The 113,566-nt window shown below is 63.0% G+C and carries 106 protein-coding genes, 2 other RNA genes and 3 pseudogenes; 73 read left to right on the forward strand and 38 right to left on the reverse strand.

Going from position 1 to position 113,566, the window contains the following annotated elements; genetic code table 11:
* Window positions 1-36: 36 nt before the first annotated feature.
* Window positions 37-1,233, reverse strand: coding sequence for a lytic murein transglycosylase (locus tag AC0L14_RS14465; RefSeq protein WP_473749927.1), 1,197 nt, complete (start codon window positions 1,231-1,233; stop codon window positions 37-39).
* An 80-nt stretch (window positions 1,234-1,313) separates the two neighbouring features.
* On the reverse strand, window positions 1,314-2,105 hold the full coding sequence (locus AC0L14_RS14470) for a glycoside hydrolase family 25 protein (RefSeq protein WP_473526567.1): 792 nt from the start codon (window positions 2,103-2,105) through the stop codon (window positions 1,314-1,316).
* Between the two features lie 331 nt (window positions 2,106-2,436).
* On the opposite strand from AC0L14_RS14470, the gene AC0L14_RS14475 reads away from it, so the two are divergent.
* The gene (locus AC0L14_RS14475; RefSeq protein WP_473526568.1) at window positions 2,437-3,816 is read left to right on the forward strand and encodes a serine hydrolase domain-containing protein; all 1,380 of its coding nucleotides are present in this window, start codon (window positions 2,437-2,439) and stop codon (window positions 3,814-3,816) included.
* 271 nt (window positions 3,817-4,087) lie between these two features.
* On the opposite strand, the pseudogene AC0L14_RS14480 reads toward AC0L14_RS14475, so the two are convergent.
* From AC0L14_RS14480 to AC0L14_RS14505, 6 genes and pseudogenes are all read right to left on the reverse strand, one after another.
* Window positions 4,088-5,271: pseudogene (locus AC0L14_RS14480) on the reverse strand (M14 family metallopeptidase).
* Window positions 5,272-5,374: 103 nt separating this feature from the next.
* On the reverse strand, window positions 5,375-7,027 hold the full coding sequence (locus AC0L14_RS14485) for an alpha/beta hydrolase (RefSeq protein ID WP_473749928.1): 1,653 nt from the start codon (window positions 7,025-7,027) through the stop codon (window positions 5,375-5,377).
* A 423-nt stretch (window positions 7,028-7,450) separates the two neighbouring features.
* Complete coding sequence (locus AC0L14_RS14490; RefSeq protein ID WP_473485233.1) at window positions 7,451-8,137, reverse strand: class I SAM-dependent methyltransferase; 687 nt, start codon at window positions 8,135-8,137, stop codon at window positions 7,451-7,453.
* Window positions 8,134-9,381 (reverse strand): BtaA family protein, encoded by a 1,248-nt coding sequence (locus AC0L14_RS14495; RefSeq protein ID WP_473526570.1) that lies wholly within the window; start codon window positions 9,379-9,381, stop codon window positions 8,134-8,136. The genes AC0L14_RS14490 and AC0L14_RS14495 overlap by 4 nt, the downstream gene beginning before the upstream one ends.
* Window positions 9,382-9,506: 125 nt before the next feature.
* Window positions 9,507-9,728 (reverse strand): hypothetical protein, encoded by a 222-nt coding sequence (locus AC0L14_RS14500; RefSeq protein WP_473749929.1) that lies wholly within the window; start codon window positions 9,726-9,728, stop codon window positions 9,507-9,509.
* A 402-nt stretch (window positions 9,729-10,130) separates the two neighbouring features.
* Window positions 10,131-14,006 carry a hydantoinase B/oxoprolinase family protein gene (locus AC0L14_RS14505; RefSeq protein WP_473749930.1) on the reverse strand — a complete coding sequence of 1,292 codons (3,876 nt, stop codon included), beginning with the start codon at window positions 14,004-14,006 and terminating at the stop codon, window positions 10,131-10,133.
* 179 nt (window positions 14,007-14,185) lie between these two features.
* Between AC0L14_RS14505 and AC0L14_RS14510 the strand changes: the two genes are divergently transcribed.
* Window positions 14,186-14,389, forward strand: coding sequence for a hypothetical protein (locus tag AC0L14_RS14510; protein ID WP_123151969.1), 204 nt, complete (start codon window positions 14,186-14,188; stop codon window positions 14,387-14,389).
* A gap of 59 nt (window positions 14,390-14,448) precedes the next feature.
* Here the strand turns inward: AC0L14_RS14510 and AC0L14_RS14515 are convergent, their stop codons facing one another.
* The gene (locus tag AC0L14_RS14515) at window positions 14,449-14,778 is read right to left on the reverse strand and encodes a hypothetical protein (RefSeq protein WP_473526573.1); all 330 of its coding nucleotides are present in this window, start codon (window positions 14,776-14,778) and stop codon (window positions 14,449-14,451) included.
* Window positions 14,779-14,869: 91 nt separating this feature from the next.
* Between AC0L14_RS14515 and AC0L14_RS14520 the strand changes: the two genes are divergently transcribed.
* The 6 genes from AC0L14_RS14520 (at window position 14,870) to AC0L14_RS14545 (ending at window position 18,445) form a co-directional block, all read left to right on the forward strand.
* Complete coding sequence (locus AC0L14_RS14520) at window positions 14,870-15,589, forward strand: TerB family tellurite resistance protein (protein WP_473485387.1); 720 nt, start codon at window positions 14,870-14,872, stop codon at window positions 15,587-15,589.
* Entirely contained in the window at window positions 15,586-16,347 is a 762-nt protein-coding gene (locus tag AC0L14_RS14525; protein ID WP_473485238.1) for an N-acetylmuramoyl-L-alanine amidase, read from the forward strand. The genes AC0L14_RS14520 and AC0L14_RS14525 overlap by 4 nt, the downstream gene beginning before the upstream one ends.
* Before the next feature lie 183 nt (window positions 16,348-16,530).
* A complete protein-coding gene (locus AC0L14_RS14530) occupies window positions 16,531-17,262 on the forward strand; it encodes a transglycosylase SLT domain-containing protein (protein WP_473749931.1) in 732 nt (243 codons plus the stop codon).
* A gap of 60 nt (window positions 17,263-17,322) precedes the next feature.
* An RNA gene (rnpB, locus tag AC0L14_RS14535) (RNase P RNA component class A) lies at window positions 17,323-17,720 on the forward strand.
* A gap of 180 nt (window positions 17,721-17,900) precedes the next feature.
* Window positions 17,901-18,176 carry a type II toxin-antitoxin system ParD family antitoxin gene (locus tag AC0L14_RS14540; RefSeq protein ID WP_123151966.1) on the forward strand — a complete coding sequence of 92 codons (276 nt, stop codon included), beginning with the start codon at window positions 17,901-17,903 and terminating at the stop codon, window positions 18,174-18,176.
* A gap of 2 nt (window positions 18,177-18,178) precedes the next feature.
* The gene (locus AC0L14_RS14545) at window positions 18,179-18,445 is read left to right on the forward strand and encodes a type II toxin-antitoxin system RelE/ParE family toxin (protein WP_473526576.1); all 267 of its coding nucleotides are present in this window, start codon (window positions 18,179-18,181) and stop codon (window positions 18,443-18,445) included.
* A gap of 9 nt (window positions 18,446-18,454) precedes the next feature.
* Here AC0L14_RS14545 and AC0L14_RS14550 read toward each other — a convergent pair whose 3' ends face one another.
* Window positions 18,455-19,570 (reverse strand): cystathionine gamma-lyase, encoded by a 1,116-nt coding sequence (locus tag AC0L14_RS14550; RefSeq protein WP_473749932.1) that lies wholly within the window; start codon window positions 19,568-19,570, stop codon window positions 18,455-18,457.
* A gap of 403 nt (window positions 19,571-19,973) precedes the next feature.
* Here AC0L14_RS14550 and mraZ point away from each other — a divergent pair, with 403 nt between their 5' ends.
* The 23 genes from mraZ to AC0L14_RS14665 all read left to right on the forward strand — a co-directional run bounded on the left by mraZ (window position 19,974) and on the right by AC0L14_RS14665 (window position 47,134).
* Window positions 19,974-20,432, forward strand: a complete 459-nt coding sequence (mraZ, locus tag AC0L14_RS14555) for a division/cell wall cluster transcriptional repressor MraZ (RefSeq protein WP_473749933.1) — start codon at window positions 19,974-19,976, stop codon at window positions 20,430-20,432.
* Window positions 20,429-21,460 carry a 16S rRNA (cytosine(1402)-N(4))-methyltransferase RsmH gene (gene rsmH / locus AC0L14_RS14560; protein WP_473485242.1) on the forward strand — a complete coding sequence of 344 codons (1,032 nt, stop codon included), beginning with the start codon at window positions 20,429-20,431 and terminating at the stop codon, window positions 21,458-21,460. Before mraZ ends, rsmH begins: the two co-directional genes overlap by 4 nt.
* Before the next feature lie 4 nt (window positions 21,461-21,464).
* Complete coding sequence (gene ftsL / locus AC0L14_RS14565; RefSeq protein ID WP_192365389.1) at window positions 21,465-21,860, forward strand: cell division protein FtsL; 396 nt, start codon at window positions 21,465-21,467, stop codon at window positions 21,858-21,860.
* Window positions 21,857-23,581 carry a peptidoglycan D,D-transpeptidase FtsI family protein gene (locus AC0L14_RS14570; protein WP_473485243.1) on the forward strand — a complete coding sequence of 575 codons (1,725 nt, stop codon included), beginning with the start codon at window positions 21,857-21,859 and terminating at the stop codon, window positions 23,579-23,581. Before ftsL ends, AC0L14_RS14570 begins: the two co-directional genes overlap by 4 nt.
* Window positions 23,582-23,635: 54 nt before the next feature.
* Complete coding sequence (locus tag AC0L14_RS14575) at window positions 23,636-25,093, forward strand: UDP-N-acetylmuramoyl-L-alanyl-D-glutamate--2,6-diaminopimelate ligase (protein ID WP_473749935.1); 1,458 nt, start codon at window positions 23,636-23,638, stop codon at window positions 25,091-25,093.
* Entirely contained in the window at window positions 25,090-26,523 is a 1,434-nt protein-coding gene (locus AC0L14_RS14580; RefSeq protein WP_473485245.1) for a UDP-N-acetylmuramoylalanyl-D-glutamyl-2,6-diaminopimelate--D-alanyl-D-alanine ligase, read from the forward strand. The genes AC0L14_RS14575 and AC0L14_RS14580 overlap by 4 nt, the downstream gene beginning before the upstream one ends.
* A 24-nt stretch (window positions 26,524-26,547) precedes the next feature.
* Window positions 26,548-27,630 carry a phospho-N-acetylmuramoyl-pentapeptide-transferase gene (gene mraY / locus AC0L14_RS14585; RefSeq protein ID WP_473749936.1) on the forward strand — a complete coding sequence of 361 codons (1,083 nt, stop codon included), beginning with the start codon at window positions 26,548-26,550 and terminating at the stop codon, window positions 27,628-27,630.
* Window positions 27,631-27,638: 8 nt separating this feature from the next.
* Window positions 27,639-29,042, forward strand: coding sequence for a UDP-N-acetylmuramoyl-L-alanine--D-glutamate ligase (gene murD, locus AC0L14_RS14590; protein WP_473749937.1), 1,404 nt, complete (start codon window positions 27,639-27,641; stop codon window positions 29,040-29,042).
* Window positions 29,042-30,193: a putative lipid II flippase FtsW gene (gene ftsW, locus AC0L14_RS14595; protein ID WP_095494759.1), complete on the forward strand. Its 1,152-nt coding sequence runs from the start codon at window positions 29,042-29,044 to the stop codon at window positions 30,191-30,193. Before murD ends, ftsW begins: the two co-directional genes overlap by 1 nt.
* A gap of 1 nt (window position 30,194) precedes the next feature.
* Complete coding sequence (gene murG, locus AC0L14_RS14600; RefSeq protein WP_473526582.1) at window positions 30,195-31,322, forward strand: undecaprenyldiphospho-muramoylpentapeptide beta-N-acetylglucosaminyltransferase; 1,128 nt, start codon at window positions 30,195-30,197, stop codon at window positions 31,320-31,322.
* A complete protein-coding gene (gene murC / locus AC0L14_RS14605; protein WP_473526583.1) occupies window positions 31,319-32,725 on the forward strand; it encodes a UDP-N-acetylmuramate--L-alanine ligase in 1,407 nt (468 codons plus the stop codon). Before murG ends, murC begins: the two co-directional genes overlap by 4 nt.
* Entirely contained in the window at window positions 32,722-33,687 is a 966-nt protein-coding gene (gene murB, locus AC0L14_RS14610) for a UDP-N-acetylmuramate dehydrogenase (protein ID WP_473749938.1), read from the forward strand. The genes murC and murB overlap by 4 nt, the downstream gene beginning before the upstream one ends.
* A gap of 299 nt (window positions 33,688-33,986) precedes the next feature.
* Window positions 33,987-34,913 (forward strand): D-alanine--D-alanine ligase, encoded by a 927-nt coding sequence (locus AC0L14_RS14615; RefSeq protein WP_473526585.1) that lies wholly within the window; start codon window positions 33,987-33,989, stop codon window positions 34,911-34,913.
* Window positions 34,901-35,842: a cell division protein FtsQ/DivIB gene (locus AC0L14_RS14620; protein ID WP_473749939.1), complete on the forward strand. Its 942-nt coding sequence runs from the start codon at window positions 34,901-34,903 to the stop codon at window positions 35,840-35,842. Before AC0L14_RS14615 ends, AC0L14_RS14620 begins: the two co-directional genes overlap by 13 nt.
* Window positions 35,839-37,146 (forward strand): cell division protein FtsA, encoded by a 1,308-nt coding sequence (gene ftsA / locus AC0L14_RS14625; RefSeq protein WP_473485251.1) that lies wholly within the window; start codon window positions 35,839-35,841, stop codon window positions 37,144-37,146. The genes AC0L14_RS14620 and ftsA overlap by 4 nt, the downstream gene beginning before the upstream one ends.
* Window positions 37,147-37,213: 67 nt before the next feature.
* A complete protein-coding gene (gene ftsZ / locus AC0L14_RS14630) occupies window positions 37,214-38,866 on the forward strand; it encodes a cell division protein FtsZ (protein WP_473749940.1) in 1,653 nt (550 codons plus the stop codon).
* A gap of 273 nt (window positions 38,867-39,139) precedes the next feature.
* The gene (gene lpxC, locus AC0L14_RS14635) at window positions 39,140-40,087 is read left to right on the forward strand and encodes a UDP-3-O-acyl-N-acetylglucosamine deacetylase (protein WP_473749941.1); all 948 of its coding nucleotides are present in this window, start codon (window positions 39,140-39,142) and stop codon (window positions 40,085-40,087) included.
* A gap of 214 nt (window positions 40,088-40,301) precedes the next feature.
* Window positions 40,302-41,171, forward strand: a complete 870-nt coding sequence (locus AC0L14_RS14640; RefSeq protein ID WP_123152109.1) for an outer membrane protein assembly factor BamD — start codon at window positions 40,302-40,304, stop codon at window positions 41,169-41,171.
* Between the two features lie 13 nt (window positions 41,172-41,184).
* The gene (gene recN / locus AC0L14_RS14645; RefSeq protein WP_473485254.1) at window positions 41,185-42,855 is read left to right on the forward strand and encodes a DNA repair protein RecN; all 1,671 of its coding nucleotides are present in this window, start codon (window positions 41,185-41,187) and stop codon (window positions 42,853-42,855) included.
* 214 nt (window positions 42,856-43,069) lie between these two features.
* On the forward strand, window positions 43,070-45,220 hold the full coding sequence (gene ligA, locus AC0L14_RS14650; RefSeq protein ID WP_473485255.1) for an NAD-dependent DNA ligase LigA: 2,151 nt from the start codon (window positions 43,070-43,072) through the stop codon (window positions 45,218-45,220).
* A complete protein-coding gene (locus tag AC0L14_RS14655) occupies window positions 45,217-45,903 on the forward strand; it encodes a DUF2461 domain-containing protein (protein WP_473485256.1) in 687 nt (228 codons plus the stop codon). The genes ligA and AC0L14_RS14655 overlap by 4 nt, the downstream gene beginning before the upstream one ends.
* A gap of 209 nt (window positions 45,904-46,112) precedes the next feature.
* Window positions 46,113-46,841 (forward strand): AzlC family ABC transporter permease, encoded by a 729-nt coding sequence (locus AC0L14_RS14660; RefSeq protein ID WP_473485257.1) that lies wholly within the window; start codon window positions 46,113-46,115, stop codon window positions 46,839-46,841.
* Window positions 46,838-47,134 (forward strand): AzlD family protein, encoded by a 297-nt coding sequence (locus AC0L14_RS14665; RefSeq protein ID WP_077383210.1) that lies wholly within the window; start codon window positions 46,838-46,840, stop codon window positions 47,132-47,134. The genes AC0L14_RS14660 and AC0L14_RS14665 overlap by 4 nt, the downstream gene beginning before the upstream one ends.
* A 24-nt stretch (window positions 47,135-47,158) precedes the next feature.
* Here AC0L14_RS14665 and AC0L14_RS14670 read toward each other — a convergent pair whose 3' ends face one another.
* The 6 genes from AC0L14_RS14670 to AC0L14_RS14695 form a co-directional block, all read right to left on the reverse strand.
* Complete coding sequence (locus AC0L14_RS14670) at window positions 47,159-48,298, reverse strand: DUF1501 domain-containing protein (RefSeq protein ID WP_473485258.1); 1,140 nt, start codon at window positions 48,296-48,298, stop codon at window positions 47,159-47,161.
* 5 nt (window positions 48,299-48,303) lie between these two features.
* Window positions 48,304-49,674 (reverse strand): DUF1800 domain-containing protein, encoded by a 1,371-nt coding sequence (locus AC0L14_RS14675; protein ID WP_473749942.1) that lies wholly within the window; start codon window positions 49,672-49,674, stop codon window positions 48,304-48,306.
* 71 nt (window positions 49,675-49,745) lie between these two features.
* The gene (locus tag AC0L14_RS14680; RefSeq protein WP_473485260.1) at window positions 49,746-50,213 is read right to left on the reverse strand and encodes a periplasmic heavy metal sensor; all 468 of its coding nucleotides are present in this window, start codon (window positions 50,211-50,213) and stop codon (window positions 49,746-49,748) included.
* Window positions 50,210-50,614, reverse strand: a complete 405-nt coding sequence (locus tag AC0L14_RS14685) for a hypothetical protein (protein WP_473749943.1) — start codon at window positions 50,612-50,614, stop codon at window positions 50,210-50,212. Before AC0L14_RS14685 ends, AC0L14_RS14680 begins: the two co-directional genes overlap by 4 nt.
* Entirely contained in the window at window positions 50,611-51,159 is a 549-nt protein-coding gene (locus AC0L14_RS14690) for an RNA polymerase sigma factor (RefSeq protein WP_473485262.1), read from the reverse strand. Before AC0L14_RS14690 ends, AC0L14_RS14685 begins: the two co-directional genes overlap by 4 nt.
* A gap of 205 nt (window positions 51,160-51,364) precedes the next feature.
* Window positions 51,365-51,811 carry a cupin domain-containing protein gene (locus AC0L14_RS14695; RefSeq protein ID WP_473526593.1) on the reverse strand — a complete coding sequence of 149 codons (447 nt, stop codon included), beginning with the start codon at window positions 51,809-51,811 and terminating at the stop codon, window positions 51,365-51,367.
* Window positions 51,812-51,974: 163 nt separating this feature from the next.
* Between AC0L14_RS14695 and AC0L14_RS14700 the strand changes: the two genes are divergently transcribed.
* The gene (locus tag AC0L14_RS14700) at window positions 51,975-53,489 is read left to right on the forward strand and encodes a winged helix-turn-helix domain-containing tetratricopeptide repeat protein (RefSeq protein ID WP_473526675.1); all 1,515 of its coding nucleotides are present in this window, start codon (window positions 51,975-51,977) and stop codon (window positions 53,487-53,489) included.
* Window positions 53,490-53,520: 31 nt separating this feature from the next.
* Here the strand turns inward: AC0L14_RS14700 and AC0L14_RS14705 are convergent, their stop codons facing one another.
* On the reverse strand, window positions 53,521-55,365 hold the full coding sequence (locus AC0L14_RS14705) for an aminopeptidase P family protein (RefSeq protein ID WP_473485389.1): 1,845 nt from the start codon (window positions 55,363-55,365) through the stop codon (window positions 53,521-53,523).
* Between the two features lie 381 nt (window positions 55,366-55,746).
* Here AC0L14_RS14705 and AC0L14_RS14710 point away from each other — a divergent pair, with 381 nt between their 5' ends.
* Window positions 55,747-55,932, forward strand: coding sequence for a hypothetical protein (locus tag AC0L14_RS14710; protein WP_029351430.1), 186 nt, complete (start codon window positions 55,747-55,749; stop codon window positions 55,930-55,932).
* A 35-nt stretch (window positions 55,933-55,967) separates the two neighbouring features.
* On the opposite strand, the gene AC0L14_RS14715 is transcribed toward AC0L14_RS14710, so the two are convergent.
* Window positions 55,968-56,840 carry a 50S ribosomal protein L11 methyltransferase gene (locus AC0L14_RS14715; RefSeq protein WP_473485390.1) on the reverse strand — a complete coding sequence of 291 codons (873 nt, stop codon included), beginning with the start codon at window positions 56,838-56,840 and terminating at the stop codon, window positions 55,968-55,970.
* Window positions 56,841-56,926: 86 nt separating this feature from the next.
* Window positions 56,927-57,505: an SCO family protein gene (locus tag AC0L14_RS14720; protein WP_473485264.1), complete on the reverse strand. Its 579-nt coding sequence runs from the start codon at window positions 57,503-57,505 to the stop codon at window positions 56,927-56,929.
* A gap of 203 nt (window positions 57,506-57,708) precedes the next feature.
* Between AC0L14_RS14720 and AC0L14_RS14725 the strand changes: the two genes are divergently transcribed.
* The 3 genes from AC0L14_RS14725 to AC0L14_RS14735 all read left to right on the forward strand — a co-directional run bounded on the left by AC0L14_RS14725 (window position 57,709) and on the right by AC0L14_RS14735 (window position 59,421).
* A complete protein-coding gene (locus tag AC0L14_RS14725) occupies window positions 57,709-58,197 on the forward strand; it encodes a CreA family protein (RefSeq protein WP_473485265.1) in 489 nt (162 codons plus the stop codon).
* A gap of 70 nt (window positions 58,198-58,267) precedes the next feature.
* Window positions 58,268-58,909, forward strand: a complete 642-nt coding sequence (locus AC0L14_RS14730) for a DapH/DapD/GlmU-related protein (protein WP_473485266.1) — start codon at window positions 58,268-58,270, stop codon at window positions 58,907-58,909.
* An 83-nt stretch (window positions 58,910-58,992) separates the two neighbouring features.
* Complete coding sequence (locus AC0L14_RS14735; protein ID WP_473485267.1) at window positions 58,993-59,421, forward strand: low affinity iron permease family protein; 429 nt, start codon at window positions 58,993-58,995, stop codon at window positions 59,419-59,421.
* A 3-nt stretch (window positions 59,422-59,424) separates the two neighbouring features.
* On the opposite strand, the gene AC0L14_RS14740 is transcribed toward AC0L14_RS14735, so the two are convergent.
* Window positions 59,425-60,291 carry an SDR family NAD(P)-dependent oxidoreductase gene (locus AC0L14_RS14740; RefSeq protein WP_473749944.1) on the reverse strand — a complete coding sequence of 289 codons (867 nt, stop codon included), beginning with the start codon at window positions 60,289-60,291 and terminating at the stop codon, window positions 59,425-59,427.
* Between the two features lie 135 nt (window positions 60,292-60,426).
* Between AC0L14_RS14740 and AC0L14_RS14745 the strand changes: the two genes are divergently transcribed.
* The gene (locus tag AC0L14_RS14745; RefSeq protein WP_029351415.1) at window positions 60,427-60,708 is read left to right on the forward strand and encodes a hypothetical protein; all 282 of its coding nucleotides are present in this window, start codon (window positions 60,427-60,429) and stop codon (window positions 60,706-60,708) included.
* 6 nt (window positions 60,709-60,714) lie between these two features.
* On the opposite strand, the gene AC0L14_RS14750 is transcribed toward AC0L14_RS14745, so the two are convergent.
* Together AC0L14_RS14750 and AC0L14_RS14755 are read right to left on the reverse strand one after the other, a co-directional pair.
* Window positions 60,715-61,290, reverse strand: a complete 576-nt coding sequence (locus tag AC0L14_RS14750; RefSeq protein WP_473749945.1) for a TMEM175 family protein — start codon at window positions 61,288-61,290, stop codon at window positions 60,715-60,717.
* A gap of 272 nt (window positions 61,291-61,562) precedes the next feature.
* Window positions 61,563-62,588 (reverse strand): LacI family DNA-binding transcriptional regulator, encoded by a 1,026-nt coding sequence (locus AC0L14_RS14755; RefSeq protein ID WP_473636681.1) that lies wholly within the window; start codon window positions 62,586-62,588, stop codon window positions 61,563-61,565.
* Between the two features lie 197 nt (window positions 62,589-62,785).
* Here AC0L14_RS14755 and AC0L14_RS14760 point away from each other — a divergent pair, with 197 nt between their 5' ends.
* The 5 genes from AC0L14_RS14760 (at window position 62,786) to AC0L14_RS14780 (ending at window position 67,751) form a co-directional block, all read left to right on the forward strand.
* Complete coding sequence (locus tag AC0L14_RS14760) at window positions 62,786-63,817, forward strand: Gfo/Idh/MocA family protein (protein WP_473749946.1); 1,032 nt, start codon at window positions 62,786-62,788, stop codon at window positions 63,815-63,817.
* Window positions 63,818-63,819: 2 nt separating this feature from the next.
* Window positions 63,820-64,725 (forward strand): sugar phosphate isomerase/epimerase family protein, encoded by a 906-nt coding sequence (locus tag AC0L14_RS14765; RefSeq protein ID WP_473749947.1) that lies wholly within the window; start codon window positions 63,820-63,822, stop codon window positions 64,723-64,725.
* Between the two features lie 102 nt (window positions 64,726-64,827).
* The gene (locus tag AC0L14_RS14770) at window positions 64,828-65,841 is read left to right on the forward strand and encodes a substrate-binding domain-containing protein (protein ID WP_473485273.1); all 1,014 of its coding nucleotides are present in this window, start codon (window positions 64,828-64,830) and stop codon (window positions 65,839-65,841) included.
* 63 nt (window positions 65,842-65,904) lie between these two features.
* Window positions 65,905-66,702, forward strand: coding sequence for an ATP-binding cassette domain-containing protein (locus AC0L14_RS14775; RefSeq protein ID WP_473749948.1), 798 nt, complete (start codon window positions 65,905-65,907; stop codon window positions 66,700-66,702).
* Window positions 66,699-67,751: an ABC transporter permease gene (locus AC0L14_RS14780; protein ID WP_287247395.1), complete on the forward strand. Its 1,053-nt coding sequence runs from the start codon at window positions 66,699-66,701 to the stop codon at window positions 67,749-67,751. The genes AC0L14_RS14775 and AC0L14_RS14780 overlap by 4 nt, the downstream gene beginning before the upstream one ends.
* Window positions 67,752-67,767: 16 nt before the next feature.
* Here the strand turns inward: AC0L14_RS14780 and AC0L14_RS14785 are convergent, their stop codons facing one another.
* The gene (locus AC0L14_RS14785) at window positions 67,768-70,437 is read right to left on the reverse strand and encodes an ATP-dependent helicase (protein WP_473749949.1); all 2,670 of its coding nucleotides are present in this window, start codon (window positions 70,435-70,437) and stop codon (window positions 67,768-67,770) included.
* Between the two features lie 219 nt (window positions 70,438-70,656).
* On the opposite strand from AC0L14_RS14785, the pseudogene AC0L14_RS14790 reads away from it, so the two are divergent.
* Window positions 70,657-72,968 (forward strand): annotated as a pseudogene (locus tag AC0L14_RS14790) (glucose/quinate/shikimate family membrane-bound PQQ-dependent dehydrogenase).
* 5 nt (window positions 72,969-72,973) lie between these two features.
* Here the strand turns inward: AC0L14_RS14790 and AC0L14_RS14795 are convergent.
* Window positions 72,974-73,132: a hypothetical protein gene (locus tag AC0L14_RS14795; RefSeq protein ID WP_473485278.1), complete on the reverse strand. Its 159-nt coding sequence runs from the start codon at window positions 73,130-73,132 to the stop codon at window positions 72,974-72,976.
* A gap of 364 nt (window positions 73,133-73,496) precedes the next feature.
* On the opposite strand from AC0L14_RS14795, the gene AC0L14_RS14800 reads away from it, so the two are divergent.
* Complete coding sequence (locus AC0L14_RS14800; protein WP_473749950.1) at window positions 73,497-74,402, forward strand: dienelactone hydrolase family protein; 906 nt, start codon at window positions 73,497-73,499, stop codon at window positions 74,400-74,402.
* Window positions 74,403-74,499: 97 nt separating this feature from the next.
* On the opposite strand, the gene AC0L14_RS14805 is transcribed toward AC0L14_RS14800, so the two are convergent.
* On the reverse strand, window positions 74,500-75,405 hold the full coding sequence (locus tag AC0L14_RS14805) for an EamA family transporter (RefSeq protein WP_473749951.1): 906 nt from the start codon (window positions 75,403-75,405) through the stop codon (window positions 74,500-74,502).
* Window positions 75,406-75,446: 41 nt separating this feature from the next.
* On the opposite strand from AC0L14_RS14805, the gene AC0L14_RS14810 reads away from it, so the two are divergent.
* Window positions 75,447-75,974: an Lrp/AsnC family transcriptional regulator gene (locus AC0L14_RS14810; protein WP_473749990.1), complete on the forward strand. Its 528-nt coding sequence runs from the start codon at window positions 75,447-75,449 to the stop codon at window positions 75,972-75,974.
* A 25-nt stretch (window positions 75,975-75,999) separates the two neighbouring features.
* Here the strand turns inward: AC0L14_RS14810 and AC0L14_RS14815 are convergent, their stop codons facing one another.
* Both AC0L14_RS14815 and AC0L14_RS14820 read right to left on the reverse strand, forming a co-directional pair.
* A complete protein-coding gene (locus AC0L14_RS14815) occupies window positions 76,000-76,197 on the reverse strand; it encodes a hypothetical protein (protein ID WP_023676715.1) in 198 nt (65 codons plus the stop codon).
* Window positions 76,198-76,310: 113 nt separating this feature from the next.
* Window positions 76,311-76,811, reverse strand: coding sequence for a thioesterase family protein (locus AC0L14_RS14820; RefSeq protein WP_473749952.1), 501 nt, complete (start codon window positions 76,809-76,811; stop codon window positions 76,311-76,313).
* Window positions 76,812-76,909: 98 nt separating this feature from the next.
* Here AC0L14_RS14820 and AC0L14_RS14825 point away from each other — a divergent pair, with 98 nt between their 5' ends.
* The gene (locus tag AC0L14_RS14825) at window positions 76,910-78,322 is read left to right on the forward strand and encodes an FAD-binding oxidoreductase (protein WP_473485283.1); all 1,413 of its coding nucleotides are present in this window, start codon (window positions 76,910-76,912) and stop codon (window positions 78,320-78,322) included.
* A gap of 94 nt (window positions 78,323-78,416) precedes the next feature.
* Complete coding sequence (locus tag AC0L14_RS14830) at window positions 78,417-82,451, forward strand: AsmA family protein (protein ID WP_473749953.1); 4,035 nt, start codon at window positions 78,417-78,419, stop codon at window positions 82,449-82,451.
* 6 nt (window positions 82,452-82,457) lie between these two features.
* On the opposite strand, the gene AC0L14_RS14835 is transcribed toward AC0L14_RS14830, so the two are convergent.
* From AC0L14_RS14835 to AC0L14_RS14850, 4 genes are all read right to left on the reverse strand, one after another.
* Window positions 82,458-82,685 (reverse strand): ribbon-helix-helix domain-containing protein, encoded by a 228-nt coding sequence (locus tag AC0L14_RS14835; RefSeq protein WP_023798778.1) that lies wholly within the window; start codon window positions 82,683-82,685, stop codon window positions 82,458-82,460.
* Window positions 82,686-82,705: 20 nt separating this feature from the next.
* A complete protein-coding gene (locus tag AC0L14_RS14840; RefSeq protein WP_473485285.1) occupies window positions 82,706-82,951 on the reverse strand; it encodes a DUF4169 family protein in 246 nt (81 codons plus the stop codon).
* An 18-nt stretch (window positions 82,952-82,969) separates the two neighbouring features.
* Window positions 82,970-83,503 carry an SspB family protein gene (locus AC0L14_RS14845; RefSeq protein WP_473485286.1) on the reverse strand — a complete coding sequence of 178 codons (534 nt, stop codon included), beginning with the start codon at window positions 83,501-83,503 and terminating at the stop codon, window positions 82,970-82,972.
* A gap of 118 nt (window positions 83,504-83,621) precedes the next feature.
* Complete coding sequence (locus tag AC0L14_RS14850; RefSeq protein WP_123151926.1) at window positions 83,622-84,311, reverse strand: TetR/AcrR family transcriptional regulator; 690 nt, start codon at window positions 84,309-84,311, stop codon at window positions 83,622-83,624.
* A gap of 163 nt (window positions 84,312-84,474) precedes the next feature.
* Between AC0L14_RS14850 and AC0L14_RS14855 the strand changes: the two genes are divergently transcribed.
* Entirely contained in the window at window positions 84,475-85,680 is a 1,206-nt protein-coding gene (locus tag AC0L14_RS14855; RefSeq protein ID WP_473485287.1) for a multidrug effflux MFS transporter, read from the forward strand.
* A 47-nt stretch (window positions 85,681-85,727) separates the two neighbouring features.
* Here the strand turns inward: AC0L14_RS14855 and AC0L14_RS14860 are convergent.
* Window positions 85,728-86,295 (reverse strand): annotated as a pseudogene (locus AC0L14_RS14860) (AAA family ATPase).
* Window positions 86,296-86,450: 155 nt separating this feature from the next.
* Window positions 86,451-86,808: a transfer-messenger RNA gene (ssrA, locus tag AC0L14_RS14865) on the reverse strand.
* 169 nt (window positions 86,809-86,977) lie between these two features.
* Here ssrA and AC0L14_RS14870 point away from each other — a divergent pair.
* From AC0L14_RS14870 to AC0L14_RS14895, 6 genes are all read left to right on the forward strand, one after another.
* On the forward strand, window positions 86,978-87,289 hold the full coding sequence (locus AC0L14_RS14870) for a DUF2853 family protein (RefSeq protein WP_473485288.1): 312 nt from the start codon (window positions 86,978-86,980) through the stop codon (window positions 87,287-87,289).
* 172 nt (window positions 87,290-87,461) lie between these two features.
* Window positions 87,462-88,256 carry a thymidylate synthase gene (locus AC0L14_RS14875; protein WP_473749954.1) on the forward strand — a complete coding sequence of 265 codons (795 nt, stop codon included), beginning with the start codon at window positions 87,462-87,464 and terminating at the stop codon, window positions 88,254-88,256.
* Between the two features lie 294 nt (window positions 88,257-88,550).
* Entirely contained in the window at window positions 88,551-89,348 is a 798-nt protein-coding gene (gene modA / locus AC0L14_RS14880; protein ID WP_473485289.1) for a molybdate ABC transporter substrate-binding protein, read from the forward strand.
* A 13-nt stretch (window positions 89,349-89,361) separates the two neighbouring features.
* A complete protein-coding gene (gene modB / locus AC0L14_RS14885; protein ID WP_123151922.1) occupies window positions 89,362-90,066 on the forward strand; it encodes a molybdate ABC transporter permease subunit in 705 nt (234 codons plus the stop codon).
* Window positions 90,063-91,175: a molybdenum ABC transporter ATP-binding protein gene (gene modC / locus AC0L14_RS14890; RefSeq protein WP_473526606.1), complete on the forward strand. Its 1,113-nt coding sequence runs from the start codon at window positions 90,063-90,065 to the stop codon at window positions 91,173-91,175. The genes modB and modC overlap by 4 nt, the downstream gene beginning before the upstream one ends.
* Window positions 91,176-91,264: 89 nt before the next feature.
* Window positions 91,265-91,606: a winged helix-turn-helix domain-containing protein gene (locus AC0L14_RS14895; protein ID WP_095494709.1), complete on the forward strand. Its 342-nt coding sequence runs from the start codon at window positions 91,265-91,267 to the stop codon at window positions 91,604-91,606.
* Between the two features lie 129 nt (window positions 91,607-91,735).
* On the opposite strand, the gene cobF is transcribed toward AC0L14_RS14895, so the two are convergent.
* Window positions 91,736-92,509, reverse strand: coding sequence for a precorrin-6A synthase (deacetylating) (gene cobF / locus AC0L14_RS14900; RefSeq protein ID WP_473485291.1), 774 nt, complete (start codon window positions 92,507-92,509; stop codon window positions 91,736-91,738).
* A gap of 269 nt (window positions 92,510-92,778) precedes the next feature.
* On the opposite strand from cobF, the gene AC0L14_RS14905 reads away from it, so the two are divergent.
* The 8 genes from AC0L14_RS14905 (at window position 92,779) to AC0L14_RS14940 (ending at window position 99,093) form a co-directional block, all read left to right on the forward strand.
* Window positions 92,779-93,792 (forward strand): DUF4424 domain-containing protein, encoded by a 1,014-nt coding sequence (locus AC0L14_RS14905; RefSeq protein WP_473526607.1) that lies wholly within the window; start codon window positions 92,779-92,781, stop codon window positions 93,790-93,792.
* Window positions 93,792-94,310, forward strand: a complete 519-nt coding sequence (locus AC0L14_RS14910) for a dihydrofolate reductase (protein ID WP_473526608.1) — start codon at window positions 93,792-93,794, stop codon at window positions 94,308-94,310. The genes AC0L14_RS14905 and AC0L14_RS14910 overlap by 1 nt, the downstream gene beginning before the upstream one ends.
* 147 nt (window positions 94,311-94,457) lie before the next feature.
* Entirely contained in the window at window positions 94,458-95,558 is a 1,101-nt protein-coding gene (hflK, locus tag AC0L14_RS14915) for an FtsH protease activity modulator HflK (protein WP_123151917.1), read from the forward strand.
* Entirely contained in the window at window positions 95,558-96,502 is a 945-nt protein-coding gene (gene hflC, locus AC0L14_RS14920; protein WP_473485295.1) for a protease modulator HflC, read from the forward strand. The genes hflK and hflC overlap by 1 nt, the downstream gene beginning before the upstream one ends.
* Window positions 96,503-96,508: 6 nt before the next feature.
* A complete protein-coding gene (locus tag AC0L14_RS14925) occupies window positions 96,509-96,697 on the forward strand; it encodes a DUF2065 domain-containing protein (RefSeq protein ID WP_473749955.1) in 189 nt (62 codons plus the stop codon).
* A 142-nt stretch (window positions 96,698-96,839) separates the two neighbouring features.
* The gene (locus tag AC0L14_RS14930; RefSeq protein ID WP_473749956.1) at window positions 96,840-98,354 is read left to right on the forward strand and encodes a DegQ family serine endoprotease; all 1,515 of its coding nucleotides are present in this window, start codon (window positions 96,840-96,842) and stop codon (window positions 98,352-98,354) included.
* A gap of 56 nt (window positions 98,355-98,410) precedes the next feature.
* Window positions 98,411-98,836 carry a putative toxin-antitoxin system toxin component, PIN family gene (locus AC0L14_RS14935; RefSeq protein ID WP_473749957.1) on the forward strand — a complete coding sequence of 142 codons (426 nt, stop codon included), beginning with the start codon at window positions 98,411-98,413 and terminating at the stop codon, window positions 98,834-98,836.
* The gene (locus AC0L14_RS14940; RefSeq protein ID WP_192355700.1) at window positions 98,833-99,093 is read left to right on the forward strand and encodes a type II toxin-antitoxin system HicB family antitoxin; all 261 of its coding nucleotides are present in this window, start codon (window positions 98,833-98,835) and stop codon (window positions 99,091-99,093) included. The genes AC0L14_RS14935 and AC0L14_RS14940 overlap by 4 nt, the downstream gene beginning before the upstream one ends.
* On the opposite strand, the gene AC0L14_RS14945 is transcribed toward AC0L14_RS14940, so the two are convergent.
* A complete protein-coding gene (locus tag AC0L14_RS14945; protein WP_473749958.1) occupies window positions 99,094-99,657 on the reverse strand; it encodes a GNAT family N-acetyltransferase in 564 nt (187 codons plus the stop codon).
* Entirely contained in the window at window positions 99,654-100,541 is an 888-nt protein-coding gene (serB, locus tag AC0L14_RS14950; RefSeq protein WP_473526611.1) for a phosphoserine phosphatase SerB, read from the reverse strand. The genes AC0L14_RS14945 and serB overlap by 4 nt, the downstream gene beginning before the upstream one ends.
* Here serB and miaA point away from each other — a divergent pair.
* Window positions 100,531-101,499, forward strand: a complete 969-nt coding sequence (gene miaA, locus AC0L14_RS14955; RefSeq protein WP_473749991.1) for a tRNA (adenosine(37)-N6)-dimethylallyltransferase MiaA — start codon at window positions 100,531-100,533, stop codon at window positions 101,497-101,499. The two genes, serB and miaA, sit on opposite strands and share 11 nt — an antisense overlap.
* Window positions 101,500-101,603: 104 nt before the next feature.
* Window positions 101,604-102,395 (forward strand): GGDEF domain-containing protein, encoded by a 792-nt coding sequence (locus AC0L14_RS14960; protein WP_095494699.1) that lies wholly within the window; start codon window positions 101,604-101,606, stop codon window positions 102,393-102,395.
* A gap of 194 nt (window positions 102,396-102,589) precedes the next feature.
* Here AC0L14_RS14960 and AC0L14_RS14965 read toward each other — a convergent pair whose 3' ends face one another.
* The gene (locus AC0L14_RS14965; protein ID WP_473485300.1) at window positions 102,590-104,419 is read right to left on the reverse strand and encodes an ATP-binding protein; all 1,830 of its coding nucleotides are present in this window, start codon (window positions 104,417-104,419) and stop codon (window positions 102,590-102,592) included.
* 154 nt (window positions 104,420-104,573) lie between these two features.
* On the opposite strand from AC0L14_RS14965, the gene AC0L14_RS14970 reads away from it, so the two are divergent.
* From AC0L14_RS14970 to AC0L14_RS14980, 3 genes are read left to right on the forward strand one after another with little or no spacing between them, the layout of a single operon-like run.
* On the forward strand, window positions 104,574-105,140 hold the full coding sequence (locus AC0L14_RS14970) for a helix-turn-helix domain-containing protein (RefSeq protein ID WP_123151913.1): 567 nt from the start codon (window positions 104,574-104,576) through the stop codon (window positions 105,138-105,140).
* 4 nt (window positions 105,141-105,144) lie between these two features.
* Entirely contained in the window at window positions 105,145-105,453 is a 309-nt protein-coding gene (locus tag AC0L14_RS14975; protein WP_473749959.1) for a hypothetical protein, read from the forward strand.
* A gap of 58 nt (window positions 105,454-105,511) precedes the next feature.
* A complete protein-coding gene (locus AC0L14_RS14980) occupies window positions 105,512-106,039 on the forward strand; it encodes a GNAT family N-acetyltransferase (RefSeq protein ID WP_473749960.1) in 528 nt (175 codons plus the stop codon).
* A 12-nt stretch (window positions 106,040-106,051) separates the two neighbouring features.
* On the opposite strand, the gene AC0L14_RS14985 is transcribed toward AC0L14_RS14980, so the two are convergent.
* Complete coding sequence (locus tag AC0L14_RS14985) at window positions 106,052-107,854, reverse strand: NAD(P)-binding domain-containing protein (protein WP_473749961.1); 1,803 nt, start codon at window positions 107,852-107,854, stop codon at window positions 106,052-106,054.
* A gap of 491 nt (window positions 107,855-108,345) precedes the next feature.
* Between AC0L14_RS14985 and AC0L14_RS14990 the strand changes: the two genes are divergently transcribed.
* From AC0L14_RS14990 to AC0L14_RS15015, 6 genes are all read left to right on the forward strand, one after another.
* On the forward strand, window positions 108,346-110,142 hold the full coding sequence (locus AC0L14_RS14990; RefSeq protein WP_473749962.1) for an acetolactate synthase 3 large subunit: 1,797 nt from the start codon (window positions 108,346-108,348) through the stop codon (window positions 110,140-110,142).
* Between the two features lie 90 nt (window positions 110,143-110,232).
* The gene (gene ilvN / locus AC0L14_RS14995) at window positions 110,233-110,805 is read left to right on the forward strand and encodes an acetolactate synthase small subunit (protein WP_123151908.1); all 573 of its coding nucleotides are present in this window, start codon (window positions 110,233-110,235) and stop codon (window positions 110,803-110,805) included.
* A gap of 150 nt (window positions 110,806-110,955) precedes the next feature.
* A complete protein-coding gene (locus tag AC0L14_RS15000; RefSeq protein WP_473485304.1) occupies window positions 110,956-111,552 on the forward strand; it encodes a LysE family translocator in 597 nt (198 codons plus the stop codon).
* Between the two features lie 245 nt (window positions 111,553-111,797).
* A complete protein-coding gene (nthA, locus tag AC0L14_RS15005) occupies window positions 111,798-112,397 on the forward strand; it encodes a nitrile hydratase subunit alpha (protein WP_473749963.1) in 600 nt (199 codons plus the stop codon).
* Window positions 112,394-113,053 carry a nitrile hydratase subunit beta gene (gene nthB / locus AC0L14_RS15010; RefSeq protein ID WP_473749964.1) on the forward strand — a complete coding sequence of 220 codons (660 nt, stop codon included), beginning with the start codon at window positions 112,394-112,396 and terminating at the stop codon, window positions 113,051-113,053. The genes nthA and nthB overlap by 4 nt, the downstream gene beginning before the upstream one ends.
* Entirely contained in the window at window positions 113,040-113,426 is a 387-nt protein-coding gene (locus AC0L14_RS15015; RefSeq protein ID WP_473749965.1) for a nitrile hydratase accessory protein, read from the forward strand. Before nthB ends, AC0L14_RS15015 begins: the two co-directional genes overlap by 14 nt.
* Window positions 113,427-113,566 lie beyond the last annotated feature (140 nt).

Here is a 113,566-nt window from a genome sequence, read left to right on the forward strand (position 1 = left end):
CACAATACACACACCCCCCTCCCACCATAACACATTTTATACAGCCAAACCCGCCCGCTCCCCAAAACGCCCGGGGGGCGCCCCGGGGCGCCCGGGGGGCCAAAGCCGCTTCTGCTCCTTGCGGATCGCCTCGCGGGTGTTGGTGCCCAGGATGCCGTCGACTGTTCCCACGTCATAGCCTCTGGCCTCGAGCTTTGTCTGCAATGCTTTCATCTGGTCGCCGTTGAGGCCGGGTTCGGGATTGCGCGGGTCGAAGTGCGGCGCACCCGCCAGCCGCGCGGCGAGATTTGCAGCGGTCAGCGCATAGGTGAAAGACTGGTTCCATTCGAGGTAGACGTCGAAATTGTCGTAGACGAGGAAGGCCGGACCCTTGCGGCCCATGGGCAGCGCGAGACCTGCCTTCAGGCCGTTGTCGACAAGCGGCGTGCCGTTGGGGTTGGTGACACCCCACTGAGCCCACTGCGTCAGCGGCAGCCTGTTGGTGCGGCCAGTCTGGTCCCATGGCATGTCGTCGGGCACGCGGACTTCCTCGATCCAGGGCTGGTCGCGTTTCCAGCCGCGCGACATAATCTTGTTGGCCGTGGTCATGATCACATCCGGCGCGCTGCTGCGCAGGTCGACCAGGCCGTCGCCGTCGCCGTCGACGCCGCGGCCGAGATAGTCGGACGGCAGCATCTGTGTCTGGCCGATTTCTCCAGCCCAGGCGCCGGTGACATCGGCCGGCACGACGCCGCGATCGATGAGGGTCAGCAGCGGCGTGATCTGCGGGCGAAAGAGTTGCGGGCGGCGGCAGTCATGCGAGAGCGTGACCAGTGCGTTCAGCGTGTGGAAATCGCCCTGCACGGCGCCGAAATCCGTTTCCAGCGCCCAGAACGCGGCGATGATCGGCGGCTGGACGCCGAATTCCTGGTCGGCGCGGGCAAAGACGTCGGCGTATTTTTTCAGATTGGCGGCGCCCTGCTTCAGCCGGTAGGCCGAGATCATCCGGTTGGAGAACTCGATGAAGGTCTGGGTAAAGACGCCCTGGGCGCGGTCGCGCGCCAGCACCTTTTTGTCGGCGGTGGCCTTTTCCAGCGCCTCAAGGCCGGCAGTGCCGACGCCGGCGTTCCTGGCCTCCGCCGCTACGCCCTGCTTCCATGCCTCGAAATCGCCGCCGCATTGCTGTGCCACCGCTGGCGTCGCCGCCGTAGCTGCCAGAAGCAGCGCCGCGAGAATTTCCAAGCGCAATCGCATCGCCATCCCCCAAGAAGATCACCAGCGGTTGCAAGCATCCTTCATTTGGCTGTGTCGAAAAGCAGGCGGCAGGCCCGGTGTCAACGGGTGTTCTGCCGCAGCCACTTGTTCCAGGCTGCTTCCGAGCCGTTGAAAACGTTGATATCGGCCTTGCCTGGGATGCCCGGCACAATACCGGTTCCGGTGTACTGCCAGAAGGCGAAGGGATGGCTGCCGTATTTCTTGCGCGGGTGGCCGGCCACCGAACGCAGCCAATAGGGATAGTCGCGGAAAACCGATAGGCCGTTGTCGTCGAAGAAATCGAGGGAAGTGTAGATGATCGGCTTCTTGCCGTAGTGGTTTTCGACGATTTCGAGGAATGTGCTCATCTCGCTGCGCACCGTGGCCGCATCCGGCCGCAGCCTGCAGGTCGGCGATTGCGGGTTCCATTCCATGTCGAGAACCGGCGGCATCGCCGAGCGGTCTTTGGGCACGTTCTGGATGAACCAGCGCGCCTGCGTCGCGGCCGGTGTGCAAAAATAGTAGAAATGATAGGCCGCGCGCGGGATTCCTGAAGCTTTCGTGCGGCTCCAATGCTCGTTGAAATAATCGTCGAAGCGATCGCCGCCTTCCGTCGCCTTGATGAAAACGAAGGAAATGCCGCTGGCCCTGGCCGCCGGCCAATCGACCGAGGTCTGGTATTTGGAGACGTCGGTGCCGTGAACGGCATAACTCCACGGCGCGCCGCTGTCCCACTCATGCGGGTCGGAGTCGTCAAAACGGGGTGCGCGCACCGCAACGGTCGGGGCGCCCGGCAGCGACGGCGCAAGATCGTCGACGGTCGAGCAGGCGCCCAGCAGCGTCAGCAAGATGAAAGCCGCGAGACGGCGCATCACAACTCCTGAACCGGTTTCAGCCGGCCGCTGATGGGTTGTTGCTGCAGGTGGTCCCTCGACCGTGCCCCCAAGCGATCGCCCCACAGGACCGCTCTATCTTTTAAAGTGCGCCGCTTCGGCGCGCCTTAATCTTTGTTATGCATGTCGTAATCCCAAAACCGCTGCGCACCCCCGGTTCGGGCCCGGGGGCATGCTTTTGGGTGACATGCATCAGTGATCGCCGATCATGGTTGATATTCCGTTGACAGCGCTCGACCAGAACCGCGATTTTGCCGAAGCAATGGCGGCAAATCGATGACATGGATGAGCGTCCGGGGGGAGTCGGAAAATGCAGATTGCCCTGAGGCTGGTGAAATGGCTGCTCGGGCTGGCCGTGCTGGCGGTCGCAGCACTCGCCGCCTGGCTTTACATCGCGCCGCCGGAACTGATCCGCGTCGGCTCGGGTTATACGGCCAAGATCGTCTGCTCGAATGTCTTTATCGCCGGACGCGATGCCGATGAGGTGCTCGCCGTCGACGTGCAGGCGCCGGGCCACCCGCTGCTGCGGCTGATGAGGGTATCGGTCGACAAGGAGCAGGGCACGGTCTCGGCGGGACTGTTCGGCGTGTTCGGCAAGAGTGTCGCGGTCGTTCGCGACGGGCTCGGCTGCGCTTCGGTTCCGGATGGCGACGTCGCCAGGGCCAAAGCAGTCGCCCGGCCGGCGCTGACACCGGCGCCGTCGCGCGACGCACTTTGGCCGGACGGCGACAGGGTCGACGCCTCGCAAAACCCCGAAATCGCAAACATCCTCGACGATCCCGCAATGACCGGCGCCGGTATGCGGGCGGTGGTGGTGGTCAAGAACGGCCGTATCGTCGCCGAGCGTTATGGCGCCGACTTTTCCGAGAAGACGCCGCTGCTCGGCTGGTCGATGACCAAGACGGTAAACGCCGCGATCGTCGGCACGGTGGTGAAGGACGGCAAGATGGTGATGACGAACCAGGGCCTGTTCGGACCCTGGAAAGCGGACGGCCGTGCCGCCATCAGTCTCGCCGATATGATGGCGATGTCGAGCGGGCTGGAGTTCAACGAGGATTATGGCGACGTCACCGACGTGACGCGGATGCTCTACCTCGAACCTGATATGGCGGGCTTTGCCGGATCCAAGCCGCTGACCGGCGAGATCGGAAAAATGTTTTCCTATTCGAGCGGCACAGCAGTGATGCTGTCGCGGCTGTGGCAGGACGCGATCGGCGACAAGGACAAGGCGCTGGCGTGGCCGAGGGTTGCGCTGTTCGACCCGCTCGGCATGCATAGCGCGGTGCTGGAGGCCGACGAGCACGGCACCTTCGTCGGCTCGTCCTATTTCTACGCCACCGCGCGCGACTGGGCGCGCTTCGGCCAGTTCCTGCTGCAGGATGGTGTGTGGAACGGCAAGGAGATCCTGCCTGCCGGTTTCGTCGGCTGGATGCGGGAAGCTGCACCCGCCTCGAAAGTCTACGGCAGGGGCCAGGTGTGGATCGAGGGGCCGGGCGACGAGGAGAGCCCCGGCGCCGGCATCGCTGCTGGCCTGCCTCGGGATACCTATTGGATGGAAGGCCATGACGGGCAGACGGTCGCCATCATTCCCTCCGAGAAGCTGGTGGTGGTGCGGCTCGGCCTGACACCGGCCAAGCTCGGCTACCGGCCGCAGACGATGGTGGCGGCGCTGGCGAAGGCGCTGCATTAGGGTCAAAACCCAATCACCTGAACGACCGAGTTCGGACCCTTCTCGGACATTTGACGCCGAGAGCCGGACGACGCAAGTTGGGTGGGAATCGGACGCTCCATCGCTAGTCGTTTTTGGAGTACGGATCCAACGAGCACGGTCAGGCTCAATCTGTCGGCGCCGCCTCCAGTCCGGCGATATCGAATTTCACCATAGAGCACCACTTCGGCGACGCGTTTGGATTGCCGCGATCGCGCGTCAGTTCACCTAAGCCGCCTCGGCAGGGTGTGAACTACTCGGGATAAGTCTCGACGCCCTCCGGCGCCGCCCTGTGGAAAAGGACAAATACCAAGGTATTGCCGGCCTCGGCCGTCGTATCGCTGCGCAGCCCCGCCACCTCTCCAGCCACGCTGCTGGTGTACTCCGCAACCACCTCGCCGAAGCTGTATGCTGAATGGCCACTTTCTGTCCGGGTCCGACCTTGTCGTTCAGCTTGACCAGATGCTCGACGAACCCGGCCTGGGTTGCAAGGATCGGGAACGCACTGTTGCCGACAAAAAACATTCACATCCTTGCCTGTGCGTCCCATTGGCCCGGCAAGGATGCCATGATGCTTGAGGACGTTCATCGTGCCTTCAACGAATAGGGGAATCATCTCAAGGTCGAGGATACGCGCAGCACCAACCTCCGGACAAAAGGATGGGATACCCGCGGCGACAAACGCGTTATGAAGGACGCTTGGATACACAGGATTGTCGAAGATCTGGCCCACTGGATAAAGTTCCAGCATCGCCTTGATCTCGGGCACATCCATGTCGCCAATATTGAATGCGGAGGCATCGAATCCGGTCGTCCCGGTATGGAAGTCGATTGCGACGTCAGCGTTCGGCCGAAGGAGCCGGTTGAACAGGAGACCGGCGTGGCGGCTGGCCGCACTGGCACCGTTCTCGTTGCCGGGCCATTCCCTATTCATGTCGATCAGGTCAATGCCCCTGCCAGAATTGGGCCATCTGCGCTGCATGGTTTCCATGGCTGGACGGGACACGTCCGTGACCGCCATCACTGTGCCCGACATCTCCGCCGGATCAAGTCGGTTCATCACGGTCTGGACCGTATGCACAGAACTCATCTCGTCACCATGCACACCACTGACCAGGACAGCGCGCTTGCCCGGCTTTGTCCCCCTAGCGACCGTCACAGACACATACCAGTGCTGTCCGGTGGGCATCTGCACGCCCTGAAAATACAAAAAATGCTTCTTGCCGGGCTCCAGGTCCTTGACGTCGAGCACGCTGACGACTTTTTTCCCCTGGATCACATCGCCGGTATAGATCGTTGCTGATGGCGCACCCGGTGTCGGGCCTGGGCGTTCGCAGAACCAGCATTGGCCGCGAAGACGGCCGCCGCGCCTACCGAGGCAATGGATGCTACAATTAGATCCCGGCGATCGAGGCCCTTTTTAGGTTTGCCCGACATGATGAGGATCTCCTTATGTCGTGTGGAAAGCCAAAGTCGAATGCCAAATGTGTAGACTTTCGTAAACAAACCGCTCGCATAACGCACTCGTCGCAGGCAGCGATCACATCCTGCCGCGAGCGGCAAGATACTGCTTCAATCGCGCGATCTGGTCGGCAGACCAGCCCTGCGGATCAGTCACCGCGAGCCACGCGTCGACGTAGTGTTCGGGCGCAAAGACATGACCATAGCCCATCGGCGTATTGGTCGCGACGGCCATGTCAAGGGCCAACTGTAGCATCGATACCACCGGATACCACCGCAGTTCCGGCGAGACGTCCGGGCCGCGTGGAGCGTCCATCCACTCGGGACGACGATAGAAGTCGCGATAATCGAAAAACGTAATCGCATCGCTGGCATATTGGAGGTAGACAATGCGCATGGGACCCCAAGGCGCGTCCGCCGGACCGGTCTCGCCATTCTGGTTCATGAAGCGGACGAACGAACCGTTCCGGAACCGCGGCAACCAAGCGGGCGTACCGGCATTGCGATGCTCCGTTATGCTGCGCCAAATTCTGCTCTCAAAGGGCGGACCGCTCCACAGCGCCCCGTGGACAGGGTCACCAAGGATCTCGAAAAGCTCCACCGATCTCTCGGAGTTCATCGCTCCGAGGCTCAGGCCATGCAGATAGAGTTTGGGTCGCCTGTTGTGGGGAAGCGTCGTCCAGTATTCATAGACTGCGGCAAACAAAGCCCTTGCTGCTTCCGAGCCGTATTCCGGCTCGACCAGCAACGATAGCGGGCTCGACAGATAGGAGTACTGCTGGGCAACACTCGCCACGTCGCCATTGTGGAGGTATTCAACCGTATCCATCGAGGCGGGATCGATCCAGCCACTTCCGGTAGGCGTGATGACGACCAGTACGGAGCGTTCGAAGGCCCCGACGCGCTTTGATTCCTCAAGGGCAAGTTGCGCCCTCTCTTCGGCAGTGTCGGCCGCCCGAAGCCCCACATAGACCCGGATGGGTTCGCGCGCATCCTTTTGCGTGAACGTGCTTATCTCGCTAGCGGTAGGTCCCGTCGCGATGAACTCTCGTCCTGCCCGTCCAAGTTCTTTCCAGCTGACGAGGGAAGCGGCACTGCCGGTCTTGAGCGGAGGTGTCGGCTGCGCTCGATCCGGTTCGACGAGGGCATCAAACGTTGCGAAGGACGAATCGGCGACGTAGAGCGCGTAGCGGACGAGCACGCCATTTGCGACCGCCCAGAACAACAGTATCGCGACAGTGAAACCGATCACATTCGAAACCCTGCGGGGGACGAAGCGGCCCGACCTTTCTGAAATCAAACGGGAGATGCGTTTGAAGAGCCGGGCCAGCGCGATGAGCATCAGGAACGTGACGATCGCGATGACGCAGACTTCAAGCGGATGCGCGCTCGTCACGGGTTCGAGGTGCATCAGTTGACGGATTGAATTTTGCCATTCCGCTGCCCACCATAAAAACAAGATGGCGATTGCTGCGCAAATGGCCGCGACGGCGATCTTGAGAGCAAGCAGGAACCGCTCACGCGGTTCCGGAAGCTCCATATAGGCCCACAGCCAGCGCCACGCGACTCCGATGCCGTATCCGGCGGCGAAACATGCCCCGGAGAGCACGCCCTGGGTCAGATAGGTTCGAGGAACAAGGGTCGGCGTAAGAGAAGCTGCGAAGAACAGCGTGCCCACGACGAGGCCGCCGGCAGAAAGCGAGCGCCAGAACTTTGTCACCCAGTTACGCATTTGGCCGCTTCGCTTCTCCTGGGATAGCGGTCTCGCGATGAATACGACTAGCCCATCATGGCTTGCTCTCGCGTTTTGTAGAAGGAGGGCAGGATAAATTTCCAGCTGCTCCGTGTGGCAAGTCGCAATATCTGGTTGAGTTGCATTGCGATCGCCAAAAATCCCCGTCGCTGTTGGAGAGCCGATGTTTGCAAATGGCGCGACCGCACCGGGAAGCCCGGACGAGTCAAGAGGATACTCGGCTGAGCGTTGGCCTTTCGCGCCGGAAGACACAAGCGGCGTTCGCCAAGTCTAGTCTAATCCGATTCAGAGTTCGTTCTCGTGAAGAGCGTGGCGAGGTGGATGGCAATATCCGCTCCTGACGCGCGAAGTTGCCCGTCTTCGACTCCGGCTCGGCTTGACCTGAATTTCAACACACCCTGACTAGCTGCGCTGCCCGACCACGGCGAGCCATGCATAGCCGCGATAAAGTGTTCTGAATCGGAGGCTTGCGCCGACTGTTGCAGATTCCGATTCCAGGACATCGCGCAACGCTTCACGCGGCTCGACATGGAATTTTCTCAGCCAGCCGCGCAGCAGCGTGCGGAACCAGCGGGGCAGGGCTTCCTGCTGGCCGAAATCGACGACGTGCAGCGAGCCGCCAGGCGACAAGGCTGCAAGTGCCGCGGAAACCGTCTTCTCCCAACCGGGGATCATCGACAGCGAATACGAGACAAAAATGCAGTCGAAACTTTCAACAGAAAATAGCGCTTCTGCGTCGAAATCAGTGGCGTCGCCGCGTGCCAGCGTGACACGGCCGGACAGGCCTTCGCAGACCATGGCGGCGCTGGCCGTCTCCAGCATTTCGGCCGAAATATCGAGGCCGAAGAAACGGGCGCCTGGATAGCGGCGGGCGGCAAGGACGATGTTGCGGCCGGTGCCGCAGCCGAGTTCGAGCACCGTGCCGCCGGCCGGCACGTCGAGCCCTGATATCAGCCGGTCGCGGCCGAGCAGATAGTACTTGCGGGTCAGGTCGTAGAAATGGCGCTGCCAGCGATAGACGCCGTCCATCAGTTCGGCATGGCTGGCCGGCGGTTCGGCGTGCCTTGCCGGCAGTTCGGTCGTGCTCATGCGGACTGCTTCACATAAAGATGGAAGCCGCCATAGATGGCCGAACGGTCGCGGGCCGAGAATTCGCGCGACGCCTCGTCTGCATAGCTCCACTGGTCGAGCAGCGAATTCGAGACCCGGCCGGGTAGCAGGCTGGGTTCGGCCGCGGTACGGAAGATGACGCGGGCGTGGGTGGACGCGGTGCGGGTGATCTCGGCCCACAGCGCATTGAGCTGGTCGTCGGTCATCCAGTCCTGGGCGTCGAGCAGGACGAAGCGGTCGACCGAACCGGCATCCTTGCCGGCGAGGAATTCGATCAGATTGGTATGGTGGACGGCAACGCGGTCGACATTGTTGCGGATCGTATTGTAGTTGCGCTTTTCAAGATAGGCGGGCAGCGCAGCCTCGCCGGGATTGGGATAGCGGCGGGCAAAAGCCTGCCAGGCGAAATAGTTATTCTGTAGCGGAAAATCGCAGGCGAGCTTTTCCAGCCGGGCCTTCAGCACGCTGGCCATGGTGCCGTCGCCCGAGGTGATCAGCGAATCGTACTGGGCCGGCGGAATGCCGAGGCCGAACAGCGAGGCTTTTCGCGATGTTGCCCATTTCAGCAGCGGCTTTTCGAAGACCGGCGCCAGCTCCTCGTCGAAGAAGCGGCGCTGGTCGGCGAGGCTTTTGGCTTGCATGATGGCGGCCGGATCGACGCCGAAGAATTTGGCGGTGCGATGGCCCATGGCAATGAACAGGCCGAGCAGGCCGGTCTGGTAGAAATTGTGGTCGAAGACGGCGATGCGCCGGCGCCGGCGCCAGTTGCGATGTTCCCAGTAATGGCGGCTGACCGGGTCGAGATGCGGCGCGATGAAACGGTCGTAGGCTTGCGAATTGTGACGGGTCTCGGCAGCGCCGAAGAAACGGAACAGGTCGCCCTGCGACGGCAGATGGCGCACCGCTTCGAGCTTCATGCGGTTCAGCGCGATATGGGCGGCGTTGAGATCGACGGCGTCGATCCGTTCGGGTGACCGGGTGAGATAGGCAAGGATGTTACAGCCGCCCGAGGCGATGGTGACGACGCGGTGGCCCTGGCCAAGCTGCATCGCCTCCATGTCGACGTCGGGGTCTTCCCAGATTTGCGGATAGACGAGGCCGGAAAACAGCAAGGCGAAGAGCCGCTCGGAGAGGCCGGCCTTAGACAGCGGGCGGTTCTGGTAGACGGCCTTGCCAACTTGCTTGCCGCGGCGAAAAACCAGTTCTCCGGAAAGATCCGTCATGACAAGGCGATTCCCCGTTTGCTCTGCCGCAAGCGGGTAGCGCTCAGCGATGACAGATGGATGACAGCAGCCGGCTTGCTGTAGCTCGCAATATCATTTGGCACCTCCAGCCATGCGTCCGCAGCTTACACCGAAGACTGCTGGAGCCACGCAACCCTCAAGTGAGTGATCCAGACCGGACCAAAAATGTAGATGGCGAACATGCGAGGCAAAGTCTTCCCCAGAAGGACGTTGGTCGAATCAGTCGTATGGTATGCTGCCCAGGCGCCACGACCGGTCGCCTGATCGTTAAAGCCACCTGAAAAAAGACCTACGATCATGAATGCCATCACCAGCGTGGTGATCACGGGTCCTGTCTTCATGGTGATCTGAGCTTTCGAGAGTGAAGTTATATAAAAAAGATACTAAACGTGGCAAAAAATACAGACAGCATAGATCGTGTTGAGAAAAGATTGCACTGATCATTGAGGGTGCCGTGCCATTGGCTGATCTGGTTGTATGTCGCCTGATTTCCCGGCCATAGCCAGCGGAGGGCCGGAGTATCGCGAAATGGACATGTGTAGGCCGTAGGCAGGTGCGGTATGACAAGCCAAGTCATCGCTGATGCAGCAACCAAAAGACAGAAAGCAGCGAGTGTCGCTCGGCCGCGCCAGCGCATTTTCTGAGCGTCTTCTTCGGAATTCGACATGGCTTGCCCCCAACTATGACCCTGATGGTGCATACGCGGCCTGTCAATCTTTCGGTTGACCCTACAGTTTACCAAACCCACCCGGCGTCGGCGTCGTCACGATGACGGCTTCACCGGCCTCGAGCAGCGTCTGGTCGCAAGCCTTGAGGACTTCGATGCGGCCATCCTTGCGGCGGACCTTGGTCGAGCCGACCTCGCCATCGCCGCCGCCGTCCAGGCCTTGCGGCGGGCGGTTGCGATGTGAGGACAGGATCGCGCATTCCATCTTTTCGAGGAAACGGATGGTGCGCTCGGTGCCGTCGCCGGCACTCCATTTGCCTTTGCCGCCGGAGCCCTCGCGGATGTGGAAATCCTCGAGCAGGACGGGGAACCGCAGTTCCAGCACTTCCGGGTCGGTCAGGCGCGAATTGGTCATGTGGGTGTGGACGCCGGAGGTGCCGGCAAAGCCGCGACCGTTGTTCATCCGGCCTGCCGGCGAGCCGGAGCAGATCGTCTCGTAATACTGGTACTTTTTGTTGCCGAAGGTGAGGTTGTTCATCGTGCCTTGCGCATTGGCCATCGCGCCCATGGCGCCGAACAGCGCATTGGTGACATGCTGCGAGGTTTCGACATTGCCGGCGACGACCGCGGCCGGGTAGGTCGGCTTCAGCATGCAACCCTCGGGAATGATGATGTTGATTGGTCTCAGACAGCCGGCATTCATCGGGATCATGTCCTCGACCATGACGCGGAAGGCATAGAGCACGGCTGCGCGGGCGACCGGCTCGGGGGCGTTAAAATTGTTCTTCATGACCGGCGAGGTGCCGCTGAAGTCGACGGTCGCCTCACGCTTTTTCCGGTCGACCGAGATCTTCACCTTGATGACTTGGCCGGTGTCGGTCGGATACTCGTATACGGAACTGTCGGGCAGCCGCTCCAGTACACGGCGCACGCTTTCGGCGGCATTGTCCTGGACGTGAGCCATGTAGGCCTCGACGACATCAAGGCCGAAATGCGCGACCATCTTGCGCAGTTCGGCAACGCCCTTTTCGTTGGCGGCAATCTGCGCCTTGAGGTCGGCAATGTTCTGGTGCGGATTGCGCGCGGGATAAGGGTGGTCGGTGAGCAGCGTCTCCAGTTCCTTCTCGCGGAACCGGCCGCGATCGACAATGCGGAAATTGTCGAACAGCACGCCTTCCTCGTCGACCGTGGTGGCGAGCGGCGTCATTGAACCGGGCGCGGTGCCGCCGATGTCGGCATGATGACCGCGTGAGGCAACGTAGAAGAGGATCTCCTCCCCCCTTGAGGGGGAGGTGCCGCCGAAGGCGGCGGTGGGGGTCGCTGCGGCAGCGCTCGACGCCCTTGCGGTGCCGTCTGCGGTGACCCCACCCGGCCGCTTCGCGGCCACCCTCCCCTCGAGGGGGAGGGAAAAGACCGGCGTCACCACCGTGATATCAGGCAGATGCGTGCCGCCATTGTAGGGCGCGTTGAGGGCAAAGACGTCGCCGGGGCGGATGTCGCCGGAGTTCAGCCGGATGATGGTTTCCACTGAACGGTCCATGGAGCCGAGATGCACCGGCATGTGCGGCGCGTTGGCGACCAGCGCGCCATGGCGGTCGAAGACGGCGCAGGAGAAATCCAGCCGTTCCTTGATGTTGACGGAATAGGCAGTGTTCTGCAGCGTCACGCCCATCTGTTCGGCGATCGACATGAACAGGTTGTTGAACACCTCCAGCATGACCGGATCGGCCTCGGTGCCGAGCGCCGCCTGCCGGCGCTTTTTCTCGATGCGGAGCAAGAGCACGTGGTTCTTGGCGGTGATCCCGGCCTGCCAGCCCGGCTCGACGACGATGGTCTGGTTCGGTTCGATGACCAGGGCAGGGCCGACAACCTTGTGCCCCGGTTTGAGTACCTCGCGGCGGAAGATGCCGGCGTCTCGCCAGGTGCCGTCGGCGAAGATTTTCCGACTCTGCGAAGGGCTTGCGGCGATGTCCTCAACGGCTGAATCACTTTCGTCGCGGCCAGTGCCGCCGGTATCGATGCCTTCGACGCCGACCGATTCCACGATCATCGGCTTGTCGTCATAGACGAAGCCGAACTGCGCCTTGTGGGCCATTTCGAAATCGCCCTTGGCGCGTGCGGTCGAGCCGTGCTCGAAATTCACCGGCAGCGCGGTGTCGGTGCCGTCATAGCGGATCTGCAGCACCGGTTTGGAGGCGACGGCGTCCTCGGCAATGCCTTGCGCGGCAAGCTCGTCGATGACGGCTTTGCGCAACGTTGCGATGAGCTCGTCGATTGCCGGCCTGGACACTTCCGCCAGCGGTTTCAGCAGCGCCTGCTGGCGCGACGAAAAAATCGAGGACAATCCAATGCCATAGGCCGACAGCAGGCCGGAGAAGGGATGGATCAGCACCGCCTCCATGCCGAGTGCGTCGGCAACGAGGCAGGCGTGCTGGCCGCCGGCGCCGCCAAAACAATTCAAGAGATATTCGGTGACGTCGTAGCCGCGCTGCACGGAAATCTTCTTGATCGCGTTGGCCATGTTTTCGACGGCGATGGTGACGAACCCTTCGGCCACCGCCTCCGGTGAGCGGCCGTCGCCGATTTCGGCGGCGAGTGCTGCGAATTTCTCGCGCACGGTTTGCACGTCGAGCGGTTCATTCTGGCGGGGTCCAAAAATGGCCGGGAAGAAGTCGGGCTGCAGCTTGCCCAGCATAACATTGGCGTCGGTGACGGCCAGCGGGCCGCCGCGCCGGTAGGCGGCCGGGCCGGGATTGGCGCCGGCCGAATCCGGCCCGGCGCGGAAACGGCCGGCCTCGTAATGCAGGATCGAGCCGCCGCCGGCGGCGACGGTGTGGATGCGCATCATCGGCGCACGGATGCGCACGCCGGCAACCTCGGTGTCGAAGGCGCGCTCATAGTCGCCGTCATAATGGGCAACGTCAGTCGAGGTGCCGCCCATGTCGAAGCCGATGACCTTGTCGAAACCGGCGAGTTTTGCTGTCTCGACCATGCCGACGACGCCGCCGGCCGGGCCGGACAACAACGCGTCCTTGCCCTGGAACATGTCGGCGGCGGTGAGGCCGCCCGACGACATCATGAACATGAGCCGGGGGGATTCCCTCCCCCTTGCGGGGAGGGTGCCGGCGAAGCCGCCGGGTGGGGTCGTTGCGGCAGTGCTCGACGTTCCTTGACGCCTCGCGCTGCCTTGGGCGACCCCCTCTGGCCGCTGCGCGGCCATCTCCCCCTCGAGGGGGGAGAGAACGCCCAGTTCACCCGCCACTTTTTGCACATACCTTGCCAGAATCGGTGACAAATAGGCGTCGACCACGGTGGTGTCGCCGCGGCCGACCAGCTTGACGAGCGGTGAGACCTCGTGGCTGACCGAGACTTGGCGAAACCCTAGTTTTCTGCAGACCTTTGCAACCGCCTTTTCGTGATCGGGATATTTCCAGGCATGGATGAAGACGATCGCCACGGCGTCGATGCCGTCCGCCCTGGCTTGTTCGATCGCCGGCCGGCAGGCGGCAATGTCGAGCAGCCGTTCGACATTCCCGTCGGCGCGCACGCGTTCGTCGACTTCGATGACGCGTTCGTAGAGCTGCTCGGGAAGAATGATCTCCTTGGCGAAGATGTCGGGTCGTGCCTGGTAGGCGATCCTCAGCGCGTCGCGAAATCCCCTGGTGATGAGCAGCAGAACACGGTCGCCCTTGCGCTCCAGAAGCGCGTTGGTGGCAACGGTGGTGCCCATCTTGATGTCGCCGATCAGGCCGGACGGGATCGGAGCGCCGGATTTCAGGTCCAGCAGCTCGCGAATGCCGTGGATAGCGGCGTCGGCATAGGCTTCAGGATTCTCGGACAGCAGCTTGCGCGGGTGCAGCCCGCCTTCCGGGTCACGGCCGATGACATCGGTGAAGGTGCCGCCGCGGTCGATCCAGAAATCCCATTTGGCAGTCACGGCAGCTCTCCCAGGCATTTTATTGATTCAATGTGTTAATTCGCAGTAGCCTCACCGGCAACGGCAAAAGCAGATGATGTTACACGCGGAAATGCAACGTTATGAAACTCATAGGGCACTTGGTGCATTCTGCCCTCGATCGTCACCGGTAGCGGGGGCGTGATTAGAGGAGAGATGTCATGAAGAAACTCATTCTTGCGTCGGTTTCGGCGCTTGCCCTGCTTGGCGTTGCGGCTTGCAGCGACAGCGGCACGGGCGGGGATGCCACCACCACGCAGAGCACCAATCCGCCGGCGGCTGAACAGCCGATGCAGCCGGCTCCTGATGCCACGAAGCCGGCCGAGCCGGCTCCGACAGAGCCTGCTCCTGCGCCGGCGCAGTAGTTTATCTGACTGAAGATTGAGGGAAGGCCGGCATGATGCCGGCCTTCCCAGCATCTGGTTCAAGACACGCGCCTTGCGGCGATGGCCATCACCGCAAGCGCGAATGGTATGGTTTCGCCCGTCACTTTTTCGCCCAGCAGAAGGGCCGAAATGGCAATGGTAACCAAGGTTTGCAGCAATTGTGCCTGGCTGACGCGGGCGATAGCGCCCGGCAGACCACCTGCCTGCCCGGCATTTCCCGCGCCAGTTTCCCCGAGACGACGTAGCCGAACCTCGCCGCCAGGGCGGCAACGAACGGCAAGATGTCGCAAGGCCTGCGGTTTTCTCGCGATATGGCCGCTGTCGCGGCTGCCGTCTGCTTGTTTTCCATGATCGATGGTTAGCGCCACCTACTTCAGGCATCCCACGAAATCGGCTGGGCCGGCCCTGCGGCATTGTCTTCGCTTGATAGCGGTGGCCGGTTAGCCCTAATAGATGCTCATGTCGATTTGGGATCGCCTCGGCGACTTCATCACCCGCGTTTCGTCCTCAACCTCGTCGGGTGTCGCCGACGTCGTCGAGGCCGTGCGTACGGTTTTCTCCGGCGATCCCGATCTGCGCCGGCGCGTCGCCTTCTCGGTGGCGATGATCGCGCTGTCGGCCAAGATGGCCAAGGCCGACGGCATCGTCACGCAGGACGAGGTGCGCGCCTTCCAGCAGATATTCGAAGTGCCGAAGAAGCAGACGCGCAATGTCGCGCGGCTCTACGATCTTGCCAAGCGCGACATTGCCGGATTCGAGACCTATGCCGAACGCATGGCGCAGCTTTGCGGCTCTGGCCATTCAAACTGTGTCATGCTGGAGGACATTCTCGACGGGCTGTTCCATATCGCCAAGGCCGACGGGCTGGTCCACGAGCGCGAAGGCCAGTTCCTGCATCGTATCGCCGAGATATTCCGGATCGAGGAGGCGCATTACCAGAGCATTCTGGCCCGGCACGTCGACCTGGGTGCGGCCGATCCCTATGTCGTGCTTGGCATCGAGCGGGGAAGAACGTTCGAGGAGGTCAGGAAGCGTTATCGCAAGCTGGTTTCGGACAACCATCCCGACCGGCTGATCGCACGCGGCCTGCCGCAGGAATTCATCAAGATTGCAACCAGCAGGATAGCGGCAATCAACGCGGCCTATGAGATGATCGAACGAGGCCTGCGGCACGCATGAGCGGCTTCCTGCCCGACGAGCCGAGCGCCGAGGTAAGTGTATCGCCGAATTTCGGTCCACGACCCGGGACCGCCGATATGGTCGTGCTGCACTACACCGGCATGGAGACCGGCGCCGGCGCCGAAGCATGGCTGTGCGATCCGGCCAGCGAGGTTTCGTCGCACTATCTCGTCCATGAGGACGGCCGCATCGTCCAGATGGTCAGGGAAAGCGACCGTGCCTGGCATGCCGGCAAGAGTTCGTGGTTCGGGCGCAGCGACATCAACTCCTGTTCAGTCGGCGTCGAGATCGTCAATCCGGGGCATTTGCTGGGCTATCGGAATTTTCCGAAACGGCAGATCGATGCCGTCATCGGCCTGTGCAAGGGGATTGTCCAGCGCCATTCCATTCCAGCCCAACGGGTGCTCGCCCACTCCGACGTGGCGCCGGGACGCAAGATCGACCCGGGCGAGAAATTCCCTTGGAAGGCCCTGTTCGAGGCCGGTGTCGGCCATCTCGTCGAAGCGGCACCCGTCAGGCGTGGCGCGGTGCTGAAGGCCGGCGATGCGGATGCCGAGGTCGAGGCGCTGCAATCGATGCTGGCGCGCTACGGTTATGGCGTGGAGATATCAGGCAATTTTGACCGGCATACCGAAATCGTGGTCGAGGCTTTTCAACGGCACTTCCGCCAACGCAAAGTGGATGGTGTGGCCGACGGATCGACCATCCGCACGCTGGAAAGGCTGCTTGCCTCCGTGAGGGCAGTTCCGTCCAAGTAGTCTTTTCTTAGCTATTAAGTTACAGCCTGTCACTTAAAGTGACTTGCCCCGCCTTTTTTGCCGCCAATTCGGTCGTCAAAGGCGATCCGTGCAAGTTGTCGGACCTACAGCCCCCAGATGTTCCGATGTTGATTAGCGTAGCTGCGTGAAGTTCTTCGCGCGGTTCAAACAGAACAGGATCCCATGCAGAAATTGACCGTTTTAACGGCAGCTGTTGCTGCCGGCGTAATTACTTTTGCCATCGGTGCGGCGAATGGCGCGCCACTGAGCCAGCGAGCCGACCAGGGTTTCATTACCGCGTCCGACAAAACCGCCACGCCGAAAGCCGGCCAGGGCGCAAAGGAAAAAAGCACAGCATCCGCAATGGCGGAAAAAGCTGGGGTAAAAGTGAAAAAGCCATTCTCTGCAAACAAGGCAGTCTCCAAGCGGCATGTGAAGCGCAACAGGACCCGCATCGACCAGGCGACGACGGCGTCGATCAGCCGGAAAAGCAGCGCGGCGGCGCCGAAGGCGGCGGTCGCTGGCGGCAGCGGCCAGTATTCGACGATCATCGAGCGTCATGCCGCCAGCAATGGTGTGCCGGTGTCGCTCGCCAAGGCCGTCATCATGATCGAGAGCGGTTTCCAGCCGAACCAGGTCGGCAGCGCCGGTGAGATCGGGCTGATGCAGATCAAGCCGTCGACGGCGCGGATGATGGGTTACAGCGGCTCGATCAAAGGTCTCTACGATCCCGAGACCAACATCAAATACGGCATGAAATACCTCGCCATGGCGCGGAACCTCGGCGACGGCACGACATGCGGCACGATCCTGAAGTACAATGCCGGCCATGGCGCCAAGCGTATGAACCCGATATCCGCGGCCTATTGCGGCAAGGTCAAGGTGCAGCTGGCCGCGCTTGGAGCGCCGGCGTAAATAAGCCGGAACCTGCTTTTTTGTTTGCGTTTTCGGGCGCGAATCCCTTTATACGCCTTGCCAGCTGGCCGGGCGGCCGCACCCGCGAAGCCGAAAGGCTGCGGGTGAGGAAAGTCCGGGCTCCATGGAGACACGGTGCCGGTTAATGGCCGGCGGGGGTGACCCTAGGGAAAGTGCCACAGAAAGCAAACCGCCACGATCCGTCGTGGTAAGGGTGAAAGGGTGGGGTAAGAGCCCACCGCGCGACTGGCAACAGGAGCGGCACGGTAAACCCCACCGGGAGCAAGACCGAATAGGGGCGGTGCGAGGGGAAACCCTCGAGGGCTGTTTCCGGCTCACCGTCCGGGTAGGTTGCGTGAGGTGCATGGCAACATGCGCCCAAGATGAATGGCCGCCACGTTCTCGCGCCGCAAGGGGCGAGGGCCATACAGAACCCGGCTTACAGGCCAGCTGGCAATTTCTTCCAGATTCTACAAGGAAATTCCCTGATATCAGCAGGTTGCGCCTTCGGGCGCGCCTGCTGGTTCAGGCGCCTCATTGACTGAATCAGCTTTCACTGGGCTGTGCATGGAGCGAGCGTTTCTTGAAATTGGTACGATTAAATCGTACCATAGGCCGGGCAATATCAGGAGCGCATCATGGGCCAGGTCGACAAACGCAGCATCACGCTTTCGCCGGAACTGGCGGCTGCGGTCGACGATGTGGTCGCCGCAGGCGAATATGCTTCGGCGAGCGAGGTGATCCGCGACGCACTCAGGCAATGGAAGGACCGCCGCGACTTGCATGGCTACACGGTCGAGGAGCTGCGCAAGCTGGTGCAGGAGGGGATCGACAGCGGGCCGGGACGGTTTGCGTCGATCGACGAAATCAAGGCCGAAGCGCGCAGGCGATTGAAATCCGATAACGCGGCATGAATTTGCTGCCCATCATCCGAACTGCAAATGCAGAAGAGGATTTGATCGCGATCTGGCTTCATATCGCGCGAGACGACGAGGCTGCAGCAGACCGGCTGCTCGACCGGATCGAAGCCCGCTGGCGCCGCGCGAAGACATTGCGCCCGGCATTCGCCACCTGGTCGTCGGCGAATATCTCACCTTGTACCCGTGTCGGCGGAGATGCCATCGAAATCCTGCGTGTGCTGCATGGCCGGCGCAATATTGAAGCCGACGATCTGGCTTCCTGATCGGTTCGTTCAGCCGCCCGCGCCGTCCAGTGACGCCTCGATCGCCTGCCAAAGCTCCTCCACCGGCTCGCAGCCGACCGACAGGCGAACAAAGCCGGGCGGCACTGCATCACCCCAGCGGGCGCGCCGCTCGGCCGAAGAGTGGACGCCGCCGAAAGAGGTCGCGGGCTGGATCAGGGCGCAGGCGCCGATGAACGCTTCGGCCTTGGCTTCACTCCCCAGGTCGAGACCGATAAGGAAGCCGAAACGCTCCATTTGGGTGGTCGCCAGATTGTGCGAAGGGTCATTCTCCAGCCCAGGAAAGCGGACGGATTTCACGCTCCGATGATTTGTCAGGCGTCGGGCGATCAGTTCGGCCGACGTGCACATGCGGTCGAAGCGGACTTCCAGCGTCTCGAGGCCTCGATGGACCAGCCAGGCTTCGAATGGTCCGGGGGTGGAGCCCGACAGTTTGCGCCAGTCGCGGATGGCGGTGATGACCCCGGTGTCACGGCTGGCGACATGGCCGAACAGCGCGTCGGAATGGCCATTGGGCGCCTTAGTGTCAGCAGCAACGACGATATCGGCGCCGAGATCGAGCGGGCGCTGACCGTAAGGCGTCATCGTGGTGTTGTCGGCGACGACCAGCGCGCCGGCCTCGTGCGCAAGGCGCGCCACGCCGGCCAGGTCGCAAATGTCTAGGCAGGGATTGGATGGGGTCTCGACGAACACCAGCCGGTAGCCGGAAAAACCGCCGTCCAGAAAGGACTTGGTCGGTCTTGTGTCGAACGAGACGTCGAAAGGTTTGAGGAAGCGCTCGGCAAGCAGGCGCGGCGTGTAGTAACCATCGGACGGCAACAGGATGCGATCGCCTGCCTTGAGCAGCGCGAAGAAGACCGCCGAGATCGCGGCCATGCCCGACGGGAACGCTACGGACGGCGCGTCCTCAAGGTGGCCGAGCATGTCTTCCACCGCGTTCCATGTCGGGTTGTCGTAGCGCCCGTACTGGCTGACGCCGGCCGGGTTGCCGGGCAGATGGAAAGTTGTCGTCACTATCAGCGGTAGTGAGACCGGGTCGCCCTTGGCGAGCTTGACGCCACGCAAATGGGCAAGGGTGGCGGCGCGCGACTTCGCTGTTTCGGACATCGGTTTTTCGAACCCTGACTTTGAGGAGAAGAACGCGCAGACGCTATGCCGGGTCACACCGGCAGGCAAGCGCCGAACCGTGCCGGCAAACCGCTCTAAACGCTTCGTTAGGCTTAATGGAGCATAAAGACGGGAGTGCCGTCAAAGCTGCTCTCATCGGTTGTGGCGCGCGTTTGTGAAGCCTATTCCCGTTGACGCCCATAGCGCCCCATGATATCCCATTTCGATATTCAAGCCTTCGTTCCGCGTCAGGGTGAAGCGTACGCCAATCGGGCAGCCGCGGCGGCTGAGCGTTTGCTTGTTTTCGCCTGGAACGAAGTGAGTTTTGGGCAGGGACCGCGCCGGGGCGGCGCGGGCGGGAAGATGCAGAGGGGTGCGGCGGCGCAAGCGGCCGTAACGCGTAATGGACCGGTTTCTGTCAAGCGCGGTGAACAGGATCGATGCGAAGGGACGGGTGTCCGTTCCAGCGCATTTCCGTGCCGTTGTCCAGAAACGCGGCTATTCGGAACTCTATGCGCTGCGCTGCCTGGATCGCCCGGCGATGGATGTCGGCGGGCTCGACCTGCTCGACCGCTACGAGCAGCGCATCGCGCAGGAAGACCCCTTCCTGCAGACGGCGGACGACATGTCGTTCTTCTGCCATGGCGATGGGACATTTCTCAAGCTCGATCAGGACGGCCGCATCTCGATGACCGATTTCATCCGCGAGCACACCGGCATTTCCGCGGAAGCGGCGTTTGTCGGTCGCGGCAATTTCTTTCAGATCTGGGAACCTGGACGGCTCACCGCCTATGGGGCGGAAGCGCGCGCCCGGCTTTTGCAGCTTTGGCAGGGGACGAAGCCTGGGGAGCGACCGGAATGATGGCGGGCTACGGCGATGACCCTCACGCCGCAGGCGGACCGGCTCGCCATATTCCGGTCCTCCTTGCCGAAGTGATGGAGGCACTTTCCCCTAAGGCGGGCGAGCTGATCGTCGACGGCACCTTCGGCGCCGGCGGCTACACCAAAGCCATTCTGGCAAGCGGCGCCTCGGTCGTCGCCATGGACCGCGATCCGGATGCGATCGCTGCGGGTCGTGTTCTCGAACAACTATCAGGCGGCAAGCTCAGGCTGGTTCAGGCGCCGTTCTCGACATTGGACGAGCATGTCGAAAGTGCTGACGGCGTCGTGCTCGACATCGGCATCTCCTCAATGCAGATCGACCAGCCGGAGCGCGGTTTTTCGTTCCGTGCCGACGGACCACTCGATATGCGTATGGCGCAGGCTGGCCTCAGCGCCGCTGATGTCGTCAACAGCTTCAAAGTGGGCGACCTTGCCCGCATCTTCGGGTTTCTTGGCGAAGAGCGTCACGCCGGCCGCATCGCCCGCATGATCGAGAGCCGTCGCGAAAAACATCCGTTCGAGCGCACGCTCGACCTTGCCGACGCCATCGAGACGCATGTCGGCCGCGCACCGAAGGACAAGATCCATCCGGCGACCCGCGTCTTCCAGGCACTGCGCATCTTCGTCAATGACGAACTCGGCGAACTGGCCAAAGCGCTGTTTGCGGCTGAACGCGTGCTGAAACCGGGCGGACGGCTGGCCGTGGTGACGTTCCACTCTCTGGAAGACCGCATCGTCAAGCGCTTCATCGCCGATCGCGCCGATGCGGCCACCGGATCGCGGCACCTGCCCGAGGCGCAAGCGCGCACCGCCACCTTCAAAAAGGCGGGTAGCGGCGTGACGCCTGATGAGGCCGAGATATCAGCCAATCCGCGCGCACGCTCGGCAAGGCTGCGCGCTGCGATCCGCACCGAAGCACCGCCGCGCGCCGGCGACTTTTCGATTTTCGGGCTTCCAAAACTTCCTGACCCAAAACTTCCCGGTGCCGACCGCCCGGGAGAGAGGTGAGCACGTGTTTCGTACCAGCGACATAGTCCTTATCGCCGTCATGGTTTCGGCTGCGGCCTTGACCTACAAGACCAAGCGCGAGGCCGAAGAACAATTGGCGGCGGTGCACAAGATCCAGGCGCAGATCCGCTACGAGGAGGATACGATCGATCTCCTGAAGGCGGACTGGAGCCTGCTGACCCAGCCGTCGCGCCTGCAAAAGCTGGCCGAGATCTACAAGTCGCAACTCGAACTCGAGCCGGTCAGCGCCCGCCAGATCATTGGGCTGGACGACCTGCCGGCAAAACCCCTCACCATAGAAGACCTTTCGTCGCAGCGGCTGGGCGGCATGGCCGACAATTCTGGCAAAGGACCCTTGGGCGACAAAGACCCCGTGGTGACCGGAGGCATCGTCCAATGATCGCCAGATTTCCGTCGATCGCCGGACTGCTGAAGCGTCGCGCCAAGTCGGAAGATGGATCGATTGTGGTCGAAGGCGCCCGCAAGGCGACCGGCGGTAAGGGCAGGACCCGCATCGTGATGACGATGGCGGTGTTCTTCGGCATCTATTCAACCATCACCGGGCGGCTGGTCTATCTGGGTTTTCAGAACCCCGACCTGTCCGGCGGTCCGCAGAGCCGGGTGACGGCGTCACGGCCCGACATCGTCGACCGCAACGGCGAAGTGCTGGCGACGGACATCAAGACGGCATCGCTGTTTGCCGAACCGCGCCGCATTGTCGACGCCGACGAGGCGATCGAAAAGCTGGCGACGGTGCTTCCCGAGATCGACTACGAGCAGACCTACCACAAGCTCAAGAGCGGCGCCGGCTTCGTCTGGCTGCAGCGGCAACTGACGCCCAAGCAACAATCGGATATCATGCAGCTCGGTGTTCCCGGCTTCGGCTTCCGCACCGAAAAGCGCCGCTTCTATCCGGCTGGCGAAACTTCGTCCTACATTGTCGGGCTCACCAACATCGACAACCAAGGCATCTCCGGCATGGAGAAATACATCGACGAACAGGGGCTGAGCGATCTTCAGGCGTCGGGCCTGGCGATGGCCAAGGATCTGAAGCCGGTGCAGCTCTCGATTGACCTGCGCGTCCAGCATATCGTGCGGGACGAGGTCGCCACCGGCATGGAGAAATACCGCGCAATCGCGGCGGGCGCCGTCGTTCTCAACATCAAGACCGGCGAAGTGATGGCGATGGCATCGGTTCCGGATTTCGACCCGAACAACCCCTACAATGCGCAGGACAAGGACCGCTTGAACCGCATGTCGGCCGGCCTTTACGAAATGGGTTCGACGTTGAAGAGCTTCACCACCGCCATGGCGCTCGATTCCGGCAAAGTGACGCTGGAAAGCCGTTTCGACGCTTCGCGCCCGATCAGGATCGGCCGTCAGACCATCCATGATTTTCACGGCAAGGCTCGGGTGCTGTCGGTGCCCGAAGTGTTCATCTACTCGTCCAACATCGGTTCGGCCAAGGAAGCCGAAGCGGTTGGCATCGAGGGGCACCGCGAATTCCTGCATCGCCTGGGGATCCTCGAGAAGATGCAGACGGAACTGCCGGAGGTCGCCCGCCCGACCGAGCCCAAAGTCTGGAAACAGGTCCATTCGATCACCATCGCCTTCGGTCACGGTGTGTCGACAACGCCGCTGCAGACGGCGGTCGGCTGCGCCGCGCTGCTGAACGGCGGCTATCTGATCCAGCCGACATTCCTGAGGCGCGCACAGGAACAGGCGATGTCGGTGGCCAAGAAAGTGGTCAGCGACAAGACGGTCGAGGGCATGCGCTATCTCTACGCACTGAACGCCGAGAAAGGGTCAGGCAGGAACGCCAGGGTTCCAGGTTACCGCGTCGGCGGCAAGACCGGAACGGCCGAGAAGGTTGTCAACGGCCGCTATTCAAAGGACAAGAATTTCAACGCCTTCGTCGCGGCTTTCCCGATGGACGATCCGCAATACATCGTGCTTACGATCGCCGACGAACCGAGGCCGGAAAAACCCGGCATGGGTGCAACGGCCGCCTCGAATGCTGGCGTCATGGCTGCGAACATTGTCCGACGTTCGGCTTCCATGCTTGGCGTGAAGCCAGATTTCAGCCATGAAAATGGCGCAACGCTGGTTTCCTATCAGTGATTCTTAGGGCGCGCCGGCAACAGCGCGCTATTTTGTTGCGATGAACGGGGTTCGATGAAGCTGAAAGACCTAGCCGGTATCCTGCCTGTCGAGGGGACAGCTTCCTTCGATACGGAGGTTACCGGGATTTCGTCGGATTCCCGCCAGGTTGGACCGGGCGTGGTCTTCTTCGCGCTCATCGGTACCAAGGCCGATGGCGTGGCCTATGCCGCCGATGCCGCCAAGCGCGGCGCAGTGGCGATCGTGGCCGGCAACGGCAGTGCGGTCGCCGGACTGCTGCCGGTGCCCGTTCTCGCCGTCGATGATCCGCGCCTGGCGCTGGCGCTGAGTGCCGCCCGCTACTTCGGCAGCCAGCCGCAAACCATGGTCGCGGTGACCGGGACCAGCGGCAAGACATCGGTTGCGGCCTTCACCAGGCAGATCTGGGAGCAGTCAGGCTTTGCCGCCGCTTCGATCGGCACGACCGGCGTGGTGGCGCCGGGCCGCAACGTATATGGCTCGCTGACCACCCCCGACCCGGTAGATTTGCACAGGCTGCTGCGGGAACTGGCGGATGCCGGCGTCACTCACGCATCGATGGAGGCCTCCAGCCACGGCCTCGACCAGCGCCGGCTCGACGGCGTGAAGCTTGCAGCCGGCGGCTTCACCAATCTCGGCCGCGACCACATGGACTATCATCCGACAGTCGAGGACTATCATCGCGCCAAGCTGCGCCTGTTCGATACGCTGCTGCCGAAGGGCGCGCCGGCCGTCATCTTTGCCGACGATCCGTGGTCGGAGCCGACGATCCGGGCGGCGAGGGCGGCGGGACTGGATGTGCTGACGGTCGGCCGTCACGGCGAGTTCCTGACACTGAAGCGGGTCGAGCACGAGCGCCACCGCCAGCGTGCCGAGGTGGAAGTCGATGGCGTTCTCCACGAGATTGACCTGCCGCTGGCCGGCGATTTCCAGATCGCCAATGCCCTGGTTTCGGCGGGCCTCGCCATCTCCACTGGAACACCTGCCGCCAAAGCCCTGATGGCGTTGGAGAAATTGAAGGGCGCACCGGGCCGGCTGGACCTTGTTGGCACCACTGCCAACGGTGCGCCGGTCTATGTCGATTACGCGCACAAGCCGGACGCGCTGGAAAACGTGTTGGCCTCGGTGCGGCCGTTCACCACCGGTCGCGTCATCGTCGTGTTCGGCTGCGGCGGCGACCGCGACCGGGGCAAGCGGCCGATCATGGGCGAGATCGCCACGCGGCTCGCCGATGTCGTCCTCGTCACCGACGACAATCCGCGTTCGGAAGTGCCCGAAACGATCCGCTCCGCGATCCTTGCCGCTGCGCCCGGCGCCATCGAGATCGGCGACCGGCGCAAGGCGATCCACGAGGCGGTCGCCATGCTCCATGCCGGCGACACGCTGATCGTGGCCGGCAAGGGGCATGAGGAAGGCCAGACCATCGGCGCCGAGACGCTGCATTTTTCCGACCATGAGGAAGTCCGCGCCGCGCTCCAGGAGCGCGTCGCATGAACTTCCTGTGGACCTCCGAGGATCTCGTCGCCGCCATGGGGGGACGACCGCTCGGTCCGATGCCGGAAGGGATCAGCGGCATCTCGATCGACAGCCGCAGCCTTGAGCCGGGCGATGCTTTCTTCGCCATCAAGGGCGAGGCGATGGACGGCCATGATTTCGCGACCGCTGCCATCAAGGCCGGCGCCGGCGTGCTGGTCGTCGCCGAGGGCAAGCTGCCGTCGCTCGGGCGGCTGACGGCGCCGATGATCGTCGTGCAGGACGTGCTGGCCGCACTGGAAAAGCTGGGGCTGGCCGCACGCGCGCGCTCGAATGCCAAGGTCATCGCGGTGACCGGTTCGGCGGGCAAGACCACCACCAAGGAAGCGCTGCGCCATGTGCTGTCCGCGGTCGGCAAAGTGCATGCGTCGCCGCAGTCTTTCAACAACCACTGGGGCGTTCCGCTGACGCTGGCGCGGATGTCGGTGGATTGCGACTATGCCGTGTTCGAGATCGGCATGAACCATCCAGACGAGATCCGGCCGCTGGTCAAGATGGTCCGGCCGCATGTCGCCATCGTCACGCTGATCGCCGCGGCACATCTAGGCTTCTTCCGCAATCTGGACGAGATCGCCAAGGCCAAGGCCGAGATTTTCGAGGGGCTGGAACCGGACGGTGCCGCCCTTCTCAACCGCGACGATCCGCGCTGGAAGCTTCTGGACAAGTTGGCGAGAGCCGCCGGCGTCGAGTACATTTACGGGTTTGGCGAGAATGCCCGTGCGACCTTCAAACTGCTCAAATGCGCGCTGCATGCCGATCATTCTGTCATCACCGCCAAGATCGGCGGACAGGAGATCACCGCCAGGGTAGGCGCACCGGGCCGCCACATGGTGCAGAATGTGCTGGCCGTGCTGGGCGCCGCGCATCTGGTCGGGGCCGACATCGCCAGGGTAGCGCTGGCGCTGGCCGATCTTTCGGCCGAACGCGGACGCGGCAAGCGCCATGTGCTGCGCCACCCCAGGGGTCCGATCACGCTGATCGACGAGAGCTACAATGCCAATCCGGCGTCGATGAGCGCAGCAATGGCGCTGCTCAACGCGACGCCGGTGTCGGGCGAAGGCAGGCGCATCGCGGTGCTCGGCGACATGCTCGAACTCGGCGACCACTCGGCGAAGCTGCATGCGGCCCTTGCCGATCTCATCGTCGGCACAGAAACGCGCACGGTCTTTCTCGCCGGCCCGGAAATGCGGGCGCTGGCCGACATCCTGCCTGATGAGATCGAGACGGAGTATCGCGCCGGCGCAGAGGATCTGAAACTGGTGCTTCTGTCGGCGCTGAAGCCCGGCGACGTGGTGATGATCAAATCGTCGAAAGGCATCGGGTTTTCCAAGTTGGTCGACGCACTGCTCGGCAAATTTCCGGCGGTAGCCACAACCGCCAAACAGACCTAGAGCCAGGTCCGGGGACCGAATCGCATGTTCACACTGCTCGTCGAATTCGCGGACAAGATCTCGGTCTTCAACGTCTTTCGCTACATAACCTTCCGTACCGGCGGCGCGCTGATCACCGCGGCGCTGATCGTTTTCATCTTCGGACCGGCTATCATCAATTCGCTGAGGCTGCGGCAAGGCAAGGGCCAGCCGATCCGCGCCGACGGGCCGCAGACGCATTTCAAGAAAGCCGGCACGCCGACCATGGGCGGGCTGATGATCCTGTGCGGCATCATCGGCTCGTCGCTTTTGTGGGCGAACCTGTCCAGCATCTATGTCTGGGTGGTACTGCTGGTGACCTTGGGTTTCGGCTCGATCGGCTTCTACGACGATTATCTCAAGGTGACGAAGCAATCGCATCTCGGCTTTTCCGGCAAGGCGCGGCTGGCGCTTGAATTCGTGATAGCCGGCATCGCCGCCTGGGTGATCATGCACAACGGCCAGGCGCCGTTCTCGTCATCGCTGACTTTTCCTTTCGCCAAGGAGTTCCTCGTCAATCTCGGCTGGGTCTTCATCCCGTTCTCATGCTTCGTCATCGTCGGCGCCGGCAATGCCGTGAACCTGACCGATGGCCTCGACGGGCTGGCGATCGTGCCGATCATGATCGCGGCGGCGTCCTTCGGCGTCATTGCCTATCTCTCCGGCAATGCGGTGTTCGCAGAATATCTGCAGATCCATTTTGTGCCCGGCACCGGTGAATTGGCGGTGGTCCTCGGCGCGGTGATCGGCGCCGGCCTCGGCTTCCTGTGGTTCAACGCACCGCCGGCGGCGATCTTCATGGGCGATACCGGCTCGCTGGCGTTGGGCGGCCTGATCGGCACGGTCGCGGTTGCCACCAAGCACGAGATCGTGCTGGTCATCGTCGGCGGCCTGTTCGTCGTCGAGATCCTGTCGGTCATCATCCAGGTCGGCTACTTCAAGATGACCGGCAAGCGGGTGTTCCTGATGGCGCCGATCCACCATCATTTCGAAAAGCTGGGCTGGACCGAAAGCCAGGTGGTGATCCGCTTCTGGATCATAGCAGTCATCCTGGCGCTGGTCGGCCTGTCGACCCTCAAGCTCCGATAGGAGGTCGCTTGATCCCCGCCGCATCCTTTGCAGGCAAGCGCGTTTCGCTCTTTGGGCTCGGCGGCTCGGGGATCGCCACTGCGCGCGCGCTGATCGAAGGCGGGGCGGACGTGCTCGCCTGGGACGACAATCCCGGCAGTGTCGCCAATGCCGCGGCCGTCGGTATCGCGACCGGCGATCTGCGCGGCGCAGACTGGGCGAAGTTCTCGGCCTTCGTGCTGTCGCCCGGCGTACCACTGACGCATCCGAAGCCGCACTGGACAGTGGAGCTGGCGCGCGCTTCAGGCGTCGAGATCATTGGCGACATCGAGCTGTTCTGCCGGCAACGGACCTTGCTGGCGCCGGCAGCACCCTTCATCGCCATAACCGGCACCAACGGCAAATCGACGACGACGGCGCTAACGGCGCATATCCTGAAATCGGCCGGACGCGACACGCAGATGGGCGGCAATATCGGCCGCGCGGTGATGACGCTCGATCCGCCGGAACCCGGGCGGCACTATGTCGTGGAATGCTCGTCCTACCAGATTGACCTGGCGCCCTCGATCAATCCGACCGCCGGCGTCCTGCTCAACCTGACGCCCGATCACCTCGACCGTCATGGCACGATGCAGCACTACGCCGCGATCAAGGAACGGCTGGCGGCCGGCAGCGAGACGGCAATCGTCGGTGTCGACGATTCCTGGTGCGCCCAGCTCGCCGACCGGCTGGAACGGGCAGGCCAGCACGTCATCCGCATTTCCAAGCGCCTGCCATTGACCGACGGCTATTTCGCCGACGGCACCGACCTGATGGAGGCGGTGCATGGCCGTTATAGTCGGATCGCCTTTCTCGAAGGCATCGGCTCGCTGCGCGGCCAGCACAATGCGCAGAATGCGTTGGCCGCTATCGCCGCCTGCCTCAAGGTCGGGCTCGAGCTGGGCGAGATCCAGTCGGGCCTGGAGACCTTTCCCGGGCTTGCGCACCGTATGGAGCAGGTCGGCCGCAAGGGCCATGTGCTGTTCATCAACGATTCCAAGGCGACCAATGCCGATGCGGCAGCGCCCGCACTGTCCAGCTTTCCGCGCATCTACTGGATCGCCGGCGGGCTCCCGAAAGAGGGTGGCATCGAGCCGTTGCGCGGCCTCTTTCCGCGCGTCGCCAAAGCCTATCTGATCGGTGAGGCCGCACCAGCCTTCTCGGCGACGCTCGGCGAGGCAGTGCCTTACGAGATCTCCGGCACGCTGGCGGCAGCAGTCGAGCACGCCGCAAGCGACGCGGCCAGGGATGATGGCAACGGCGAGGTGGTGGTGCTGCTTTCGCCGGCCTGCGCCAGTTTCGACCAGTTCAAGAATTTCGAAGTGCGCGGCGAAGCCTTCAGGCAAGCTGCGAGCAGTATTGATGGCGTGAAGCTCATCGGAGGGACACGGTAATGCAAAGTCGTCTCGACAAAAGCCCGGTTGCCACCTGGTGGTGGACGATCGATCGCTGGTTCCTGGCTGCGTTCCTGTCGCTGATGGGGCTCGGCATCGTGCTGTCCTTCGCGGCAAGCCCGGCGGTGGCCCAGCGCATCGGCCTGGACAGTTTCCACTTCGCCACACGGCAGATCATCTTCACCATTCCCGCACTTGGCGTGATGCTGGCGGTCTCCTTCCTGGAATCGCGGCAGATCAGACGCATGGCTCTGGCGATGTTGTGCATCATGCTGGTGCTGATGGTGGCGGTGCTTTATATCGGCGTCGAGGTGAAGGGCGCGCGGCGCTGGGTGTCGCTCGCCGGCGTGTCGATCCAGCCGTCGGAATTCCTGAAGCCGGCCTTCGTCGTCATCTGCGCCTGGCTGTTTGCCGAACACAAGCGCCAGCCCGACATCCCGGGCAATCTGTTCGCCATGCTGCTGCTGGCCCTCGTCATCTCGCTGCTGGTGGCGCAGCCTGATTTCGGCCAGACCATGCTGGTGCTCGGCACCTGGGGGGTGATGTTCTTCATGGCCGGACTGCCATGGCTGTGGATCATCGCGCTGGGCGCTGCCGGCATCGGCGGCGTGTTCGCCGCCTATACGGTGTTCCCGCATGTCGCCGGCCGCATCGATCGCTTCATGACCGGCGAGGGCGATACGTTCCAGGTCGACATGGGCCGCGATGCGCTGATCAACGGCGGATGGTTCGGCGTCGGGCCGGGCGAGGGCACCGTCAAGCGGGTGATTCCCGACAGCCATGCCGATTTCGTCTACTCGGTGGCCGGCGAGGAGTTCGGATTGATCATGTGCTTCTTCATCATGACCATCTTCGCCTTCATCGTGCTGCGCGGCCTCAGCACCGCGCTCAAGGAGCAGGACGATTTCACACGCTATGCGGTTGGCGGCCTGGTCACGGTTTTCGGTCTGCAGTCGGTCATCAACATGGCAGTCAATCTGCAGCTGATGCCTGCCAAGGGCATGACCTTGCCGTTCATCTCCTATGGCGGCTCCTCGCAGATCGCCATCGCCATCTCGATGGGCATGGTGCTGGCGCTGACGCGCAAGCGGCCGGAAAAGCGCAAGCAGTTGGGATTCGCACCGTCGCAGCGCGCCATGCCGGCGGAATGAAATGTCGAAAGGCGCGATCCTTCTGGCGGCCGGCGGCACTGGCGGGCACCTCTTCCCGGCCGAGGCGCTGGCGCACGAACTGATCAGGCGCGGCTGGACGGTGCATCTCGCCACCGATGATCGTGCCGAGCGTTTTGCCGGCCAGTTTCCGGCCGCAGGCATCCATCCGATCCAGTCGGCGACAATGAGTTCGAAAAATCCTTTTGCCGTGCTCGCCGCCTTCTGGAAAATCTGGGGTGGCGTGCGGCAGGCATCCGCCGTGATCGGCCGGATCAAGCCAGCCGTCGTGGTCGGTTTCGGCGGTTATCCGACGCTGCCGCCGCTCTATGCGGCGACGCGGCGCAAGGTGCCGACGCTGATCCACGAGCAGAACGCGGTGATGGGGCGCGCCAACCGGGCGCTTGCCGGCCGCGTCGATGCCATCGCCGGCGGGTTCTTGCCGGAAGATTCAAGCGCTGCGGGCGCCAAGACGGTGACGACAGGCAATCCGGTCAGGCCGCAAGTGCTGGAGGCGGCAAAGACGCCCTATGCGGCGTCGACCGGGGAGCAGCCGTTCCGCCTTCTGGTGTTCGGCGGCAGCCAGGGCGCACAGTTCTTTTCCGACGCAATGCCAGCGGCGGTAGCACAGCTTTCCGACGCACAACGCAAGCGGCTTGATATCACGCAGCAGGCCCGTGCCGACGATGTCGAGCGGGTGAAGGCGGCTTATGCCGCCCTTGGCGTCGAGGCTGAGGTGTCGCCCTTCTTCACCGGCATGGCGGCGCGCATGGCTGCGGCGCATCTGGTGATGTCACGATCCGGCGCATCGACCGTATCGGAAATCGCGGTGATCGGCCGACCAGCGCTGCTGGTGCCCTATCCGCACGCGCTCGACCACGACCAGGCAGCCAATGCCGCGGCATTGGCAGCGGCAGATGCCGCCGAAGTGCATCCGCAATCCTCGCTCTCGCCCGAGCGCATCGCTGCGCTCGTCGGGGCGCTGATGGACGATCCGGAGCGGCTGACCACAATGGCAGCGGCGGCGAAATCGGCCGGAAAACCGGACGCTGCACGGTTGCTCGCCGATCTGACAGAGGCTATTGCGTCGAAGAAAAGCGTATCGGACTTCAGGAAGGAGACGCACGCATGAAGATGCCGCAGACGATCGGCCTCGTGCATTTCATCGGCATCGGCGGTATCGGCATGAGCGGCATCGCCGAGGTGCTGCACAATCTCGGCTACAAGGTGCAAGGGTCCGACCAGGCCGACAGCGCCAATGTGCAGCGGCTGCGCGACAAGGGCATCGAGTGCTTTGTCGGTCATCACGCCGATAATATCGGCGATGCCGAAGTGGTGGTCGTCTCGACGGCGATCAAGAAATCCAATCCGGAGTTGAAGGCCGCACGCGAGAAACTGCTTCCCATCGTCCGTCGCGCCGAGATGCTGGCCGAACTGATGCGCTTCCGGCAGGCTGTGGCCATCGGCGGCACGCATGGCAAGACGACGACGACCTCGATGGTGGCGACGCTGCTCGAAGCCGGCGGTCTCGATCCGACCGTGATCAATGGCGGCATCATCAATGCCTACGGCACCAACGCCCGCATGGGCGATGGCGAATGGATGGTGGTCGAAGCCGATGAGAGCGACGGCACCTTCCTGAAGCTGCCGGCCGAGATTGCCGTCGTCACCAACATCGATCCCGAGCATCTCGACCATTACGGCTCCTTCGACAAGGTGCGCGAGGCCTTTCGCCAGTTCGTCGAGAACGTGCCGTTCTACGGCTTCGGCGTCATGTGCACCGACCATCCGGAGGTTCAGGCGCTGGTCAGCCGCATCGAGGACCGGCGCGTCATCACCTATGGCGAGAACGCGCAGGCCGACGTGCGTTTCACCAATCACCGCATGAACGGCCCGATCTCGGAATTCGACGTGGTGATCCGCGACCGCAAGAGCCGCGGCCAGTCGACGATCTCAGGCCTGCGCCTGCCGATGCCCGGCCGTCACAATGTCGCCAATGCGACGGCGGCGATCGCTGTGGCGCATGAGCTCGGCCTTTCGGCCGAGGCGATCAGGAAGGGCCTGTCGTCCTTCGCCGGCGTCAAGCGGCGCTTCACCCGTACGGGTTCGTGGAACGGCGTCGATGTGTTCGATGATTACGGCCACCATCCGGTCGAGATCACGGCGGTTCTGAAGGCGGCGCGCGATGCCACCAAGGGTCGCGTCATCGCCATTGCCCAGCCACACCGCTTCACCCGGCTGCACGACCTGTTCGACGAGTTTTCCGTCTGCTTCAACGATGCCGACACGGTGATGGTGGCGCCGGTCTATGCGGCAGGCGAAGAGCCGATCGACGGGGTGACGTCCGAAGCATTGGTGTCGCGCATCCGCTCCGGCGGCCATCGCGACGCGCGCTACATCGAAGGCCCCACGGCGATTGCGCCGGTTATCCGCGATCTGGCGAAACCAGGCGATTTCATCGTCTTCCTTGGTGCCGGCAACATCACGCAATGGGCCTACGCGCTGCCCAAGGAACTCGGCGGTACTGCCTCATGATGCGCGGCCAGGCATTGATCGACAAGCTTGGCGGCCGGCTTGCCGGCCTGCGCGGCCGCATCACGCCCAATGCCGAGATGGACAAGATCACCTGGTTTCGCGCCGGCGGACTGGCCGACGCGCTGTTCCAGCCGGCCAACGAGGACGATCTCGCCACATTCCTGAGAGCAGTGCCCGAAGAGATACCGCTGACCATCGTCGGCATCGGCTCGAATCTGCTTGTCCGCGACGGCGGTATTGCGGGCTTCGTCATCCGGCTTTCGGCCAAGGGCTTTGGCGAGGCCGAAGTGATTGCGCCGACCACAATCAAGGCGGGTGCCGCCACGCCCGACAAGCGCCTTGCCGCTGTCGCCTATCAGGCTGGTATAGGCGGCTTCGAATTTTACCACGGCATTCCGGGTGCCATCGGTGGTGCGCTGAGGATGAACGCCGGCGCCACTGGCGTCGAGACGCGCGAGCGCGTCGTCGAGGTGCGGGCGCTCGACCGCAAGGGCAATGTGCATACGCTGAGCAACGCCGATATGGGCTACGCCTATCGCCATTCGGCAGCACCTGCCGGGCTGATCTTCACATCGGCTGTGTTCGAAGGGGTTTTGGCAGACAAGGCCGCGATCCAGGCGGCGATGGACGCCGTCCAGCATCATCGCGAGACTGTGCAGCCGATCCGCGAAAAGACCGGCGGCTCGACCTTCAAGAATCCGGCGGGCACCTCGGCCTGGAAGGAGATCGACAGAGCTGGTTGTCGGGGGCTGATGATCGGCGGCGCGCAGATGTCGCCGATGCATTGCAACTTCATGATCAACACGGGAACCGCGACCGGCTACGACCTCGAATATCTCGGCGAGACGGTGCGCACGCGTGTGCTCGAAAAGTCGGGCATCCGGCTGCATTGGGAAATCAAGCGCATCGGCAATTTCCGGCCGGGGCACGAGGTCCAGGAGTTCCTCGGACAGTTGCTCTAAAGACTCACAACACAGTTTTCGCTGCCGTTTTTGCCGAAAGTGAATCTCTCGGAATCGTAAGGACTTGCCAGTGAATCAACTCTCTGATTCTCTGCCCTGAAGCGTTTCCTGATTTGAGTCGTTTCGACGCGTTGCCAGCGTTTTTCCGTCAGGGGCAACCTGCCGGGAGGCTCGAGGACTCGATGTTGCGGAACCATGAGAGCAGGGACTGCTCCGAGCGTTTAAGTGTGTGGCCCTTTCCGGGGCATGTAAGATGCAGACCCGCCGTGAAGGGCCCGCCGTGAGAGGGAATGACGGGAATGAAAAGCAAGCACGTGGCCGTCCTTCTGGGGGGATTCTCGTCCGAGCGGCCCGTGTCTTTGTCCTCGGGGAATGCCTGTGCTGATGCGCTCGAGAAGGAAGGCTACCAGGTCAGTCGCGTCGACGTCTCGCGCGATGTCGGATCGGTGCTGGCTGAGCTCAAGCCTGATGTTGCCTTCAATGCGCTGCATGGCCCTTTCGGCGAGGACGGCACCATACAGGGCATCCTCGAATATCTTGCCATCCCCTACACCCATTCCGGCGTGCTCGCCTCGGCGCTTGCCATGAACAAGGAACAAGCCAAGAAGATCGCCAAGTCTGTCGGCATCCCGGTTGCCGAATCGAAGGTGGTCAATCGCTTCGCCATCCAGAACAAGCACCCGATGAAGCCGCCCTATGTCGTCAAGCCAGTCAACGAGGGGTCGAGCTTCGGCGTCGTCATCGTGCACGAAGGTCAGTCGCATCCGCCGCAGGTCATCGGTTCGTCCGATTGGAAGTATGGCGATACCGTCATGGTGGAGCGCTACGTGCACGGGCGGGAGTTGACCTGCGCGGTGATGGGCGATGTGGCGCTCGGCGTCTGCGAGATCATCCCGACCGGCCATTCCTTCTACGACTATGATTCAAAATACGTCGCGGGCGGATCAAAACACGAATGCCCTGCAAAAATTTCACCGAATATTTACCAAAAAATACAGACACTGACGCTCAAGGCTCACCAAGCTATCGGCTGCCGGGGCGTTTCCCGGTCGGACTTCCGTTATGATGATCGACACTCCGAGAACGGCGAAATTGTCTGGCTCGAGATCAACACTCAGCCGGGCATGACGCCGACATCCTTGGTGCCTGAGATCGCCGTGCAGGCGGGACACTCGTTCGGCGATTTGTTGAGTTGGATGGTGGAGGACGCTTCGTGTCTGCGTTGAAGTGGGGACAGGGCAAGGGGAAGGGCGCGGCCGGGCCGACGCTGTTCGGCGTTTCGTTGTCGTTCGACCATTTCGTGCTGCCGCGTCTGCTTCGCCGGCCGGCGCGCGTGCTGGCGCGTCTGGGCGAGGACGACTTCGAGGCGCCGCCTTTTTCCGCAGCCATGTTGTCGGCGGCGCTGCTCGTATCGGGCAGTGCCTATGGCGCCTATCTCGGCGGGCATGTCGACGGCATCGTCCAGGGCATCACCGCCCGCACCGGCTTCGCCGTCGACCAGATCAAGGTCGTCGGCAACCGCGCGACCTCCGAGATCGACATTCTCGACAGGATGCAGCTCGATGGCTGGACGTCGCTGATCGGCTTCGACGCCGAAGCCGCGCGGGAACGCATAACCACGCTGCCCTGGGTCGAGGTTGCGGCGGTGCGCAAGGTCTATCCGCACACGCTGGAGGTGCGCATCGAGGAGCGTGAGCCCTTTGCGCTCTGGCAGCAGGGCAGCGAGCTTTCCGTCATCGAACGGTCCGGCGCCGTGATCGCGCCATTCTCCGGCGGCAGGCAGTCGCTGCTGCCGTTGATCATCGGCACCGGCGCGCCGGCCAAAGCGCCCGATTTCCTGGCCAGGATCAAAAAATACCCAGAGCTTGCCGCGCGGGTCAAAGGCTATATCCGCATCGGCGAACGGCGTTGGGACCTGAAGCTGGAGAATGGCATCACCGTCAAGCTTCCCGAGGATGGCGAGGACCAGGCGATCGCCGATCTGGTCAGGATGGACCGCGAGAACGGGCTGCTGACGCGCGACATCGCCGCCGTCGACATGCGCCTTTCCGATCGCCTCGTCGTCCAGTTGACGCCGGAAGCGGCGACGCAGCGCGAGGCTGCGCTCAATGAAAAGCCGAAAATGCCGAAGCGCAAAGCGGAGACGAAGATATGAGCTGGCTTGGCGGCAACAGCGATGCCTCGTCGCGCCGGTCCGGCATCATGACGGTGCTGGATGTCGGTTCGAGCAAGGTCTGCTGCGTCGTGGCCAAGCTCAAGCCGCGCGAGGACGGCATGCTGCTGCGCGGACGCTCGCATCGCATCCAGGTGATCGGCATCGGCCACCAGAAATCGCAAGGCGTGAAATCGGGTGTCGTCATCGATCTCGATAGGGCCGAGCACGCCATCCGTCTTGCCGTCGATGCCGCCGAGCGCATGGCTGGCCTGACCGTCGATTCACTGATCGTCAACATGACGGCCGGCCGGCTGAAGAGCGAAAGCTTCTCGGCAACCATCAATCTCGGTGGCCATGAGGCCGACGAGGCCGACATCAAGCGTGTGCTTGCCGCCGGCGCCAAGCAGGCGCTGCGGGCCGAGCGCGAGGTGATCCATTCGCTTCCCGTCGCCTTTTCGCTGGACGCCGAGCGCGGCGTGCGTGATCCGCGCGGCATGGTCGGCGACCAGCTCGGCGTCGACATGCATGTGCTGACGGGTGATGCGGCGCCCTTGCGCAATCTGGAGCTTTGCATCAACCGTTCGCACCTGTCGGTCGAGCGCATGGTGGCGACGCCCTATGCCAGCGGGCTTGCCGCACTGGTCGACGACGAACTCGAAATGGGCGCAGCCTGCATCGACATGGGTGGCGGCACTACGACGATCTCGGTGTTTTCGGAAGGCAAGTTCGTCCATGGCGACGCCATCGCCATCGGCGGCAACCACGTCACGCTGGATATGGCCAAGGGCCTGTCGACCTCGCTCGACGCCGCCGAGAGGCTGAAAGTGATGCATGGCTCGGCGCTGCCCGGCAGTGCGGACGACCGCGACCTGGTCTCGATACAGCCGATCGGCGAGGATGGCGAGGTGCCGCTGCAGATACCGCGTTCGGTGATGACGCGCATTATCCGCGCACGCATCGACGAGACGCTCGAACTGTTGCGCGACCGGCTGAACAGGTCCGGCTACGGCAACGCCGTCGGCAAGCGCGTCGTGCTGACCGGCGGCGCCAGCCAGCTTTCCGGCCTGCCCGAGGCAGCGCGCCGCATTCTCGGACGCAATGTGCGCATCGGCCGTCCGCTCGGTGTGGCGGGCTTGCCCGAGGCGGCCAAGGGGCCGGCTTTCTCGACGCCGGTCGGGCTTCTCATCTATCCGCAGATGGCGAATTTCGAGAGCCATCCGGCGAAAGGAATTTCTGGTCTCAGGATGACCGGAACGGGCGGAAAACTGCATCGAATGAGTCAGTGGTTGAGAGACAGTTTTTAAATTGACGGGGACAGCCCCATAGGCGGCCGCAGCGGCGAAGCGGCGGGAAAGGCAAAGGACGGAGACAATGACCATCAATCTGCAGAAGCCGGATATCACCGAGCTCAAGCCGCGTATCACCGTGTTCGGTGTCGGCGGCGGCGGCGGCAATGCCGTCAACAACATGATCACCGCCGGCTTGCGCGGCGTCGAGTTCGTGGTCGCCAATACCGACGCGCAGGCGCTGACCATGTCCAAGGCGGATCGCCTGATCCAGCTCGGCGCGCATGTCACCGAGGGCCTGGGTGCGGGATCGCAGCCGGAGGTCGGGCGCGCGGCGGCGGAGGAATGCATCGACGAGATCGTCGATCATCTCTCCAACACCCATATGTGCTTCGTCACTGCCGGCATGGGCGGCGGCACCGGCACGGGGGCCGCGCCGGTCGTTGCACGTGCAGCCCGCGAAAAAGGGATCCTCACCGTCGGCGTCGTCACCAAGCCGTTCCATTTCGAAGGCCAGCGCCGCATGAAGACGGCGGATCTGGGCATCGAGGAATTGCAGAAATGCGTCGACACCCTCATCGTCATCCCCAACCAGAACCTGTTCCGGCTGGCCAATGACAAGACGACCTTCGCCGACGCTTTCGCCATGGCCGACCAGGTGCTCTATTCCGGCGTCGCCTGCATCACCGACCTGATGGTCAAGGAAGGGTTGATCAACCTCGACTTCGCCGACGTCCGCTCGGTCATGCGCGAGATGGGCAAGGCGATGATGGGGACGGGCGAAGCTTCCGGCGAGGGCCGCGCCATGGCCGCCGCCGAAGCCGCGATCGCCAACCCGCTGCTCGACGAGACCTCGATGAAGGGCGCCAAGGGCCTGTTGATCTCGATTACCGGCGGCCGCGACCTGACCCTGTTCGAAGTCGACGAGGCCGCGACCCGCATTCGCGAGGAGGTCGACCAGGAAGCCAACATCATTCTGGGTGCGACGTTCGACGAGGATCTCGAAGGCGTCATCCGCGTCTCGGTGGTTGCCACCGGCATCGACAAATCGGCGGCTGAAATCGCCGCCGCGCCGATCGCCATCCGCACGGCCCCGCCAAAGCCGGCCAATCGCCCGGCCGCTCCGGTCACGGAAAGCCGTCCGGCGCCTGTCCAGCACGGCGGCTACGAGCCACGCGCCGCCGATCCTGTAGCCGAGGCGATCCAGCTTGCCGAGGCAAATGCCGCGGCGATGGCGCCTCCCGCGCCGGCTGCCCAAGCGGAAGATTTCCGTCCGCAGAGCAAGATCTTCCAGGTGCCGCCGGCCCAGCCGCAGCCGATCGTGCATCAGGTGATGCAGCCTGTTCCGCAGCGTGAAGTGCTTCAGCCGGTAGCCGCAGCGCCCCAGCGCATGCCGCGCGTCGAGGACTTTCCGCCGGTGGTGAAAGCCGAAGTGGAAGCCAAGGGCCGCCCGGCCGACCATGAGAACAGCGGCCCGATGGGACTGCTCAAGCGCCTGACCAACGGCCTTACCCGCCGCGAAGAAGAACCTGCACGGCTGCAGCCGGCGCAGCCGCGTGAGCCGAAACTGCGCCAGGCGGCACCCGAAGTGCGCCGCCTTGCCAGCCAGGATCCGCAGCTTTACGCGCCACGCCGCGGCCAGTTGGACGACCAGGGCCGGCTGACGCCGCAGAGCAGGGCTGTCCAGGAAGACGATCAGCTGGAGATTCCGGCATTCCTGCGCCGCCAGGCCAACTGACCTGTTAACGGTCCGTAACAGTTGTTAACAGGCAGACAAGAAATTGTTTGCCTGTTAATATTAAAAGTGCTTGTAAAACAGGGAGTTACGAGACCGTATCCGCTGCGGATTGCGGTTACAGAGAGTAAGAAACCGTGATTTGGAGACTTCCTGCTGGACCACTATCTTCGCCCCGATCAATTTCGGTTTGCTGGGATTCGGGGAAGTGGCCCTGCCTGCCGATCAAAGAGCCGCGCCCTTGGGCTAATGAAGCGGACGTAGGCAGTATGGGCTATGGGGTTTGTTTTGCACGACTATCAGACGACACTTAGATCGCGTGCAACGCTGACCGGCACCGGCGTTCACAGCGGCAATCCCGTTACCGTTCATTTCCTGCCGGCAGACGCTGATACGGGTGTCGTGTTCCAGCTTTCGAATGGAAGCGAAGACCGGGAGTTCCGTGCGCTCGTTTCCGAGGTCGGCGCCACCGATCTCTGCACCATGCTCGGCGATCCGGCAGGCGAGCATATCGCCACCGTTGAACATCTGATGGCCACGCTTTTCGGGCTCGGCATCGACAATGTCGTCATCGAGATCGACGGCCATGAGGTTCCGATCCTTGACGGCAGCGCCATGGCGTTCGTCGAGGCGATCGACCAGGCGGGCATCGATACGCTGCCGGTCAAGCGCCGCTATATCCGTGTGGTCAAGCCGGTTCGCATCGAGAACGGTGCCTCCTGGGCGGAGTTCAGGCCCTATGACGGCACGCGCTTCGAGATCGAGATCGATTTCGAAAGTCCAGCGATCGGCCGTCAGCTGTTCGCATCCGACATGAACGCCGACATTTTCCGCCGCGATATCGCGCGGGCCCGTACCTTTGGTTTCATGAAGGACGTCGAGCGGCTGTGGGCAGCCGGCTATGCGCTCGGCTCCTCGCTGGAAAACTCCCTGGTGATCGGCGACGACAACCGCGTGATCAATATGGAAGGCTTGCGCTATCCCAACGAGTTCGTGCGCCACAAGACGATGGATGCCATGGGCGATCTGGCGCTGGCCGGCGCCCGGTTCATTGGCTGCTTCCGTTCCTATCGCGGCGGCCACAGACTGAATGCGGCAGCGCTGCGCCGCCTTTTGTCGGACCGTTCGGCGTTCGAGATCGTCGAGACGACACGCCGCGAGCGCGGCCGTACCGCCGAGATGAGCGCCGTCTATGCGCCTGTCTACGCGCCCTGGATGATCTGAATCTTAACGTTTTCGGGTTTTATGGCTGCCGGCCGGTGTTGCATGAATGCATCATTGGCCGGCGAAATCACGCAAGTGTGCAGGCTGCGCCAGGCTGCCACAAAAATGTGCGATTGGCCGGAGATAGCGTTGCCGGGCACGGCGATTATGGTTATGCCTGCTGCCCCAGAGCGAAATGACGACTGAAATGACGCCGAAAGGGCGGAATCCAATCATGTTCTTCAAGCGAATTGGTCAATCGAAAGCGCCGCATCGGGCTGTTTTCCTGGCGCTTTCGGTGGTTGTTCCATCGCTGTTCCTGTCGGCCTGCATGTCGTCCGAGAAGGATGTCGACCTGTCGACCTATGTCGAGCAGACCGAGCCGGCCGACGTTCTCTACAATCAGGGTCTCGCCAATCTGAATGCCGGGCGCCTGCAGGAGGCGAGCCGCAAATTCAGTGCGGTCGACCGCCAGCATCCCTATTCCGAATACGCCCGCAAATCGATGGTGATGGGCGCCTTTGCCGACTATCGCCAGGGCAACTATACCGAGGCGATCGGTTCGGCCAAGCGCTATCTCACGCTTTATCCGTCGACCGATGACGCGGCCTATGCCCAGTACATCATCGGGCTCAGCTATTACCGGCAAATCAGGGATGTCACCCAGGACCAGAAGGAAGCGCGTCAGACCGTGCAGACGATGCAGGAGCTGGTGACGCGCTGGCCCGATTCCGAATATGTCGACGACGCCAAGGAAAAGATCCGCTTCGCCAACGACCAGCTCGCCGGCAAGGAGATGCAGATCGGCCGCTACTATCTCGAGCGCCGTGAATATATCGCCGCCGTCAAGCGGTTCCGCCTCGTGGTGGAGACCTATTCCAACACGCGTCATGTCGAGGAAGCGCTCGCGCGCCTTACCGAAACCTATTATGCGATGGGGCTGACATCGGAAGCGCAGACTGCCGCGGCTGTGCTCGGCACCAACTATCCCGACAGCGTGTGGTACAAGGATTCCTACAAGCTCCTGCAGACTGGTGGGCTCGAGCCGCGCGAGAATGCCGGCTCGTGGATCGCCAAGGCCGGGAAGCTGATCACCGGCGCCTGAGCGGCGCGCCACCATGCTTTCCAGGCTGTCGATCCGCGATATCGTTCTGATCGAGAAGCTGGACATCGATTTCTCGTCCGGTCTTTCAGTGCTGACCGGCGAAACCGGCGCTGGAAAATCCATCCTGCTCGACGCGCTGTCGCTGGCGCTTGGCGCGCGCGGTGACGCCTCGCTGGTGCGGCATGGCGCGGCACAGGGCCAGGTCATCGCGGTGTTCGACGTGCCGCGCAACCATCCTGCCCGCATACTGCTTGCCGACAACGCCATCGAGGACGATGGCGACATCATCCTGCGGCGCGTGCAGACGGCGGACGGCCGCACCCGCGTCTTCGTCAACGACCAGCCTTCCAGCGTGACGCTGATGCGCGACGTCGGTCACGCGCTTGTCGAGATCCACGGCCAGCATGACGAGCGTGCCCTGGTCGATCCCGGCGCCCATCGCGAATTGCTGGACAGTTTTGGCGGTCATCTCGGCGCTGTGCGGGCGACTGGCGAGGCATGGCGGTACTGGCGGGCCTGCGAGCAGGAATTTTTGCGGCACCGCGCCAAGGTGGAGGCGGCCGCCCGCGAGGCCGACTATCTGCGCGCCGCGGTCGCCGAATTGACGAAGCTCGACCCCCAGCCGGGCGAGGAAGCCGACCTTGCCGAATTGCGCGCCTCTATGATGCGGGCGGAAAAGATCGCCTCGGAAATCCATGACGCGCAAGATGTGCTCTCGGGACCGTCCTCGCCCCTGCCGCAACTCGCCAGCCTGTTGCGGCGACTGCAGCGCAAGGTGGCCGATGCGCCCGGCCTGCTCGACGAGCTGGTCAAATCGCTCGATGAGGCGATGCTGTCGCTCGACGCGGCGCAATCGGGCGTGGAAGCGGCACTTCGCGCCACCGAATACGATCCGCGGCGGCTGGAACAAGCCGAGGAGCGGCTGTTTTCGCTGCGCGCCGCCTCACGCAAGCACAGTGTGGCGGTCGACGATCTGGCGCAATTGCGCGACACGATGGCCGCCGATCTCGCCGATCTCGACGCCGGCGAGGAGCGCCTGCACGGGCTGGAGAAGCAAGCCGCCGCCGCGCGTGAGACCTACGACATTTCCGCGGCACAGCTTTCGTCGCTTCGCCATGCGGCGGCGGTCGGATTGACCAGGGCGGTGATGGCCGAACTGCCGGCGCTAAAGCTCGAACGGGCCGCGTTCATCGTCGAGATGGCAAGTGAGGCCGAGAGCCGCATGGAAGACGGCATCGACCAGGTCGAGTTCTGGGTGCGCACCAATCCCGGCACAAGACCGGGCCCGATGATGAAGGTCGCCTCCGGTGGCGAGCTTTCGCGGTTCCTGCTGGCGCTGAAGGTGGCGCTGGCCGACCGCGGCTCGGCGCCGACCTTGGTCTTCGATGAAATCGACACCGGCGTTGGCGGCGCGGTGGCGGACGCCATCGGCCAAAGGCTGGCGCGGCTGTCGAAGCGCGTGCAGGTGCTTTCGGTTACGCACGCGCCGCAAGTGGCGGCACGCGCGGCGACGCATTTCCTGATCTCCAAATCCGGCGGCGCCGATCGTGTTGCCACCGGCATCGCCGAGATGGACCGCGCGGCACGCCAGGAAGAGATCGCGCGGATGCTGGCCGGGGCGACCATCACCGACGAGGCGCGTGCGGCGGCCGAGCGACTGCTTCGCGAAAATACCGCAGCATAGCAGAGCTTATGCTTGGCGTTGTGGATCGAGTCAGGATGTGGCTCCATCCTGCTGTTCAGGAATGATTTTCCCAAAATCCTGATCTATTGTGGCGCGCCACCGCTGAAGCGCCGCGCGGTCTCTCGGACGCGCAAGGGACGCTGAAGCAATTTGATTTTGCGCATGACCCCGAAAATCGTTCCGGTCTTCGGGGTCATGCGTCGAGGAGCCGTGCATGTCCGATAAACCAGTCGATTCGCTCAGTGAAAGTGAAGCAGCCAGCGAGCTGAAGCGGCTGGCCGAGGACATTGCCGCTCACGACCAGCGTTACCATGCCGAGGACGCGCCGACGATTTCGGACGCGGCCTACGACGCGCTGCGGCGGCGCAACCTCGCCATCGAGCAGCGGTTTCCCGCCCTTGTGCGCGAGGATTCGCCCTCTCGGAAAGTCGGCGCGGCGGTCTCGGAAAAATTCCGCAAGATCGTCCATGCCATCCCGATGCTGTCGCTCGACAACGCCTTTGCCGATGCGGATGTGATCGATTTCGTCGGCCGCATTCGCCGCTTCCTCAGGCTCGGCGCCGACGCGCCGCTGGCCATGACGGCCGAGCCGAAGATCGACGGCCTGTCGCTGTCGCTGCGCTACGAGGCCGGACGGCTGGTGACGGCAGCAACGCGTGGCAACGGTCAGGTCGGCGAGGATGTGACGGCCAACGCCCGCACCATCGCCGAGATTCCCAATGTGCTTTCGGGGGATTTCCCCGAAGTATTGGAAGTGCGGGGCGAGGTCTATATGCGCCTCACCGATTTCGCCGAACTCAATCGCCGCAATGCCGAGGCCGGAAAGCAGGTTTTTGCCAATCCGCGCAACTCGGCAGCAGGCTCCTTGCGCCAACTCGACACGTCGATCACCGCCAGCCGGCCGCTGCGGTTTTTTGCCTATACCTGGGGCGCGGTGAGTGCCATGCCCGCCGACACGCAGATGGGCATGGTGGCGGCGTTCGAGCGTTTCGGCTTCAGGGTCAATCCGCTGATGAAGCTGTTCGACAGCGTCGAGGGGCTGCTCGAACAATACCGGCTGATCGAATCCAACCGGGCGACGCTCGGCTACGACATCGACGGCGTCGTCTACAAGGTGAACAGCCTCGAGCTGCAGCAGCGGCTGGGCTTCGTCTCACGCTCGCCGCGCTGGGCGATCGCGCACAAATTCCCGGCCGAGAAGGCGACGACGATCCTGACCGGCATCGACATCCAGGTCGGCCGCACCGGCGCGCTGACCCCGGTGGCGCGGCTGGTGCCGGTGACGGTCGGCGGCGTCGTGGTGACCAACGCAACGCTGCACAATGAGGACTACATCAAAGGCATCGGCAATAACGGCCAGCCGATCCGCGAAGGCCGCGACATTCGCATCGGCGACACGGTGAGCATCCAGCGTGCCGGCGATGTCATCCCGCAGGTCATCGACGTGGTCTTGGAGAAGCGGCCGCCCGACAGTATGCCATATGCTTTCCCAGTGCTTTGCCCGGCCTGCGGCAGCCACGCCGTGCGCGAGGAGGGTGAAGCCGTCAGGCGCTGCACCGGCGGATTGATATGCCCTGCGCAAGCAGTGGAGCGTCTGCGTCATTTCGTGTCTCGAGGTGCTTTTGATATCGAGGGGCTCGGTGAGAAGCAGATTGAGTTCTTCTTCCATGCCGAGGATCCGTCGCTGCGCATCTATTCGCCGGCCGACATCTTCACCCTGAAGGCACGGCAGGCAGCATCATTGACCAAGCTCGAGAATGTCGACGGTTTCGGCGCGACCTCGGTACGCAAGCTGTTCGCGGCAATCGACGATCGGCGGCAGGTCGAGTTCTCGCGCTTCCTCCATGCGCTCGGCATCCGCCACATCGGCGAGACCAATGCCAAGCGGCTGGCCCGCCATTTCCTTTCCTTTGCCGCTTTCCGCGAAGCCGGGCAAAACGCCGTCATGCCGGCCGGCAAGGGTGACCCTGGAAACGCTGCCTGGCAGGAGTTGAACGGCATCAACGGCATCGGCTCGATCGTTGCCGAAGCGGTGGTCGATTTCTTCGCCGAAGACCATAACCGGCAGGCGCTCGATGCATTGCTGGCGGAAGTCACAGTGCTCGACGAGGAGCCGGTCGGTGGCGTGTCGTCGCCGGTCTCCGGCAAGACGGTGGTCTTCACCGGTGCGCTGGAGAAGATGTCGCGCGACGAGGCCAAGGCGATGGCCGAAAAGCTCGGCGCCAAGGTCGCCGGCTCGGTGTCGAAGAAGACCGATCTCGTCGTTGCCGGACCAGGTGCCGGCTCCAAGCTCAAGCTCGCCAACGAGCTCGGCATCGAAGTGATCGACGAGGATGCGTGGCTGGCGCGGATCGGCAAGTCGTGACGGTGGCATTTAACGGGTTCGGCCAAAAGGCCATTCCTTTCCTCAAGGCACTCGATTTTCATCAGAGCCGGGAGTGGTTTCTGGAAAATCGCGACCTCTTCGAACGCGAGCTGCGCGACCCCTTCGGCGATCTGGTCGAAACGCTGTCCGAGCGTTTCGCGGCAGCGGGGCTGGGTTTGCGCGGCGATCGCAAGAAGTCGCTGTTCCGGATCAATCGCGACGTGCGTTTCTCCAAGGACAAAAGTCCTTACAACCGGCATCTGTCGGCGATTCTCTCACCCGACGGCACCAAGATGGAGCAGGGCGTGTTCTTCGTTTACATTGGGCTCGACCGCTGCTTTGCCGGCGTTGCCTGGTGGCAGCCCGGGCCGGAGCTGCTCCTGGCGATGCGCCGGGCTATTGCGACGCGGCCGGGTGAATTCCGGGCGCTGATCAAGGCGCTGAAGCAAAATCGTCTCGAACTCGATGCGGAAGGTTGCATGAAGCGAGCGCCACGCGGCTTCGAGCATGTCACGGACGCCGATCTCGCCGCGGCCATCCGCAACCGGCATTTCGCCGTCCGGCACGAAATCGACCCTGCTGGAATCCATGGGCCGGCCTTGGTCGACGAGCTTGTCGATTTCGCCTTGCGGGCAAGACCGCTGCTCGACTGGGGCAGGGCGATCGAAGGCCAGGTCGAGTAGACTGGCTGCGTTCCAGCGATCATTTCCGCTGATCATTGGCTCAAGCGAATTGGTGTGACAAGGCTGGCGGCGCTCCCTACATACGGCCTTTCCCCCCGCATCGGCCCGAAAATCGGGATCGATTTTCGGATGGCCCGATGCGTGGATTCAAAGTGTTAGAGCGTCCTTTGCTCGTCCAAAAGGACGAGCGGCGCTCTAAGGAGTGGCTGATGTCGGCGGAAGCAATCTCCGAAAACCGCGCAAAAAGCGATTTCTGGCAAGGCGTGCGGCTCAGCTTGCCCGTCGTGGTGGCGGCGGCGCCGTTTGGACTGCTGTTCGGGGCGCTTGCCGTCGACAACGGTTTTTCGGTGCTGGAAGCCTTCCTGATGAGCGCCATGGTTTTCGGCGGCGCCAGCCAGATGGTCGGCATCGAATTGTTCGGGCAGCATGTCGCGCCATGGCTGATCGTGCTGTCGATCTTCGCCGTGAATTTCCGCCATGTGCTCTACTCGGCGGGTATCGGCCGGCGCATCGCGCACTGGCCGCTTATGCAGCAGGCCGTCGGCTATTTCATTCTGACCGATCCGCAGTTCGCGGTGGCCGAGCGCAAGGCAGAGGCCGGCGAAACGGTCGGCTTCGCCTGGTATATGGGACTTGGTCTGCCGGTCTACGTGTTCTGGGTGACCGAAAGCGCGCTTGGCGCGGTGTTCGGCAAGCTCATTCCTAACACACATGCGCTGGGCATCGACTTCCTGCTGCCGATCTATTTTCTCGGACTGGTCATGAGCTTTCGCAAACGGCCCCTATGGCTGCCGGTGGTCGTCGCCAGTGCTGCTGCCTCCATCATCGCCTACAAGACGGTAGGCTCGCCCTGGCACGTCTCCATTGGCGCCGTGGCCGGCGTGCTGCTCGCAGTCATCCTGCCGCCGCACCACAGTGGTGTGGAGGCGCGGCCATGAGCACAACCTTGTGGATCATCATCGCCGGTGCGATTGCGACCTATCTGACCCGCATCGGCGGCCATCTGGTGATCTCGCGCTTCGAAAACATCCATCCGCGCGTCGAGGCCGGGCTGAACGCCGTGCCTGCCGCGGTGTTGACGACGCTGGTGGCGCCCGCGGCGCTTGGCGCCGGGCCGGCGGAATGGGCGGCATTGATCGTCGCCGGGCTGGTCTCGCTGCGCGGCGGGCTTATGGCGATGTTTTTGGCCGGCGCCGCTGTGCTGGTCCTCGCCCGCCAGTTCGTCGGGTAACCGGACCGGCTGAGTACGCCAGTCCTACTTGCGCACGATGTCGGAGATCGCGGGGTCGAATCGACCTCCTGCAAAGAGCGTGCGCATCGTCTCTTCCGGATCGAGACCAAACGTTTCGGCGGCCGTCACCGCAATCAGCGCGTCGAGGTCGAGCGTCGGTGCGAGGTCGCGTCCTTGGTAGAGCGCACCGGTAGACAGTCCCGGCCAGTCGGCCAGCACCCGCCCGCCATTCACCGCTCCGCCAGCGATCATCGCGGCCGATGCCGTACCGTGGTCGGTGCCGCCAGTGCCGTTGACGGCGACAGTGCGGCCAAACTCAGTGGCGACCAGCACGGTCGTATCCTTCCAGATATCGCCGAGCCCAACGTGCAACGCATCGATGAGCGCGTCGAGCGCTCTGAGCTGGTTGGCCAGCCTGCCTTGCTGGCCGCTATGCGTGTCCCAGCCGCTGGTTTCGATCATGGCAACGCGCGGTCCGTCGGCCTTGGAGAGGAAGCCCGCAGCGGTGCGGCCGACGCTCGCTGCGTCCTTGCGCTGCGAGTTCACCGCGCCCAGCGCCCGTGTCTCAATCGCGCTGCTCCACAGCGTATGCAGCTGTTCGTCGGCGTCATAGAGCTTGCCGACGCGCATCATCAGGTCGTCCGGCGCTTCTGGCAGGGCGGTTGGCGCATAGGAGGTGACGTCCGCCTGGCCTCGCAGCGCTAGCGGGATGGTCGGTGCAAAAGCGATCGCTTCGCTGCGAGACTTCGGCAGCATGCCGACCAGCCGGTTCAGCCAACCGTCCTGGCGCTCATAGGGCGAGGTGCCGCCGCTTTCGAGCACATTTTGACCGTCGAAATGCGAGCGCTCGCGATAGGGCGAAGCGACCGCCTGGACGAACAGTGCCTGCTTGTCCTGATGCAGCTTGCGGAGCCGGGTGAGCGAAGGATGCAGGCCAAACGTACCGTCGAGCTTTATCGGATTGTCGATTGCCAATGAGCCGCGCAGTGTGCGGTAGGCGGGGTCGGCATAGGGAATGATCGTGTTCAGCCCGTCCGCGGCGCCGCGCTGGATGATGAAAACGAAGCGGCGGTCGGTTTCCACAGTGGCGAAGACGATGTGCGGCGCGATCAGCATCGAGCCGAGGCCGACGCCGGCGAGAGTGAGGAATTGACGGCGTTTCATCTTGGTCATCTCCTCTGGAAATCGGGCGACACGAGCAGCAGCGCGATGCCGGTGCGCCGGCTCTCGGCGCGGTCGACTTCGGCCATCGTCAGCTCGCTGAGTGAGCCGGCAAAGAGTTTTTGCGCGAGATCTCGCGGATCGATGTCGCCACTCTGTGCGGCGAGGCGCTGCGCCGCCTCGACCCGGCGGACCAGTGCGTCGGGTGCCGCCCAGCTCCCGCCAACGTCGTCATAGCCGGCCGGCGAACGCGGCCGCCATACCGGTTGGCCGAGCTGGTTGAGCAGTTGCGCCAGGCGCGGCTTGCCGATGTCGCTGCGGCCCAGGCCGCGCAGCGCCGAGATCGTCCATTCCCACGGCGTCTTGAACTTCGCCGCCGCCGGTTGCCAGGCCTCTGGACTGTCGATGAGCGCGCGGTAGACGGCGACGAGATCGCCGTTCGACCGGCGAAAGGCTTCGGCGAGCCGTGTCACGACCGCTGCCGGCGGCTCGTCGGCGATGAAGTGGCGCGCCAGCTTGGCGGCGATATGCGTTGCGGTCGCCTCGACCGCCGCGAGGTCGCCGAGCACGGCGAGCGCCTGTTTGTCCCCGCCCTGGTCGTAGGTCTTGCCCATGATCGTGCGTTGGCCTGGCTCGTGCAGCCCGGGTCGAAAGGTGAAGGTGCCGGCCTGGCCCCGCCCTCTGGCGCGTCCGGTGCTGAAACCGGTCAGCGCCAGCGCGAATTCGGTCACGTCGGCCTGGCTGTAGCCGGAGCGTGCACCGAGTGTGTGCAGTTCCATGATTTCGCGGGCCAGGTTCTCGTTGATGCCGGGTTTGCGCTTGGCGTTGCGTTTTGCTGCGCGGTTGGCAAATCTCGAGTTGGGACCGATCGAGCGCACCTGGTCGAGATAGAACAGCATCGCCGGGTGGCGCTCGGCGGCGAGTAGCATATCTTCGAAGCGGCCGAGCACATGCGGGCGGATCGCCTCGCGCTCGAAGGCGCCGGCGATCAGGGTCACCTGCGGTTTCTCCGCCGAGATGGCGAAATGGTTCGACCAGAAATGCACGAGCCGCTCGATGAAGGGCGTCGACGTTTCGAGCGCCGCGCGTGCCCGCATGTCGACCTCGTCGCGATAGAGCGCTTGAGCCTCCTGGCGCGCCGCCTTGCGGGCGGCCATCTTTGCGGCCCCCTCGGCGTCCTTGGCCTCGAGCATCGCCTCGACGTAGCCGTCACCGAGTGTGGCCGAGTCCTGCGCGCCGAAAAAGACGGCTGGGTTTGCATCGTAGTCTTCGAACTGCGCTATCAACCAGGATTTCGGGTCGGCCGGTGTCTCGTCTTCGGGCCGGGCGCCCAGGCCGAAGCGGTTGAGCGCAACCGCGACCTCGCTCGGACGTGCCAATCGTGCCTCCGTCAGCATTGCTTCAGAGGCTTCAACGCGGCAGTGACCGGAATCCGTCGCTCTTTCCAGCTCTATTTTTCGTCCGCTCGGCGCAGCATGTTGCTGCGGCCGCGCAGGCCGTCGACAAGCCGCGCCCTGTCGGCTGGCGTCAGTGTCGTCGCGAAGCTCACGATTGCCTGTTCGAGCCGGCCGCGCAGCGCCATATCGGCTTGCCGGACCGAGGCGAGCGTCTCACTGACAGCCGCTGCGTCGATCGGCTCGGCCTTGATCAGGCGCGCGACCTGCTCGCGGCCGGTCCGAGCCGCTTCGATGTCGGCAGCCGACTGGCGCCGCGCCTCGGCGAGCGCTTGGCGGAACGCCTTGCGCTGCTCGGGCGACAGGCCGGCCGCGGCGAAGCGCAGGCCGCGCTGGTCGCCCACCCCGTCGCGCTGCCCCTCGCGCGTCTGCCACATATAGCCAGCGCCGGCAGTGGCGCCGAGCACGAAGATGTTCAGCGCCAGCGAGACGGCAAGCAGGATCCTGATGCTGCGTTCGCTCATTGCACGTCCCCCTGCATGTCGCCGAATGCGGTCAGCGCATAGGCGCCGCCATCGTCAGGGGCGCTGTTGAGCGACAACAGCACGGCGACTGTCAGCACACCGGCCAGCGCGCCCGCCAGTCCGATGCCGGCCAATCCGGCACACCGCCAGATGAGCCGTGTGCGGCGCCACAGCGCAGGCGGCGCCGTGGCGATGATCCTTCGCGCGACCGCGCCGTCCGGAGCTGCGACGCGATGGCGCGACAGCAGATCGTCGAGCTCCGCCGCCGGTGCAAGTGCGACTTCGGCTTGAGTCGGATTGGCGGCGATGAAGTCCAGCGCCGCCGCCCGCTCGTTTTCAGGCCAGCGCTGCGGCGACCCGCCATAGGCGGCAACGAGCTCGGAAAACCTCTCTGGAGTCATGTCATTTCGTCCCTGTCTCGTCCGAGCCTGGAGCGCAACTGCCGCCGCGCCCGCGACAAGAGGCTTTCCAATGCCGCGATGCTGATCCCCATGACCTCTGCCGCATCGCTGTTCGAAAGCTCCTGATAATACTGCAGCACGATCGCCTCGCGCTGGCGCTCCGGCAGCTCGGCCAGCGCGCGCCGCACCTGGTGCTGATCGTCGGCCGCGAGCATATCCGCTTCCGCGCCCGGGCGTTCGTCGGGGCGATCGGGAAGCTCCGCCACCGGCGTCTCCCGCCGCCTGCGCAGCCGGTCGTAGCAGAGATTGAGTGCGACGCGATGCAGCCACGTGTCGAACTTCGCCTCGCCGGCGCGCCAGCCCGGAGCCGCCTGCCAGATGCGCAAGAAGGTCTCCTGCGCGACGTCCTCCGCCTCGCCGCGGTCGCCCAGCATTCGGGTGGCGAGACGGATCAGCCGCGGCAGCTTGCGCTCGACCATGGCTTCCACCGCAGCCGCATTGTTTTGCGCGATCAGCGCCAGAAGCCGCTCGTCGGTCTCGCCCACGCTCTGCCTTCTCGTTCCACCACGCCAGACCTTCTGCCGACACAACCGTCATCCTGCACCCGCTATGTGCCTTCAACGAGTTTCAACGCGAAATCCGTCGGCGACCCGTGCTTGGCGTGATAGACAAGGCTCCGGTCTGGCGGCACACCATTGGCGGAATGTTCGGTTGAAGGGCGCCCCACCAATCATTCCTGGAAGGTCGCCTCTACGGTATCCTCCCGTCCATCTCCGGGAACAGGACGACGCTTTCCTGAGCGGTCGGTTCGTTGCGGGCGCCAATAAAAATGGCCGGCGCGCTTGCCCGGTTCACGGCGACGTGGAGCACGTTGGCGGGAATATAGAGATAGTCGCCGGGATGCACGACGTCCCGAAATTGCAGTTCGTCCCCGCTCCACATCTCCAGCTCGTCTCCGCTCAGCATATAAAATGCTGTTTCGTGACGTGCGTGGACGTGGGCCTTGGTCCGCTTCCCCGGAGGCATCGTGACGACGCCCAGCCAAAGCGCCTTCGCGCCGACGGTCTCAGCACTTATTCCCGGCAGATAGTCCGACCCCTGTTCGGCCCGATAAGCCTCGCCAGCCCCGACGATTACAGCTTTTCTGTCGCTGGGCGCCACACTGTCCGCTCCTGACGGTTGCTTCAACATCGTCATTTCGACCTCCATTTGTGTTAGTCTATACGAAGAACGGCCAAGATGACCGCACGTCCGGCCGGAGTCCTAAAAAGGGAGGCGAAAAGTTCCGAATTCTTCCGAAGCCGGTAAGCGGAATGTCGCAGCGCCGCGATGCTTAGCGTTCGGCCCGTTCGTGCTCGACATGCTGCGCGGGGGGCTTGTCCGCGAGGGCCGGCCGGTTGCGCTCGGGCACAAAGGCTTGTCGTTGCTTCAAGCCCTGCTGGAGGCACCGGCTCAAGTGCTGAGCAAGACGGCGCTTATGGAAGCGGCTTGGCCCGATGCCGTTGTCGAAGAAAGCAATCTCTCTGTGCAGATTGCAGCCCTGCGCAAGCTGCTCGGGCCACAGCCAGACGGCAGCGAGTGGATCGCCACGGTTCCCCGCACCGGATATCGTTTCGCCGGCAGCGTCCGTGTGCTGGACGCCGCTGCAGACGGCGCGCTGCCAAGTTCCGGCCAGCCGGCGGGACTCTCCGAAAGACCGTCCATCGCGGTCTTGCCGTTCGCCAATGTCAGCGGCGACGGGGAACAGGCCTATCTGGCTGACGGCATCACGGAGGACATCATCACAGCGCTGACGAGGTTCCGCTGGTTCCGGGTGATCGGCCGCAATTCCAGCTTCGTCTACAAGGACAAGCCAGTCGACTCCAAACAGGTGGCCCGCGAGCTTGGCGTCCGTTATGTGCTGGAAGGCAGCGTGCGCCGGTCCGGCCAGCATATTCGGGTCTCGACGCAATTGGTCGATGCGGCCTCGGCCAATCAGATCTGGGCCGAACGATACGAGACGGAAATGACGGAGGCATTCGCCGTCCAGGATGCCATAGCCGAGCGGGTGGCCGGCGCGATCGAGCCCGAACTTCTCAAGACGGAATCGCTTCCAGCCACTGCACGCAGCAGCGGAAATGCGACGGCCTGGGACCTGGTGCGGCAAGGTACCTGGCATTTCCACCACGTCGGCCGTCAAACTCACTTGAGTGCCCGCAAGCTGTTCCGGGAGGCATGCAGGCTCGATCCTGAACTCGCAGAGGCCCATCTCTGGCTCGGCCGGGTGAGCGCCGGCATCGTCGCTTACGGCTGGAGCGACAAACCGGAACAGGATATCCGGGAGGGCCTGGATGCAGCCTTGAAGGCGGTTCGGCTCGACGAGAAGAATCCCTATTCGCACTACGCGCTGGCCATCTGCAGCATTTACGCCAATGCACCGGAACAGGCCGTTCTTGCCGCGGAAAAGGCGATCGAAATCAGCCCAAGCTTCGCCCTTGGTCATCTGGTGTTGGGGATGGGACAGTTTTTTCGTGGCAGCGCATCCGAAGCGATAGCGCCGCTCGAACAAGGCCTTATGTTGAATCCTTACGATCCTCAGAACTTCGTCTGGTTCAATGTTCTGGCGCTCGCCTACTTGTTTGCAGGACAGGCAAACGAGGCTCTTGCCGCAGCCATCAAGGCGCGCAAGATCGCTCCCGCATGGCGGCCCACTCACGAAACTCTCGCCTGCTGCTACGTTTCGCTCGGCCGCTTGCCGGAGGCTGGATCTTGCGTTGAGCTGATGCGGGAAATGGAAAACCCTTCAGGCGATGCCTTGGCGCCGCTCAGGCTGCGCAATCCACATTGGGCAGATGAGATGGCGCATCTGTTGAAGAAAGCCGGTTGGCAGCGATAACGCTACATGCCATTCCCGGCCTTGCCAAAAATCAGGATTTCTGGTCGTGCGGCAGTGGTGCGGTTGCCTTTTCCAGCCAGGCCAGCGTCTCGCCTTCGAGCATCGGTCCGAGCTCGGCCAGCACGCGTTCGTGGTATGTGTCGAGCCAATGGAGCTCGTCGCGCGTCAAAAGGTCGGATCGCACCAGCCTGGTGTCGATCGGCGCCAGCGTCAGTGTCTCGAAGCTGTGCATGGCAATGTCGCCGCCCTCTATCTGCTCGGCTGGTGTGACCAGAATGAGGTTCTCGATGCGGATGCCGTAAGAGCCTTCCTTGTAGTAGCCCGGCTCGTTGGAGACGATCATGCCTGCCAGTAGCTTTTCGGTGCCGGTCCTTGCGATGCGCTGCGGGCCCTCGTGCACGGCCAGATAGGAGCCGACGCCGTGGCCGGTGCCATGGGCGAAATCGCAGCCATGTTTCCACAGAGCCAGGCGCGCCACGGCATCGATCTCGGAGCCGCGCGTGCCCGGGGGAAAGCGCAGCATGGAAATACCGATCATGCCCTTCAGCACCAGCGTGAAGCGTTCGCGCATTTCCTCGGTCGGTGTGCCGATCGGCACGGTGCGGGTGATGTCGGTGGTGCCGTCCTGATACTGTCCGCCTGAATCGAGCAGGAACAACTCGCCAGACTGAAGCTTTCGGCTGGTGGCGTGGGAAACGCGGTAGTGCATGATGGCGCCGTTCGGGCCAGCGCCCGAGATGGTGTCGAAGGACACGTCGCGCAGCGGCATTTGCGTTTCCTCGCCGGTGCTGCGGCGGCACTCCTCGAGCTTGGTGACGACCGCGATCTCGTCGAGCTTGCCGGGTTCCTGGCGGTCGAGCCAGCAAAGCAGCTTGGCCACCGCGGCGCCATCGCGGCGATGCGCGGCGCGGGCGCCGTTGATCTCGGCCTGGTTTTTCGTCGCGCGTGGAATGCGGGCAGGATCGGGTGCAGTGATGACGGTGCCGCCATTATCCTCGACCAGCATCCTGAGCTTCTCCGCCGCCAGCACCGGATCCAGCGCGACCTTCGCGCCGCCCTTGGCCAATCCTGCGATCGCCGCTTCGAATTCACTGGGTTCGTGCAATTCGGCGAGCTGCGTCAGATAGGCCGCGACGGTGCGCGAAAACTTGCGTTGGTCCATGAAAAGGAGATGCGACCCATCGGCGGCGAGCACGGCGAAGCCGAGTGCCAGCGGCGTGTGCGGCACGTCGCCGCCGCGGATGTCGAAGGCCCAGGCGATGGAGGACGGGTCGGTCAGCACGGCATGGGTGGCGCCGTCCTTGCCGATGGCCTCGGCCAGCCGTGCCAGCTTATCCTTGGCCAGTTCGCCGGCAAAGGCGATCGGATGGAGCTCGACCGGCGCCAGCGGCGGTTCGGGCTGGTCCTTCCAGATGACGTCGATTGGATTCTTCTCGAGCGGCACCAAAACCGCCCCCGATTTTTCGGCCGAAGCTTTCAGCGCTTTCACGTCGCCGATCGTCTGCAGCCACGGATCGAAGCCAAGCCGCACGCCCTTGCCGAGATTGTCCTTGATCCAGGTGGCGGGCGGATTGTCGACCAGGCTTTCGATCGAGAAGATGTCGAGATCGACCTCCTGGCGCACCTGCAGCGTGTAGCGCCCGTCGACGAACATGACGGCGCGGTCGCCGGCCACGATGGCGACGCCGGCCGAACCGCTGAAGCCAGTCAGCCATTTCAGCCGCGCCGAGCGGTCGGCGACATATTCGCCCTGATGCTCGTCGGCACGAGGCACGATGAGGCCATCCAAGCCGTTGGCCGCCAGCCATTGACGCAGCAGCGCCACACGCGGCTTGGCGACAGCGGGGTCGCCGGCGGAATCAAAGGTCTGGAACATCATGGCCTCTCTTTGGGTGCTGGATGTGAGCGGCGGACTTTCAAGTCGAACCGTGCCGCCGCTCACATCTAGCTTTTTGTTTGAGCATCGGGTTTTCCCAAAACCGGTTTCCACTTTTGGGTCCGATGCTCTAGCGCGACCGTAGCGCATGACCCTGAAAATCGGAATCGACTTTTGCTGGGCGGATCTTCGGTTCGGAGAAAATCAGCGCAAGATCAAAGTGCTACAGCGTCAGGCGCCTGACAATCGGCGGGATTTGGTCCAGCAGCATCGCTTTTGCGCATAGACGCCATGCAGAATCAGCGATTTTCAAACAGGTCAGCAGAGCTTACCTTTTTGACGTGGAGGAAAGAGTCTTATTGCCCTGCAAAGGAGACCATCATGTCCACGATTTCAGCCAGACGCGGATTTTTCAGAAGTGCTGTGAACGCTCTCATCGAAGCACGCCAGCGCGAAGCGAGCCGCTATGTGAGCGGCGTTCTGCTTGGCTTTGACGACGAAACGCTGAAAGCGAACGGCTACGATCGCGAAGAACTGAAGAAGGCGGCAAGGTCGCGCTACGTCTGAGCGAATTTATGGCTGGCGTTTGAAGGCGCTGCGCGTCACCGCTTGAGGTGGATTGTCACCCAGCCCTCGCGATGCAACGTCCTGACATGGCGGAACTGCTGGCCGACATAGGCCGAGATCACCGCGTCGCGCTGCCGGTCGAGGATGCCTGACAGCACGATCGAGCCGCCCAAAGCGATATGCCTGGCCATTTCGGGCGCCAGCCGCATCAGCGGCCGCGCCAGTATGTTGGCGACGATGAGGTCGAAGGGGCCGCGCGCGGCAAAGATCGGATGGTGGAAGCCCGGCGCCGTCACCGTTTCGACGAGCGCCTTGACGTGATTGAGCCGCGCATTGGCGGCGGCGACTTTTGTGGCGACCGGATCGATGTCGGTCGCCAGCACCGGGATATGGGCGAGCTTGGCCAGCGCGATGGCCAGCACCGCGCTGCCGGTGCCGAGGTCGAGCGCGTTGCGCGGGCGCTCGCGCCGCACGACCTGTTCCAGCATTTCAAGACAGCCGGCGGTGGTGCCGTGATGACCGGTGCCGAAGGCGAGGCCCGCCTCGATCTCGATGGCGAGTTCGCCGCTGTGGCGCTTCCTGCGGTCATGCGCGCCGTGGACGAAGAAACGGCCGGCGCGTACCGGCTTCAGTCCCTCCAGCGAACGCGTCACCCAGTCGATATCTGGCACGGGCTCGCGCGCAATCGGCCTCGACAAGGCAAGCCCGGCAAGGATCTCTTCCACGCGCGCCTCGACGGCGTCGACATCGCCGTCAGCATAGAGCGACACTTCCTGGATGTCGCGATCCTCATCGACTTCGAGGATGGCAATCGGCAGACCCTCGTCCTCGAAGGCCGTTTCGAACGCCGCGAAGATACGGTCGGCCTCGATCTTTCCAGTGGTGAAATAAAGCCGCGTTTGGGTCATCAAACGATGTTTTTGTTTGAGCATGATCTTTTCCGAAAACCGGTCTCACTTTTCGCTGTCGCGGACCTTCGGTTCGGGATCATGCTCTAACCTTCCGCCGCCAGCCGCTTGAGCTTGGCGATGGCGGTGTCCGGGCTTTCACCGTAGGCGATGGTGCCGGCGAAATCGCCCCTGGCGTTGAGCAGCAGCACCGAAGCGGTGTGGTCCATCGTGTAGTCGCCGTTGCCCGTATCGACCTTCTTCGAATAGATGCCGAAGGATTTGGCCATGGCGTGGACCTTGTCCGGGTCACCGGTGATACCGAGGATGCGGTCGGAGAAATTGCTGATATAGGCTTTCAAGACGTCGGGCGTGTCGCGCTCCGGGTCGACCGTTACGAAATAGGCGCGCAGGTTCTTGCCATCGCCCCCCATCGTCTTCAGCCAGCCGGCCAGTTCGAACAGCGTGGTCGGGCAGACTTCCGGGCAATGGGTGAAGCCGAAGAAGACGACGCTGGGGTGGCCGCGAAACTCAGCCTCGGTGATCGGGGCGCCCTTCTGGTCGACCAGCGTGAACGGCGCGCCGAACGGCTCGCCGCCATAATGCCCGCGGTACCAGTCGAAGGTGAGCCAGCCGATGCCCGCCGCCATCAGGACGAGAATGCCGACCAGAATTGAACGCATCATCAATTGGTGTCCATTGCGATTTTCATTGGCGCCGTATCGGCGCCCTGGAGCTTGTTGGGCGAACACTCTTAACGGTTAGATCTCGCGCGCGCAAAGATGTCGCGTTGCCGCAACCGGCATTCCTGTCAAAAAATGATCCGCTTGCAAAGCGCCGCCGCCCGTCCCACCTGAGGTCGGCAAAACTCGAACCGCAGGAGGCTTCCTTGCGAAAACTGATCGGCGGCGCTTTGGCCGCATGCCTTGTCATCGGTGCTGGTGCGGCTGTCTCCCAGGAGGTCGGCAAGGTCGGCGTCGACTGGCTCGGCAACGACATCATCGTCGAGGCGATCAAGGACCCGAAGGTCGAAGGCGTGACCTGCCACGTCTCCTATTTCGACCGCGGCGTGATCGATCGCCTGCAAAAGGGCAACTGGTTCGAGGACCCGTCCGATTCCTCGATCTCGTGCCGCCAGACCGGGCCGATCACCATCAGCGACATCGACATGAGCGAGGCCGGCGAGGAGGTATTCAAGCAGGGCATCAGCCTGATCTGGAAGAAGCAGGTGGTGAACCGCATCTACGACAAGACCAATGAGACCCTGATCTATCTGTCGCACTCGCGCCAGGTGCAGGACGGTTCGGCGAAAATGTCGGTCACCACCGTGCCGCTTTACGGCCAGAACGTGGTGTGGACCAACGGCAAGCCGAAATAGGCTCTGGTAACAGGTGACGGACGATTGGTCCCGCTTGCGGGACCAATCGCTCGGGCGTAAAGCCGCCGGCATGGACCGTCCCGAAAACCTTGTCCTGAAAGACCCCGAGCCGCGCATCCACCCGACCGCGGAATTGAAGGCGTGCAAGCTTGGACGCTACGCCTCGATCGGCGAGCGGGTCATCTTGCGTGAAGTCATAGTGGGTGATTTCTCTTATTTCGAGCGCCACGCCGAGGCGATCTACACGACCATCGGCAAGTTCTGTTCGATCGCCGCCAACAGCCGCATCAACGCGCTGGAGCATCCGATTGAGCGGCTGACCCAGCACAAGCTCAGCTACCGCCCGAACGAGTATTTTCGCTGGCTGGGCGTCGACGCCGGATTTCGGGAACGACGGCGGGCAAAGGCCGTCAGTATCGGCCACGACGTCTGGATCGGCCATGGCGCGGTGATCATGCCTGATGTGACCATTGGCAATGGCGCGATCGTCGGCGCCAACGCTGTGGTGACGCGCGACGTAGCTGCTTATGCGATTGTCGCCGGCGTTCCGGCCAGGCAATTGCGCCAACGCTTCGCGGCGGACATCGCCGCGCGGATCGAAAGCCTAGCCTGGTGGGACTGGCCGCCCGAGAAACTGGCCAAGGCAGTCCCCGACATGCAGGCAATGCCGATCGAGGCCTTCCTCGACCGCTGGGAAAACGAAATATCCTGATTTGGCAGGCGCGTGCACGGCTATGTCCGTGAAATCCCTCCTTGCAAGGGAACCCGGAGCGGTTGCCGGTTGTTTCTCTTGCCATGATCGAGAAGCTTTTCACCAAGATCGCCACCTACGTTGCCCATCTTGCCGGTTTGCCGACGACATTCGCCGTCTGTTTTCTGATCATCGTTGCCTGGGCGATAAGCGGGCCGTTGTTCGGCTTTTCGGATACGTGGCAACTCGTCATCAATACCGGCACGACGATCGTCACCTTCCTGATGGTGTTCCTCATCCAGAACACCCAGAACCGCGATGGCACGGCGATTCAGACGAAACTCGACGAGTTGATCCGGGTCGGCAAAGCCCACAATACTTTTATCGGCATCGAGCACCTGACCGAATCCGAGGTCGAGGAGATCCGCAAAAAATGTGAACAAGCGGCGAAACGGCATGACCAGAAGATCGCCGATGCGGCGGTCAAGAAAGCCGCTGCGCAAAAGCGCGGCTCGAACACACATGCGGCGTGAGCGTCAGCTTTCCATGAACGCCGCGAAAGGCTCCTTGTAATCCGGATGCCAGCGCGACAGAGCAGGGCGGTTCTCGATGATGTCGCCGATCGCCCAGGCCATGCGCTTTTCGTCCATAGGCCGTGTCGCCTCGTTGTCGGGGCACAGGATGTAGAAGTCGCCACGCACCAGCGAGGCCAGCATGAAGTCGATCACCTGCTCGCCTGTCCAGGCGCCGGCGGGCTTTTCGGTTGCACCTTCGGTCAGGCCGGTAAAAGTGAACCCCGGGATGAGCAGATGCGCGGCGATGTTGGCACCCGGCTCGTTGCGCAACGCATGTGCCAGGCCTTCGGTGAAGGTCTTCACGCCTGATTTGGAGACGTTGTAGGCAAGGTTGCCGGGCGGCGTGGTGATGCCTTGCTTGGAGCCGGTGTTGACGATCAGGCCCGGCCTTCCGGTCGCCAGCATGCGGGGTGTGAAGGCCTCGACGCCATGGACGACGCCCCAGAAATTGATGTCCAGCAGTCGCTTCCAGGCGTCGCGGTTCTCCCAGGGTTTGCCGGGATTGTTGCCGACGCCGGCATTGTTCATCAACAGCGATACGCCGCCGAAGGCATCGAACGCCTTTTCGGCCAGCCGGTCGAGCTCGTCGGCTTTCGAGACGTCGGTGGCGACCGCGAGTACCGCGCTGTCGCCGGCAATCGTTGCAACGGCGCCGGCAGCCTCATCGAGCCGCGCGCCGCCAATATCGGCCAGCACGATTTTCAGGCCCATCGCCGCCAGCCGCTTGGCCGCGGCAAGGCCGATGCCGCTGGCGCCGCCGGTGATGACGGCCGCGTTGCCGGAGGCAAGGGCAGGCAAAGCGCTCTGGATTTCGGCATCGGTGGTCATGGCTATAGCGTCCTCGTTTCAAGTTGCGCCGAACTTAGCGCGGCGAGGGGCTCGCGCAAGCCCGCTTTGGCATCCTTGGGTTGACCACATCGGCAGGCGCTGCGCATGCTGTCCACGTAAGAAGGAGATTACCGATTGACCGACTGGATCGAGATCCTGAAAGAACAGACCGCCACCGGCGACCAGATGAGCCGCGAGGTGCCGCAAATGCTTGCCAATCCTGACATCAGCGAAGCGCAAGTGAAGACGCTGTTTTCGGCGCTCGAAAAGCAAGCGGAATTCGTCGAGAAGCTGCGCATGGCGCTGGAGAAATTTGGCCATGATTTTTCGGTGATCAAGGCGGCCGAGCGGCTCGAGGAGCGCTATGCCGATCTTGCGGCCTCCGTGGCGGAGAAGCTGAAAGCAATGCGGGGCTAGGCAGACCTATTTTTCGACCAGCCGTTCGAACCGCCTGTCCGGTACGAACCAGATCATGGCAACCAGCACATAGAGCGCGACGCCGATCCATTGATTGACGAAGGTCAGCGGAATGGCGGCGATATAAAGGACCAACGAGATCTTTTCCTTGCGGTCGGTGCCTACCGCTCTGGCGAAGGCAGTGTCGTTGCCATGCAGCCGGTGCAGCATGACGACTAGAATGAAGTAGGCGGCCGCGCAAAGCGCCAGGACAACACCGTAAACGGCGACAGGCACCGGCGCGAAATGGTTTTCGCCCATGAAGGCGGTGGTGACGGGCATCAGCGACAGCCAGAACAGCAGATGCAAATTCGCCCACAGCACGCGGCCATCCACCCACTGCACGGTGTGGAACATGTGGTGCAAATTGTTCCAGTAGATGCCGACATAGATGAAGGACAGCACGTAGCTGAAAAACGTGGGCCATAGAGGTGCCAGCACGGAAAACTCCGCGCCATGCGGCACCTTCAACTCGAGCACCATGATGGTGATGATGATGGCGATGACGCCATCGGTAAATGCCTCGACTCGTCCCTTGCCCATGGATTTCCTCCACTGCGCCTGGCTCATCCTAGGCGATCGAAGTGGCTGGAGGGAAGGCCTGGGCGCTGTCGTTCAGCCGTTCGGCGTCTCGCCGGTGGCCGGTCTGTCTTCGATCATGTGCAGGGTGGGCCAGCGGCCGAAGCGGTGATAGGCGGCTGCCAGCGCGAGCGAGGTGATCGAGCCGACCGGAAAGCTCCACCATAACGCTTCCTCGCCGATAACAAGAAGAGCGGCCGATCAACAACAAGAGGGGAAGGTGAGTGCGGCCATCATCAATCGCTGTCGCGTGCGATCAGCTCCAGCGGCCAGACCTCACGGATGATCCGCGCGCCTTCGGTGCCGGCAAAGGCCGGGATCGACGCCAGCAACATTTCGGCCAGCCGCCGTCCCATCGGCTCCAGGGGAGGGCGGAAGCCGGTCAGCGCCGGTGAAAAATAGCGGCACAGCGGCGTGTCGACGATGACGATCACCGCAATGTCGTGACCGGGCTTGATGCCCATCTCGGCCAGCGCCTTGCAGCCGCCGAGTGCCATCGCGTCATTATTGAAGATGATCGCGGTCGGCGGGTCCTTGGAGCGCATCACCTCAGGCGTCACTTCGTATCCGCCGGCCTCGTTGATGAAGCCGTCCGCGATCAGCCCGGGGTCGACCTCGATATCGTGCCGCCGTAAGGCCTTGCGATAGCCGGCCAGGAACAGATAGCCGAAATTGAGGTTAAGAGACGGGCGGATGGCGGCGATGCGGCGATGGCCGCGCGCCACCAGGCGGTCGACCGCGTCGGCCCCGGCTTTTTCGAAATCGAGGTCGAGCGACGGATAGGAGTTGCCGCCAGAGCGGCTGCGGCCGAGCGTCGCGAACGGGAATCCGACCCTGGTCAGGTAATCGATGCGCTCGTCCTCGCGACGCGTCCAGGCCAGCACCACCGCATCGGCCCGGCGCGTCTCGACCACCCGGCGCAGGCGCTCCTGCTGGTAGTCGCCCGGCGCGCCCATCACCACGATCAGGTCGAGCCCGCTTTCGGCGAGTTTCGCCTGCAGCCCGGTCAGGAACGGAATGAAGAACGGCTCGCCATATTGCTCGTCGCCCGGGTGCGGCTGCAGCATGAAGGCGATCGAGTGGGTGGCGCCGCGCCGCAGGCTGCGGCCGGACTGGTTCGGCGAATAGTTCAGCTTTGCCGCGGCATCGAGAACGCGCTGGCGCGTGTCGGCATTGACGTCGGCGCGCCCGTTGAGCGCGCGCGACACGGTGCCGATCGAAATGTTCAGGTGACGCGCAAGGTCGTGAATGCTGGACGCCAAAGGACAGTTCTCCCCTTTCTTGGCTATCACCGGCCGCTCTTCAGGCCAAGGTGATCAAGGTGATTTTCGCGAGCGGCCAATTGACATTCTACGCCTTCGGGTGTGTTCTCGTAAACGTTTACGGAAAAACGTTTACGGTCACGCCGTGAATGCCGTGACGATCGGTCTGGAGGGGCCGAGCGGAGGAGGAGCGCTGGATGATGAATGTCGTCCTGGTCGGCTGCGGAGCGATGAGCAAGCACTGGCTCGATGCGGCGAGGCAGATCGACGGGTTGGCTATTGTCGGCCTTGTCGACCTCGACGCCGACAGGGCGAAGGTAAGGGCGCGCGAATATGACCTTGCCGGCGTCATCGTCGGAACCAATCTTGACGCTGTCCTCGACCAGACCAAACCCGACGCAGTGTTCGACGTCGTGGTTCCGGTGGCCCGGCGCGAGGTTGCGCTCTCCGCGTTTGCCCATCATTGCCACCTCCTGACGGAGAAGCCGCTGGCTGACAGCCCGGACAACGCGCGTGCCATCGTCGAGGCTGCCCGACGCGCCAAGCGCGTGCACGCCGTCGTCCAGAACCGCCGCTATGTCGCCAGCGTCAGGCGCATCAGGCGTTTTCTCGATTCCGGCGCCATCGGTGCGCCAACCAGCATCCACGCCGAATTCTTCGTCGCGCCGCATTTCGGCGGGTTTCGCGAGGAGATGCGCCATGTCCTGCTGCTCGACATGGCGATCCACACTTTCGACGCCGCCCGCTACATGGTCGGTGGCGAGCCGGCCAGCGTCTATTGCCAGGAATGGGAGCCGGTCAATTCCTGGTACCGGCAGGGATCGTCGGCCTCCGCAATCTTCGAGCTCGGCGGCGGCAAGCTGTTCACCTATTCCGGCTCCTGGTGCGCCGGCGGGTTCCGCACCAGTTGGGAGAGCACATGGCGCATCGTCGCCGAGCACGGCAGCCTGGTCTGGGACGGTGAGGATGATGGGCTGAGGGCGGAAGTCGCGCGGCCTATCCGTGAAGGCCTGTTCGATCGCACAGAGCCGTTCGCCGTGCCGCCGCTCGATCCGAGAGATCGCATCGGCGGCCATCTCGGCATCATCCAGGATTTTGTGCGCGCCGTCGAAACCGGCACCGAGCCGGAGACGCGCGGCGCCGACAACATCAAAAGCCTGGCCATGGTCTTCGGCGCGATCGAAAGCGCCGAAACCGGGCGCCGGGTCGCGATCGCACAGGAAGGGTGACAATGCCAAACCCGCTTCTCGACATCAGGATCGGTACCATGGTGCGGGCCAATCTCGATGACCCGGCCGCCTATATCAAGGCGATCCTGCCGCTCGGCTTCGAGAGCATCCAGCCCTTCTTCTGGCAGACGCTGGGCGGCAAGGATCTTCCACGGCTGGCCGGCCAGATCCGCGAGGCGATCGGCGACGCCGACGTCGTCGTCTCCTCGCTCGGCGTCTTCGGCAATCCGCTGGAAAGCGGCGAATCCGATCGCGGCGTGCTCGAGGCTTGGGAAACAATCATCGACCATGCGCATCTGTTCGGCACCTCGATGGTCAGCGGCTTCACCGGCCGCCTCCGCGGCAAGCCGCTGCCCGACAGCCTGCCGCGCTTCCGCGAGGTCTGGGGACCACTGGCTCGGCGCGCCGCCGACAAGGGCGTGCGCATCGCCTTCGAGAATTGCGCGATGGACGGCAACTGGGCTGATGGAGACTGGAACATCGCCCACAATCCGGACGCCTGGGAGCTGATGTTCAACGAATTGCCCGATGACAATCTCGGCCTGGAATGGGAGCCCTGCCACCAGCTCGTCTATCTGATCGATCCGATCCCGCAGATCCGCAAATGGGCGCCGCGCATCTTCCATGTCCACGGCAAGGACGCGACGGTGCGCTGGGACGTGATCCGCGAGCATGGCGTGTTCGGCCGGCTGCCGTTCGTGCAAATGCGCACGCCTGGCTTCGGCGACAGCGACTGGACGCGAGTGATCGGCGAGTTGCGGCTGGCCGGCTACAAGGGCGCCATCGACATCGAGGGCTGGCACGACCCGGTCTATCGCGGCGACCTCGAGATTACAGGGCAGGTGCGGGCGCTGGATTACCTCAAGCAATGCCGAGGAGGGGCGACGTATCTGCCGAACCCGGCGTGAGGATGGCCGGCGCGAGGAGCCGGCCAGCGAAGCATTGCGGCGAGAAGCCGAAGCATTCGTCGAAAACCCTCGGCTTGCGAGGGAACAAAGGGAGGAACGTGCATGAGCATCACGATGAGAAGGACAGTTCTGCGTTCGACCGTCCTGGCGGCCGCCACGGCGCTCGCCGCCGCAATCTCCACCTTGCCTGCCCAGGCGCTCGATGCCCAGTGGTGCAAGGACGTCCACATCCGCTTCTTCGTCGGCGGCGCCGAGGGCGACGCCTTCGGCACCATCGTCTACAATGGCGCCAAGCAGGCCGAGGCCGATCTTGGGCCAAAGGTCGACTACATCTTTTCCCAGTGGGATGTCGAGAAGATGGTGCAGCAATTGCGCGAGGCCGTCGCGGTCAAGCCCGGCGGCATCGCCATGATGGGCCACCCGGGCGATGCTTCGATCATGCCGCTGGCCGAACAGGCGCACAAGGACGGCATCAGGATGATGTACCAGAACGTGCCGGTGCCGAAGGTCACGGCAGCGTTCGGCGGCGGCTATGTCGGCGCCCAGCAGGAGCAGCAGGGCCGCGCGCTCGGCGCCGAGGCGTTCAAGCTGGCCGGGCTCAAGGCCGGCGACAAGGCGATCATGATCGGCCCGTTCGAGAACGAGAACCGCGGCGCGCGCGAGCGCGGCACGGTCGCCGCCCTGAAAGAGGCGGGCGTCGAGGTCATCCAGCTCTCCTCGCCGCCGAGCGGCGAATGGGCTTCCGACCCCAATCTGGCCATTCCGGTGATTACCGCAGCACTCCTCAACAACCCCGACGTCAAGGCGGTTGGCTATCCCGGCGGACAGATGCTTGGCAACGTCCCGACTTACATGCAGGCGGCGGGCAGGAAGGCGGGCGATATCTTCAACTTCGGCTTCGACACCAGCCCGCAGATCGTCGAGGGCTTCAAGGGCGGCTGGGTGCAGCTGACGGCCGACCAGCAGCCGTTCCTGCAGGGTTATCTGCCGATCCTCAGCCTCTGCCAGCAGGTGGTGCTGGGCCTAGCGCCAATGAATGTCGACACCGGCGCCGGCTTCGTCACGCCTGAGAATTACGAGATCGTCGCCGAACTCGCCAAGCAGGCGCTGCGCTGACTTTCTAATACGGCATGCCGGTCGGACAGGCCGACCGGCAGCCGGAACCAAGCGAGGATCGCAATGGCCGAACGCCTTATCGAACTGCGCGACATCAGCAAGTCCTATGGCCAGGTCTATGCGCTGGGCGGGGTTAACCTCAGCGTCGACCGCGGCGAGGTGGTCGGCCTGATCGGCGACAATGGCGCCGGCAAGTCGACACTGATTAAGATCCTCTCCGGCGTGGTCAAGCCGACCAGCGGCGAGATACTCATCCGCGGCAAGCCGGTGACCGGATGGAGTGCGGCGCGCTCGCGCGACGCCGGCATCGAGACCGTGTTCCAGGACCGGGCGCTGGCCGTGCAGCAGACGATCGTGCGCAACATCTTCATGGGCCGCGAGCTCACCGGCTTTCTCGGCTGGCTGAAGGTCGGCAAGGAGATCGAGGAGGCGAGCCGGCTGATGCGCGAGATCGGCTTCACCTCGAAAGTGTTCACGCCGCAATCGATCGTCGGCCAGCTCTCCGGCGGCGAACGCCAGGGCGTGGCGATCGCCCGCGCCATCTACAAGCAGGCCGACCTGATCATCCTCGACGAGCCGACGACGGCGCTGTCGCTGACCGAGACCGCCAAAGTCTTCCATTTCGTGCGCCAGGTGCGGGCGAGCGGACGGTCGATCCTGTTCATCGGCCACAACATCCACCACGTCTTCGATATTGCCGACCGATTCGTCGTGCTGGACCGCGGCAAGGTCGCGCTCACCGCCGACCGCAGCCAAGTCAAGTCGGCCGAAGACCTCATCAACTTCATGGAAGACGTGGCGCATCCGGGCGGTTTGCCGGGACTGCACGACGCCGGCGATCCGGAGCAGAGAGCACGATGAGCAAGACAATGGAGCCCGATCTGCACGAGCCGTCCGCCGGCATCTCCCGTCCCGGCAATCCCCGGAAAGAGTGGAAACACCCATCTGATCACTGGATGCGCGGCTTCATCCTCGACAACCGCGCCGCACTCGGCACGCTTGCCGTGTTCGTGGTGATGATGACAGTGTTCATGATCGCCAACCCGACCGTCTTCACCACCTGGTATCTCTACAGTTCCGTGCTCACCACGCTGCCGGTAGCGCTGTTTGTGGTGGTGCCGCTGGTCTTCGTCGTCACCTGCGGCGAGATCGACCTGTCGTTTCCGGCGACGATGGGTTTTGCCTCATGGGTCTTCGCGCTGGTCGTGCAGGCCGGCTACGATCCGTTCCTCGGCATCGCCGCCGCCATTGCAACGGGCACGTTGCTCGGCTTCCTGGTCGGGTCGCTGGTCGTCTATGGCGGGCTGTCGTCGCTGATCGCCACGCTCGGCATGAATTTCCTGCTGCGCGGCCTGATCCAGATTATCAACGAAGGCAAGTCGACGGCGCTGACCAGCCTTGCCGACAGTTGGGCCTACAAGATCTTCTCCAGCCAACTCTACGGCATCCCGGTGCAGATCTTCTGGGCCATCGGCTTCGTCGTGCTGTCGGCGCTGCTCTACAACAGGCATCGCTTCGGCGCGCAGGTGAAGGTGGTCGGCGACAATCCCGACAGCGCTCAGCAGATGGGCATCGACGTCAAGCGCGTGCGGGTGAAAGTGTTCGTCTTCGTCGGCATCGGGGCGGCGATCGCCGGCACCTTTTCGGTGATGATCAACTTCACCTGGTGGCCGACGGCTGGCGACGGCTATTTGCTGCCGGTGCTGGCATCGGTGTTCGTTGGCGGCACGCCGACCTGGGGCGGGGTCGGTACCGTGGTCGGCGGCGCCATCGGCGCCGTCACCGTGTCGTTCATCCAGACCGGCGTCGTCGCGGCAGGCCTGAGCGGTTTCTATGTCCAGTTCTTCAACGGGCTGATCATCATCCTGTCGCTGCTCGGCCACAAATGGAACCAGGCGCGGTATCGGTGAGCGGAGGGGCGGATGCTCACACCCCGCTGACAAACCCGTCCAGCACGCGTTTCTGGCCGGCCTTGTCGAAATCGATGGTCAGCTTGTTGCCGTCGATGGCAGCAATGTTGCCGTTGCCGAATTTCTGGTGGAAGACGCGGTCGCCGACATTGAAGGGGGATGGCGTGTCGGCAACGGATTTGGCGACCAGTTCGCCGTCGATGGTGCGGCCTTTGATCGAGGTGCGGCCGGCGCCATAGCCGCTGTCGGTCTCGCCATAGCCGATGCGCTCGACCTGATGGCCGGAACGCGAGCCCCAGTTGCGGTCGGTCGCCTCGGTGCGGTTCTGTTGCGCGCGCTGCCAGCCCGGCGTCGCGTAAGTGTTGGAGAAGGCACCGGATTTCTCGGTGCCGCCAACATTGTCGAAGCGCGAAGCGCCGTAAGGATTCTGCCTTCCTGCGCCTTGGCCGCCCCGTCCGGAGGCGAAAGACCCGCCGCCATAGGCATTGCCGTAGCCGCCGTAGCTGTTGCCGCTTTCGGCGACCTCGACATGGGCTTCCGGCAATTCATCGAGGAAGCGCGACGGGATGGTCGATTGCCACAGGCCGTGGATGCGGCGGTTGGAGACGAACCACAAATGCAGGTTCTTCTTGGCGCGGGTCAGCCCGACATAGGCCAGCCGCCGTTCTTCCTCCAGCCCGGAGCGGCCGCCTTCGTCGAGCGCGCGCTGGTGTGGAAAAAGACCTTCCTCCCAACCAGGGAGAAAAACCGTCTCGAATTCGAGGCCCTTGGCCGAATGCAGCGTCATGATGTTGACGGCGTCGAGTTCGGCGTTCTGCTCGGCGTCCATCACCAGTGCGACATGTTCGAGGAACGAGCGCAGCGATTCATACTCTTCCATGGAGCGGATCAGTTCTTTGAGGTTTTCCAGCCGGCCGGGCGCTTCCGCCGAGCGGTCGTTCTTCCACATGTCGGTGTAGCCGCTCTCTTCCAGGATGGTCTCGGCGAGCTCGGTGTGCGGCGTGGTCTCCAGCGCCTTCTGCCAGCGCTCGAAATTGGCGGCGACTTCCCGCAATGCTGCGCGCGGCTTCGGCTTCAGTTCGTCGCTCTCGGCGAGTTTTTCCGCAGCCTCCAGCATCGGGATGCGGAGCGCCCTGGCGGTGTCGTGGATCTGGCGGATGGTGGCTTCGCCCAGCCCGCGCTTCGGCACGTTGACGATGCGCTCGAAGGCGAGGTCGTCTGCCCCTTGCGCGACGACGCGGAAGAAGGCCAGGGCGTCGCGGATTTCGAGGCGCTCATAAAAGCGCGGCCCACCGATGACGCGGTAGTTGAGGCCGAGCGTGACGAAACGGTCCTCGAATTCGCGCATCTGGAAGGACGCGCGGACAAGAATGGCCATGTCGTTGAGATTGTGCTTCTGCCGCTGGTAGGCTTCGATGGTTTCGCCGACGGCGCGGGCCTCTTCCTCGGAATCCCAGGCGGCATGGACATGCACCTTCTCGTCGTCCTCTGCGACTTTTTCGGTGAACAGCGTCTTGCCGAAGCGGCCTTCATTGTGGGCGATAAGATGGGAGGCCGTGCCGAGGATATGCGCGGTGGAGCGATAGTTGCGCTCCAGCCGGATGATCGCGGCGCCGGGGAAATCCTTGTCGAAGCGCAGGATGTTGTCGACCTCGGCCCCGCGCCAGCCATAGATGGATTGATCGTCGTCGCCGACGCAGCAGATGTTGACTTTGCTTTCGCTCACGGGCTGTTCCGCGCCTGCCGGCGCGGGCCCTCCGCGGGGGCCTCGCAACGGCTCGGACGCCCGGTCGGGCTTGCGGCCTTCGGCCGTTCGCAAACCTGTCGACGTAGAAGTGCGTCCGGCGTCCGGCCGCTGGGCCAGCAGGCGCAGCCACATGTATTGGGCGGTGTTGGTGTCCTGGTACTCGTCGACGAGAATGTATTTGAAGCGCTTGTGGTACTCCTTCAGCACGTCCGGATTGTCGCGGAAGATGCGGATCGGGTGGCACAGGAGGTCGCCGAAGTCGCAGGCGTTCAGCGTCTTCAGCCGCTCCTGATAGGCCTTGTAGAGCTCACGGCCCTTGCCGTTGGCGAAGGCGCGGGCGTCGCCCTCGGGAATGTCGGCAGGGCCAAGCCCCTTGTTCTTCCAGCCGTCGATCATCTGGGCGAACTGCCTGGCCGGCCAGCGCTTGTCGTCCAGCCCTTCGGCCTGGATGAGCTGCTTGATCAGGCGCACGACGTCGTCGGTGTCGAGAATGGTGAAGTCGGATTTGAGCCCGGCAAGCTCGGCGTGGCGGCGCAGCAGCTTCACTCCAATCGAGTGGAAGGTGCCGAGCCACGGCATGCCTTCGACATTGCCGTCGCCGATCAGCAGGCCAATGCGCTGCTTCATTTCGCGCGCGGCCTTGTTGGTGAAGGTGACGGCGAGGATCTGCGACGGGAAGGCTCTCTTCGTGGCGAGGATGTGAGCGATGCGGGTGGTCAAGACACGCGTCTTGCCGGTGCCGGCGCCGGCCAGCACCAGAACCGGACCCTCGGTGGTTTCCACCGCCAGCCGCTGTTCGGGGTTGAGCCCGTTCAGATAGTCGGGCGCATTGGTGTGGCCGCTGCGGGCAGCCATGGCGCGCGCGGCAATGCCGGACGGGGCCGTGGGCCGCGCATTCGGTTCGTCAAAAAAGGGCATGTCTTCCGAAAAGCCGGACATTGTCCCCGAATGTAGTGATTCGGCAGCGAAAGGCCAGAAGTGTCTCCGTTTTGTTCTCAATCCAGGCGGGGGAGTTACAAATCCGGTAGAACACCACCTATAGCGCCAGCCTGCTTGACAGCCATGGCGGGCCGGAGAAAGTTGTGCTCGGGGCAGGAACGCAATGCCGGGTTGCCCATTGACGCGTGCGAAGCGCGCACCAGTCGAAGGAGCATCGTTTTGGCTGTCGTCATCACCTCCCTCATCCTTTTCCTTATCGGCCTGGTACTCGGCGGCGGCGGCATCTGGTTAGCTTCGCTAGGTGGCAGTTGGTATTACGTCATTGCCGGCATAGCCTTCCTCGTCGCTGCCTGGCTGCTCTACAGGCGCAAATCCATGGCGCTGTGGCTGTACGCGGCGATCGTCATCGGCACGCTTTGCTGGGCGGTCTGGGAAACCGGCTTCGACTGGTGGGAGCTCGGTCCGCGCGGCGGCATTATCGTGCTTATCGCGTTGTGGCTGCTGACACCGTGGGCGCGGGGCGGGCTCACCGGTCCCGATGGTCGCGCGCCGCTGATCCTCGCCGTGCTGGCGTCGATCGGCGTCGCCGGCTATTCGATGACGACCGATCCAAAGAATATTGCCGGCGAACTCAACACCGACAAGGTGACGCCGACCGCCGATCGCGGCGGCAATGTGCCAGCCGGCGAATGGCACTATTACGGTCGCACGACGTATGGCCAGCGCTATTCGCCGCTCGACCAGATCACCCCCGAAAACGTTGCCAATCTGCAGCCGGCCTGGACCTATCGCACCGGCGATGTGAAAGGGCCCGACGATATCAGTGAGACGACCTATCAGGTGACGCCGCTGAAGGTTGCCGACACGCTCTACATTTGCACGCCGCACAATTTCGCCATTGCGATCGATGCCGCCAGCGGCAAGGAGAAATGGCGCTTCGATCCCAAGATCAAGTTGGACAAGGACCGCCAGCACCAGACCTGCCGCGGCGTGTCCTATTATGTCGCTGCCAAAATCGCCGCCGGCCAGCCCTGTGCGGCACGCATCTATCTGCCGACATCCGACGCTAGGCTGATCGCGCTCGACGCCGCGAATGGCCAGGTCTGTCCCACATTTGCCGAAGGCGGCACGCTGAACCTGCTTGCCAACATGCCATATCCGAAGCCGGGCTATTATTATTCGACCTCGGCGCCGCTGATCGTCGCCAACAAGATCATCGTCGGCGGCGCGGTCAACGACAATTATTCAACGCAGGAGCCGTCCGGCGTCATCCGTGCCTTCGACGTCGACACCGGCGCCCTGATTTGGAACTGGGATTCCGGCAATCCGGACCAGACGACGCCACGGGCGCCGGGTTAGACCTATACCCACAACTCTCCCAACATGTGGTCGACAGCGAGCGCCGACGAGAAGCTCGGCTTGCTCTATGTGCCGCTCGGCAATCAGACGCCGGACCAGCTCGGTATGGGGCGCAGCGCCAATGTCGAGAAATTCTCCTCCTCGATCACCGCGCTCGATCTCAACACCGGCCAATTGCGCTGGGTGCGGCAGACCGTGCATCACGATCTGTGGGACATGGACGTGCCTGCGCAGCCGACGCTGGTCGACATCACCACGGCTGGCGGCGTGGTGCCGGGGCTGGTCGGGCCGACCAAGCAGGGCGACCTCTATGTACTCGACCGGCGCAGCGGCGAGCCGATCGTCCCGGTCAACGAAGTACCGGCGCCGGGCGGCGCGATCGAGGGCGACCACACCTCGCCGACGCAGCCGGCTTCGGATCTGAGTTTCAATCCGGAGCCGCTGACCGGGGCCGACATGTAGGGCATCACCATGTTTGACCAGCTGGCCTGCCGGATCGAATTCCTGAAACTGCGCTACGAGGGCCGCTATACGCCGCCGTCGCTGCAAGGCTCGCTGATCTATCCCGGCAATTTCGGCACATTCAACTGGGGCGGCGTCGCCGTCGATCCGGTCCGGCAGGTGATGTTCGGCATGCCGACATACCTGGCGTTCATCTCCAGGCTGGTCCCGCGCGCGGACGTGCCGCCGCCGGGCGATACCAAGGGCAGCGAACAGGGCCTAAATCGCAATGACGGTGCGCCTTACGCAGTGATATTGAAGCCGTTTCTGTCGCCGCTCGGCATTCCCTGCCAAGCGCCGCCCTGGGGCTATGTCGCGGGCGTCGATCTCAGGACCGGCAAGATCGTCTACAAACACCGCAACGGCACCGTCTACGACATGACGCCGCTGCCACTGCCGTTCAAGGTCGGCGTGCCGGGCATTGGCGGGCCGATGATCACCGCCGGCGGCGTCGCCTTCCTTGGTGCTGCGGTCGACGACTTTTCCGCGCTTATGATCTGACGACCGGCAGGCAGCTCTGGCAGACCCGGCTGCCGGCCGGCGGGCAGTCGACGCCGATGACCTACACGGTCGCCGACGGTCGTCAGTTCGTGGTCATCGTCGCCGGCGGCCATGGCTCGGTCGGTACCAAGCCGGGGGATTACGTGATGGCCTATACGCTGCCGAAATAGGGCGTTCAGTCGTTGGTTTTCGAGCGGCTGCCGGCAGGCCGGCGCCGGTTGCTGCGGACCTTGACCGTCGATCGCCTGGCCGCCAAGGCGGCGGACCGCAGCGCCAGCAGCGCGGCGCCGGCAAGCACGAATGCGCTTACAAGGATCGGGGTCGGGAAGATCATGGGCGTTGTTCCTTCTTGTCAGAGCCAGCCACAGGGTAGGCAGGATCACTACCGGCGGCTTTCGTTTTTACTGCGGCAGCACCGCCAAGATTGTCGGAGATGACCAAAATTTGATGAAGATGCGGCGCATTCGCGTCATGGCCTTTCGGGCCGAGACCAGCTGACAGGCCTTGGCGACGACGCCGAAGAAGGCTGTCGCCTTGAATATCCTAGCTAAGGAAATCGCTTCGACGGTCCATAGCCAATGCAGGCCGACCGGCGTTGTGGAGTGCATGCTAGGGCCTCACTGATCCGTGACTGGACCATGCGGGCTTCGACCCTATGTTGCGCGGCGGGAGTGTTTCCCGAAGCCGAGGAGAGCGCCATGACGAAACCTAGCCCTGCCGGCCCAGCCGTCACGACACCCGCCATTACCCAGGCGATGATCGACGCCTATGACGAATACACGCATCTGACGCTCGACCGGCGGCGCTTCATGGAACAGTTGACCAGGCTTGCCGGATCAGGTGCGGCGGCGGCCGCAATCGCGCCGCTGCTGGCTGCGAATTCGGCCCGGGCAGGGATCATTGCCGAGGACGATTCACGCGTGATGGGCGAGGACATCAGCTATCCCGGCAGCGGTGGCGAGATGAAGGGCTATCTGGTCAAGCCGGCCGGCCAGTCCGGCAAGCTCGGCACCGTCATCGTCGTGCATGAGAACAGGGGGCTCAACCCGCATATACGCGATGTGGCGCGGCGCGTGGCGCTGGAAGGATTTGTGGCGCTTGCCCCGGACTTCCTGTCACCGCTCGGCGGCACGCCGGCCGACGAAGACAAGGCGCGTGAGCAGTTTTCCAAACTCGATCCGGCGCAGACCATCGCCAATGCGGTCGCAACCGTCGCTTTCCTCAAGGGATACGCGGATGGCAACGGCAAGGTCGGCGCGGTCGGCTTCTGCTGGGGCGGCGGCACGGTGAACACACTGGCTGCCAACGCGCCGGATCTGGCTGCCGCTGTCGCCTATTACGGCATGCAGCCGAAGGCCGAGGATGTGCCGAAGATCAAGGCGGCGTTGCTGCTGCATTACGCCGGGCTCGACACCCGCATCAATGCCGGCATCGACGCCTTCAGGAAGGAGCTCGATGCAGCCGAGGTCGAGTACACGATCTATGTCTATGAAGGTGCCAATCATGCCTTCAACAATGACACGTCCGCGGCCCGCTACGACAAGAACGCGGCGGACCTCGCCTGGGGACGGACGAGCGCCTTCCTCAGGGAGAAGCTGGCATAGAGCGGCGGACTCTCAGGTCGAACCGTGCCGCCGCTCCATGTTTTGGTTTGAGCATCGGATTTTCCCAAAACCGGCTGCCACTTTTGGGTCCGATGCTCTAGTCACGCGCCGGTTTGTGGAAAGCGACACCTGCCACCACCAGCGCGATGCCGAGGCAATCGGTGGGGCTGGGTATCTGGCGGAGCACAATGACGCCGATCAGCGTGGCGGTGACCGGCAGCAACGACAGCATCAGCGCGAAGCTCGATCGCGGCAGCCGCGACATGGCAAGCTGGTCGCAGATATAAGGGATGACCGAGGAGCATATGCCGACGCCGATGGCGGCGATGAGCAGTGGCGGCGCCGAGAAGGCCGGCAGCGCATCGGTGAAGCCGATCGGCAGCACGATGAGGCAGGCGACCGCCATGGCGGCACCCAGGCCGGCGATGCCGTCGCCAGCGCCGGCGCAGGCAACGCGATGGCCAAGCACGATATAGCCGACGAACAGCGCGCCGTTGAGGAAGGCCCAGAACAGGCCGATCGGGTCGCTTGACCATTTGACATCGATCAGCAGCAAGGTGCCGATGACGGCAACGGCAAGGGCTGCAAGATTGCGCGGGCTTCTGACGCCTACCAGCGCGACGCCGATGGTGCCGACGAATTCGATCGCCGCGACCAGCGAGATCGGCAAACGGTCGAGCGCCAGGTAGAAGGAGCAATTCATCACGCCGAGGCAAGCGCCAAAAGCGAGAAGCAGCAGTCGTGTCGGCCGGTCGGCGCGGGCGAAGACCGTCCAGGGCCGGGTCAGCGGCGCGAAGACCAGGACGGCCGTGACGATGCGCAGCCACGCCATGCCGAGCACGCCGACATGCGGGAAAAGCAGCACGGCGAAAGCCGGCCCGAGATAATGGAACACGGCGCTGACGCCGAACCAGACATGCGGCGGCAGTGAGGTCGCCAGCTTGCCAAAGACAGGGCCGGCGAGCGCAGGAATTGCAGCAGGGGCTTGCGCTGGATCATCCATAGGATCATTATCGCAGGCGATCGTTCCGGTTTATATGGATGATGACCAGCGAAAGCGACCGTTGGTTTTCCAAAACCAAGGAGTTTTCCCTGAAACGCCTTCGAAACGAAAATTCCGACCTGGATGCGGCCGATCTGAAAATCCTGCGCCTGCTGGAAAAGGATGCGCGCACCAGCACCGCTGAACTGGCGCGCTCGGTCGGCCTGTCGGCGCCGAGCGTGGCCGAGCGCATTCGGCGGCTGCAGGAGAGCGGCGTGATCGAGGCCTATACGGTGCGGATCAATCCGGCCGCGCTCGGCATGAAACTGTCGGCATGGCTGCGCATCAGGCCCGTGCCCGGGCAACTGGCTGTGGTGGCCGAGATCATCCGCGACTTGCCGGAAATCGCGCAATGCGACCGGGTGACCGGCGAGGACTGTTTCATCGCGCTGGCGCATGTCGGCTCGGTGGCCGAGCTCGAACGGGTGATCGACCGCATCATTCCGTTTGCGATGACCAACACCGCGATCATCCAGTCGTCACCCGTGGTGGCGCGTTCGCCGCTGGCGGCAGTGAAGCGGCAGCCCTGACGGTTGAGGAATTAAGCGCTGCCCGTCAGGCATGCCCGCGCTTCATCCGCGCTTGCTTCAGTATGGCGCGCCAGCGGATCATGGCGAAGGGGATCGGCTCGTTGTTGTTGGCAATGTGAAAGATCTCGTTGTTGAGGTTCTTCAGCGAGCGCCAGAAATCATAGTCGGTGATGCGTGGGTCGGCCGCCAGCCTGTCCGCCTCGACCTTGATGTCGGTTTTCATGCACGTTCCCCGAACCGCTTCAGCCCCCGCCGCTCGTGCGTACGGTTTTCGAACGCCGCGCTGAGTCGTTCAACGCCTCAATTCGGCTTGTTCACGTTAAAACCTTGGTAAGGTTAACGGGACTGCGGTTCAAGCGTCTTGCGACGAATACCGATCGAACGGCCGGCGCGCTCAGGCATCGGCAGCGCCGCATGGGCGGCGCGCAGCGCTTCCACCTTGGCCAGAACATCGGCCGGGAAGGGCGCCACCTTCGGTCCGGACATGTCGACATGCAGCGACAGTGATTCGGAAGTGGCAGCGAGCCAACCGTCGACATGACGAATTTCCTGGTAGGCCCTAAGCCGCTTGTCGTCGTGGTCGAGGAGTTGGAAGGAGACATTGACCTTGTGATCGAGATGCAGCTCCCTGATATAGCAGACATGGACTTCCGCCGTGTAGATGGTCAGCCGCCGCCGCTTCACATAATCCAGCCCCATCCCCATCATTTCGAACGCTTCGTCGGAGCAGCGGTCGAACAGCACGTTGTAATAAGCCATGTTGAGATGGCCGTTGTAGTCGATCCAGTCCTTCTCGATGTCCATGGCACGAGAGACGAAGGGGGCAGGGGTGGACATCGAAAACTTCCTTCTCGCTGGACAGGACGTGGTTGGTGAGACTACCCATCCATAAGTCCATAACAAGGGTGGACACTGGTCCATTCGCGGAGGAATAGATGGCTCTGAGCGACCTCAATCCGGTCGAGCGCAACGAAGAAGGCATCGCCGCGGTGCTCGGCATCCTCAAGCAGCGGCTCGGCGAGCGGTTCCAGACCGGCGAGGCGATCCGCGCCCAGCACGCGCATACCACCACCTACATTCCGACCCAGGCGCCTGACGGTGTGGCATTTCCGGAGACGACGGCAGAGGTGCAGGAGATCGTGTCGGCCTGCGCCGCGCACCGCGTGCCGGTGATCGCCTTCGGCGTCGGCTCTTCGCTGGAGGGCCATACCAACGCGCCAGGCGGCGGCATCTCGCTGGATATGTCGCGGATGAACCGCATCCTCGCGGTCAACCCGCAGGATCTCGACTGCACGGTCGAGCCCGGTGTGACGCGCGAGGATCTCAACCGGCATCTGCGCGACACCGGCCTGTTCTTTCCGATCGATCCGGGCGCGAATGCATCGCTCGGCGGCATGGCGGCGACGCGGGCGTCGGGCACCAATGCGGTGCGCTACGGCACGATGCGCGAGAATGTGTTGTCGCTGACGGCGGTGATGGCCGACGGCGAGACCGTGACGACCGGCAAGCGCGCAAAAAAGAGCTCGGCCGGCTACGATCTGACGCGGCTCCTGATTGGCTCTGAAGGCACGCTCGGCATCATCACCCAGCTGACCCTGAAGCTGCAGGGCATTCCGCAGGCGATTTCCGGCGGCGTCTGCCCGTTTCCAAGCGTCGAGGCGGCCTGCAACGCGGTGATCGCGACAATCCAGATGGGCATTCCGGTGGCACGCATCGAACTGGTGAATGCGCTGCAGATGCGGGCGATGAAGAGTTATTCGAAACTCGATTATCCCGAAAGCCCATGCCTGTTCGTCGAGTTCCATGGCAGCGACGCCGGCGTTGCCGAGCAGGCCGAGACCTTCGGCATGATCGCCGAGGAATATGGCGGCGGCCCGTTCCTGTGGACCAGCGTCGCCGAGGAGCGGACGAAGCTGTGGAAGGCCAGGCACGACGCCTATTGGTCGTCGCTGACGCTGCGGCCGGGCGCCAAGGGGTTGTCGACCGACGTCTGCGTGCCGATCTCGCGCTTTGCCGAATGCGTCACGCAAACCGAGGCCGACATCGCCGAGATGGGGTTGATCGCGCCGATCGTCGGCCATGCCGGCGACGGCAATTTCCATGTACTGGTGCTGATGGACGCGGACGATCCGAAGGAAATCGAGCAGACGGAAGAGTTTGTCGCGCGGCTGAACATGCGGGCGATCGGCATGGATGGAACCTGCACCGGCGAGCACGGCATCGGACAAGGCAAGGTCGGCTTCCTGCGCCATGAACTTGGCCACAGCGTCGACATCATGCGCACGATCAAGCAGGCGCTCGACCCGCTGAACATCATGAACCCTGGGAAGATACTGCCGGCCGACTAGAGCTTTTTGCTCTTGGAGCGATCGATTTGCCTCTTTATCAACACGCTGATGCGGGTAGAGTGCGGCTGATTTTCAATCAACTGCTTGGGAGTTGATGCTCGCACGCCTGTTCGTGATCTTCGGTGGCCTTTTCGTGCTGGTGCTGTGTGCGGCGCTGGTGGTGCCGTATTTTATCGACTGGACAAGCTACCGTGCCGATTTCGAGCGTGAGGCAAGCGCCATTCTGGGCCGTAAGGTAACCGTTCAGGGCGATGCGACGGCGAGACTGCTGCCGTTTCCCTCCGTGACCTTTTCGAACGTCACCGTTGCCGGTGGCCCCGGCGGCCAGCCGGCAATGACCGTCGAGACTTTTTCGATGGATGCGGAACTGGCGCCCTTCCTGAGCGGCGAAGTGCTGATCTTCGACATGCGGCTGGTGCGGCCGAAGGCGACGATCGACATTGCCGCCGATGGTACGGTCGACTGGGCGATACGCCCGTCGTCACCCTTCGATCCCGGCCAGATCTCGATCGAGAAGCTGACGGTGACGGAGGGAGAGATCGCGCTGCGCCATGCTGCCGGCGGGCGCAGCCATCTGCTTTCCGAGATCAACTCGACGATCTCTGCCAAATCGCTGGCCGGACCTTGGCGGATGGGTGGTTCGCTCTGGCTCGACGGCTTGCGCAGCACGGTCATCGCCTCCACCGGCAAGGCCGGCAGTGACGGGCAGATGCGAGTTCGGCTCAAGCTCGATCCAGACGCCTATCCGCTGGTCATCGAAGCGGATGGCAATGCCGGCATCGTCAATGGCGCCGCGATCTATACGGGTCAGTTCAAGGTCGCAAGTTCTGACACGAATGGTGTCGACAAGAGTTCGACGCAGCTTGACGGCACGGACGGTGGGACGATGAAGGCCAGCGCCGGCAAGCCGGAGCCGGGGTTCAGGCTGAACGGCAAATTTTCGCTCGACCACCGGAAGCTTGGTGTCGACGAATTCCGCTTCGAGACCGGGCCGCTCGACAATCCCTACACCGCCGACGGCAAGGCTGCCGTCGAGCTTGGGCCGAACCCAAGCTTTTCGATCGAGGCCGATGGCGCACAGGTGCAGTTCGATGAAGCCGTCGGCGCCGCGGCCGACGCCGGACTGACGCTGTCGGCGCGTGTCGCGGCGCTGGAGCAGGCGCTGCTCGACCTGCCCAAGCCGACCATACCGGGCACCGTCGAGGTGAAGCTGCCGGCGGTGGTGGCCGGCGACACGACAGTTCGCGACGTGCGCCTTTCCGCCGAGCCGGCCGATGCCGGCTGGTCGGTGAAGTCGCTCGCTGCGACACTGCCCGGCCGTGCCAGGCTGGAGGCAAATGGTATGCTCAGCGTCGAGGATCATTTCGGCTTCACCGGTTCGCTGCTTCTGGCGGTGGGGCAGCCTTCCGGCTTTGCCGCCTGGCTGTCGAAAGATGTCGACGAGGCGATCCGCCGGCTGCCGGCCGCCGGCTTCAAGACCAAGGTCGACCTGACCGGGAAGCGGCAGGCCTTCAGCGACCTCGAACTCGTTCTCGGCAAGGCGAAATTTTCCGGTCGCATCGATTCCAGCCAGCCCGACGACGCCAGGCCGTCGGTGCTGATGCGGCTCGAAGGTGGCGAGCTCGATGTCGACGGCCTCGCCGCCTTCGCCTCGATCTTCATCAGCGACAAGGGCGCCAACCGTTTTTCCGACCGCGACCTCGATTTCCAGATCAAGGCCGGGCCGGTCAGTGCCGGCGGGCTGACCGCCGATACGGTCGATACGGCGCTCAGGCTACGCGATGGGCTGCTCGAAATCGACCGGCTTTCGCTCAATGGGCTTGCCGGCGCGTCGATCAGCGCCACCGGACGGATCAAGGATTTCCCGGTGAGCCCGACCGGCAAGCTTGATGCCTCCGTGGTCGCCGTCGACCTCAAGCCATTGGTCGATGTGGCGGCGAAGCACTATCCGGACAATGCCGTGCTGAAGGGACTGGCGGGACGCGTGGCGGCCTATCCCGAGCTGTTCCAGGACGCGCGCATCGATCTGGTGACGAGTGCCGCCGCCAATGGCGACGGCACGACGGGACTGGCGGTCAGCGCGCAAGGCAGGGCAGGTGGCTCGGCGTTTTCAGCATCGCTGTCCGGCAAAGGGATGGCCGAGCGGCTTCTCGATGCGCCGGTGTCACTGACCTTCAACGCCAGGAATGCCGACGCCACCGCACTTCTGGCGCTTTACGGGCTGCCGGCGCTGCCGCTCGGCATGCTTGGCGAGGCGACCACCGATGTCTCGGCGAAAGGCACGCTTGGCGGCGGCATGGCGACGAGCTTCAACCTCACCGGCAACGATTTCAAGGCTGGGTTCGACGGGACATTCGCCGGCACGCCACAAGGCGCCACCGCCAAGGGCAAGGTCAGCCTGGAAGCTGCCGACATCGAGCCGTGGCTGATGACGACAGGCGTCGGCTTGCCGGGCATGGGGACAGGCATGTCGACGTGGTTTGCGGCCGACGCCGATTTCGGCAACGGCCTTCTGGTGCTGTCCGGCCTCAGCGGCGCCATCAACGAGGCGGCGGTTTCCGGTGACGTCAATGTTGACGTCAAGGACGGGGTGCCGCATCTTGCCGGCGCGCTGGTACTCGATGAACTGGATCTCGACCCGATGGCGGTGGCGCTGTTTGGTGATCAGGCCTTCCTGGGCGCCGGCGGGGCTTGGCCGACCGCCCCGTTCAGCCAGAAGCCCAGCCTGCCTTTCACAGCCGAACTCGACCTGACCACGGCATCGCTGGTCGCCGGCCCGCTTGCCACGGCCTATGACGCGGCGCTTTCGCTGAAGCTCGACCAGGAAGGCATCCGCGTTTCGGACCTCAAGGCAAAGTTCTCAGGCGGCGCGCTTTCCGGGCTGTTCGAGCTGAAGAACAATGACGGCACCGGGCTTTTCTCCGGCCAGATGAAACTTGCCGGCGCCGATCTGGCAACCGTGATGCCACAGGCCGGCATCAGCGGAAGCGGCGATTTCTCGGCAGCGCTTTCGACCAGCGGCAAATCGGTCGATGCGATGGTAGCGGCGCTGTCCGGTTCCGGCACGGCGGCGCTGAAGGGCTTGACCATTGCCGGCGTCAATCCCGACGCCTTTGGCGCCTTCATCGCCAGGGCCGATGCGATCGGGCGCGATATCGATGCGGCCAAGACCGCCGGCTTCGCGCCGCAGATCGCCGCAGACGGCAGTTTTCCGGCCGGGGATACGGACATAGCCTTCACAATTGCCGGCGGCACGCTGAGGGCACCGCCGGTCAATCTTGAAAATCCGGCGGCGAAGCTGTCCGCCGACATTACGGCGGACCTGAACGCCAGCACGGTCGCGACCGGTGGTTCGATCACTTATCGGCCCGGCGACGAAGCGCTGGTCGGCTCCGATCCGACTGTGAATTTCAGCGTCGACGGGCCGTTCGGCGCCGCGAAGCGGCAATTCGACAGTGAGCCGCTGGCGCAGTTCCTGACCCAGCGCGCGCTTGAAAAGGAACAGCAGCGGGTCGAGGCCATGCAGGCGGCACTGCTTGAAAAACAGCGGCTGCGGCGCGAGGTGCGTTACTACGCGGCCCTGCAAGCCGAGCGTGAGAGGGCAGCCGAGGAATTGCGCAAGCAGCAGGAGGCGGCGCGGCTGCAAGCCGAGGCAGATGCGAGGGCGAAGGCTGAAGCCGAGGCAAAGGCTCGAGCCGAAGCGGAGGCGAAGGCCAAAGCGGATGCGCAGGCGAGGTCTGAAGCCGTGGCCAAAGCCAAGGCGGATGCACAGGCGAAGGCTGAAGCCGAGGCCAAAGCCAAGGTCGAGGCGGAAGCAAGGGCCAGGGCGGATGCCGAAGCGAGAGCCAGAGCGGCGCAAAAAGCGGCGGACGAGGCGGCGAAAGCCGAGGAACAGCAACGCCGGAAAGCGGAAGAGGCGAGGCGGACGGAAGAGGCGAGGCGGATCGCTGCGGAACAAAAGGCAAAGCTCGACGCCCAGCGCAGGGCGGCGGCTGAGCAGGCGCAGAAAATCGAGCGCGCGCCTCAGCCGCCGGCCAATGACAACCCGCCGCCATCAGGATCCGCGCCAAAACCCACGCTTGAACCTTCGTCGATCGACAATCTGCTGAAGTCGCTGGGCGGCGGATAGCTCTACCTAGACCGGTTTCATCCCTCGCTTTGCCCAATCCAGGACGTAGAGCCTGAGCGCCGAGGACAGGTTGGCATCGCGCGGCCGGGCCTCGTCGATTTCGGCGACGAGGGCGGCGAGCGTCAGTTTGCGCGCGGCCGCGATGGCGACGAGATCGTCGAAAAACGGCTTTTCGAGCGAATAGCTGGTGCGATGGCCGCGAATGGTCACCGAGCGTTTCTCGACCGGGCTCACCGGACGTGACTCATTTCACTTCAAGCATCGGATTTATCCGAAAACCGCGGCGCACTTTTCGGTCCGATGCTCGGGGAATCCGGATCGCCCGAGGCTTCGCGGCGATGGCCGGCGACAAACGTTTCTGCTTTCTCGGCGATCAGACGGTCACGCTCCCGGTCGGCCCTGGAACGGCCGTGCAGCGTCCGGTTCTGTTCTGCCAGGCGCCCCTTCTCAGCTCGTGCCTTTTGCTTGCGGGCCTGGCGGAGATTGACGATGTCGGCCATGTCGCGCGGCCCGTCGGATCACTTCTTGCGGAAGGCGTCGAGCGACACCACTTCGGCGCCCTTGGCGACGGCGTCGGCCGCGGCAGGCTTCTTTTCGGCCTCAGCGGTCTTCTTCTTTTCCGGCTTTTTCTCGGCGACGGCGGCCAGCGGTTCGGAAGCGGGCTGGCCGGCCAACTCCTCTTCTGCCGAGGTCTCCGTCTTCACATCGAATTCGAGCTCGAAATTGACGGACGGGTCGTAAAAGCCGCGCACGGCCGAGAACGGGATTTCCAGCTTTTCCGGCACGTCGGAGAAAGACAGCCCGACCTCGAAGCCGGTGTCGGTCACCTTCAGGTCCCAATACTGGAACTGGATGACGATGGTCATCTGTTCGGGATAGCGCTCGCGCAAGCGGGAAGATACGCGCACGCCCGGGGCGCCGGTCAGGAAAGTGATGAAGAAATGATGGTTGCCGGGAAGGCCGGTGCGCGCGACCTCGGCCAGGACTTTGCGCATGACGCCGCGCAATGCCTCCTGGGCCAGAATGTCGTAGCGAATGTGGTCGTCGGCCATGTGGCTGTCGGGTTCCGTTGAATCGTCCGCATAGCTGTAATCAAGCTTGAGCGCGGCGTAAACCGGATATAGACGCCGGCAGCGCAGATGCGAGAGGGCATGCCTCAGATTTGATCGCTCAGGCGCCAGCGAGCGCGCTGTGCTTTTGCGCGTCGGCCGCCGGCTGCCGCTTGCCGAAGGCGCGCAGGAATGTGCGCACGCCATGTGTCGCCGATTGCAGCACCTCATCATCGGTCGGCGTGCCGCCAAGCATGAAGGTCGTCTGCAATTCGGCATTGGCAAGGGCCAGGAACTGGCGGGCCGCGACGTCGGGGTCCTCGATGTCGAGGAAACCGGCATGGGCGAGGCGGGCGAAACGGGCGGCGATAGCCGGCCATGTCCTGCCCGGTCCCTGTTCGCGCCATTCGGCAAACAGCTCGGGATAGCGCTCGCCCTCGGTCTGGATCAGCTTGCGCAGGAATTTTCCATCGCGGTTGCAGATACAGTTGCGGTTCATGCGCACAGCGAAGGCGATCAGATCGGCTTCAAGGTCCTTCGGCTGGTCCGGAAAGGTGGAAATGGTGGCGAAGATGCCGGCATTGCAGCGCTCGGTAAGGTCGCGGACGATGGCGACGAAGAGTTTCTCCTTATCGCCATGGTGGTTGTAGATCGTCTGGCGCGAAACGCCGGCCTCGGCGGCAATCATGTCGATATTGGCGCCGGCGAAGCTTTCGCGGCAGAACACCTCGCCGGCAGCGTCCATGATGGAGGCGCGCTTGGCCTCATGGCCGCGTGGCGGGATGGTGTCAGGAGAAACGTCGTGCTTCATGAAAACTATATAGAGGTGATTGACGAATTAGACAAGAGTGTCTAAATTTATGGACTTATCTTAAAGGAATTTCCTCCGCAGGAAGTCGGAATTTCACGGGACGGTACGTCCTAGGATTACACACGCCCGGTCGGCAAACCAGATTTGAAAGAAACCCGCTATCATGAGTCCCCAATTCCTCCGCATCGCGGTCGTGCTCGGCCTGTTGTCCGCCATCGGCCCGTTCGCCATCGACATGTATCTTCCGGCGCTGCCTTCGATCGGCGCGGATCTGCAGGCCAGCACCGCTGCCGTGCAGATGAGTTTGCTGATCTTCTTTCTGTCCATGGGTTTTGGCCAGATCGTCGTCGGACCGATCTCCGACATGGTCGGGCGCAAGCTGCCGCTCTATGGCGGCCTCGCACTGTTCATGGTCGGCGGCATCGGCTCGGCGCTGGCACCCTCGGTCGAATGGCTGATCGCCTTCCGTTTCCTGCAAGGGCTCGGCGCCAGCGCAGGCATGGCGGTGCCGCGCGCCATCGTGCGTGACCTGCACACCGGCACCGAGGCTGCCAAGCTGATGTCGCTCTTGATGCTGGTGTTTTCGGTGTCGCCGATCCTGGCGCCGCTGACCGGTAGCGTCATCATCGAGAATTTCGGCTGGCGTGCGGTGTTCTGGACGGTGACGGGTGGGGCGGTGCTCGCCACCATCCTGCTGGCGACCTCGCTCAAGGAGACGCGGCCGGTCGAGACGCGTGCAGGCAGTTCGTTCGGCACCGCGCTCTCGGCCTACCGCTTCCTGATGGGCGACCGCAACTTCCTTGGCCTGGCGGCCATCGGCGGCTTCGGGCTGGCGAGCTTCTTCGTCTACCTGTCGAGTTCCTCCTTCATCCTGATAGATCACTACGGGCTGTCGCCGTCGGTCTACAGCATGTTCTTCTCGATCAACGCAGTCGCCTTCATCGGCATGTCGCAACTGACGGGGATGCTGTCCGAACGGTTTGGGCTGAGGCCGGTGGTGCGGGTCGCGGTGGTCGGCTATGCGACGACGATGGTGGTGCTGTTCGCGGTGATGGCGTCCGGCGTCGACCGGCTCGATGTCATGGCGGCGCTGCTGTTCGTCGGCTACGGGTTCCTCGGCCTGGTGATCCCGACGACTTCGGTGCTGGCCATGGAGGCGCATGGCGCGATCGCCGGCACGGCCTCGGCGCTGATGGGCACGCTGCACTTCGCCATCGGCGCGGTCGCCATGGGCATCGCCGGGGTGTTCTTCGACGGCACGCCGCTGCCTATGGTGGCCGGCATTATGCTTTGCGCGGTGATCTCCTTCACGCTGGCCAAGGTGACGCTCGGCCGTCGGCGGGAGGTTGTCGAAGCGCCTGCAGAGTAGATGCTTTCCAGCGAGAGCATGAAAAGGCCGGGTCAGTCCCGGCCTTTTTAACGTCTGGGCTCAAGCCGCAAGCCTGCCTCGGTGAAGATAAATCGCAATCGCGCCTCGACCGGCGCCAAGGGTAACGGGACCAGTTCATAGCCCAATTCCGTGTAGATGCTGGTCAGCGCATGATAGGTGCGTTCGGCCTCGTCAAGGGTCTGCTTTCGTTCGCTGTCCTGCCGAAAAATCTCCGGCCAAGGCGGTGCGATGAAGACTTGACTGGCGTAGCGGAAGCGTTCGGCGGCATTGCTGACGTGGTCGGGCACCGGCAGGCCAGTGAGGCGCAGATAACCAAGAGTGTCCGGCACGCCGCGATCGAAGAAGACGGGGCCGTTCTGTTCGAGGGCGGCTCGATAGGAGCGCAACTCCCAGGACATCATCAGTTCGGCGAACTGCGCCGGATCGTGCCAGGGCAGGGCCGGTCCTCCTATCGCCAAACTGATCGCGGATGATGCCGCGTCCGGCTTCGGGCGAGGTGGCAAGGCCGGCCGACCGCAAGGCTTCGATCAATGTGGTCTTGCCGGAACCCGGACCGCCGGTCAGCACGAAAAATCGATCGGAATCGTTTTGCATTTTTCAGTCCTTTGGACGAATCCGGCCGCCCGCATCTGCCAGCAAGACAGCGTCGCGACAGAGCGCAGCCCAAGAAGCGCGACCAGCAAGCCTGCTGCCGTCACAATATCGAGGGGAGATGGGGATCGGAGGGGAAGTAGGAATCGAAGTGAAGAAGTGGAGGTTTCTGTTGCCAGGTACCTCCGAACCCCGCCTAGAAGTGCGAACCACTAGGGCTTGAATTGAAGCTATCGCACCGCTTACGCGGCGAGACGTGCTTCCGCATAGTTGTCGTTGGCAACTATAAGTTTAGCCCGATAACGGTGGTACAATGCCGGGCAAAAGTACGATCTTTACACCTTCGTCGATCCTATTTCGCCCCCAGCAAAAGCCGCTCTTCGATAAAGCGGTTTTTGGTGGAGGCGCCGGGTACCGCCCCCGGGTCCGAACGGCTTATTTCATCGCCTGTTTATCACCATAGTCGGTCGAGCCGACGAAACAGATATAGGGACCGATCGTGGAAAATGAAAGGCCTCAATTGATGCCTTGTCGTTGTGTCAAACAGCCTCGGGAAGGCTTGACTTGTCAACGGTCTCAACCGAAGCTTGCGGCGGTGAGGAGTTACCGACTTAGCGTACATTTTGCGGCAGCGCGCCACGACCCTCATCGACCCGATCCCGTGGCGCCGACGAGGGGAATTTTGATGGCCGACTATCTCGCAGACGTGAAGAAATACGACGCCGCGGCAGATGCCGACGCGGTCGCCAAGATCGTGAAACATTTGGGCATTGCGCTCAGGAATCGAGATTCCTCGCTGGTGTCCTGCACGGACCCCAAGGAACTCGATCGCGTCAAAACCAACTGGGTTGCCAAAAAGCTCGGCATCGACGACGGCAGCAAGGCGGACGCGGCCATCGAAAAGACTTGTAAGGCGATGGAAGCCGACAACACCAAGAGCCGCGTGACGTTCTATTACCTGGTCGCCAAGGATCTGGGTAAGCTCGCCAGCCTCTGACAATCGTCCTGCATCAGGCATCCTGCATCAGCGGAACGCTGGCACGATTTCCGCGCCGGCCCACAATGTAGTCGCCTGTGGGAACATTCTGCACTTTGACATGTTCGGCCGGCAGCCAGTCGGTTATGATGGCCGGTAACCCGAATCGAGCCCCCGAATCGAGCAGAAGCCGATGCGCCAGTATCTCGACCTCTTAAAGCACGTGCTGGAAAACGGCGCCGATCGCGGCGACCGCACCGGCACCGGAACGCGCTCGGTGTTCGGCTACCAGATGCGCTTCGACCTGGCGCGCGGCTTTCCGGTCACCACCACCAAGAAGCTTCACCTGAAGTCGATCGTGCATGAACTTCTGTGGTTCCTGGCCGGCGACACTAATATCAAATATCTCAACGATCACGGCGTCTCGATCTGGGACGAATGGGCCGACGAGAATGGCGACCTCGGCCCGGTCTATGGCAAGCAATGGCGCTCCTGGCCGGACGGCCATGGCGGCGCCATCGACCAGATTGCCAATCTCTTGAAGGAGATACGCAAGAATCCTAATTCCCGACGGCTGATCGTTTCGGCGTGGAACCCGGCCGAAGTGGAAGCCATGGCGCTGCCACCCTGTCATTGCCTGTTCCAGTTCTATGTCTCGGAGGGCAGGCTTTCCTGCCAGCTTTACCAGCGTTCCGCCGATATCTTTCTCGGCGTGCCGTTCAACATCGCTTCCTATGCGCTGCTCACCTTGATGGTGGCGCAGGTGACGGGGTTGAAGCCCGGCGATTTCGTCCATACGCTGGGCGATGCGCATCTTTACGCGAACCATTTCGAGCAGGCGCGCGAACAGTTGCGGCGCACGCCCAAGGCGCTGCCGACGCTATGGATCAATCCGGAGGTGAAGGACCTCTTTGCCTTCCGGTTCGAAGATTTCCGGCTGGAAAACTACCTCGCCGATGCGATGATCAAGGCGCCCATCGCGGTGTGAGCCGCAAACATCGCGCTTCTACTTTACCCTTTCTCGAAATCGCTCGGTGGCGGTGCTGGGTCGTCCGCCGCGAGTACCGTATCCGATGCTTAGATCCATTTCGGCTTGCAACGTTGCGCTGTATGCACTGCTATTTATCGTGAGCGGTGGCGGCAACACGCATGCCATTAGCGGACCATTGGCTGGGCCATTGTTCGGCTGAGTCTGGCAAAAAGCCTTCCTTTGTTATATTCAGGCGGATATATCGACTAGCAGGGTCGCGCCGATCGGATTTTCAAGCCCCTGGAGAGCGTCATGCTGGTGCGCAAGCGTTTCGGATTGAAAGCGGCCGCCATTGGCGGTCTCGCGACGATGTTGATCGCTGCTGTGCCGGCTGCCCACGCGGATGACAGGTTGATCGTCTTCGCCGCGGCAAGCATGAAGAACGCACTGGATGCCGTGAACACCGCCTGCGAGGCCGATGTCGGCGAGGCGGCGATCATTTCCTATGCGGCAAGCTCTGCATTGGCCAAGCAGCTCGAGGGCGGCGCGCCAGCCGATGTCTTCATCTCAGCCGACCTCGACTGGATGAAATATCTGTCCGACAAGAAGCTGACCAAGCCGGATACCGAAGCGAAGTTGCTCGGCAACCAGATCGTGCTGGTGGCGCCGAAGGATTCGTCGGTCGAAACCAGGATCGAAAAGGGTTTTGATCTTGCTGGGCTGATCGGCGATGGCAGGCTTGCCATGGGCGATTTCAAAGCGGTGCCGGCCGGCAAATATGGCAAGGCCGCACTTGAATCGCTCGGCGTGTGGTCCTCGATCGAAGGCAAGGTGGCACAGGCCGAGAACGTGCGCGCAGCGCTCAAGCTGGTTTCATCAGGCGAAGCAGCGCTCGGCATCGTCTACGCCACCGACGCGCACGCCGAGCCCGGCGTCAAAGTGATCGGCACCTTCCCGGAGGATTCGCACCCGTCGATCGTCTACCCGGTTGCCGAGATGGCGGATTCCAAGGACAAGGATGCGCCGGCATTCCTGGAATGCCTGCAATCCGCCAAGGCAGACGAGGTCTTCAAGGCGCAAGGTTTTACGGTCCTTACGCCGAGCAACTGAGGCACACCAAAAGATGAATTGGTTGCTGGACCTCACTCCCGACGAATGGAATGCGGTCCGGCTGTCCGTCAAGGTGGCGACCGTGGCGATGATCGCCAGCCTGCCGCCCGGCATATTGATCGCGCTTGTGCTGGCCCGTGGCCAATTCTGGGGCAAAACGCTGCTCAACGGGCTGGTGCATCTGCCGTTGATCCTGCCGCCGGTGGTTGTCGGCTATCTGCTGCTGCTCTCCTTCGGCAGGCGCGGCCCGGCCGGAGCCTTTCTGGCCGAGCATTTCGGCATTGTCTTCTCCTTTCGCTGGACGGGTGCCGCATTGGCCTGCGCTGTCATGGGCTTTCCCTTGATGGTGCGGGCGATCCGGCTGTCGATCGAGGCGGTCGATCGCAGATTCGAGGCGGCGGCCGGGACGCTTGGCGCCAATCCGCTGTGGGTGTTCGGGACAATCACGCTGCCGCTGATCCTGCCCGGCCTGATTACCGGCGCGATCTTGTCTTTCGCCAAGGCGATGGGCGAATTCGGCGCAACGATCACCTTCGTTTCCAACATCCCAAACGAGACGCAGACGCTGCCGTCGGCGGTCTACACGTTCACGCAGGTGCCGGGCGGCGATGCCGAAGCGCTCAGGCTGACGCTGATCTCGATCGTCATCTCGATGGCAGCACTTGTCGCGTCGGAGGTGCTGGCGCGGCGCGTCGGCAAGCGGATGGACATCGAATGACGGTCGTAATCGATATCAGCCATCGGCTTGGAGATTTGGGGCTCGACGTCCGCTTCGGGAGCGCTGGGCGGCTGACCGCGCTGTTCGGGCCCTCGGGCTCCGGCAAGACGACGCTGATCAACATGATTGCCGGATTGATCCGGCCCGAGAAGGGGCGGATCGAGGCCGACGGCCGCGTGCTGGTCGATACAGATGCGGGCCTGTTCGTGCCGAAGCACAAGCGCCGCATCGGCATGGTATTTCAGGACGCGCGGCTGTTTCCGCATATGAGCGTGGCCAGCAATCTGCGCTACGGCCGCTGGTTCACGCCGACGGCGGAACGCTACGCCGACATCAATGCCGTGGTCGACCTGCTCGGCATCGGTCCTTTGCTCGACCGGCGGCCGGCAAAGCTTTCCGGCGGCGAGAAACAGCGCGTGGCGATCGGCCGGGCGCTGCTCGCCAGTCCAAGATTGTTGCTGATGGACGAGCCGCTGGCTTCGCTCGACGACGCCCGCAAGGCAGAAATCCTGCCTTACATCGAGCGGCTGCGCGACGAGACGAAAATCCCGATCGTCTATGTCAGTCATTCAATCTCGGAAGTGGCGCGGCTGGCAAGCGACGTCGTTGTGCTGGCGCAAGGCAAAGTCGCCGCTTGCGGCCCGACCGGGGCGATCATGCAGCGGCTCGACCTGTTGCCGGCGGAAGAGCGCGGGGAGGGTGGCGCGGTGCTGGACACCGCGGTGCTGCGCCACGACGAAGTCTTTGGCATGACCGTGCTTGGCTCGGCGGCGGGCGAGATCCGCGTGCCGCTTCTGGCAATGCCGGTCGGTGCGCCGGTGCGCATCCGCATCCGTGCCCGCGATGTGATGATCGCCACCGACAAGCCGACGGGTCTCAGCGCGCTCAACATCCTGCCGGGCACGATCGTGGCGATAGAGCCGGGTGAAGGGCCTACGGTCGAGATCGGCATAGACTGCAATGGCGCAACCGTGCTTGCCCGGGTCACCAAGCAATCGCGACAGACGCTGAAACTCCGGCCCGGCCGAAACGTCTACGCGGTGGTCAAGACGGTAAGCTTCGACCGGGCGAACACGAGCGCCGGCCTGCCTGTCGAGGCGGATGGATGACCGGCGGATGATTGTCGCTATATTAATTTAGAATAGCGGTATCGCCGGAGAGCTTCTAGGATGGATGTGGCGTGACTGCGGAGGAGCAAATGCCGTCGCTGAGCTTGCGGATAAACCTCGATCCAGAAGGGCGCATCGGGCCGGGCAAGATCGAGCTTCTGGAGCAGATCGCCGCCTTCGGTTCGATCTCGGCTGCGGCGCGCGGCATGGAAATGTCCTACAAACACGCCTGGGATCTCGTCGAGGACATGAACCGGGTGTTCGGCAAGCCGCTGGTCGCGGCGCAGACCGGAGGGAAAAAGGGCGGCGGCGCCCAGTTGACTCCGGTGGGGCTTGCAGTGGTCAGCCGCTTTCGCGCCATCGAACGGGCCGCGGCTTCCGCGGCTGCGACGCACATGGAAGCATTGCAGGCGGAGATCGATGCTGGGTGAGGTCGGTGGAATCTGTACCGGCCGAGCCTAAAGCGCGTCGCATTTGAACGGATTCATGCGACGCGCTTTAGGTTCTTTTTTATGCATGTCGTTATCGCAAAACCGCTGCGCACTTTAGCGCGACATGCATTACTCCTCTGGCTCGCCGGGCTTGCGCAGCAGATAAGTGTCCATGATCCAGCCCTTTTTCCGCCGGGCTTCGTCGCGGGTCTTTACGATCTCGTCGCCGACATCGCCGAGGCGACCGGAAATGAGAATCTCGTCGGGCGTGCCGAGATAGGCGCCCCAGTGGATGACGAGGTCCTTGTCGTCCAGCCTGTTGAATGCGCATTTACCGTCCAGCATGACGACGGTGCTGCCGGCATTGTCGGGCAAACCTTCCTCGGTAAGCCGGCGGCCGGTGGTGATCTGAATTGCGTCGCCGATGCGGTTCAGCGCCATCTTATGGCCGGCGGCGAGCGCCTGGACGGCAGTGATGCCGGGGATCACCTCGAGCTCGAACTCGACATTGCCTCTCATGCGCACAAGCTCCAGGATGCGCAGCGCGCTGTCGTAGAGCGAGGGATCGCCCCAGATCAGGAAGGCGCCGCAGCCATCTTGCGAAAGCTCGTCGCGGATCAGGCTTTCATAGATCGCGGCGATCGCCTCGTGCCAGTCATCGACGGTCGAGCGGTAGGAGGGCGCCGGCTCGGCCCGCACCGGCACGTCGAATTCGACAAGGCGCGAGCCTGGATTGGTGACGAAGCGGTCGCAGATCTGGCGGCGCAGTTCTGCAAGATCGTTCTTTTTCGCGCCCTTGTCGGGAATGAACAGCACGTCGGCGCGGTTCAAGCCGCCGATGGCCTGCACGGTCATGTGGTCGGGATTGCCGGCGCCGATGCCGATGACGAGAAGCTTGCGCATGGGCGAACTCCTGCCCGATCGGAACGTCGCTGTCCAGACAAGCCTGGCACGGTGATGGCACGGTGGTCATGGCTTGTGCGCAAGCGCCGACGAGTGCACGGAAGGGCTTTGAAATGCCACGTTGAAACGGCTAGAGCGACGTGCGGCCAATCGGGCGCACAAAGTACGCTCTAACACCTTTAATCCCAGCATCGTGCTTTTCGAAAATCGATTCCGATTGTCGGGCTGGTGCGATAGAGTCATACCGGCATCTCGCCAAAGGAGCTTCCATGTTCCGTTATGTTTTGACCGCCGCGCTGGCGCTCTCGGCCACGCCCGTATTCGCCAATGATTCGATCGCCGAATTGGGAACGGGCGGTCTGATCCTGTCGCGCAGCGACGCGGTCGCCATGGAGAGTGAGGACCTCTACATCTCGCCGGAAAAGGTGATGGTCGACTACGTTTTCCGAAACAACACCGACAAGGATGTCGACGCGATCGTCGCCTTTCCGATGCCCGACATCGAAGGCGATCCGAACGAGATGCCGGCGATCCCCGACGGCCAGAGCGACAATTTCCTCGGCTTCGAGGTGACGATCGACGGCGTGGCGGCAAAACCGCAGCTCGAGCAGAAGGCGTTTGCGCTCGGCATCGACATCAGCGCCGATTTGAAGGCGCAAAACGTGCCGTTCTACCCGTTCGGCGACGCGGCCAGGGCGGCATTGGCAAAGCTGCCGCAAGCGGTTGCCGACGACTGGATCGATCGCGGCCTCATCATCGAGGACACCGCCGACGACGGTTCAGGCATGAAGACCGTCTATGTGCCGTTTTGGCAATTGCGCTCGACCTACTGGTGGCGCGCGACGTTTCCAGCCAACAGCGCAGTCCACGTCGCCCACAGCTACAAGCCGAGCGTCGGCGGCACGTCCTCGGTCAGCTTCTTCTATGACGGCCAGTTCCAGGGCCAATACGCCGCCTACAAGACCCGTTACTGCATGGACGGCACGTTCGAGAATGCGATCCGCAAGGCGGCGAAGGGCAATCCCGACGGCACCCCGAGATACTTCGAAAACCGCATCGCCTATATCCTGACCACTGGCGGCAACTGGGCGACGGGCTCCATCGGCAAGTTCAAGCTGACCGTCGACAAGGGCCATCCGAAAAACCTGGTCTCGTTCTGTGGCGAAAACGTCAGGAAAGTCGGGCCGACGCGTTTCGAGATGACGGCAGAAAATTTCTACCCTGAGCACGACATCGACATATTGCTGCTGGCGCCTTCGGGCGATGGCGGGAGCGGCGGCTGATGGACGTCGCGATCTATGTCGCCATCGCCGAAAACGGCGTGATCGGGCGCGATGGCGGCTTGCCGTGGCGGCTTTCCAGCGATCTCAAGCGGTTCAAGGCCGACACGATGGGCAAACCTATCATCATGGGTCGCAAGACCTATGAAGGCATCGGCCGGCCGCTGCCGGGCAGGCTCAACATCGTGGTGACCCGCAACAAGGCCTGGCGCGCCGAGGGCGTCGAAATCGTGCATTCGCTCGACGAGGCGATCAGTCTGGCGAAGGTGCGCGGGCGCTGCATGGCCGGCGCCGACGAAATCTGCATCATCGGCGGCGGTGAGATCTATGCCCAGGCGCTGCCGCTGGCCGACCGCTTGCATGTCACCCATATCCTTGCCGCGGTCGACGGCGACGCGCATTTCCCGCCGATCGACCCGGATTTGTGGCACATTGTCCGCACGCAGGACGTTCCGGCCGGTGAAAAGGATAGTCATGCGACACGCTATTCAGTTTACGAGCGACGCCGCGACGTGCATTGAGAGGCGATAAAGGATCGCGGCGGTCCAAAACGGGCGGTGACGACGACCGATTACGTTGAAAGCGTGCCCTCGCATCCCTATAGAAGACACATTGGATTTTGCGCTGTTGAAACGGCGCTTGAGGGAATTCCAAGCGAAAGGACATTCATGCCCTGGAATGACAAAAGCGGCGGTGGCGGTCCATGGGGCGGCGGCAACAATCCAGGACCCTGGGGGCAGGGACCGAAGGGGCCTGGCGGTCCGCAGGGCTCGCCTCCCGATCTCGAAGATATCATCCGGCGCGGCCAGGACAGGTTGCGGCGCGCGTTGCCAGGTGGCGGTGGCGCCAGCCCAGCCGTGTTCGGGCTGATCGCGGCGGCGCTTGTCGTGCTGTGGGCGTTCAAGGCGGTCTATACCGTGCAGCCCGACGAGGTTGCGGTCGAACTCAGGTTCGGCGTGCCAAAGGCGGAGTTCTCGCAGCCAGGCCTGCATTTCCATTGGTGGCCCATCGAGACGGTCGAGACGGCCAACATTGCCGAACAACTCGTCAACATCGGCGGCGGCACGGCCTCCGGCAACGGTTCAGGGCTGATGCTTTCGGGCGACCAGAACATCGTCAACGTCCAGTTCTCCGTGGCCTATCAGGTCTCCGATCCAAGGGCCTATCTGTTCGACGTGTCCGATCCCGACGGCATGCTGCGGCAGGTCGCCGAAAGCGCCATGCGCGAAGCGGTCGGTCGGCGGCCGGCGCAGGACATCTTCCGCGATGATCGCGAGGGCATTGCGGCGTCCGTGCGCGAAATCATCCAGACGACGCTGGACGGCTATCAGGCCGGCCTGAACGTCAACGCGATTTCGATCGAGGATGCCGCACCGCCGCGCGAAGTGGCCGACGCGTTCGACGAGGTGCAGCGCGCCGAACAGGACGAGGACAAGTTCGTCGAGCAGGCCAACCAGTACTCCAACCAGAAGCTCGGCCAGGCGCGCGGCGAGGCCGCACAGATCCGCGAGGAGGCGGCCGGCTACAAGAACCGGGTCGTGCAGGAGGCCGAAGGCGAGGCGCAGCGCTTCATCTCGGTCTATGACGAATACGCCAAGGCGCCGGATGTGACGCGCCAGCGGCTTTATCTGGAAACGATGGAGAGGGTTCTGAAGGATTCCAGCAAGGTCATTATCGAGCAAGGCAGCGGACCAGGGGTCGTTCCCTATCTGCCGCTGCCTGCACTGCAGCAGAAGGCGCCGGCGCCGGTCCTCGGAGGAACCCAGTGATGGCCAACCGTCTTCCCATCATCGCCGTCATCGCTGCGGTTATCCTGTTCCTGCTCTATTCATCGGTCTTCGTTGTCAATGCGCGCCAGCAGGCGCTGGTGCTCAGGTTCGGCGAAATCGTAGACGTCAAGAGCCAGCCGGGCATCTATTTCAAGGCGCCGTTCGCCTTCTTCGACGCCGACAGCGTGCAGTTGATCGAAAACAGGGTGCTGCGCTTCGACCTCGACAACATCCGCGTCCAGGTTTCAGGCGGCAAGTTCTATGAGGTCGACGCCTTCATCGCTTATCGGATCTCCGATCCGCGCGTGTTCCGCTCCGCGGTATCCGGCCAGATCGAACTGGCCGAGGCACGGTTGAGGACGCGTCTCGACGCCGCCTTGCGTCGGGTTTACGGTTTGCGCGACTTCGAGGCGGCGCTCTCGGAAGAGCGAGCCGTGATGATGCGTGAAGTGCGCGACCAGCTAAGGCCCGACGCCACGTCGCTCGGCCTGCAGATCGAGGATGTCCGCATTCGCCGAACCGATTTGACGGCGGAAGTCTCGCAACAGACATATGATCGCATGAAGGCTGAGCGTCTGGCCGAAGCCGAGCGGCTGAGGGCGCGCGGCAACGAGGCGGCGCAACGCATCAGGGCGCGCGCCGACCGCGAAGTGGTGGAGATCGTCGCCGAGGCACGGAGAGAATCTGAAATCCTGCGCGGTGAAGGCGAAGCTCAACGCAGCGCCACCTTCGCGAATGCCTACCAGCGCGATCCAGCCTTCTTCGACTTTTACCGGTCAATGAATGCCTACGGCACGGCGCTGGACAATACCGGGACGACGATGGTGCTGTCGCCGAATTCGGAATTCTTCCGTTTCTTCCGCAATCCCGCCGGCGCGGCTGCGCCGGCAGCGCCGCCCGCAGCACCTGCTGCACCGGCAGCGCAGCCAGGCACCGGCCAGTAACGACCGGTGCAGGATTTTCTGGCGGCAATAGGCTTGGTGCTCGTGATAGAGGGCCTGGTCTATGGCGGCTTTCCCGGCCTCGCCAAGAAACTTGCCGGGGAAGTTCTGTCGATGCCGGAGAATGCGTTGCGGGTCGCCGGGCTGATTGCCATCGCCGTTGGCGTCGGCATCGTCTGGCTGGTGCGGAGTGGATGACGGTTTATGATTTCGGGATAACGGAGGTTTTATCCTCCGCCGATAGCCATAGCCGCAAACGTGCCGTATTTCTTGCCAACATGGTTCGACGCAGCGTTTTCGGCGAGCGCTTTTCTTCTCAGAGACACCGGGAGACTTCTCGATGACATCCAACAGGTTTTTGCGCGCGGCGAGGCGGACGTTCACCGCGGGTGCTGCAGCACTTCTTATCGGCGCCGCTACCGTCCCGTCGCTGGTGACGCCTGCGGCCGCCGCCGACGGCCCGGCTTCGGTCGCCGATCTCGCGCAGGGCCTGCTCGGCGCCGTGGTCAACATATCGACCTCGCAGAGGGTGAAGGGCACGGAAGGCCCGGGCGCGGTACCGATGCCGCAGCTTCCGGAGGGCTCGCCCTTCCAGGATTTCTTCGACGATTTCTTCAAGAACCGTCCCGGCGAACAGGGCAACCCCTCGCAAAAGGTGCAGTCGCTGGGCTCCGGCTTCGTGGTCGACGCCGAGCAGGGCATCGTGGTGACGAATAATCACGTGATCGCCGATGCCGACGACATCGAGGTGAATTTCTCCGACGGCGTGACGCTGAAGGCGACGCTGGTCGGCACAGACACCAAGACCGACGTGGCGGTGCTGAAGGTCGATCCAAAAGGGCACAAACTGACGGCGGTGAAATTCGGCGATTCCAGCAAGATGCGCGTCGGTGACTGGGTGATGGCGATCGGCAATCCGTTCGGCCTCGGCGGCACCGTGACGGTCGGCATCGTCTCGGCCCGCAACCGCGACATCAATTCCGGTCCCTATGACGACTTCATCCAGACCGACGCCGCGATCAACCGCGGCAATTCCGGCGGGCCGCTGTTCAACAGCGACGGCGAGGTGATCGGCATCAACACGGCGATCATCTCGCCGTCCGGCGGCTCGATCGGCATCGGCTTTTCCATTCCCTCGCAGCTTGCGTTGGGCGTCGTCGACCAACTCCGCCAGTTCGGCGAGACGCGGCGCGGCTGGCTCGGCGTGCGCATCCAGCCGGTGACGGACGACATTGCCGAAAGCCTCGGCATGGCCACCGCTAAGGGCGCGCTGGTCGCCGGCGTCATCAAGGGCGGGCCTGTCGACAACGGCACCATCCTGGCGGGCGACGTCATCATCAAGTTCGACGGCAGGGACGTCAATGAAATGCGCGACCTGCCGCGCGTTGTCGCGGAGAGCACGGTCGGCAAGGCTGTCGACGTGGTCATCGTGCGCAAGGGCGTCGAGCAGACAGTGAAGGTGACGCTCGGCCGGCTCGAAGATGGCGAAAAGCTTGCCAGCGGCGAGAACGGCAACACCGAAAAGGACAATGGCGACGAGGCGCCTGCCGTTCCGACGGCTTCCGTGCTCGGCATGACCGTTGGCGAGCTCAACGATGAGACGCGGACGAAATTCGGCATCGCCGCCGAAGTCTCCGGCGTGGTCATCACCGAAGTCGCCAAGGATTCGGCCGCCGCCGAACGCGGCATCCAGGCCGGCGAGGTGATCACCGAAATCGCGCAGGAATCGGTCGCCACGCCCAAGGATGTCATGGACCGGATTGCTGCGTTGAAGGAGCAGGGACGCAAGAACGCGCTGCTGATGCTGGCGTCGAAGACCGGCGAATTGCGTTTTGTGACGATCCGGATGGACTGAGTCTGGTAATTTCACAGGCACGTTGAAACATCCCATGGGATGTACTATTTTGACCTGTGAAGCGGATCGTACTGGACACAAACGTTCTGACCGCAGGTCTGCGCAGCAGGAATGGTGCGTCATTTGCCGTTTTGCAGTTGGTCGCAAATCGACAGCTTCGCCCATTGGTGACAACAGCACTGTTTCTTGAATACGAAACCGTGCTGACCCGCCCTGAGCAAAGGGCAATTCACGGATTGTCGTTTGCAGATATGGATCGTTTGCTGGCCGGCTTTGCTGTCTTGGCAGAACCGGTCGAACTGCACTTTCTCTGGCGCCCGCAATTGACTGATCCGAAGGATGAGATGGTGCTTGAGGCGGCGATCAATGGTCGGGCAGACGCATTGGTCACTCACAATCGCCGCGATTTTGTGACTGCGGCAGGCCGTTTTGAAGTTCCAGTCGTCAGTCCCGCCGAATTGTTGGAAGGATTTCGAACATGAGCAAGGCGACCTATCCGTTGAAACTTCCCTTGTCGATCAAGGAGGCGGCTGCACGTTTGGCAAAGGCTGATGGTGTGTCGCTGAACCAGTGGATCGCTTCGGCCGTGGCGCAAAAGGTTGGAGCCATGGAGACAGCGGCCGATTTCCTACGTCGACGGGCTGGTGATGCATCGGGCGATGATTTCGCGAAAGTGCTCGATCGGGTCGGCGTCAAACCGCCGCAACCCGGCGACGAGCTTCCGTTTGACAAGCACTGATCAGGGCCGGTTTGCTTGCCAATCCTTGCCTGTCAGCCTGTAGAAAACATGCCGCTTGAGCATGGCGTGGCTGTCCGGAATGCCGGGGTGGTCGAAATCGCTGGCCGGGTCGGCGGTCATGCCCAGGCGTTCCATGACGGCGGTGGACCGGCTGTTATCCTTGACGGCGAAGGAAACCATTTCCTTGAGGCCAAGCGTTTCGAAACCATAGGCGAGCCAGGCTTCGGCTGCCTCGGTGACATAGCCATGGCCCCAGAATTCGGGCGCCAGGCGCCAGCCTATCTCGACGGTGCCAGCCGGCAAGAAGGGCAAATGATCGGTTCGGGTTATGCCGACGAAGCCGATGCAATGGCCGGTGACTGCGATCTCGGCGGCTGTGAAGCCGAAACCGTCGCGGTCGATGACGGCGCGCAATTCATCCATCTTGGCGTCGGCCTGCGCGCGGTCGCGGCGAAACGGAAAGAATTCCATGACGCGCTCGTCGGAGTTGATGCGGTAGAAGAGCTCACGGTCGCGATCCTCCCAGTTGCGCAGGATCAGGCGCTCGGTGCGGATCGGCGTCACTCTACAAATTCCTCCCGCCGGTAGCCCTGCAGATAGAGAAGCGCGGTCAGGTCGCCATGGTCGATGCGGAATTTTGCCTCCGCCGCCACGACCTGCTTGGCATGAAGTGCCACACCGGCGCCGGCAAGGCGGATCATGTCGAGGTCGTTTGCGCCGTCGCCGACAGCAAGGGCCTCGGCGGTCGTCAGCCCGAGACGCGCCGAAATCTCGAGCAGCGCGTCGGCCTTGGCGGCACGCCCCAGGATCGGCTCGGCCACCAGCCCGGTGAAGCGACCGTCCTGCTCGATCAGGCGGTTGGCGCGGTTCTCCTGAAAGCCGAGCATGGCGGCGATGCGTGAGGTGAAGACGTCGAAGCCACCCGACACGAGTGCGGTCCATGCGCCGTCGGCCCGCATGGTCTGGACAAGCGCGCGGCCACCGGAAGCCAGCGTCAGGCGGTTGGTGATGACGCGGTCGACCACGGCAGTGTCGAGGCCTTTCAGCAGCGCCACCCGTTCGCGCAAGGCCGGCTCGAAAGCGATCTCGCCATTCATCGATCGCGCCGTGATGGCGGCGACGTAGTCCTTGACGCCGATCTCGTCGGCAAGCTCGTCGATGCACTCCTGGTCGATAACAGTCGAATCCATATCGGCGATGAGGATTTTCTTCCGCCTTCCCTCGGCCTGCTGGACAATCACGTCGACCGGTTCGGGTGCAAGCACGGCGCGCAGGCTGGCGGTCGTTTCAGCCGCTTCGGCCGCCTCGGGCAAAGCGAACTCGCAGGCGATGCCGTCGGCCAGCCAGCGAACGGTGCTTGCGCCGACCGACAGTGACACCATATTCGCAAGCGCCGGCGACAATGCGCGGCTGGCGGGATGGGACACAAGCGTGGCGATCAGCGGCATCGAAAATTCCGGCGGGCAGGCGGGCGAGGGCCGCGTTAAGAACGCGATCCTGATAGCCGGGCCGACCGCCAGCGGCAAGTCCGCCCTTGCGGTCGACCTCGCCGGACACAACGGCTGTGTCATCGTCAACGCCGATTCCATGCAAGGCTATTCGGTGCTCGACGTGCTGACGGCGCGGCCGACTGTTGCCGAACTCGCCCGCGTCCCGCATTTTCTCTACGGTCATGTCCATCCCTCCACCGCCTATTCCACCGGCGCCTGGCTGCGCGATGTGATGAAGCTCATCGACGAGGGCACGTTCTTCGAAAGGCCGGTGATTTTCGTCGGTGGTACCGGACTTTATTTCCGGGCGCTTGCGGAAGGCATTTCGGAAATGCCCGACATTCCGCAGTCGATCCGTGATCGCTGGCGCTACGAACTCCAGGAGCAGGGCGCGGCCAAGCTGCACCGCATCCTGCTGCGCGAGGATTCGGCAGCCGGTATGATGCTGAAGCCGACCGACGGCCAGCGCATCGTGCGAGCGCTGGAGGTGCTCGACGCGTCGGGCCGTTCTATCCTGGAATGGCAGGCGGCGCGCGGCCGCCCACTGATCGACAGGGCGAGCACGCGCTTCTTTGTGATCGAACCGGACCGAGCGGCACTGGTGGAGCGGATCGAGGCGCGGGTCGACCGCATGCTGGAGAAGGGTGCTCTCGACGAGGTCAGGCGGCTGACCGATCTTGGCCTCGATCCCGACTTGCCGGCGATGAAAGCGATCGGCGTTCGCGAACTGCAGGCCGCAATGGCCGGCGAGTTGAGTTTTGCCGAAGCGATCGAACGCGCGAAGATCGCGACGCGACAATACGCCAAGCGCCAGGCGACCTGGTTCAGGCATCAGTTGGGTCCGGAATGGCTGCGATTGCGCCCCGATGATCGTGCGGGATCCACGATCTCGGATATCCTTTCCAGTGCAACCTGAAAAGTTGACTTTGAGGGGAGGCTTCCCGTTGAAGTTGTCCTAATTAACCCTCCGTAAGCCCGTCCATGCCATAACGTCTTTGGAAATTTTCCAACGGGGAGCAGATGCGTTTTCACAAGGCGGAATCAGCCTTTTTCGTCTTCATCTTCGTGATCCTGGCCGCCGGCCTGGTGACGCTTCACGCCTATGGGCTTCTGCAAGCCTTCGCCGAAGAGGTTCATACACCCGCCAGGGTCGACGAGATCATTTATCTCAACAAGCTGTTGTTTGGGACCGGCGTCCTTTTGGCGACTGCCTTGTTCTTCGGGATTTTCTTCATCTACCCGCTGATCCGCAAGCAGGCGACAGAAGAAGGCAAGCTGCGCGCCATGACGGTTTCGCTCAGCGCCCGTTCGGAAACGCTGGAGCACGCGGCGCTGACCGACGGCCTGACCGGCATGCAGAACCGGCGCTATTTCGACGATGCACTGAAGGAATATCTCGAGGAATTCCGCCGCATCGAGAAGCCGGTCGGGCTGATGATCCTTGATCTCGACCATTTCAAGCAGGTCAACGACACCCACGGACATGATGTCGGCGACCAGGTGTTACGCGCGGTCGCCAGCTGTCTCAAGGACATGACACGCTATCACGACGTGGTGGCGCGCCTGGGTGGCGAGGAGTTCGCAGTGGTCACGCCCAACATGGACGCCGAACTTCTGTCCAAATTCGCCGAGCGCATCCGCAAGGCGATCGCCAACATGTCGATACTGTCAGGCAATGTCCGGCTGAAGATCACCACGAGCGTCGGCCTTGCCGTCTGGGACCGTAAGGAAACCGCCGAAGAGTTTTATCGCCGCGCCGACCGCCAGCTGTACGAGGCCAAGAGGCAAGGCCGCAACCGCGTCTGTGCCTGAAATCCCGGAGAGAATTCATGAGGCCGGCCGACTGACGCAGCTTTCTCGACTTCCGGTGCGCTCATGGACTCAAATGTCCACTCCGCTCCGGGTTCTCGAAAGCCACGTCATTCGATCCGGCCTGATGAATTCCCTTCCGGGATTTGCCTCGTCTAGAGACTGACAAAGTCTTCAGAATTCATCGGCCGCTGGGCTCAATCGTTTTGCGGGCGTAGGCCGAAGGTTGCGGGTTTCAGGCCATAACGCATGTCGAAATCGTCGTCGGGTTGGACGCGCGGGACGGGCGGCTTGCGGTAGTCGGGATCGCCGGCCTGACGCGCGGAATCCACGACTTCGGCGAAGGCCATCGCCTGCTGCGGTTTCGGCACGTTGCGCAGCCTTTCGACGATCGCCACCAGGTCGACATCATTGCCGATTTCGGACGGCAACGCTTCCTCGCGCTTTGCCGTGCCGGGAATCAGCTCATCGGACATTTTTTCGAACTTCAGCCGCATGGTCGTCGCCACGCCCTCACCGAAGGCGATGGCTTCGCGCTGGCCCATCGAAGACAGGAATGCCAGCGTCGAGGCCGAGGAATCGGCGATCGCCGAGCGGATGATCGCCTGGTCCTGCTCATTGGCAAGCCGCATGGCGAAAAAGGTCGAGCACTGCGACAGGATGGTGGGATCGAGCTCGCCCGGGCGCTGCGTGACGATACCGAGATAACAGCCATATTTGCGGCCTTCCTTGGCGATGCGCGACAGGGCGTGTCGGGTCGGCGCAAAACCAAGGCGCGGATCGGCCGGCATGTAGCGGTGTGCCTCCTCGCACAGCAAAAGCAGCCGCAGCCGGCCTTCGCTCCACAGTGCAAGGTCGAAGGCCAGGCGCGCCAGCACCGAACAGACGGAATTGACCACTTCCGACGGCATGCCGGCCATCTCGAAGCAGGTCACCGGGCGCCCGTGGTGCGGCACGCGGAAAATATTGCCGATCGTCTCGTGGATCGTATCTTCGATCAGCCGCGAATTGAACATGAAGCGGTAGCGCGGATCCGAGGCTGCCGATTCGATGCGCGTCTTCAGCGACTTGAGGGTGGGGCGGTCGTTCTTGCTTTCCAGCAGTCCCATGCGCTCGTCGATCTGCTTGATAAGATCGACAACGCGATAAGGCACCGGGGTGTCCGCGGTCAGTGCATCAGTGCCGCGCTTCAGATACGTGCCCGAATTCGGGTTGCGATACAGGTTCTTGGCCGCGGGAATGAGATCGCGCAAGGCATCGACCTCTTCCGGCACGGTCTCGCGCCCGCGAAACAGCACTTCGGCAAATTCCTCGAGTTTGAACATCCAGAAGGGCAGGTCCAGCGTCGTCGAATCGACCCTGACGCAGTGCTCGGGCAGGGACGCGGCGAACTCGTTGTGCGGATCGAGGATGAGGACGCGCAGGTCGGGTCGAGCGGCGATCGATTTGCGCAAAAGCAGCGAGACAGCAGTGGATTTGCCGACGCCTGTGGTGCCGACAATGGCGAAATGGCGCGCCAGCGTGTCGTCGATGGCGATGTTGGCGTCGATCGCCTCATCCTGTGACAGCGTGCCGATGGTGATCGAATGACGCCCGGCGAGGTCATAGACCGCCTGCAAGTCGCGGCTGCGGATGCGGTGGGCGATGGCGCCGATATGCGGATAGGTGGTGATACCGCGGTCGAAAATCGGTTTGGCGCCGGGCTCCGCGCCGTCGCGCACCTCGCCGATGAGCTCGATACTGACCTCGATCGGGTTCTGGCCCGCATTGTGCCAGGCGCGATCCGATTTGCCGACCTCGTAGACCAGCCCGACGGTTCGCGTGGCGCCAAGGTTGATGGAGATCATCTTGCCGACGCTCCAATGGCCGGTGACCGTGCCTTCGACATCGGCGGCATGGGCGCTGATGGTGGCGCGCGCGCCGTCGCACTGGACGACATTGCCCAGAACGCGCTTGTCGTTCTGCTCCGCCTTGCGGCGCTCCTGCAAAGTCGGCTCTCCGACGGAGGCTTCGCGGTCGACGAACATGGACAGGCTGTTTCCCATTTCCCCAGGCAATCGACCTTACACCGACGGGGTTAAGGGGGGATGAGGTCGGATGGTGTAGGGGACATTAAACCATTCGCAAAAATTGGACCGATCGGCCCCTTGCTCGACTCCAAAATTTCGATATACCGGATGAATGGCTGATATAGCGAACGATATCTCCTCGACCATCGGCAAGAGAATACGCTCCGAAAGAGCCTTGAGGGACTGGTCGCTGGCGGAGCTCGCGGACCGGTCCGACGTTTCGAAAGCCATGCTCAGCACGATAGAGCGCGGCAAGACGAGCCCGACCGCGGCACTTCTCGTGCGCATCGCCGCGGCCTTCGGCATGACGCTTTCCACCCTCATCGCGCGGGCCGAGCTGCAAGGCGGCGGGCTGCTTCGCGAAAACGATCAGCCGCTTTGGCGCGATCCCGCAACCGGCTATGTCCGGCGGCATCTTTCGCCGGTTTCGGACATGCCGCTCGAACTGATCCGGGTCCAATTGCCGGCGGGGGCCAAGGTGAGCTTTCCGGCAGCGTCCTATGCCTTCATCAGGCAGCAGATATGGCTGATTTCCGGACGGCTGGAATTCACCGAGGGCGACATCGTCCACGGCCTCGAACCGGGTGACTGTCTGGCCCTTGGCGCGCCATCGGATTGCACCTTCCATGCTCCGGGACCGGCCGCCGCCGACTATCTGGTCGCGCTGGCCAGAGGCTGAGGCAATGACGCGTCGCCCGAAACGCACCGACAATGGCGGGCCGCCTCTTGACGACTATGAGGGGCCGCCATGGGGCAAGGGCGACGCCTACATCTTCCTTGCCTGGCAGGCAGCCCACGCCAAAGCCTGGAAAGCGCCAGGCCGTGACGTCATGTTGATGCGGCTGGACAAGGCCGGGCGGCTGGGCCTGACCTATGAGGAATACACGCTCGAACTGCTGGAGCGCGGGCGGCATCTGCAGGAAGAAGATGCGGAGCGCATCGCAGAAATTCGTCGGGCCAGGAGGCGAAGGCGTGTCAACCTTTCCGACTGACGGCAGCGACGATCGCGACTTCACAGACGTTTCATCTTGTTCAAGGATCAGCGCACGCATGAGTTCCATCGAAATCAAGGCTCTGACACAAACTGCGGAAACGCACGCAATGCTGGTCGATATGCTGATCGAGACGGTTGCGGCCGGTGGATCGGTCAGTTTCATGCATCCGCTGGCGCCGGGCGCGGCAGGTGCCTTCTGGAGGAAGTCGCTTATTGCGGCTGCAAGGGGCGAAAGAGCTGTGCTCGGCGCCTGGGACGGTGAGGCTCTGGTCGGCACCGTTACCTTGCAGCTCGACTGTCCCCCCAACCAGCCGCACCGGGCCGAGATCGCCAAGCTGATGACCCGCGTCGACCATCGCGGCAAAGGCGTGGCCACCCGCCTGATGCGGGCGGCCGAAAGCCTCGCCGTCGAGAAGGGCCGCACACTGCTGGTCCTGGATACAGCGACAGAGGAGGGCGCTTCCGGTCTCTATGACAGGTTGGGCTTCACGCTTGCCGGTGAGATACCGGACTATGCATTGAAGCCGCATGGTGGACTTACCGGTACCCTTATCTACTGGAAGCGCATCGGCCAATGCCGGTGACAGCCCGAATTTCTATCCCGTGTGGTGGACCTCCTGCAGCCCGTAGACCGGCGTCGCGATGCCCTCGTGCCGTGCTTTCAACTGCAGCGACAGGAACTGCGAATAGTGGCGTGACTGGTGCAGATTGCCGCCATGGAACCAGAGTGCTTCCTGTTGCGTCGGCTTCCACATGTTGCGCTGTTCGCCCTCCCAAGGACCGGGATCCTTGGTGGTGTTCGAGCCGAGACCCCAGCACTTCCCGACCTTGTCGGCGACCTCTTTCGAGATCAGCTCCGCCGCCCAGCCGTTCATCGAACCGTAGCCGGTGGCATAGACGACGACATCGGCCGGCAGTTCGGTGCCGTCGCTGAGCAGGACCGAATGTTCCCTGATCTCGGTCACGCCGACGCCGCTCTTCAGCTTGATGGCGCCGTCGATGATGAGCTGTGAGGCGCCGATATCGATATAGTAGCCGGAACCACGCCTGAGATATTTCATGAACAGGCCGGAGCCGTCTTCGCCCCAGTCGAGCATGAAGCCAGCCCTTTCCAGGCCCTCGTAGAAGGCAGCATCGCGCTCCTTCATCTTTTCGTAGAGCGGAATCTGGAATTCGTGCAGGATCTTGTAGGGCAGGGAGGCGAAGATGAGATCGGCCTTGGCCGTGGTCATGCCGTTTTGCACGGCCTGCTCCGAATAGAGCGCGCCGAGCCCGATATCCATCAGCGTGTCGGATTTGACGATATGCGTGGTCGAGCGCTGCACCATGGTGACCTCGATGCCGGCTTCCCAGAGTGCGGCGCAGATATCGTGCGCGGAATTGTTCGAACCGACGACGACGACCTTCTTGCCAACGTAGCCGTCCGGACCGGGATGTTTGGCAGAATGGTGCTGATCACCTTTGAAATTCTCCATGCCCTTGAACCTCGGTATGTTGGGCCGGCCAGACATGCCGGTGGCCAGCACCAGCTGTTTCGGCTTCAGCGTTATGTCCTTGCCATCGCGATGGACGACGACCGTCCATTCCTTTTTCTCGTCGTCATAGGCGGCGCTCTTGGCCTCGGTGGAGGACCAGTAGTTCAGCTCCATGACCTTGGTGTACATTTCCAGCCAGTCGCCGATCTTGTCCTTGGGCGAGAAGACCGGCCAGTTCCTCGGGAAGTCGATATAGGGCAGATGATCGTACCAGACCGGGTCGTGCAGGCAGAGCGACTTGTAGCGCCTGCGCCATGAATCGCCGGCACGCTCGTTCTTCTCGACGATGATGGTCGGCACGCCGAGTTGCCTCAGCCGGGCACCGAGTGCGATGCCGCCCTGGCCGCCGCCGATGACAAGCGTGTAGGGCTGACTGACAAAGCCAAGTTCGGCGGCTTCTTTCTCACGCTCCTCTTTCCAGGTCGGCCGGTTTTTTCCGTGACCATGCTTGGCGCCCAACGGCCGGGCGAAGCCGGCGGGTTCCTCATGACCCTTCAGCTCGACCATGGTGGTGAGCAGTGTCCATATCTTGCCGTTCTTCAGCCTGATATGGCCGAAGCCGCGCGCAACTTCCGTTTCGAAACTGATCCAACCTTCGAGCAGCCCGTCGCTCTCGGTGGCGTCTTCGCCCTTGGCGATCGCCCAGTTCGAAGGTCTTGTCTTCGCCAGCTGGCTCGTCAGCATGTCGTGCACCTGGTCGCGACCTTCCATGGTCTTGATGTTCCAGGTGAAGGTCACCAGGTCGCGCCAATAGCAGTCTTCCTGAAAGCACCCGACCGCCTTGTCGACGTTGCCGGCGGCAAGCGCTGCGCCGAATTGGTCGAGCAGGTCGGACAGTTTCTCGGCTGGGGCCTTGTCGAGCATCAAATTTCCTCCCGTGAAGTCCTGGTCGTTATCGCGGCTTGCCGGACCCTCCCAGCCCGGTTGACCGGAGTATCGCGGCAAACTGTGCGCCGCGTCACGTCGTCAAATAGTTTGGCGTGGTTTCAATGGCTTATCGGGCCGATCGCGGAGCTTTGTACTGCCGGCGATCGTACCGGAGCGGTGTCTTGTGGCAAAAATAGCTGGCTCGATGCGATGATGGACAACCGGCGCGTCTGATACGGCCGGGTTCAAAGCCTTTTGGCGTCGTGCACATTCGCCGTTGACAGCGGCGCAAAACCAATTCTATTGTCCGCCACCATGAAAACGGTACTCATTCTCGTAGTAGGAAAGCGCGTGGGCAAGGCGGTGTAACCGCCGGGCGAAAACCTCCCATGCGCAGACACAGGCTCCCTCGGGGGCCTTTTTTATTGCCCGAAACACGACTAAACGACCAGCAATCGCCCGATGGCGGACAGTACGGGACCAGACCGATGAGCAGTGGACGGAACGAACGGCGCGAAATGCCAAGAACCGAAATGACTGGCGCCGAAATGGTGGTGCAGGCGCTGAAGGACAATGGCGTCAAGCATGTTTTCGGCTATCCGGGCGGCGCGGTTCTCCCGATCTATGATGAAATCTTCCAACAGGACGAGGTCGAGCACATCCTCGTCCGTCACGAGCAAGGCGCGGGTCATGCGGCGGAGGGCTATGCGCGCTCGACCGGCCAGGCCGGCGTCATGCTGGTGACATCGGGGCCGGGAGCCACCAACGCGGTGACGCCGTTGCAGGATGCGCTGATGGATTCGATCCCGCTGGTCTGCCTGACCGGTCAGGTGCCGACCTCGCTGATAGGCTCGGACGCGTTCCAGGAGTGCGACACGATCGGCATCACGCGCCCCTGCACCAAACACAATTGGCTGGTGAAGGATGTCAACGAGCTCGCGGCAATCATCCACGAGGCCTTCCACGTCGCGACGACAGGACGCCCCGGTCCGGTCGTCGTCGATATCCCGAAGGACGTGCAGTTCGCCAAGGGCATCTATGTGCCGCCACAGACGGCGCCGCGCACGAGCTATCAGCCTAAGGTCCAGGGCGATCTGGAAAAGATCAAGGCGGCGGTCGAGCTGATGGCCAACGCCAAAAGGCCGATCCTCTATACCGGCGGCGGTGTCATCAATTCCGGCCCGGAAGCCAGCCATTTGCTGCGCGAGCTGGTCGACCTAACCGGCTTCCCGATCACCTCGACGCTGATGGGCCTTGGCGCCTATCCGGCTTCGGGCAAGAACTGGATGGGCATGCTCGGCATGCACGGCACCTATGAAGCCAACATGGCGATGCATGATTGCGACGTCATGATCTGCATCGGCGCGCGCTTCGACGACCGCATCACCGGCCGGCTCACCGCGTTCTCGCCGAACTCGAAGAAGATCCATATCGATATCGATCCGTCGTCGATCAACAAGAACGTCCATACCGATGTGCCTATTATCGGCGATGTCGGCCGGGTGCTGGAGGATCTGGTGCGGCTGTGGCGTGCGACCGCCAAGGCCGACAAGAAGGCGCTGCACCCGTGGTGGGAGCAGATCGCGAAATGGCGGGCTCGGGATTCGCTTGCCTACAAGATGAACCACGATGTGATCATGCCGCAATATGCCGTCCAGCGGCTCTACGCGCTGACCAAGGACATGGACACCTACATCACCACCGAGGTCGGCCAGCACCAGATGTGGGCGGCGCAGCACTATCATTTCGAGAAGCCGAATCGCTGGATGACCTCCGGCGGGCTCGGCACGATGGGCTACGGCCTGCCCGCGGCGCTCGGTGTGCAGATCGCGCACCCGGATGCGCTGGTCATAGACATTGCCGGCGACGCCTCTGTGCAGATGACGATGCAGGAGATGAGTGCCGCGGTGCAGCACGAAGCGCCAATCAAGATCTTCATCCTCAACAACCAGTATATGGGCATGGTGCGGCAGTGGCAGCAGCTTCTGCACGGCAACCGGCTGTCGCATTCCTACACCGAAGCGATGCCGGATTTCGTCAAGCTTGCCGAAGCCTATGGCGCCCACGGCATTCGCTGCGAGAAGCCGGACGAACTGGACGACGCAATCAAGGAAATGATTTCGGTGAAGAAGCCGGTGATTTTCGACTGCCGGGTGGCGACACTTGCCAACTGCTTCCCGATGATCCCGTCGGGCAAGGCGCATAACGAGATGCTTCTGCCTGACGAGGCGACGGACGAGGCGGTGGCCAACGCCATCGACGCCAAGGGCAGGGAACTGGTGTAACGCCTAACGCTCAAGCCGAGGCAGGGCTGTCGGAAGAAGCAGTGTGGAAACAGAAAAACAGTTCAAAAGTTTGAAATCGAGATTCATGTCATGAACGCACAGCTTCAACCGACCGGCTCGGCCTACTTCATCGCCAAGGAAACTGAAAAGCCGGAGACTCACACGCTGTCCGTGCTGGTCGATAATGAGCCGGGCGTGCTTGCCCGGGTCATCGGCCTGTTTTCCGGGCGCGGCTACAATATCGAGAGCCTGACGGTCTCCGAAACCGAACATGAGAAGCATCTGTCGCGCATCACCATCGTGACGCGCGGCACGCCGCATGTGCTGGAGCAGATCAAGCACCAGCTCGAGCGCATCGTGCCGGTGCACCGTGTCGTCGATCTCACCGTGCGCTCGCACGAGCTCGGCCAGGAACGGCCGCTGGAGCGAGAACTCGCGCTGGTGAAAGTGGCCGGCACCGGCGAAGGCCGCGTCGAGGCGCTGAGGCTGGCCGATGCCTTCCGCGCCAGCGTCATCGACGCCAACACTGAGCATTTCATCTTCGAGATCACCGGCAAAGGCTCCAAGATCGACCAGTTCATCGCCATCATGAAACCGCTCGGCCTGGTCGAAATCTGCCGCACCGGCGTGGCGGCGTTGAACCGCGGCCCGCAAGGGATGTGATCATCCGGCGCTTTGGGTCCAGTGCTCTGGCACCGCCCGTATTTATTCTGTCGGCTTGATCCTGACCTTCTGGCCCGGCTGCCGCCGTGAGGTGGCCTTTGTGCGTCTGAGGTAAAAGGACAATATTGCTGACCTGCTTGGGAGAAGCCAATGACCCTCGATGCGTTCCTTGCCTTGCTGGTCTATGCCTTCGTGACCTCGATCACGCCTGGTCCGAACAACTTCATGCTTCTGGCTTCCGGCGTGAATTTCGGTTTCGCCAAAACCATTCCGCACATGCTGGGCATCAGCATCGGCTTCCTCGTGCTGTTGCTTGCCGTCGGCTTCGGGCTGGGCGCGGTGCTGACTGCGTTTCCGGTGCTGCACACCGGATTGAAGATCGCGGGCGGCGTCTACCTGCTCTATCTCGCCTCGAAGATCGCCGTGTCGCGTTCGCTCAGCAGCAAGGGCGAGGCCAAGTCGCGACCGATGCGGTTCATCGATGCGGCAGCGTTCCAGTGGGTCAATCCCAAGGCGTGGGTGATGGCGATCACCGGCATGGCCGTCTATGCCATTCCGGAGCATCCGTTTCTCTCGGTGGCGTTGATCTCGATAGCCTTCACCGTCGTCAATTTGCCGAGTGTTTCGGTGTGGGCAGGCTTCGGCATGGCGCTGCGCGGTTTTCTGTCGGACCCGGTGCGGCTTAAATGGTTCAACATCGCCATGGGCGTGCTGCTGGCAGCGACACTGTGGCCGATGCTGCGGTAGTTGTCGCTTTGTTGTGCACTGCCTTCGGCGCCTTCTATTCTATTTGGTGAAACCGCGGCACGAGGCTGCGAGTTACACCAGATATGACCACCGAACCACGGCGTGTCGAAGGCTTCTTGACGTTGCAAGGCGAGCCGCAGAGGGCGGCAGCGGAATAGAAGCCGCAAGGTCGTCGGTGCGCCCGATGTCTGCTGGCCCAAGCCGTGGCGCTTGCGGTGGAATGCTTGCAGCCGTAATTTACGGCCGTGTCCCATAACCACGACAACGAACTTGATCCTTTTGCCGCCCGGGTGCGCGCGCTGGAGACGATCCTCACCCAAAAAGGACTGATCGATCCGGCCGCGATCGACGTGATCGTCGACACCTATGAGACAAAAATCGGCCCGCGCAATGGCGCCAAGGTGGTGGCGAAGGCATGGGTCGACCCTGACTTTGCCGTTTTGCTGAAACGCGACGCGACGGCGGCGATTGGCTCGCTCGGCTACACCGGCCGGCAGGGCGAGCACATGCAGGCCGTGTTCAACACGGCGGACACGCACAACCTCGTCGTTTGCACGCTGTGCTCCTGCTACCCGTGGTCGGTGCTCGGCCTGCCGCCTGTCTGGTACAAGGCGCCGCCCTATCGTTCGCGCGCGGTCATAGATCCGCGCGGCGTGCTCGAGGAATTCGGGCTGATCTTGCCGGCAACGACAAAGATCCGGGTGTGGGATTCTACCGCCGAGCTGCGTTACCTGGTCGTGCCGATGCGGCCGAAGGGCACCGATGGCTGGAGCGAGGATCTGCTGGCGGATCTGGTGACGCGCGACGCGATGATCGGCACCGGACTGGCGCGGGAGCCGGCATGAACGGGCCGCAGGATCTTGGCGGGCAGATGGGGTTCGGGCCGGTCGCAGCCGAAAAGGACGAACCCTATTTCCATGCCGCCTGGGAAAGGCGGGCGCTTGGCGTGACCTTGTGCGCCGGCGCCATGGGCGCCTGGACCATCGACGAGAGCCGGCATGCGCGGGAATCGCTGCATCCCGCCGACTATTATGGCTCCAGCTACTACGAGATCTGGATCAAGGCGCTCGAAACCTTGCTGAAGCGGCATGGTTTTGTCAGCGACCGTGATCTGGCCGCGGGCAAGGCGGTCGATCCTGCCGCGACGCCAAAGCGGGTGCTGAGGGCCGAAAACGTGTCGGCAGTGTTGGCTAAGGGCGGCCCCTGCGACCGGCCGGTTGCCACGCCGGCGCGGTTCAAGGCTGGCGACCTCGTGCGGACGAAGAATTTCCATCCGACCGGCCACACAAGGCTGCCGCGCTACGCACGCGGCAAGCAGGGCGCCGTCGAGGCGGTGCGCGATGGTTTTGTCTTCCCCGACGCCAATGCGCACGGCCAGGGCGAAAACCCGCAATGGGTCTATACGGTGGTTTTTGACGGCGCGGAGATCTGGGGCGCCGGCGCCGACCCGACGCTGACAGTGTCGATTGACGCCTGGGAGAGCTATCTTGAGCCGGCGTGAGGCGAAGTCAGTCACCGCCACGCTGCCTGCTGGCGTCGATGCGCCGGTGTTCGCAGAGCCATGGCAAGCGGAAGCTTTCGCCATGACCGTTGCGCTGCACGACAAGGGCCTGTTCTCCTGGAGCGAATGGGCAGACGCCTTGTCCGCCGAGGTCAGGAAACCGGGTGTCGCAAGCGATGGCCACGATTATTACGAGCACTGGCTCGCGGCGCTGGAGAATTTGCTGTCGGCCAAAGGCGTTGCCGGCAAGGGCGACGTCGATGCGCTCGCTGCCGCCTGGGAACGCGCCGCGCATGCGACGCCACATGGCAAGCCGATCCTGCTCGAGAACGATCCCAGCCCGACCGGAGGTCGTGGCGGCCCGACCGGCTAGGTCGTGGCGGCTCGACTTCGTTCTCTTTACGTTCCGCCCTCTGCCTGATAACTTGCGTCATTGGCGGTGCGGCCCGCTGCCGACGAACTTGGTTAATGGCCGTCGGCCTTGTCTTTCCCTCGCGAATCCGGTCTCTCGCG

Source organism: Mesorhizobium sp. WSM4841 (assembly GCF_055811515.1).

Coding starts and splice junctions, on each gene's coding strand:
- AC0L14_RS14465 (WP_473749927.1), bottom strand. CDS start 1,233: ATGCGATTGCGCTTGGAAATTCTCGCGGCGCTGCTTCTGGCAGCTACG.
- AC0L14_RS14470 (WP_473526567.1), bottom strand. CDS start 2,105: ATGCGCCGTCTCGCGGCTTTCATCTTGCTGACGCTGCTGGGCGCCTGC.
- AC0L14_RS14475 (WP_473526568.1), top strand. CDS start 2,437: ATGCAGATTGCCCTGAGGCTGGTGAAATGGCTGCTCGGGCTGGCCGTG.
- AC0L14_RS14485 (WP_473749928.1), bottom strand. CDS start 7,027: ATGCGTAACTGGGTGACAAAGTTCTGGCGCTCGCTTTCTGCCGGCGGC.
- AC0L14_RS14490 (WP_473485233.1), bottom strand. CDS start 8,137: ATGAGCACGACCGAACTGCCGGCAAGGCACGCCGAACCGCCGGCCAGC.
- AC0L14_RS14495 (WP_473526570.1), bottom strand. CDS start 9,381: ATGACGGATCTTTCCGGAGAACTGGTTTTTCGCCGCGGCAAGCAAGTT.
- AC0L14_RS14510 (WP_123151969.1), top strand. CDS start 14,186: ATGAAGAAACTCATTCTTGCGTCGGTTTCGGCGCTTGCCCTGCTTGGC.
- AC0L14_RS14520 (WP_473485387.1), top strand. CDS start 14,870: ATGTCGATTTGGGATCGCCTCGGCGACTTCATCACCCGCGTTTCGTCC.
- AC0L14_RS14525 (WP_473485238.1), top strand. CDS start 15,586: ATGAGCGGCTTCCTGCCCGACGAGCCGAGCGCCGAGGTAAGTGTATCG.
- AC0L14_RS14530 (WP_473749931.1), top strand. CDS start 16,531: ATGCAGAAATTGACCGTTTTAACGGCAGCTGTTGCTGCCGGCGTAATT.
- AC0L14_RS14540 (WP_123151966.1), top strand. CDS start 17,901: ATGGGCCAGGTCGACAAACGCAGCATCACGCTTTCGCCGGAACTGGCG.
- AC0L14_RS14550 (WP_473749932.1), bottom strand. CDS start 19,570: ATGTCCGAAACAGCGAAGTCGCGCGCCGCCACCCTTGCCCATTTGCGT.
- mraZ (WP_473749933.1), top strand. CDS start 19,974: ATGGACCGGTTTCTGTCAAGCGCGGTGAACAGGATCGATGCGAAGGGA.
- rsmH (WP_473485242.1), top strand. CDS start 20,429: ATGATGGCGGGCTACGGCGATGACCCTCACGCCGCAGGCGGACCGGCT.
- AC0L14_RS14570 (WP_473485243.1), top strand. CDS start 21,857: ATGATCGCCAGATTTCCGTCGATCGCCGGACTGCTGAAGCGTCGCGCC.
- AC0L14_RS14575 (WP_473749935.1), top strand. CDS start 23,636: ATGAAGCTGAAAGACCTAGCCGGTATCCTGCCTGTCGAGGGGACAGCT.
- AC0L14_RS14580 (WP_473485245.1), top strand. CDS start 25,090: ATGAACTTCCTGTGGACCTCCGAGGATCTCGTCGCCGCCATGGGGGGA.
- mraY (WP_473749936.1), top strand. CDS start 26,548: ATGTTCACACTGCTCGTCGAATTCGCGGACAAGATCTCGGTCTTCAAC.
- ftsW (WP_095494759.1), top strand. CDS start 29,042: ATGCAAAGTCGTCTCGACAAAAGCCCGGTTGCCACCTGGTGGTGGACG.
- murG (WP_473526582.1), top strand. CDS start 30,195: ATGTCGAAAGGCGCGATCCTTCTGGCGGCCGGCGGCACTGGCGGGCAC.
- murC (WP_473526583.1), top strand. CDS start 31,319: ATGAAGATGCCGCAGACGATCGGCCTCGTGCATTTCATCGGCATCGGC.
- murB (WP_473749938.1), top strand. CDS start 32,722: ATGATGCGCGGCCAGGCATTGATCGACAAGCTTGGCGGCCGGCTTGCC.
- AC0L14_RS14615 (WP_473526585.1), top strand. CDS start 33,987: ATGAAAAGCAAGCACGTGGCCGTCCTTCTGGGGGGATTCTCGTCCGAG.
- ftsA (WP_473485251.1), top strand. CDS start 35,839: ATGAGCTGGCTTGGCGGCAACAGCGATGCCTCGTCGCGCCGGTCCGGC.
- ftsZ (WP_473749940.1), top strand. CDS start 37,214: ATGACCATCAATCTGCAGAAGCCGGATATCACCGAGCTCAAGCCGCGT.
- lpxC (WP_473749941.1), top strand. CDS start 39,140: ATGGGGTTTGTTTTGCACGACTATCAGACGACACTTAGATCGCGTGCA.
- AC0L14_RS14640 (WP_123152109.1), top strand. CDS start 40,302: ATGTTCTTCAAGCGAATTGGTCAATCGAAAGCGCCGCATCGGGCTGTT.
- recN (WP_473485254.1), top strand. CDS start 41,185: ATGCTTTCCAGGCTGTCGATCCGCGATATCGTTCTGATCGAGAAGCTG.
- ligA (WP_473485255.1), top strand. CDS start 43,070: ATGTCCGATAAACCAGTCGATTCGCTCAGTGAAAGTGAAGCAGCCAGC.
- AC0L14_RS14660 (WP_473485257.1), top strand. CDS start 46,113: ATGTCGGCGGAAGCAATCTCCGAAAACCGCGCAAAAAGCGATTTCTGG.
- AC0L14_RS14665 (WP_077383210.1), top strand. CDS start 46,838: ATGAGCACAACCTTGTGGATCATCATCGCCGGTGCGATTGCGACCTAT.
- AC0L14_RS14670 (WP_473485258.1), bottom strand. CDS start 48,298: ATGAAACGCCGTCAATTCCTCACTCTCGCCGGCGTCGGCCTCGGCTCG.
- AC0L14_RS14680 (WP_473485260.1), bottom strand. CDS start 50,213: ATGAGCGAACGCAGCATCAGGATCCTGCTTGCCGTCTCGCTGGCGCTG.
- AC0L14_RS14685 (WP_473749943.1), bottom strand. CDS start 50,614: ATGACTCCAGAGAGGTTTTCCGAGCTCGTTGCCGCCTATGGCGGGTCG.
- AC0L14_RS14695 (WP_473526593.1), bottom strand. CDS start 51,811: ATGACGATGTTGAAGCAACCGTCAGGAGCGGACAGTGTGGCGCCCAGC.
- AC0L14_RS14700 (WP_473526675.1), top strand. CDS start 51,975: ATGCTGCGCGGGGGGCTTGTCCGCGAGGGCCGGCCGGTTGCGCTCGGG.
- AC0L14_RS14705 (WP_473485389.1), bottom strand. CDS start 55,365: ATGTTCCAGACCTTTGATTCCGCCGGCGACCCCGCTGTCGCCAAGCCG.
- AC0L14_RS14710 (WP_029351430.1), top strand. CDS start 55,747: ATGTCCACGATTTCAGCCAGACGCGGATTTTTCAGAAGTGCTGTGAAC.
- AC0L14_RS14715 (WP_473485390.1), bottom strand. CDS start 56,840: ATGACCCAAACGCGGCTTTATTTCACCACTGGAAAGATCGAGGCCGAC.
- AC0L14_RS14720 (WP_473485264.1), bottom strand. CDS start 57,505: ATGATGCGTTCAATTCTGGTCGGCATTCTCGTCCTGATGGCGGCGGGC.
- AC0L14_RS14730 (WP_473485266.1), top strand. CDS start 58,268: ATGGACCGTCCCGAAAACCTTGTCCTGAAAGACCCCGAGCCGCGCATC.
- AC0L14_RS14735 (WP_473485267.1), top strand. CDS start 58,993: ATGATCGAGAAGCTTTTCACCAAGATCGCCACCTACGTTGCCCATCTT.
- AC0L14_RS14740 (WP_473749944.1), bottom strand. CDS start 60,291: ATGACCACCGATGCCGAAATCCAGAGCGCTTTGCCTGCCCTTGCCTCC.
- AC0L14_RS14750 (WP_473749945.1), bottom strand. CDS start 61,290: ATGGGCAAGGGACGAGTCGAGGCATTTACCGATGGCGTCATCGCCATC.
- AC0L14_RS14760 (WP_473749946.1), top strand. CDS start 62,786: ATGATGAATGTCGTCCTGGTCGGCTGCGGAGCGATGAGCAAGCACTGG.
- AC0L14_RS14765 (WP_473749947.1), top strand. CDS start 63,820: ATGCCAAACCCGCTTCTCGACATCAGGATCGGTACCATGGTGCGGGCC.
- AC0L14_RS14770 (WP_473485273.1), top strand. CDS start 64,828: ATGAGCATCACGATGAGAAGGACAGTTCTGCGTTCGACCGTCCTGGCG.
- AC0L14_RS14775 (WP_473749948.1), top strand. CDS start 65,905: ATGGCCGAACGCCTTATCGAACTGCGCGACATCAGCAAGTCCTATGGC.
- AC0L14_RS14780 (WP_287247395.1), top strand. CDS start 66,699: ATGAGCAAGACAATGGAGCCCGATCTGCACGAGCCGTCCGCCGGCATC.
- AC0L14_RS14785 (WP_473749949.1), bottom strand. CDS start 70,437: ATGTCCGGCTTTTCGGAAGACATGCCCTTTTTTGACGAACCGAATGCG.
- AC0L14_RS14795 (WP_473485278.1), bottom strand. CDS start 73,132: ATGATCTTCCCGACCCCGATCCTTGTAAGCGCATTCGTGCTTGCCGGC.
- AC0L14_RS14800 (WP_473749950.1), top strand. CDS start 73,497: ATGACGAAACCTAGCCCTGCCGGCCCAGCCGTCACGACACCCGCCATT.
- AC0L14_RS14805 (WP_473749951.1), bottom strand. CDS start 75,405: ATGGATGATCCAGCGCAAGCCCCTGCTGCAATTCCTGCGCTCGCCGGC.
- AC0L14_RS14810 (WP_473749990.1), top strand. CDS start 75,447: ATGACCAGCGAAAGCGACCGTTGGTTTTCCAAAACCAAGGAGTTTTCC.
- AC0L14_RS14815 (WP_023676715.1), bottom strand. CDS start 76,197: ATGAAAACCGACATCAAGGTCGAGGCGGACAGGCTGGCGGCCGACCCA.
- AC0L14_RS14820 (WP_473749952.1), bottom strand. CDS start 76,811: ATGTCCACCCCTGCCCCCTTCGTCTCTCGTGCCATGGACATCGAGAAG.
- AC0L14_RS14825 (WP_473485283.1), top strand. CDS start 76,910: ATGGCTCTGAGCGACCTCAATCCGGTCGAGCGCAACGAAGAAGGCATC.
- AC0L14_RS14830 (WP_473749953.1), top strand. CDS start 78,417: ATGCTCGCACGCCTGTTCGTGATCTTCGGTGGCCTTTTCGTGCTGGTG.
- AC0L14_RS14840 (WP_473485285.1), bottom strand. CDS start 82,951: ATGGCCGACATCGTCAATCTCCGCCAGGCCCGCAAGCAAAAGGCACGA.
- AC0L14_RS14845 (WP_473485286.1), bottom strand. CDS start 83,503: ATGGCCGACGACCACATTCGCTACGACATTCTGGCCCAGGAGGCATTG.
- AC0L14_RS14850 (WP_123151926.1), bottom strand. CDS start 84,311: ATGAAGCACGACGTTTCTCCTGACACCATCCCGCCACGCGGCCATGAG.
- AC0L14_RS14855 (WP_473485287.1), top strand. CDS start 84,475: ATGAGTCCCCAATTCCTCCGCATCGCGGTCGTGCTCGGCCTGTTGTCC.
- AC0L14_RS14870 (WP_473485288.1), top strand. CDS start 86,978: ATGGCCGACTATCTCGCAGACGTGAAGAAATACGACGCCGCGGCAGAT.
- AC0L14_RS14875 (WP_473749954.1), top strand. CDS start 87,462: ATGCGCCAGTATCTCGACCTCTTAAAGCACGTGCTGGAAAACGGCGCC.
- modA (WP_473485289.1), top strand. CDS start 88,551: ATGCTGGTGCGCAAGCGTTTCGGATTGAAAGCGGCCGCCATTGGCGGT.
- modB (WP_123151922.1), top strand. CDS start 89,362: ATGAATTGGTTGCTGGACCTCACTCCCGACGAATGGAATGCGGTCCGG.
- modC (WP_473526606.1), top strand. CDS start 90,063: ATGACGGTCGTAATCGATATCAGCCATCGGCTTGGAGATTTGGGGCTC.
- AC0L14_RS14895 (WP_095494709.1), top strand. CDS start 91,265: ATGCCGTCGCTGAGCTTGCGGATAAACCTCGATCCAGAAGGGCGCATC.
- cobF (WP_473485291.1), bottom strand. CDS start 92,509: ATGCGCAAGCTTCTCGTCATCGGCATCGGCGCCGGCAATCCCGACCAC.
- AC0L14_RS14905 (WP_473526607.1), top strand. CDS start 92,779: ATGTTCCGTTATGTTTTGACCGCCGCGCTGGCGCTCTCGGCCACGCCC.
- AC0L14_RS14910 (WP_473526608.1), top strand. CDS start 93,792: ATGGACGTCGCGATCTATGTCGCCATCGCCGAAAACGGCGTGATCGGG.
- hflK (WP_123151917.1), top strand. CDS start 94,458: ATGCCCTGGAATGACAAAAGCGGCGGTGGCGGTCCATGGGGCGGCGGC.
- hflC (WP_473485295.1), top strand. CDS start 95,558: ATGGCCAACCGTCTTCCCATCATCGCCGTCATCGCTGCGGTTATCCTG.
- AC0L14_RS14930 (WP_473749956.1), top strand. CDS start 96,840: ATGACATCCAACAGGTTTTTGCGCGCGGCGAGGCGGACGTTCACCGCG.
- AC0L14_RS14940 (WP_192355700.1), top strand. CDS start 98,833: ATGAGCAAGGCGACCTATCCGTTGAAACTTCCCTTGTCGATCAAGGAG.
- serB (WP_473526611.1), bottom strand. CDS start 100,541: ATGCCGCTGATCGCCACGCTTGTGTCCCATCCCGCCAGCCGCGCATTG.
- AC0L14_RS14960 (WP_095494699.1), top strand. CDS start 101,604: ATGCGTTTTCACAAGGCGGAATCAGCCTTTTTCGTCTTCATCTTCGTG.
- AC0L14_RS14965 (WP_473485300.1), bottom strand. CDS start 104,419: ATGTTCGTCGACCGCGAAGCCTCCGTCGGAGAGCCGACTTTGCAGGAG.
- AC0L14_RS14970 (WP_123151913.1), top strand. CDS start 104,574: ATGGCTGATATAGCGAACGATATCTCCTCGACCATCGGCAAGAGAATA.
- AC0L14_RS14975 (WP_473749959.1), top strand. CDS start 105,145: ATGACGCGTCGCCCGAAACGCACCGACAATGGCGGGCCGCCTCTTGAC.
- AC0L14_RS14980 (WP_473749960.1), top strand. CDS start 105,512: ATGAGTTCCATCGAAATCAAGGCTCTGACACAAACTGCGGAAACGCAC.
- AC0L14_RS14985 (WP_473749961.1), bottom strand. CDS start 107,854: ATGCTCGACAAGGCCCCAGCCGAGAAACTGTCCGACCTGCTCGACCAA.
- AC0L14_RS14990 (WP_473749962.1), top strand. CDS start 108,346: ATGAGCAGTGGACGGAACGAACGGCGCGAAATGCCAAGAACCGAAATG.
- ilvN (WP_123151908.1), top strand. CDS start 110,233: ATGAACGCACAGCTTCAACCGACCGGCTCGGCCTACTTCATCGCCAAG.
- AC0L14_RS15000 (WP_473485304.1), top strand. CDS start 110,956: ATGACCCTCGATGCGTTCCTTGCCTTGCTGGTCTATGCCTTCGTGACC.
- nthB (WP_473749964.1), top strand. CDS start 112,394: ATGAACGGGCCGCAGGATCTTGGCGGGCAGATGGGGTTCGGGCCGGTC.